Origin of the sequence: Enterobacter sp. E1 (genome assembly GCF_016809815.1) — a bacterium.
In the GTDB taxonomy this organism is placed as follows: Bacteria; Pseudomonadota; Gammaproteobacteria; order Enterobacterales; family Enterobacteriaceae; genus Enterobacter; species Enterobacter adelaidei.
Window position 1 is genome coordinate 1 of record NZ_JAFBJM010000013.1, and the last position, 104719, is coordinate 104719.

Annotated in this window: 90 protein-coding genes, 1 pseudogene and 1 riboswitch; of the genes and pseudogenes, 48 read left to right on the forward strand and 43 right to left on the reverse strand. The window is 52.9% G+C overall.

Going from position 1 to position 104719, the window contains the following annotated elements; all coding sequences use genetic code 11:
• Nucleotides 1-166 precede the first annotated feature (166 nt).
• Nucleotides 167-670 (reverse strand): molybdopterin-guanine dinucleotide biosynthesis protein MobB, encoded by a 504-nt coding sequence (gene mobB, locus JGF26_RS21030; RefSeq protein ID WP_049008116.1) that lies wholly within the window; start codon nt 668-670, stop codon nt 167-169.
• On the reverse strand, nt 670-1251 hold the full coding sequence (mobA, locus tag JGF26_RS21035; protein WP_108091223.1) for a molybdenum cofactor guanylyltransferase MobA: 582 nt from the start codon (nt 1249-1251) through the stop codon (nt 670-672). The genes mobB and mobA overlap by 1 nt, the downstream gene beginning before the upstream one ends.
• Before the next feature lie 68 nt (nt 1252-1319).
• Between mobA and JGF26_RS21040 the strand changes: the two genes are divergently transcribed.
• From JGF26_RS21040 to dsbA, 3 genes are all read left to right on the forward strand, one after another.
• The gene (locus tag JGF26_RS21040) at nt 1320-1589 is read left to right on the forward strand and encodes a YihD family protein (protein ID WP_003861904.1); all 270 of its coding nucleotides are present in this window, start codon (nt 1320-1322) and stop codon (nt 1587-1589) included.
• A 75-nt stretch (nt 1590-1664) separates the two neighbouring features.
• A complete protein-coding gene (locus JGF26_RS21045; RefSeq protein WP_028018159.1) occupies nt 1665-2651 on the forward strand; it encodes a serine/threonine protein kinase in 987 nt (328 codons plus the stop codon).
• Nucleotides 2652-2678: 27 nt separating this feature from the next.
• Entirely contained in the window at nt 2679-3302 is a 624-nt protein-coding gene (dsbA, locus tag JGF26_RS21050) for a thiol:disulfide interchange protein DsbA (RefSeq protein WP_028018158.1), read from the forward strand.
• 23 nt (nt 3303-3325) lie between these two features.
• Here dsbA and JGF26_RS21055 read toward each other — a convergent pair whose 3' ends face one another.
• Nucleotides 3326-4234: an acyltransferase gene (locus JGF26_RS21055; RefSeq protein WP_028018157.1), complete on the reverse strand. Its 909-nt coding sequence runs from the start codon at nt 4232-4234 to the stop codon at nt 3326-3328.
• 440 nt (nt 4235-4674) lie between these two features.
• On the opposite strand from JGF26_RS21055, the gene polA reads away from it, so the two are divergent.
• Nucleotides 4675-7467 carry a DNA polymerase I gene (gene polA / locus JGF26_RS21060; RefSeq protein ID WP_134708714.1) on the forward strand — a complete coding sequence of 931 codons (2793 nt, stop codon included), beginning with the start codon at nt 4675-4677 and terminating at the stop codon, nt 7465-7467.
• A 310-nt stretch (nt 7468-7777) separates the two neighbouring features.
• Here the strand turns inward: polA and yihA are convergent, their stop codons facing one another.
• Nucleotides 7778-8407 (reverse strand): ribosome biogenesis GTP-binding protein YihA/YsxC, encoded by a 630-nt coding sequence (yihA, locus tag JGF26_RS21065; RefSeq protein ID WP_049008123.1) that lies wholly within the window; start codon nt 8405-8407, stop codon nt 7778-7780.
• A 577-nt stretch (nt 8408-8984) separates the two neighbouring features.
• On the opposite strand from yihA, the gene yihI reads away from it, so the two are divergent.
• Together yihI and hemN are read left to right on the forward strand one after the other, a co-directional pair.
• Nucleotides 8985-9500 (forward strand): Der GTPase-activating protein YihI, encoded by a 516-nt coding sequence (yihI, locus tag JGF26_RS21070; RefSeq protein ID WP_134708712.1) that lies wholly within the window; start codon nt 8985-8987, stop codon nt 9498-9500.
• A gap of 188 nt (nt 9501-9688) precedes the next feature.
• Nucleotides 9689-11062: an oxygen-independent coproporphyrinogen III oxidase gene (gene hemN / locus JGF26_RS21075; protein WP_134708710.1), complete on the forward strand. Its 1374-nt coding sequence runs from the start codon at nt 9689-9691 to the stop codon at nt 11060-11062.
• Between the two features lie 73 nt (nt 11063-11135).
• Here the strand turns inward: hemN and JGF26_RS21080 are convergent, their stop codons facing one another.
• The 4 genes from JGF26_RS21080 to glnA all read right to left on the reverse strand — a co-directional run bounded on the left by JGF26_RS21080 (nt 11136) and on the right by glnA (nt 15409).
• The gene (locus JGF26_RS21080) at nt 11136-11246 is read right to left on the reverse strand and encodes a YshB family small membrane protein (RefSeq protein WP_049008129.1); all 111 of its coding nucleotides are present in this window, start codon (nt 11244-11246) and stop codon (nt 11136-11138) included.
• Between the two features lie 109 nt (nt 11247-11355).
• Nucleotides 11356-12768: a nitrogen regulation protein NR(I) gene (glnG, locus tag JGF26_RS21085; protein WP_134708708.1), complete on the reverse strand. Its 1413-nt coding sequence runs from the start codon at nt 12766-12768 to the stop codon at nt 11356-11358.
• 11 nt (nt 12769-12779) lie between these two features.
• On the reverse strand, nt 12780-13829 hold the full coding sequence (gene glnL / locus JGF26_RS21090; protein WP_028018152.1) for a nitrogen regulation protein NR(II): 1050 nt from the start codon (nt 13827-13829) through the stop codon (nt 12780-12782).
• A gap of 170 nt (nt 13830-13999) precedes the next feature.
• Nucleotides 14000-15409: a glutamate--ammonia ligase gene (gene glnA / locus JGF26_RS21095; RefSeq protein ID WP_008501856.1), complete on the reverse strand. Its 1410-nt coding sequence runs from the start codon at nt 15407-15409 to the stop codon at nt 14000-14002.
• A 378-nt stretch (nt 15410-15787) separates the two neighbouring features.
• Here glnA and typA point away from each other — a divergent pair, with 378 nt between their 5' ends.
• Complete coding sequence (gene typA / locus JGF26_RS21100; RefSeq protein ID WP_023331638.1) at nt 15788-17611, forward strand: ribosome-dependent GTPase TypA; 1824 nt, start codon at nt 15788-15790, stop codon at nt 17609-17611.
• Nucleotides 17612-17769: 158 nt separating this feature from the next.
• Here the strand turns inward: typA and JGF26_RS21105 are convergent, their stop codons facing one another.
• The 4 genes from JGF26_RS21105 to JGF26_RS21120 all read right to left on the reverse strand — a co-directional run bounded on the left by JGF26_RS21105 (nt 17770) and on the right by JGF26_RS21120 (nt 22287).
• Nucleotides 17770-19896, reverse strand: a complete 2127-nt coding sequence (locus JGF26_RS21105) for a peptidase domain-containing ABC transporter (protein WP_134708706.1) — start codon at nt 19894-19896, stop codon at nt 17770-17772.
• The gene (locus tag JGF26_RS21110; RefSeq protein WP_134708704.1) at nt 19880-21154 is read right to left on the reverse strand and encodes an HlyD family secretion protein; all 1275 of its coding nucleotides are present in this window, start codon (nt 21152-21154) and stop codon (nt 19880-19882) included. The genes JGF26_RS21105 and JGF26_RS21110 overlap by 17 nt, the downstream gene beginning before the upstream one ends.
• 69 nt (nt 21155-21223) lie before the next feature.
• Nucleotides 21224-21508 (reverse strand): hypothetical protein, encoded by a 285-nt coding sequence (locus JGF26_RS21115; protein ID WP_028018149.1) that lies wholly within the window; start codon nt 21506-21508, stop codon nt 21224-21226.
• A gap of 2 nt (nt 21509-21510) precedes the next feature.
• A complete protein-coding gene (locus JGF26_RS21120; protein ID WP_108091217.1) occupies nt 21511-22287 on the reverse strand; it encodes a hypothetical protein in 777 nt (258 codons plus the stop codon).
• A gap of 411 nt (nt 22288-22698) precedes the next feature.
• Between JGF26_RS21120 and yihX the strand changes: the two genes are divergently transcribed.
• Genes yihX through fabY form a run of 4 tightly spaced genes read left to right on the forward strand, consistent with a single transcriptional unit; the run spans nt 22699 to nt 25593 of the window.
• Nucleotides 22699-23298, forward strand: coding sequence for a glucose-1-phosphatase (gene yihX, locus JGF26_RS21125; protein WP_028018147.1), 600 nt, complete (start codon nt 22699-22701; stop codon nt 23296-23298).
• Complete coding sequence (locus JGF26_RS21130; protein ID WP_028018146.1) at nt 23292-24173, forward strand: virulence factor BrkB family protein; 882 nt, start codon at nt 23292-23294, stop codon at nt 24171-24173. The genes yihX and JGF26_RS21130 overlap by 7 nt, the downstream gene beginning before the upstream one ends.
• Complete coding sequence (gene dtd / locus JGF26_RS21135) at nt 24170-24607, forward strand: D-aminoacyl-tRNA deacylase (RefSeq protein WP_108091216.1); 438 nt, start codon at nt 24170-24172, stop codon at nt 24605-24607. Before JGF26_RS21130 ends, dtd begins: the two co-directional genes overlap by 4 nt.
• A 44-nt stretch (nt 24608-24651) precedes the next feature.
• Nucleotides 24652-25593 carry a fatty acid biosynthesis protein FabY gene (gene fabY, locus JGF26_RS21140; RefSeq protein WP_028018144.1) on the forward strand — a complete coding sequence of 314 codons (942 nt, stop codon included), beginning with the start codon at nt 24652-24654 and terminating at the stop codon, nt 25591-25593.
• Between the two features lie 11 nt (nt 25594-25604).
• On the opposite strand, the gene JGF26_RS21145 is transcribed toward fabY, so the two are convergent.
• Entirely contained in the window at nt 25605-26522 is a 918-nt protein-coding gene (locus JGF26_RS21145; protein ID WP_129324945.1) for an alpha/beta hydrolase, read from the reverse strand.
• A gap of 198 nt (nt 26523-26720) precedes the next feature.
• Between JGF26_RS21145 and JGF26_RS21150 the strand changes: the two genes are divergently transcribed.
• Together JGF26_RS21150 and JGF26_RS21155 are read left to right on the forward strand one after the other, a co-directional pair.
• Complete coding sequence (locus tag JGF26_RS21150) at nt 26721-26963, forward strand: ribbon-helix-helix protein, CopG family (protein WP_028018142.1); 243 nt, start codon at nt 26721-26723, stop codon at nt 26961-26963.
• 2 nt (nt 26964-26965) lie between these two features.
• A complete protein-coding gene (locus JGF26_RS21155; protein ID WP_028018141.1) occupies nt 26966-27337 on the forward strand; it encodes a type II toxin-antitoxin system VapC family toxin in 372 nt (123 codons plus the stop codon).
• 39 nt (nt 27338-27376) lie between these two features.
• Here the strand turns inward: JGF26_RS21155 and fdhE are convergent, their stop codons facing one another.
• Genes fdhE through fdnG form a run of 4 tightly spaced genes read right to left on the reverse strand, consistent with a single transcriptional unit; the run spans nt 27377 to nt 32900 of the window.
• A complete protein-coding gene (gene fdhE, locus JGF26_RS21160) occupies nt 27377-28306 on the reverse strand; it encodes a formate dehydrogenase accessory protein FdhE (protein ID WP_134708702.1) in 930 nt (309 codons plus the stop codon).
• The gene (gene fdoI / locus JGF26_RS21165) at nt 28303-28938 is read right to left on the reverse strand and encodes a formate dehydrogenase cytochrome b556 subunit (protein WP_008501832.1); all 636 of its coding nucleotides are present in this window, start codon (nt 28936-28938) and stop codon (nt 28303-28305) included. The genes fdhE and fdoI overlap by 4 nt, the downstream gene beginning before the upstream one ends.
• A complete protein-coding gene (fdxH, locus tag JGF26_RS21170) occupies nt 28935-29837 on the reverse strand; it encodes a formate dehydrogenase subunit beta (protein WP_028018139.1) in 903 nt (300 codons plus the stop codon). Before fdxH ends, fdoI begins: the two co-directional genes overlap by 4 nt.
• Nucleotides 29838-29849: 12 nt before the next feature.
• A complete protein-coding gene (gene fdnG, locus JGF26_RS21175; RefSeq protein ID WP_167587226.1) occupies nt 29850-32900 on the reverse strand; it encodes a formate dehydrogenase-N subunit alpha in 3051 nt (1016 codons plus the stop codon).
• A gap of 372 nt (nt 32901-33272) precedes the next feature.
• Between fdnG and fdhD the strand changes: the two genes are divergently transcribed.
• Together fdhD and JGF26_RS21185 are read left to right on the forward strand one after the other, a co-directional pair.
• Nucleotides 33273-34109 (forward strand): formate dehydrogenase accessory sulfurtransferase FdhD, encoded by an 837-nt coding sequence (gene fdhD / locus JGF26_RS21180; RefSeq protein WP_134708699.1) that lies wholly within the window; start codon nt 33273-33275, stop codon nt 34107-34109.
• Between the two features lie 114 nt (nt 34110-34223).
• A complete protein-coding gene (locus JGF26_RS21185; RefSeq protein WP_014072382.1) occupies nt 34224-34436 on the forward strand; it encodes a DUF1471 domain-containing protein in 213 nt (70 codons plus the stop codon).
• Nucleotides 34437-34477: 41 nt separating this feature from the next.
• Here the strand turns inward: JGF26_RS21185 and JGF26_RS21190 are convergent, their stop codons facing one another.
• Nucleotides 34478-34801, reverse strand: a complete 324-nt coding sequence (locus JGF26_RS21190; protein ID WP_028018135.1) for an AzlD domain-containing protein — start codon at nt 34799-34801, stop codon at nt 34478-34480.
• Nucleotides 34801-35460, reverse strand: coding sequence for an AzlC family ABC transporter permease (locus JGF26_RS21195; RefSeq protein WP_028018134.1), 660 nt, complete (start codon nt 35458-35460; stop codon nt 34801-34803). Before JGF26_RS21195 ends, JGF26_RS21190 begins: the two co-directional genes overlap by 1 nt.
• A 102-nt stretch (nt 35461-35562) precedes the next feature.
• Here JGF26_RS21195 and JGF26_RS21200 point away from each other — a divergent pair, with 102 nt between their 5' ends.
• The 7 genes and pseudogenes from JGF26_RS21200 (at nt 35563) to JGF26_RS21230 (ending at nt 46560) form a co-directional block, all read left to right on the forward strand.
• Nucleotides 35563-36111 carry an XRE family transcriptional regulator gene (locus JGF26_RS21200; RefSeq protein WP_028018133.1) on the forward strand — a complete coding sequence of 183 codons (549 nt, stop codon included), beginning with the start codon at nt 35563-35565 and terminating at the stop codon, nt 36109-36111.
• A 184-nt stretch (nt 36112-36295) separates the two neighbouring features.
• Nucleotides 36296-36916 carry a superoxide dismutase [Mn] gene (gene sodA / locus JGF26_RS21205; RefSeq protein WP_010436906.1) on the forward strand — a complete coding sequence of 207 codons (621 nt, stop codon included), beginning with the start codon at nt 36296-36298 and terminating at the stop codon, nt 36914-36916.
• A 224-nt stretch (nt 36917-37140) separates the two neighbouring features.
• Nucleotides 37141-42585: an Ig-like domain-containing protein gene (locus tag JGF26_RS21210; protein ID WP_167587224.1), complete on the forward strand. Its 5445-nt coding sequence runs from the start codon at nt 37141-37143 to the stop codon at nt 42583-42585.
• A gap of 23 nt (nt 42586-42608) precedes the next feature.
• Nucleotides 42609-43339: pseudogene (gene yiiM / locus JGF26_RS21215) on the forward strand (6-hydroxyaminopurine reductase).
• Nucleotides 43340-43523: 184 nt separating this feature from the next.
• On the forward strand, nt 43524-44228 hold the full coding sequence (locus JGF26_RS21220; protein ID WP_028018130.1) for a UTRA domain-containing protein: 705 nt from the start codon (nt 43524-43526) through the stop codon (nt 44226-44228).
• 8 nt (nt 44229-44236) lie between these two features.
• Nucleotides 44237-45202: a TIM barrel protein gene (locus JGF26_RS21225; protein WP_134708695.1), complete on the forward strand. Its 966-nt coding sequence runs from the start codon at nt 44237-44239 to the stop codon at nt 45200-45202.
• A gap of 107 nt (nt 45203-45309) precedes the next feature.
• On the forward strand, nt 45310-46560 hold the full coding sequence (locus JGF26_RS21230; RefSeq protein ID WP_028018128.1) for an MFS transporter: 1251 nt from the start codon (nt 45310-45312) through the stop codon (nt 46558-46560).
• Between the two features lie 44 nt (nt 46561-46604).
• On the opposite strand, the gene cpxA is transcribed toward JGF26_RS21230, so the two are convergent.
• A complete protein-coding gene (gene cpxA, locus JGF26_RS21235; RefSeq protein ID WP_028018127.1) occupies nt 46605-47978 on the reverse strand; it encodes an envelope stress sensor histidine kinase CpxA in 1374 nt (457 codons plus the stop codon).
• Nucleotides 47975-48673: an envelope stress response regulator transcription factor CpxR gene (cpxR, locus tag JGF26_RS21240; RefSeq protein WP_028018126.1), complete on the reverse strand. Its 699-nt coding sequence runs from the start codon at nt 48671-48673 to the stop codon at nt 47975-47977. The genes cpxA and cpxR overlap by 4 nt, the downstream gene beginning before the upstream one ends.
• 150 nt (nt 48674-48823) lie before the next feature.
• Here cpxR and cpxP point away from each other — a divergent pair, with 150 nt between their 5' ends.
• The 6 genes from cpxP (at nt 48824) to JGF26_RS21270 (ending at nt 54870) form a co-directional block, all read left to right on the forward strand.
• Nucleotides 48824-49330 carry a cell-envelope stress modulator CpxP gene (cpxP, locus tag JGF26_RS21245; RefSeq protein ID WP_108091208.1) on the forward strand — a complete coding sequence of 169 codons (507 nt, stop codon included), beginning with the start codon at nt 48824-48826 and terminating at the stop codon, nt 49328-49330.
• A gap of 152 nt (nt 49331-49482) precedes the next feature.
• Nucleotides 49483-50376, forward strand: a complete 894-nt coding sequence (fieF, locus tag JGF26_RS21250; RefSeq protein WP_028018124.1) for a CDF family cation-efflux transporter FieF — start codon at nt 49483-49485, stop codon at nt 50374-50376.
• A gap of 174 nt (nt 50377-50550) precedes the next feature.
• The gene (gene pfkA / locus JGF26_RS21255; protein WP_028018123.1) at nt 50551-51513 is read left to right on the forward strand and encodes a 6-phosphofructokinase; all 963 of its coding nucleotides are present in this window, start codon (nt 50551-50553) and stop codon (nt 51511-51513) included.
• 134 nt (nt 51514-51647) lie between these two features.
• Nucleotides 51648-52637, forward strand: coding sequence for a sulfate ABC transporter substrate-binding protein (locus JGF26_RS21260; RefSeq protein ID WP_134708693.1), 990 nt, complete (start codon nt 51648-51650; stop codon nt 52635-52637).
• Between the two features lie 111 nt (nt 52638-52748).
• Nucleotides 52749-53492: a CDP-diacylglycerol diphosphatase gene (locus JGF26_RS21265; RefSeq protein WP_028018121.1), complete on the forward strand. Its 744-nt coding sequence runs from the start codon at nt 52749-52751 to the stop codon at nt 53490-53492.
• A 73-nt stretch (nt 53493-53565) separates the two neighbouring features.
• Complete coding sequence (locus JGF26_RS21270; RefSeq protein WP_134708691.1) at nt 53566-54870, forward strand: SLC13 family permease; 1305 nt, start codon at nt 53566-53568, stop codon at nt 54868-54870.
• A gap of 44 nt (nt 54871-54914) precedes the next feature.
• Here JGF26_RS21270 and tpiA read toward each other — a convergent pair whose 3' ends face one another.
• Together tpiA and JGF26_RS21280 are read right to left on the reverse strand one after the other, a co-directional pair.
• Nucleotides 54915-55682, reverse strand: coding sequence for a triose-phosphate isomerase (gene tpiA, locus JGF26_RS21275; RefSeq protein ID WP_014172206.1), 768 nt, complete (start codon nt 55680-55682; stop codon nt 54915-54917).
• Between the two features lie 111 nt (nt 55683-55793).
• Nucleotides 55794-56390, reverse strand: a complete 597-nt coding sequence (locus tag JGF26_RS21280) for a DUF1454 family protein (protein ID WP_049004908.1) — start codon at nt 56388-56390, stop codon at nt 55794-55796.
• 112 nt (nt 56391-56502) lie between these two features.
• On the opposite strand from JGF26_RS21280, the gene JGF26_RS21285 reads away from it, so the two are divergent.
• Nucleotides 56503-56922, forward strand: coding sequence for a DUF805 domain-containing protein (locus tag JGF26_RS21285; protein WP_129324957.1), 420 nt, complete (start codon nt 56503-56505; stop codon nt 56920-56922).
• On the opposite strand, the gene fpr is transcribed toward JGF26_RS21285, so the two are convergent.
• The 4 genes from fpr to JGF26_RS21305 form a co-directional block, all read right to left on the reverse strand.
• Complete coding sequence (fpr, locus tag JGF26_RS21290; RefSeq protein ID WP_134708689.1) at nt 56923-57669, reverse strand: ferredoxin--NADP(+) reductase; 747 nt, start codon at nt 57667-57669, stop codon at nt 56923-56925.
• Between the two features lie 96 nt (nt 57670-57765).
• Nucleotides 57766-58776: a class II fructose-bisphosphatase gene (gene glpX, locus JGF26_RS21295; RefSeq protein WP_028018116.1), complete on the reverse strand. Its 1011-nt coding sequence runs from the start codon at nt 58774-58776 to the stop codon at nt 57766-57768.
• Nucleotides 58777-58875: 99 nt separating this feature from the next.
• Complete coding sequence (glpK, locus tag JGF26_RS21300; RefSeq protein WP_028018115.1) at nt 58876-60384, reverse strand: glycerol kinase GlpK; 1509 nt, start codon at nt 60382-60384, stop codon at nt 58876-58878.
• A gap of 21 nt (nt 60385-60405) precedes the next feature.
• On the reverse strand, nt 60406-61251 hold the full coding sequence (locus tag JGF26_RS21305; RefSeq protein WP_014885705.1) for an MIP/aquaporin family protein: 846 nt from the start codon (nt 61249-61251) through the stop codon (nt 60406-60408).
• 398 nt (nt 61252-61649) lie between these two features.
• On the opposite strand from JGF26_RS21305, the gene zapB reads away from it, so the two are divergent.
• The gene (zapB, locus tag JGF26_RS21310; RefSeq protein WP_010436935.1) at nt 61650-61889 is read left to right on the forward strand and encodes a septal ring assembly protein ZapB; all 240 of its coding nucleotides are present in this window, start codon (nt 61650-61652) and stop codon (nt 61887-61889) included.
• A 585-nt stretch (nt 61890-62474) separates the two neighbouring features.
• Here zapB and rraA read toward each other — a convergent pair.
• The 7 genes from rraA to priA form a co-directional block, all read right to left on the reverse strand.
• Nucleotides 62475-62960 (reverse strand): ribonuclease E activity regulator RraA, encoded by a 486-nt coding sequence (gene rraA / locus JGF26_RS21315; RefSeq protein ID WP_014172197.1) that lies wholly within the window; start codon nt 62958-62960, stop codon nt 62475-62477.
• Between the two features lie 92 nt (nt 62961-63052).
• Nucleotides 63053-63979 carry a 1,4-dihydroxy-2-naphthoate polyprenyltransferase gene (menA, locus tag JGF26_RS21320; RefSeq protein ID WP_164989120.1) on the reverse strand — a complete coding sequence of 309 codons (927 nt, stop codon included), beginning with the start codon at nt 63977-63979 and terminating at the stop codon, nt 63053-63055.
• Nucleotides 63980-64041: 62 nt separating this feature from the next.
• Entirely contained in the window at nt 64042-65376 is a 1335-nt protein-coding gene (gene hslU, locus JGF26_RS21325; RefSeq protein ID WP_049004905.1) for an HslU--HslV peptidase ATPase subunit, read from the reverse strand.
• Between the two features lie 9 nt (nt 65377-65385).
• A complete protein-coding gene (gene hslV / locus JGF26_RS21330; protein ID WP_014172194.1) occupies nt 65386-65916 on the reverse strand; it encodes an ATP-dependent protease subunit HslV in 531 nt (176 codons plus the stop codon).
• Between the two features lie 94 nt (nt 65917-66010).
• Nucleotides 66011-67012 carry a cell division protein FtsN gene (gene ftsN / locus JGF26_RS21335; protein WP_028018111.1) on the reverse strand — a complete coding sequence of 334 codons (1002 nt, stop codon included), beginning with the start codon at nt 67010-67012 and terminating at the stop codon, nt 66011-66013.
• Nucleotides 67013-67105: 93 nt separating this feature from the next.
• Nucleotides 67106-68131: a DNA-binding transcriptional regulator CytR gene (cytR, locus tag JGF26_RS21340; RefSeq protein WP_134708687.1), complete on the reverse strand. Its 1026-nt coding sequence runs from the start codon at nt 68129-68131 to the stop codon at nt 67106-67108.
• A 119-nt stretch (nt 68132-68250) separates the two neighbouring features.
• On the reverse strand, nt 68251-70446 hold the full coding sequence (gene priA, locus JGF26_RS21345; protein WP_134708685.1) for a primosomal protein N': 2196 nt from the start codon (nt 70444-70446) through the stop codon (nt 68251-68253).
• Between the two features lie 200 nt (nt 70447-70646).
• Here priA and rpmE point away from each other — a divergent pair, with 200 nt between their 5' ends.
• Nucleotides 70647-70859 carry a 50S ribosomal protein L31 gene (rpmE, locus tag JGF26_RS21350; RefSeq protein WP_003862040.1) on the forward strand — a complete coding sequence of 71 codons (213 nt, stop codon included), beginning with the start codon at nt 70647-70649 and terminating at the stop codon, nt 70857-70859.
• Nucleotides 70860-70907: 48 nt separating this feature from the next.
• Here rpmE and metJ read toward each other — a convergent pair whose 3' ends face one another.
• Nucleotides 70908-71225 (reverse strand): met regulon transcriptional regulator MetJ, encoded by a 318-nt coding sequence (gene metJ, locus JGF26_RS21355; RefSeq protein WP_003862042.1) that lies wholly within the window; start codon nt 71223-71225, stop codon nt 70908-70910.
• 276 nt (nt 71226-71501) lie between these two features.
• Between metJ and metB the strand changes: the two genes are divergently transcribed.
• The 4 genes from metB to katG all read left to right on the forward strand — a co-directional run bounded on the left by metB (nt 71502) and on the right by katG (nt 78570).
• Nucleotides 71502-72662 carry a cystathionine gamma-synthase gene (gene metB / locus JGF26_RS21360; protein ID WP_049004901.1) on the forward strand — a complete coding sequence of 387 codons (1161 nt, stop codon included), beginning with the start codon at nt 71502-71504 and terminating at the stop codon, nt 72660-72662.
• 2 nt (nt 72663-72664) lie between these two features.
• Nucleotides 72665-75097 (forward strand): bifunctional aspartate kinase/homoserine dehydrogenase II, encoded by a 2433-nt coding sequence (locus JGF26_RS21365; RefSeq protein WP_028018107.1) that lies wholly within the window; start codon nt 72665-72667, stop codon nt 75095-75097.
• A 203-nt stretch (nt 75098-75300) separates the two neighbouring features.
• Entirely contained in the window at nt 75301-76191 is an 891-nt protein-coding gene (metF, locus tag JGF26_RS21370) for a methylenetetrahydrofolate reductase (protein WP_028018106.1), read from the forward strand.
• Nucleotides 76192-76398: 207 nt separating this feature from the next.
• Entirely contained in the window at nt 76399-78570 is a 2172-nt protein-coding gene (gene katG / locus JGF26_RS21375) for a catalase/peroxidase HPI (RefSeq protein ID WP_028018105.1), read from the forward strand.
• Between the two features lie 52 nt (nt 78571-78622).
• Here katG and JGF26_RS21380 read toward each other — a convergent pair whose 3' ends face one another.
• From JGF26_RS21380 to ptsP, 3 genes are read right to left on the reverse strand one after another with little or no spacing between them, the layout of a single operon-like run.
• Nucleotides 78623-79726: a glycerol dehydrogenase gene (locus JGF26_RS21380; protein ID WP_028018104.1), complete on the reverse strand. Its 1104-nt coding sequence runs from the start codon at nt 79724-79726 to the stop codon at nt 78623-78625.
• A gap of 12 nt (nt 79727-79738) precedes the next feature.
• Complete coding sequence (fsa, locus tag JGF26_RS21385) at nt 79739-80401, reverse strand: fructose-6-phosphate aldolase (RefSeq protein ID WP_108091198.1); 663 nt, start codon at nt 80399-80401, stop codon at nt 79739-79741.
• Nucleotides 80402-80415: 14 nt separating this feature from the next.
• Nucleotides 80416-82917: a phosphoenolpyruvate--protein phosphotransferase gene (gene ptsP, locus JGF26_RS21390; protein WP_134708683.1), complete on the reverse strand. Its 2502-nt coding sequence runs from the start codon at nt 82915-82917 to the stop codon at nt 80416-80418.
• Nucleotides 82918-83223: 306 nt separating this feature from the next.
• On the opposite strand from ptsP, the gene JGF26_RS21395 reads away from it, so the two are divergent.
• The 5 genes from JGF26_RS21395 to JGF26_RS21415 are packed head-to-tail and all read left to right on the forward strand — an operon-like array spanning nt 83224 to nt 88185.
• Nucleotides 83224-84303 (forward strand): PTS fructose transporter subunit EIIC, encoded by a 1080-nt coding sequence (locus tag JGF26_RS21395; RefSeq protein WP_134708681.1) that lies wholly within the window; start codon nt 83224-83226, stop codon nt 84301-84303.
• Nucleotides 84304-84317: 14 nt separating this feature from the next.
• Nucleotides 84318-84638: a PTS fructose-like transporter subunit IIB gene (locus tag JGF26_RS21400; protein ID WP_028018100.1), complete on the forward strand. Its 321-nt coding sequence runs from the start codon at nt 84318-84320 to the stop codon at nt 84636-84638.
• Nucleotides 84639-84690: 52 nt separating this feature from the next.
• Entirely contained in the window at nt 84691-86985 is a 2295-nt protein-coding gene (locus tag JGF26_RS21405) for a formate C-acetyltransferase (protein WP_134708679.1), read from the forward strand.
• On the forward strand, nt 86951-87826 hold the full coding sequence (locus JGF26_RS21410; protein WP_134708677.1) for a [formate-C-acetyltransferase]-activating enzyme: 876 nt from the start codon (nt 86951-86953) through the stop codon (nt 87824-87826). The genes JGF26_RS21405 and JGF26_RS21410 overlap by 35 nt, the downstream gene beginning before the upstream one ends.
• Before the next feature lie 2 nt (nt 87827-87828).
• Entirely contained in the window at nt 87829-88185 is a 357-nt protein-coding gene (locus tag JGF26_RS21415; RefSeq protein WP_028018097.1) for a PTS fructose-like transporter subunit IIB, read from the forward strand.
• Here JGF26_RS21415 and JGF26_RS21420 read toward each other — a convergent pair.
• The 3 genes from JGF26_RS21420 to argE all read right to left on the reverse strand — a co-directional run bounded on the left by JGF26_RS21420 (nt 88172) and on the right by argE (nt 93124).
• On the reverse strand, nt 88172-89020 hold the full coding sequence (locus tag JGF26_RS21420; protein ID WP_028018096.1) for an AraC family transcriptional regulator: 849 nt from the start codon (nt 89018-89020) through the stop codon (nt 88172-88174). The two genes, JGF26_RS21415 and JGF26_RS21420, sit on opposite strands and share 14 nt — an antisense overlap.
• A 54-nt stretch (nt 89021-89074) precedes the next feature.
• The gene (gene ppc / locus JGF26_RS21425) at nt 89075-91726 is read right to left on the reverse strand and encodes a phosphoenolpyruvate carboxylase (RefSeq protein WP_028018095.1); all 2652 of its coding nucleotides are present in this window, start codon (nt 91724-91726) and stop codon (nt 89075-89077) included.
• Nucleotides 91727-91972: 246 nt separating this feature from the next.
• The gene (gene argE / locus JGF26_RS21430) at nt 91973-93124 is read right to left on the reverse strand and encodes an acetylornithine deacetylase (RefSeq protein ID WP_028018094.1); all 1152 of its coding nucleotides are present in this window, start codon (nt 93122-93124) and stop codon (nt 91973-91975) included.
• Nucleotides 93125-93212: 88 nt separating this feature from the next.
• Here argE and argC point away from each other — a divergent pair, with 88 nt between their 5' ends.
• The 4 genes from argC to oxyR all read left to right on the forward strand — a co-directional run bounded on the left by argC (nt 93213) and on the right by oxyR (nt 97679).
• Nucleotides 93213-94217: an N-acetyl-gamma-glutamyl-phosphate reductase gene (gene argC / locus JGF26_RS21435; RefSeq protein WP_134708675.1), complete on the forward strand. Its 1005-nt coding sequence runs from the start codon at nt 93213-93215 to the stop codon at nt 94215-94217.
• A gap of 6 nt (nt 94218-94223) precedes the next feature.
• A complete protein-coding gene (gene argB / locus JGF26_RS21440; protein WP_108091191.1) occupies nt 94224-95000 on the forward strand; it encodes an acetylglutamate kinase in 777 nt (258 codons plus the stop codon).
• 74 nt (nt 95001-95074) lie between these two features.
• Entirely contained in the window at nt 95075-96448 is a 1374-nt protein-coding gene (gene argH / locus JGF26_RS21445) for an argininosuccinate lyase (RefSeq protein ID WP_028018091.1), read from the forward strand.
• Between the two features lie 304 nt (nt 96449-96752).
• Nucleotides 96753-97679, forward strand: a complete 927-nt coding sequence (gene oxyR / locus JGF26_RS21450; RefSeq protein ID WP_028018090.1) for a DNA-binding transcriptional regulator OxyR — start codon at nt 96753-96755, stop codon at nt 97677-97679.
• On the opposite strand, the gene sthA is transcribed toward oxyR, so the two are convergent.
• The gene (gene sthA / locus JGF26_RS21455) at nt 97653-99053 is read right to left on the reverse strand and encodes a Si-specific NAD(P)(+) transhydrogenase (RefSeq protein ID WP_028018089.1); all 1401 of its coding nucleotides are present in this window, start codon (nt 99051-99053) and stop codon (nt 97653-97655) included. The two genes, oxyR and sthA, sit on opposite strands and share 27 nt — an antisense overlap.
• A 196-nt stretch (nt 99054-99249) precedes the next feature.
• On the opposite strand from sthA, the gene fabR reads away from it, so the two are divergent.
• Nucleotides 99250-99888 (forward strand): HTH-type transcriptional repressor FabR, encoded by a 639-nt coding sequence (gene fabR / locus JGF26_RS21460; RefSeq protein ID WP_028018088.1) that lies wholly within the window; start codon nt 99250-99252, stop codon nt 99886-99888.
• Between the two features lie 9 nt (nt 99889-99897).
• Nucleotides 99898-100257, forward strand: coding sequence for a YijD family membrane protein (locus tag JGF26_RS21465; RefSeq protein ID WP_008501783.1), 360 nt, complete (start codon nt 99898-99900; stop codon nt 100255-100257).
• A 55-nt stretch (nt 100258-100312) separates the two neighbouring features.
• Here JGF26_RS21465 and trmA read toward each other — a convergent pair whose 3' ends face one another.
• A complete protein-coding gene (gene trmA, locus JGF26_RS21470; RefSeq protein ID WP_134708673.1) occupies nt 100313-101413 on the reverse strand; it encodes a tRNA (uridine(54)-C5)-methyltransferase TrmA in 1101 nt (366 codons plus the stop codon).
• A 104-nt stretch (nt 101414-101517) separates the two neighbouring features.
• Nucleotides 101518-101694: riboswitch (cobalamin riboswitch) on the forward strand.
• Nucleotides 101695-101759: 65 nt separating this feature from the next.
• Between trmA and btuB the strand changes: the two genes are divergently transcribed.
• Nucleotides 101760-103613 carry a TonB-dependent vitamin B12 receptor BtuB gene (gene btuB / locus JGF26_RS21475; RefSeq protein ID WP_134708671.1) on the forward strand — a complete coding sequence of 618 codons (1854 nt, stop codon included), beginning with the start codon at nt 101760-101762 and terminating at the stop codon, nt 103611-103613.
• Nucleotides 103558-104409: a glutamate racemase gene (murI, locus tag JGF26_RS21480; protein WP_028018084.1), complete on the forward strand. Its 852-nt coding sequence runs from the start codon at nt 103558-103560 to the stop codon at nt 104407-104409. The genes btuB and murI overlap by 56 nt, the downstream gene beginning before the upstream one ends.
• Nucleotides 104410-104719 lie beyond the last annotated feature (310 nt).

Below are 104719 nucleotides of genomic sequence, written 5' to 3' on the forward strand. Positions count from 1 at the left end.
ATGCCGAACTCAGAAGTGAAACGCCGTAGCGCCGATGGTAGTGTGGGGTCTCCCCATGTGAGAGTAGGGAACTGCCAGGCATCAAACAAGTGAAGAGGCCATCCGGAAGGATGGCCTTTTTGCGTTTATATGCAAAAAAACAGGCGAAGTACCGCCCGGCAAGTCGTCAGATCGCACTCCACTCCACAATAAACTCCGCAATCCCATCCACGTCATTTAAATCGAGCACCGGAACCTCAAGCGGCAACACAATATCACTGGCTACGGCAATCACATGCTCATCAAGCGTTAACTCGCTGACATCATGCCCGGCATCGCTTCGGAACAGCAGGATCTTAGGCACGGCCTCATGCTTAAAACCCTCAACCAGCACCAGATCCAGCGTGGAATGATCCATTCGACTGACGAGGTAAGCGAGATCCAGCGGTGCCTCATCTGGTGTTTCTGTCATCAGCGCCCAGCGCTGACTACTTGCTACCATCGTTTGCGCTGCACCCGCTTTACGCAACTCATAGCTGTCTTTGCCTGGTTTATCGACATCCGTATTATGGTGGGTATGCTTGATCAATCCTGGGCGTATACCTCTGACACAAAGGGCAGGTATGAGTTTTTTCAACAGCGTGGTTTTCCCGGTCCCACTCCAGGCGGAAATGGCCAGAACAGGTATCATCATTTCTCCTGCATCATCTGCAAATCTTCAGTTGTATTCACGTTCACAAACGCAGACTTCATATCACTGAAATCAATGGAATGGCCGCCAGACTGACGCATAAAGACCATCACCCTACGCTCTCCCGCCATCAGGTACTCCTGAAGAGCAGGTACTAATGATCTGTGCATCAACGCGATAGCAGGATGATCACGCTCACCGTCATGTACCCAGACCACGGGGGCTGCACCACGAAGTCGCACCAGACGCTCGACAAGACAGGACGGAATCAACGGGGTATCGCAAGGACAGAAAATAAACCACTCTCCGGGCGACTGCTGCATAACCGAAAGCATACCAGCCAGCGGTCCTGGGTAATTTGCCTGGTTATCCTGATAAACGGCGTAGCCGCTGCGCTGGTATGTCTCAATATGCCTGTTAGCACTGATGACCATTGTCGTCACCTGGCCTTTAAGCGCATCAGCGACACATTGCCACAAGGGTTTACCGTTCAAAAGCTGAAGCCCCTTATCTTTTCCCCCCATTCGCGTCGCTCTGCCACCCGCCAGAACGACCCCAGTGATTTCCTGGTTAAGATTCACGAATATCGCCTCTTTTATTGTGGGATTGACCCTGCTAACGTGTCACTCTAAATGAAAGGAGCACCACCATGAAATGTAAACGTCTTAATGAAGTCATTGAACTCCTCCAGCCAGCCTGGCAAAAAGAGCCAGAGCTGAATCTGATGCAATTTTTACAGAAACTGGCGAAAGAGTCAGGTTTTGACGGCGAACTGGCAGACCTTTCTGATGATATCCTGATCTACCATCTTAAAATGCGTGACTCAGCTAAAGATGCTGTTATTCCTGGTATTCAGAAAGATTATGAGGAAGATTTTAAAACCGCATTACTGCGAGCCAGAGGCGTAATTAAAGAGTAAAAGCTTGTAAGCGGCGGCACCGAAATCGCCACAAAATGATATCCTGAATCATTCGTATAATTTCCGGATGATCGGATGAACGACCAGGCTTTTACTTTCCAGACATTACACCCGGATACCATTATGGATGCCCTGTTTGAACAGGGTATCCGGGTGGATTCCGGGCTAACGCCGTTAAATAGCTACGAAAACCGCGTCTATCAATTTCAGGATGAGGAGCGTCAGCGCTTCGTCGTGAAGTTCTATCGCCCTAAACGTTGGTCAGCAGAACAAATTCAGGAAGAGCATCAATTTGCTCATGATCTGCTGGATGACGATGTACCTGTTGCCGCCCCGCTAAAATTCAATAACCAAACGCTCCTTATGCACGAAGGGTTCTACTACGCTGTCTTCCCAAGCCTGGGGGGTCGCCAGTTTGAAGCGGATAATATTGATCAAATGGAGTGGGTGGCCCGCTATCTGGGACGTATACATCAGACGGGACGTAAAAAATCCTTTATTGCCCGTCCGATTATCGGCATTCAGGAATACCTTCTTGAACCTCGCGAAGTATTCGAAACCTCTGCGCTGATCCCCACAGCGTTAAAGGATAGTTTCCTCAGCGCCACCGATAAACTTATTGGGGCAGTTAAAGCCAGCTGGCGCGATGATATTTCCGTGCTGCGTCTGCATGGCGATTGTCACGCGGGAAATATTCTCTGGCGTGATGGCCCGCTGTTTGTCGATCTCGATGATGCGCGTATGGGACCAGCGGTTCAGGACTTGTGGATGCTGCTCAATGGCGACAAAGCCGAGCAACGCATGCAGCTTGAAACCATTATTGAAGCTTATGAAGAATTTAGCCCGTTTAATTCAGATGAAATTGTCTTGATTGAACCTTTACGCGCGATGCGTTTTGTTTATTATCTCGCATGGTTAATCAGGCGTTGGGATGATCCCGCGTTTCCTAGAAATTTCCCGTGGCTTACCGGAGAGGATTACTGGCGCAGCCAGATATCTACATTTACTGAGCAGGTTAAGGTTCTTCAGGAGCCCCCTCTGCAATTAACGCCGATGTATTAATTGGACACACCCAGGAGAGAGTTAATCATGAAAAAAATTTGGCTGGCGCTGGCAGGTATGATTCTGGCATTTAGCGCTTCTGCTGCGCAGTTTACCGACGGAAAACAGTACATCACGCTGGACAAGCCTGTTGCTGGCGAGCCACAGGTTCTGGAGTTCTTCTCGTTCTATTGCCCACACTGCTATCAGTTCGAGCAGGTCTTGCATGTTTCCGATAACGTGAAGAAAAAGCTGCCAGAAGGCACCAAAATGACTAAGTACCACGTTGAGTTCCTGGGTCCATTGGGTAAAGACCTGACTCAGGCGTGGGCAGTTGCTATCGCGCTGGGCGTGGAAGATAAGATCACTTCCCCAATGTTTGAAGGCGTACAGAAAACCCAGACCGTCCAGACCACTGCGGATATCCGTAAAGTATTCGTTGATGCGGGTGTGAAAGGTGAAGACTATGACGCGGCATGGAACAGCTTTGTCGTGAAATCTCTGGTGGCCCAGCAGGAAAAAGCTGCTGCCGACCTGCAGCTTCAGGGTGTTCCGGCGATGTTTGTTAATGGCAAGTATCAGCTGAACATGCAGGGCATGGACACCAGCAGCATGGATATCTTCGTACAGCAGTACGCAGATACTGTGAAATACCTGGTTGAGAAGAAGTAAGATTGTTGATGTAAAAACGCCGGTCACTGACCGGCGTTTTTGTATGAAGATTTAATGTTGTCTATCTGTTCGTCTTTCTCTTTCCAGAGAGTATTAAGCCATAACTGGAAACGACGTTTAAAATTCTTATCGTTAACGTAGTCACCGTGTAATTCGGCCTCGATCGGTACCAGATCAACACGCACAACAATGCGCGTCAGCTTGCCGCTGAGCATATCGAAGAACGGCGTTTTATCGTTTTCCGGGTAGCAGAGGGTGACGTTAAGTAATTTATCGAACTGAGCACCCAGCACGTTAAGCGCCATCGCAATACCTGCGGCTTTTGGCGGCAGCAGGTTCTGAAAAGGAGAACGTGTTTGTTGACGCTTCTCTTCAGTAAACCTGGAGCCTTCAACAAAGTTCACGATGGTTGTTGGGTGCGCGCGAAACTTTTCACAGGAACGGCGCGTGGTCTCCACGTCCTTACCGCGATGCTCCGGATGACGGATCAAATAGCTGCGCGAGTAGCGTTTCATAAACGGCATATCAAGCGCCCAGCAGGCCAGACCGATGAAAGGAACCCAGGCGAGCTGCTGTTTCAGGAAGTATTTGTTCATCGGGATGTGCTTACGGAAAAGCACACATAACACCACGATGTCAGCCCAACTGTGGTGATTGCAAATTAGCAGGTACCAGTTCTTTTTGTTGAGGCTCTCTAGCCCTTCAACATCCCACTTCAGTTGCGGATTCAGGTACAACAGGATCGCCAGCCCTTCACACCAGCAATACATCATGAAATTACAAAATGTGGACACGGCTCGCCACACCACAGGCACAGGCAGCAACAGTTTAATCATTCCTGCGACAATGATCGGCACAGAACAGGCGATAGTCACCAGAATCGTTAAAATAATGCTTAACAGTAATGTTATTGCAGCGAGCAATCTCGACATGGTTAGCTTTTTCAAATAGTTAGCTGTAATTGAGCGACCGGCTATTCGGCGCTGGGCGCTGATTTTACCAGAAAACAGATGAAGTAATGGCGCTTTCACACGGAGAGTTGGTGGCTTTTTCCCAACTGCAGAAGATTTCGCTACGCTTCTGCACGAATCAGGGCTTATATCCACATAGACTAAATTGTCATCAGTGGGTAATACAGATGAGATCTAACAAAATAACATTATGATAATTAAGATCTAAATTATATCTCGTATGTATTTTTTGCGTCTGTTATTCATATGAAGTGAAAATATACACAAACTTATCCACAGTTTGTTTTTTGCGAGAGATCTTCACGATCGTAAAATCTTTTCCTGTATCTGGCGCTAATAACTGATGTTTTCATCCTTCTGTGGCATCCTTTAGCCATAAATTGATTAAAGGCACGGACATTATGGTTCAGATCCCAGAAAACCCTCTTATTCTCGTCGACGGCTCTTCTTACCTGTATCGGGCGTATCATGCGTTTCCTCCTCTGACCAATAGCGCAGGGGAACCTACCGGCGCGATGTACGGCGTGCTTAACATGCTGCGTAGCCTGATACTCCAGTATCAGCCAACCCATGCGGCGGTGGTCTTTGATGCCAAAGGCAAAACTTTCCGCGACGAGTTGTTTGAGCATTACAAATCTCACCGTCCGCCAATGCCTGACGATCTGCGTGCGCAGATTGAGCCGCTGCACGCCATGGTGAAAGCGATGGGGCTGCCGCTGCTGGCGGTCTCTGGTGTTGAAGCCGATGACGTCATCGGCACGCTGGCGCGTGAAGCTGAAAAAATGGGCCGTCCGGTGCTGATCAGCACCGGTGATAAAGATATGGCGCAGCTGGTAACGCCAGGTATCACCCTGATTAACACCATGACCAACACCATTCTGGGGCCTGAAGAGGTTGTCACAAAATATGGCGTACCGCCTGAGCTGATTATCGACTTCCTCGCGTTGATGGGCGACTCGTCGGATAACATCCCAGGAGTCCCTGGTGTCGGTGAAAAAACGGCACAGGCGCTGCTTCAGGGGCTGGGCAGGCTGGATACGCTGTACGCGGAATCGGATAAAATCGCCGGGCTCTCCTTCCGTGGTGCAAAAACCATGGCCGGAAAACTTCAAGATAACAAAGAGGTGGCTTACCTCTCTTATAAGCTGGCAACGATTAAAACCGATGTCGAACTGGAACTGGGTTGTGAGCAACTGGAAGTGCAGCAGCCTTCTGCTGACGATCTGCTGAGCTTGTTTAAGCAATACGAATTCAAGCGCTGGATCACCGACGTCGAAAGCGGCAAGTGGTTACAGGCAAAAGGGGCTAAGCCAGCAGCAAAACCGAAAGAGACGATAGTGGTTGATGCTGAAGAACAAGCCGAAGAAGAAGCCGTAACCTTGTCCTTCGACAACTACGAAACCATTCTTGAAGAGTCGCAGCTGATCGCCTGGATTGAGAAACTGAAAAAAGCGCCGGTCTTTGCCTTTGACACGGAAACCGACAGCCTCGACAATATCTCTGCCAATATGGTGGGCCTGTCATTTGCCACTGAACCGGGGATGGCGGCTTATGTCCCTGTTGCACACGATTACCTGGATGCGCCGGCGCAGATCTCCCGGGAACGTGTGCTCGAGCTGCTGAAGCCGATTCTGGAAGACGACAAGACGCTCAAAGTCGGGCAAAACCTGAAGTACGATCGCGGTATTCTGCAAAACTACGATATTGAGCTGCGCGGTATTGCATTCGACACCATGCTGGAATCCTACATTCTGGACAGTGTTGCAGGTCGCCATGATATGGATTCCTTATCAGACCGTTGGCTGAAACATAAAACCATCACTTTCGAAGAGATTGCCGGTAAAGGGAAAAATCAACTTACCTTCAACCAGATTGCACTCGAAGAGGCGGGTCGCTATGCGGCGGAAGACGCGGATGTCACCCTGCAATTGCACCTGAAGATGTGGCCAAAACTTCAGAAAGAAGCAGGGCCGCTGAACGTATTCCAGCATATTGAGATGCCATTGGTGCCTGTGCTTTCACGTATTGAGCGCAATGGCGTTAAAATCGATCCAACCGTATTGCATAACCACTCCGGGGAGCTCGCGCAGCGTCTGACCGAGCTTGAGCAAAAAGCGCATGAGCTTGCTGGAGAACCGTTTAACCTCTCGTCGCCGAAACAGCTACAAACCATCCTGTTTGAAAAGCAGGGCATCAAGCCGCTGAAGAAAACGCCTGGTGGTGCACCGTCGACGTCTGAAGAGGTGCTTGAAGAGCTGGCACTGGATTACCCCCTGCCAAAAGTGATTCTGGAGTATCGGGGTCTCGCGAAGCTGAAGTCCACTTACACTGATAAGCTCCCGCTGATGATCAACCCGAAAACGGGCCGTGTGCATACGTCGTATCATCAGGCTGTGGCGGCGACGGGTCGACTCTCTTCAACCGATCCAAACCTGCAGAACATTCCGGTACGTAATGAAGAAGGCCGCCGAATCCGTCAGGCTTTTATTGCTCCAGATGACTACCTGATCGTCTCTGCAGACTACTCGCAAATTGAGCTGCGTATTATGGCGCATCTATCCCGCGACAAAGGCTTGCTGACCGCGTTTGCCGAAGGGAAGGATATCCACCGTGCAACCGCGGCGGAAGTCTTCGGTTTGCCGCTGGATAGCGTAACCAACGAACAGCGCCGCAGTGCCAAAGCGATCAACTTTGGTTTGATCTACGGTATGAGCGCATTTGGTCTGTCGCGCCAGCTCAACATTCCACGCAAAGAGTCGCAGAAGTATATGGATCTCTACTTCGAGCGTTATCCGGGCGTGCTGGAATATATGGAACGTACCCGCGCACAGGCGAAAGAGAAAGGTTACGTCGAAACACTGGATGGCCGCCGTCTCTACTTACCGGACATCAAATCCAGCAATGCCGCGCGCCGCGCGGGTGCAGAACGTGCGGCAATCAACGCCCCTATGCAAGGTACCGCGGCGGACATCATTAAGCGTGCGATGATCGCCGTTGATGCCTGGCTGGAAAAAGAGAAGCCCCGCGTGAAAATGATCATGCAGGTTCACGATGAACTGGTATTCGAAGTGCACAAAGACGACCTCGACGCTGTATCGAAGAAGATCCACGAACTGATGGAAAGCAGCATGACACTCGATGTGCCGTTGCTGGTGGAAGTCGGAAGTGGTGAAAACTGGGATCAGGCTCACTAAAGGCTCTGCGAATAACGCGCTTTTTATGTAAGTTAGCAACATAACAAAGTGCGTTTTGTGACGATCATTAGAATTCCCTATGTAAATAATGAAAAAAAACTACAAAAAGTGCTTTTTCTGCAGCACAAAAAGGGGTAGAGTTATCGGCGTAGGGTACAGAGGTAAGATGTTCTATCTTTCAGACCTTTTACTTCACGTAATCGGATTTGGCTGAATATTTTAGCCGCCCCAGTCAGTAATGACTGGGGCGTTTTTTATTGCGGCAAAGAAAAAATCAGGCAAAAAAACGCGGACATCGCCGCGCTCGGTATTACTCTTCTTCCGCTTCCGTCGCGGGTTCCAGCTCGCTAAACCAGGTGTCGAGCTTCTGACGCAGTTTGTCCACGCCCTGCTTTTTCAGCGAGGAGAACGGCTCCACCTGCACATCGCCGTTGAAAGCCAGCACCGCTTCGCGAACCAAATTCACCTGCGCTTTACGCGCGCCGCTTGCCAGCTTGTCGGCTTTCGTCAGCAGTACCAGTACGGCAATATCGCTTGCTACAGCCCAGTCGATCATCTGCTGATCCAGATCTTTCAGGGGGTGACGGATATCCATCAGCACCACCAGGCCTTTCAGGCACATGCGTTTTTCCAGGTATTCACCCAGCGCACGCTGCCACTTGATTTTCATCTCTTCGGGGACCTGAGCGTAACCGTAGCCCGGTAAGTCGACCAGGCGTTTGCCCTCTGCGACTTCAAACAGGTTAATCAACTGGGTACGGCCAGGTGTTTTTGAGGTACGCGCCAGGCTTTTCTGATTTGTCAGCGTGTTCAGGGCGCTGGATTTCCCCGCATTGGAGCGGCCAGCAAATGCCACTTCAATACCGGTATCAGAAGGAAGGTGGCGAATATCGGGCGCACTGGTGACAAAATGCGTCTGTTGGTAGTTCCAGGTAGTCACGTGGTCGTCTCCAAAATCGTAATCTGAAGGGGATTATACCCTAATGCAGGCAAAAGGCTTTTCTGATTGCATAGGTCTGTAGGTGAAAGCCCCGGCCGTTGTGAGAGATCGGCTAATCATGCTTTGGGATATTTCAGAGAAATCGCAGGCGTCAAAAAAGCCAAACTGTTTTAAATCATTAGCTTATTTCCAGGTAATTATCTGAAAATCCCTTTTTGTACCGTTTCGTTGCTTGTTAGTTTAACGGAACAAGGTAAAGTGTGCGTCAGGGCGAGGAAGCCAACAGGATATCGACTTAAGGATTAGGGTCAGGAGCGCCAGGAGGCGAAGACGCAGGATTGTCAGGATGACCAGCGCCTGGAGGCGTTTTAACAGGAAATGGAACCGTATCACGGACGGTATAAGCCAAGGGATAAACAGGGTTTGTTGTTGGCAAACATGGAATGTCTGACCCGCTAAGGGTTGTGAGTCAGGAAAAAAGGCGACAGATTGCTCTGTCGCCTTTTTTCTTTGCTTGCTTTCTGCTAGATTTCGCCGCAATTCTATACTGAAGAAAACGACTTAAAGATAAAACATCATGAAAAAACCAACCTCCGCTGCGGGTGCTAAACGCCCTGCAAAAGCACGCCGCAAAACGCGCGAAGAACTGAACCAGGAAGCGCGCGACCGTAAACGCGACAAAAAGCATCGCGGTCATGCTGCGGGTAGCCGTGCAAACGGTGGTGGTACTGCGGGCGATTCTGCAAAAGGTAAGCAGCAGAAAGATCCTCGTATCGGCAGTAAAACTCCCATTCCACTGGGCGTGACAGACACCCCGGTCACTAAGCAGCACAAACCAAAGAGCGAGAAACCTATGCTTTCACCGCAGGCTGAGCTGGATATGCTGGAGAACGATGAGCGCCTGGACGCGCTGCTGGAACGTCTTGAAGAGGGTGAAACCCTGACTGCTGAAGAGCAGTCATGGGTGGATGCCAAACTGGATCGCATTGATGAACTGATGCAGAAGCTGGGCCTGTCATACGACGATGACGAAGATGAAGAAGAAGACGAGAAACAGGAAGATATGATGCGTCTTCTGAAGGGCGGAAACTAACATTTGCACCCGGCAGGCACGATAGTCCTGCTTATAACCCTTCCGATTATATGTTATCTGGTGTGGTTATTCGTTAAACTACGGCGGTTGTCGCGGCGACAGAAGTGGCTGCGCACCCGAATGATGGCCCGCAACGGGGCCAGGTCGGGCCGCCGTGTACGAACGCGACACCAACGGAAGGAGTGAGCATGTCTGTACCAACTATCGACTGGGATTTGGCCCTAATCCAGAAATATAACTATTCCGGGCCGCGTTATACGTCATACCCCACCGCGCTGGAGTTCTCCGATGCCTTCGGAGAGCGTGATTTCCAGCAGGCTGTCGCGCGCTATCCTGAGCGTCCGCTGTCGCTCTACGTCCATATTCCGTTCTGCCACAAGCTTTGTTACTTCTGCGGCTGCAATAAAATTGTGACCCGCCAGCAGCATAAAGCTGATCAGTATCTTGACGCGCTCGAACAAGAAATTGTCCATCGCGCTCCGCTTTTTGCTGGCCGTCACGTTAGCCAGCTTCACTGGGGCGGCGGCACGCCAACCTATCTTAATAAAGCGCAAATTAGCCGCCTGATGAACCTGCTGCGCGGCAATTTCAGTTTTAACGCCGACGCTGAAATCTCGATCGAAGTCGATCCGCGTGAAATTGAGCTGGATGTACTGGATCACTTACGCGCTGAAGGTTTTAACCGCCTGAGTATGGGCGTGCAAGATTTCAATAAAGAAGTACAGCGTCTGGTGAACCGTGAGCAGGACGAAGAGTTTATCTTCGCCTTGCTCAATCACGCGCGTGAGATTGGTTTCACCTCGACCAACATTGACCTGATTTACGGCCTGCCAAAGCAGACGCCGGAAAGTTTTGCCTTCACGCTGAAACGTGTGGCCGAACTCAGCCCGGACCGTCTGAGCGTCTTTAACTATGCGCATCTGCCGACGCTGTTTGCTGCCCAGCGCAAAATTAAAGATGCCGATCTCCCTTCTGCCCAACAGAAGCTGGATATTTTACAGGAAACTATTACTTCGCTGACCGCAACCGGTTATCAGTTCATTGGCATGGATCACTTTGCCCGTCCGGACGACGAACTGGCGATTGCTCAGCGCGAAGGGGTCCTGCACCGCAATTTCCAGGGCTACACCACCCAGGGCGATACCGATTTGCTGGGGATGGGCGTCTCTGCCATTAGCATGATTGGCGACTGCTATGCACAAAACCAGAAAGAGCTGAAGTCGTACTACCAGCAGGTTGATGACACCGGCAACGCGCTGTGGCGCGGCATTGCGTTAACGCGCGACGACTGCATTCGCCGTGATGTCATTAAGGCGCTTATCTGCAACTTCCGTCTCGATTTCAGCGACGTGGAAGCGCAGTGGGAGCTGAACTTCAGCGATTATTTTGCGGAAGACCTGAAGCTGATTGCACCGCTGGCGAAAGATGGGCTGGTGGATGTATCGGAGAGTATGATTGAGGTCACGCCGAAAGGGCGTCTGTTGATCCGTAATATTTGCATGTGCTTTGACACGTATCTGCGTCAGAAAGCGCGTATGCAGCAGTTCTCGCGGGTGATTTAAGGCGCATAGCCAAAAGTACGAAACATAGGCCGGGTAAGGCGAAGCCGCCACCCGGCTTTTACGTTCAATCCCGCTAGCTAAACAGCCCAACCAGCGCCGCACACAACATAGCCGCAACGGCTGTTTGCGGTGTATGGCTTTCGGCTGCACCGCTAGAGAGCAAATTCACTAATGATTCCAGCATGATGGTTCCCCCAATTTCCGGGCACGATCATACAAAACTCATCGAAACAGTAAAGCGCAAAATAACGGCAATTTGCGCTCAATTAATAACCTTTACACAAGAGCGGATATTACTCCATTCCCAGCTCTTTCAGCTTGCGCGTCAGGGTATTACGTCCCCATCCTAACAGGCGAGCGGCTTCCTGCTTATGCCCTTGTGTATGGCGGAGCGCAGTGGTCAATAACGTACGTTCCATCTCTGGCTGAGCCTCTGAGAGTAAGTTTTGATGACCGGAACGCAGTGCGCGGTCGGCCCACTGCGCCAGCAGCGTCGCCCAGCTGTCCGGCAGCGCGTCCCCGGTACTGCTCTCTGGTGCGGTTGCTTCAAACAGCTCGGCCGGTAAATCCTGAATCAGGACTTCCTGTCCGGCGGCCATCACGGTCAGCCAGCGGCAGGTGTTTTCCAGCTGGCGCACGTTACCTGGCCACGCGAGACGCGTGAGGGCTGCGTCGGTTTCTGGATGAAGCTGCTTCGCCTCCACACCCAGTTCCCGGGCTGCCACCTGCAGGAAGTGACGTGCCAGGCGAGGAATATCTTCCCGGCGTTCACGCAGCGGTGGCAAATGGACGCGAATGACGTTCAGGCGATGGAATAAGTCCTCACGGAATTTTCCTTCCTGCACGCGTTGCTCCAGGTTCTGGTGAGTCGCGGCGATAATGCGCACGTCCACCTTCACCGGTGCATAGCCACCCACGCGATAAAACTGCCCGTCGGCCAGCACGCGCAGCAGGCGGGTCTGGACATCCAGCGGCATATCGCCGATCTCATCCAGGAACAGTGTTCCACCGTCAGCTTGTTCAAAGCGCCCCTGACGAATTGTGTTCGCGCCGGTAAATGCCCCTTTTTCGTGGCCGAACAGTTCGGATTCAATCAAATCCTTCGGGATTGCTGCCATATTCAGGGCGATAAACGGGGCTTTTGCCCGCGGGCTGTGGCGATGTAATGCATGCGCCACGAGCTCTTTACCGGTTCCCGATTCGCCGTTAATTAATACGCTGATGGACGAACGGGACAAACGGCCAATAATACGAAACACATCCTGCATCGCCGGCGCTTCGCCGATAATGTCAGTTGTTGGCCCAAAATCGGGTGTGTGGCGAGGCTGTTGCTGTTCCTGATAGTGGCTAATCGCACGCTCAACCAGCGCTACCGCTTCGTCGATATCAAACGGTTTTGGCAGGTAATCGAACGCCCCTTGCTGATAGGCGCTCACTGCGGCATCAAGATCGGAGTGCGCCGTCATTATGATGACCGGAAGCATAGGGTGGCGTTGTTTGATCTGTTTTAAAAGCGCCAGCCCGTCCATTCCCGGCATGCGAATATCTGAGAGCAGAACATCGGGCGTTTTGGTGGTGAGTGCGTCGAGCACTTCGCTGCCGCTCTCAAACGTCGTGCAGCTTAATCCTGCCCCTGTGAGCGCGCGTTCAAGCACCCAACGGATGGAGCTATCGTCATCGACTACCCAGACTATCCCTCGTTGCATAAACGTCACCTTTATTTTTTAATCGGCAGGAAAACCGAAAACTCGGTGTGTCCCGGCCAACTGTTAAATTCAATTTTTCCAGAGTGTTGATCGATCAAACTGCGTGCAATGGATAAGCCCAGGCCGGTTCCGCCTTCGCGACCACTTACCATCGGATAGAACAGGGTGTCCTGCAGATGCGATGGAATGCCGGGCCCGTTATCCTCGACGTCGATTCGTGCTGCCAGTCGATAGCGTACGCCGTGTAACGTGAGCTGGAAGGCGGTGCGGGTACGTAAAATAATCTCGCCCCCTTCAGGCCCCAGAGCCTGCAGGGCATTGCGTACGATATTCAACAGTACCTGCTCAATCTGATCCGGGTCATGTGCCAGTTCTGGCAGGCTTGGGTCGTAATCACGCACCAGCGTGACGTTTTCTGGTAATTCCATCGAAACCAGTTTCACCACCCGCTCAGCCACTTTATGAATACTTTCTGATACGTGCATACCCGGTTGCTGTGGCCCGAGAAGACGGTCAACCAGATTGCGCAGGCGGTCGGCCTGTTCGATGATGACGTTGGTGTACTCCGCCAGCGCGGGGTCGGGCAACGCCTTTGTCAGGAGTTGTGCTGCGCCGCGTAACCCACCCAGCGGGTTTTTGATTTCATGCGCCAGACCTCGCACCAGGTCGCGGGCGGCAATTTGCTGGGCATGCTGAAGCTGCTCCTGGCTCAGTCGGCGCTGATTATCCATTGGCGCCATTTCCAGCAGGATCAGTCCTTCAGGAAGGCGTTGGGCAGTCAGTGACAGAATATGCGAGCGCCCGTCGATAACCAGCGTGACTTCGTTATCCGTGAATCCTTGACCGGCCTGCAAACTTTCCTGCATCAGGCCAATATTCAGCGAAAAATAACTCAGTAATTCCGGAAGCGGGGTGCCAAACAGTTTACGTGCGCTTTGGGCGAGCAGCTGCTGTGCCGCCGGGTTGGCATAATGTACGGCCAGCTCGTCGTCGACCAGCAAGATACTGTTAATCAAAGAATTGAGGATCTGCCCAGCATCGGGCAGCGTGCCAGTTGCCATTCAGCAGTCTCCTGGAGTTGTTTGCACTAATTTAGTGCAGTATAGCTTTTTCGTCGTAAAAAGCGCGCGAGATCAGGTTGTTGGTGGAGAAAAAAGCCCATCCGGAGATGGGCTAAAAGTTTCCACGGCAACTACCCCCGGCGTTTGTGACGCCGGGTAAAACAACTTAATTAAACGCTGTAGTACAGCTCGAACTCTACCGGATGCGGAGTCATACGCACGCGGTCGTTCTCTTCAGTACGCAGGGCGATGTAAGCATCGATAGCGTCGTCAGTGAATACGCCACCTGCAGTCAGGAACTCGCGGTCTGCGTCCAGCGCCTGCAGGGCTTCTTCCAGAGAACCAGCAACCTGTGGGATCTCTTTCGCTTCTTCTGGCGGCAGGTCGTACAGGTTTTTGTCCATTGCTTCGCCTGGGTGGATCTTGTTCTTGATACCATCCAGACCAGCCATCAGCAGTGCTGCGAAGCACAGGTATGGGTTAGCCGCTGGGTCCGGGAAGCGCACTTCGATACGACGCGCTTTAGGAGAAGCAACAACCGGGATACGGATAGAAGCAGAACGGTTACGCGCAGAGTAGGCCAGCATTACTGGTGCTTCGTAGCCCGGGACCAGACGCTTGTAGGAGTTAGTGGTTGGGTTAGCCAGGGCGTTGATCGCTTTAGCGTGTTTGATTACGCCGCCGATGTAATACAGCGCCTGCTCAGACAGACCAGCATATTTGTCACCAGAGAACAGGTTGGTACCGTTCTTGGACAGAGACATGTGGCAGTGCATACCGGAACCGTTGTCGCCAAACATAGGTTTTGGCATGAAGGTAGCGGTTTTACCGAAACGGTGCGCAACGTTGTGCACAACGTATTTGTAGATCTGAATTTCGTCTGCTTTTTTGGTCATGGTGTTGAAGCGGGTAGCCACTTCGTTCTGACCAGCAGTCGCCACTTCGTGGTGGTGAGCTTCAACTACCAGGCCCATCTCTTCCATCACCAGACACATGGTGGAACGAATGTCCTGTGCTGAGTCGACCGGAGGAACCGGGAAGTAACCGCCTTTAACGCCTGGACGGTGACCTTTGTTACCACCTTCGTATTTGGTGGAAGAGTTCCATGCGCCTTCGATATCGTCGATAGCAACGTGGGAACCAGAAATAGACGCACCGAAACGGATGTCGTCGAACAGGAAGAATTCTGGCTCTGGCCCGAACAGAACGGTGTCTGCGATGCCGGTAGAACGCAGGTACTCTTCAGCGCGTTTTGCGATAGAACGTGGGTCGCGGTCGTAGCCCTGCAGCGTGCCTGGCTCGAGGATGTCGCAACGGATGATCAGGGTTGGTTCTTCGAAGAACGGATCAATGACCGCAGTGGTCGCATCTGGCATCAGAACCATGTCGGATTCGTTAATGCCTTTCCAGCCACCAATGGAGGAGCCGTCAAACATTTTGCCTTCTTCGAAGAATTCGGCGTTTACCTGATGAGCAGGAATTGTGACGTGCTGTTCTTTACCTTTGGTATCGGTGAAGCGCAGATCAACAAACTTCACTTCATGTTCGTTCAGCATCGTCAAAACGTGTTCAGCGGACATACTTAACTCTCCAGATTGGTCATTGTCGTCGTGGTAACGAGGTCTTCAATTTCTGTTTGTACTGGCTGGTGCCATGTATTTTTTATAAAGCGAAATCTGTGCCAACTTTTAAAACACCCCAAAAAGGCGTTATCATGCGCACCATAGTGCAAAAGGGCTGCACCACAATGGATTTGTTGCACCAGTATAGTGCTTCAATGTGAACATTGAGCACCATATTGGTGCAATTTACGTTAAAGTGCCCTTTTACCGCTCCGTGAAAGCGATCACAAAGCATCTCTGCAATACTTGTTTGCGGGGGATGTTTGTGATCCTGTTTTGTAGTGCGATTAATCCGTGTACAATAACGCGCTATTTCTAAATGCCTGAGGCAAAGTTGTGATCGAAAATTTGCGTAACATCGCCATCATCGCGCACGTTGACCATGGTAAAACTACCCTGGTTGACAAGCTGCTGCAGCAATCCGGTACGTTTGATGCGCGTGCCGAAACCCAAGAACGCGTGATGGACTCCAACGATTTGGAGAAAGAGCGTGGGATTACCATCCTCGCGAAAAACACCGCGATTAAATGGAATGACTACCGTATCAACATCGTTGATACCCCAGGGCACGCCGACTTCGGTGGTGAAGTTGAACGTGTAATGTCCATGGTAGACTCCGTTCTGCTGGTCGTTGACGCAATGGATGGCCCAATGCCACAGACGCGCTTCGTGACCAAAAAAGCATTTGCCCATGGTCTGAAGCCAATCGTTGTTATCAACAAAGTTGACCGTCCTGGCGCGCGTCCTGACTGGGTTGTTGACCAGGTATTCGACCTGTTCGTTAACCTCGACGCGACCGACGAGCAGCTGGACTTCCCTATCGTTTACGCTTCTGCGCTGAACGGTATTGCGGGTCTGGATCACGAAGACATGGCTGAAGACATGACCCCGCTGTACCAGGCGATTGTTGACCGTGTTCCTGCGCCAAACGTCGATCTCGACGGCACCCTGCAGATGCAGATCTCTCAGCTCGACTACAACAACTATGTTGGTGTAATCGGCATTGGTCGTATCAAGCGCGGTAAAGTGAAGCCTAACCAGCAGGTCACTATCATTGATAGCGAAGGCAAAACCCGTAACGGTAAAGTCGGTAAAGTACTGACTCACCTGGGCCTTGAGCGTATCGAGAGCGACATCGCGGAAGCGGGCGACATCATCGCCATCACCGGTCTGGGTGAACTGAACATCTCCGACACCATCTGCGACCCGCAGAACGTCGAAGCGCTGCCAGCCCTGTCCGTTGATGAACCAACCGTATCCATGTTCTTCAACGTCAACACCTCTCCGTTCTGTGGTAAAGAAGGTAAATTTGTTACCTCTCGTCAGATCCTTGACCGCCTGAACAAAGAGCTGGTGCACAACGTTGCGCTGCGCGTTGAAGAAACCGAAGACGCTGATGCATTCCGCGTTTCTGGTCGTGGTGAGCTGCACCTGTCTGTTCTGATCGAAAACATGCGTCGTGAAGGTTTCGAAATGGCGGTTTCCCGTCCGAAAGTTATCTTCCGCGAAATCGACGGCCGTAAACAAGAGCCGTTCGAAAACGTTACTCTGGACGTTGAAGAGCAGCACCAGGGTTCTGTGATGCAGGCTCTGGGTGAGCGTAAAGGCGACCTGAAAAACATGAATCCAGATGGCAAAGGCCGCGTACGTCTTGACTACGTGATCCCAAGCCGTGGTCTGATCGGCTTCCGTTCAGAATTCATGACCATGACTTCCGGTACTGGTCTGCTGTACTCCACCTTCAGCCACTACGACGATGTTCGTCCGGGCGAAGTTGGCCAGCGTAACAATGGCGTGCTGATCTCCAACGGTCAGGGTAAAGCGGTTGCGTTTGCGCTGTTCGGTCTGCAGGATCGCGGTAAGCTGTTCCTGGGTCACGGTGCTGAAGTTTATGAAGGCCAGATCATCGGTATTCACAGTCGTTCTAACGACCTGACTGTAAACTGCCTGACCGGTAAGAAACTGACCAACATGCGTGCGTCCGGTACTGACGAAGCAACGGTTCTGGTTCCACCGATCAAGATGACTCTGGAGCAAGCTCTGGAATTCATCGATGACGACGAACTGGTAGAAGTGACTCCACAGTCAATTCGTATCCGTAAACGTCACCTGACCGAGAACGATCGTAAACGTGCTATGCGCGGTGCGAAAGAAGACTAATACGGTTATGCCGTAGGCCGGGTAAGCGTTCTCATTACCCGGAACGTAAAAAGCCGCTGAGCGTTCAGCGGCTTTTTATTTGATAATGACCAGGACTTCCTTTATAACCCGGAATTGACATGTCCTGAGTCAATCTCTGTTCCGCGAAATTCAACAGATTAGGGTAGCTCTTCTCCATTTATCACGAACACCCGATCTGCCGATGAAATCGTGGTTTCGCGATGTGCGATAATGATCCTGGTAATATTCATCGCTTGTATAGACTGATTGACCTGGCTCTCACTGGTTTTATCCAGGTGGCTGGTCGCCTCGTCCATGAATAGAATACCCGGTTTGCGGTATAATGCCCTGGCAATATAAAGCCTCTGTTTTTGACCACCGGATAACCCTTCCCCGAGTTCACCAATCAGTGTCTCATAACCCATCGGTAGTTTTAAAATGTCATTATGAATATGGCTGGCGATGGTGCATTCCACCATCCATTGCTCGTCAATGTCAGGCCGGAAACCGGCGATGTTTTCTTTGATTGAGCCCGAAAACAGCTTATCTTCCTGCATAATACAGGCAATGCGTTCAGCATAATGCTCAAAACCAAGTTGCTTAATATCAATGCCATTAATTCGGACACAGCCGTTCGCGGGTTCGAATAATCCGCATAACACTTTCATTAGGGTGCTTTTACCGGCACCCGACACGCCCGTAATAGCAATACTCTCTCCGGCATGAATGGTCAGATTCAGTTTACTGAAGATGGGGTCTGCATGGTTATCATAACGGTAGGCCAGATCCTGGGTTTCAAGCGTTAAGGCTCCCTGTGGTAAACGCAGCGGGCTGGTGGCCGTTAAAGACGTTGCTTCCTGTAGCGCAATATCGGCAACGCGTTCATTATGTAAGTTGATGATGTTCAGCTGAATGATAAAGTTGATGAGGGTATTTATTCGATCATAGAACTGGCTCCTGAAGGTGTTAAACGCGATAAACATGCCGATGGTTAAATGACTATCAATCATCAGTCTGCCGCTTACCCACAGGATAACAATTTGGTCGCAGGCGGCGATAAAGGATACAACGCCACCAAAGAAAAGATCCATTCGCGTCAAACGAATACCAGTATTGACCCTATCTGAAAAAAGGTTAAACCAATTATTGATTCTCAGGTCAGTCATCCCCTGAATCTTAATCGTCGCAATACCGTACAGGGTTTCCATAAAATAAGAATTAAGACGTGCCTCCTTGATTAATTCTTCTTCGGATAACTGGCGGTAGTATCGATAGGTTGCAAACCGAATGAAGGTATATATTGCGGTAAAAGAGACCACGATCATGCTGAGTTGCAGGTTGTATAAAAACATCATTATCAGCAAACCCATGAGCATTAGCGTATCAATAATGCTACCAGTTAAACCGGTGGTAAATGTGGCGCGTATCACATCAAGTGAGTGGAAACGAGACTGAATATCCCCCAGTTTGCGCCTTTCAAAATAGGTTGTCGGTAGCTTAATAAGGTGCGAAAAGAGGCTAAAGCTCCACTGGACGTCGATGAGTGTTCCCAGTATCAGCGTGGTCCAGGAGCGTATGACACTGACCGCCAAACGCAACAGAATCAGAATGAACAGTCCAAGACAGATGAGATTGAGTAAACCGTAATCTCCGGATGCAATGACATTATCCGTGACTAATTGTGTACCCACTGGCAACAGCAGACTGATCAACTCAATCACCAGCGATAAGAAAAATATCTTTGTCAGTGATGCCGTCAGACCATTGATATTCTTTAATAACGTGGCGGTTTTTAACCTCTTTTGCTTCTTTTGACCTGAGAAGGCCGTTCCCGGCCATACCTCAAGCACGACACCGGTAAAATGCCTGGACAATTCGGGCATGCTAATTACCCGTCGTCCAAACGCAGGATCGTGGATCACCACGCTGTTCTTATCGACCTTAATCAGTACGACAAAATGGTTAAAATCCCAGTGCAAAATGCAGGGCTTACGCACATCACGTAATTCCTGAAGCTCCACGGACAATGCACGTGACGACATCTCCAGTTCACTGGCAATTGCTTTTATCGCATTGAGGTTGACCCCACGCGATGACAAATTGAATTGTTGCCGGAGTTGTAGAAGGTCAACCTGCTTGCCATAAAAACTGCATATCATTGAAAGACAGGCCAGGCCACATTCGGATGCTTCAGTTTGAAAGACAACCGGGATGCGTTTAAATAACCTCAAATCAAGTTTGCGCATCAGCGTCTCAGGGGTATAAAAATTATTCATTTCCCGCATCCGTTACGCTCATTTTCATTTCGTAAAATGGCGATAATAACCATTCGTAGATACGTCTCTTTTCAAGGAAAAGAGAAATCTGCGCTTTTGCTCCCTGGCTCAGTGAGAGTTGCTTTCCATGAACCTGCACAGACTGTAGGTCAGGTTTGATCATGATTTTGTACCAGGATTTTTTATCGTCATAGAATTCTTGTGCAATGGTCTGCTTTGACAGGAGTTCAGGTTTCGATGCCGGAACCCTGGATATTGCTGATATTGATGCCCTGAACTGACCAAATTTCTCATAAGGAAAGGCGTCGTAACTGACATTAACGCGCTGGCCAATCGCAAGATAGGGGAGAACTTCATCCGGAACCCAGGTTTCGATATAGCATGGCGAATGTATATTCTGCTGAACACGCGCGAGTACATCGCCGGAGCCGATCATCTTACCTTGCGTCGTATTGATGGAGTCGATTAAGCCATCGGCTGTCGCCTCGATGACATAATTTCCTTCTGCTTCTGTGTTTAACTTTTCTTTTTCCAGCTCATACTTTTGTTGCTCAAGCTGATAAATCTGGTGGTCATAATCAGCTCCCTGGGACTGGATCTGCTGATTGAGCATATCTACCTGAACCTGGTCCTGTGATTTTCTGGCGACCAGGTCAGAAACATTGCTCTGCTGTTGATAGAGTAGTCCGTTTTGGCTGCTCATCTGGTCTTTCGTGACCAGACCTTTTTCCTGATAACTGCGGTAATCGTTAACGTTTTTCTCAATCTGATGCAGTTCCCGCTCAGCCTGCACAAGCAATTCAGATGAGGTGTTAAAACTGGACTGATAATGTACTTTCTGAATTATCAGTGCGTTGAGCGTACGTTTTTTCGAAGAGATCAAATTTGCCATCATTACATTGATACTGTTTATCTGTAGCGTGATCTCCTTTTTTTTGTTCTCATCAACCAGACCTGATTGCGTCGATACACCTGAATGAATGAGGAAGAGTGCGTCACCTTTTTTTATACGATCGCCTTCGCTAACAAAACTCTTCACTACCGTACCCTGCATTGATGCAGAGATATTCACTGCACCGGGGAAAGTCGTTATCTCACCGTGAACAATGACGCGCCGGGTATAGGAACCTTTGGCAATAAAAATAGAAATAGAGGCAATAAAAAACAGGCTGAGCAATACGATAAAAGCAAAAGGGATCCCTGGGAGAAGTACGGCCTTTCCTTCCCATCGGGTACTCTTATATTCAATAGCTTCCTTGCGAAACATATCTGGCCTCTTACGGCTGTGGAAATAGCCGCTCAATATCAGCGGCTATGAGTGATAACGATTCAGGAATTAATGTCTGCCGTGATCATTACCCTGGCGGCCACCGCCATTTTTCGAACCTCCATTACCTTTTGACGAACCACCGCTTTTACCACCAACGTTAACTGAGCAACCGCCGCTAAAGGAGGTGCTTTCAGAGTGAGAACCATCCTTGTTGGTGGTACTGGTGTGGGAATAGCTGCCGTTGCAACCAGCACTACCACCACCGAACATCCCACCAATCGCACTACCGATAGAACCCCACATTCCTGCACCGCTTACATTGCTTAATTCATTTTCATTGAGTTCACGCATTATTAATTTTCCTTGCAATAGTGAGCAAAAGGTATACCCATAATATCCATAGACTTTTTCCATACCATTTCACCATCCGTGAATGAAATGTTTTTTACGCCAAAACGCGTAAAATCCTTTTCGCTGTACGTCGACAGACCTGTGTCTGGATCACCAATATTTTCTTTTTGCCCGCAAAGTGGCATCATCCATGACACATTTATATCTTTGTAAAATGCTTTATCCGTTTTTCTTATTTCTGAGAAAATGCGATCTGTTATCGTTGTGTCTGTATTGATTTCACCGTTAACCGTGGTCGTTAACTTACTGTCATCAGAATTAGGTGAGCCATGGAAACCAATAATGGAACCATAATTGATGATTTTGTTTTTTGCCGCAGGGAAAAGATAGTTAGCACAGGAAGAAAGACATAATCGCCTGACCTCAATGTTAATTTCTTTGTTATGAATAATGCGTGCTATTTTGATTGCAGCTTCGACATCACCGCCACCACTGTTTATCGATATTGTTCTTACAGGAATAAGGTTTTTTTTGATAATTGAAGAAATTATTTTGTCATCATCTTTTGATATATTTCCGTCAATATATAATGTATCAAAAACGAGGTGGGTTGAAAGTTTTGGTTCAAGCCCTTGCCTCACAATAAGTTGGCTAGAGAGTTGATATAAAATATCTCTGCTGGCTTTTTTATATCGGTAGGCGTTGTATGAGTAAATAGCGAAAGTGCAGAGTATCGCTATTAAAACGGCACAGAGGATGTATCCCTTTTTAATCTTCACGAAAAGTGCTGCTCCATGTGTAAAGTAATGTAAACCTACCATTATAAAAAAGAAGATAAATGCAGTATTTGTATCTAAATGTAAATTTGAGTAAAGTGAATTTGTATCAATCTCGAGCAAAGCCGCGTGAAATGGGATTCCCATGGAGTAAGTAGTGGTAATGTGGTGATGAAAAGAAACTGTACGGAAGCGTTTTTCTGTAGTGTTTTACAGATTGAATTGATACGAATACCTCTGCAAAAACGCACTTAAATAAAACTCGTCTCACTGACTATTGTCCCGAAACTCAATAGCATCTCCGAATGCTAAATTTTCGTTCTTTAGATCAATCCCCCTAAGCTGAATCTGGCGCATAGCCAAAGCTTATCTTTCCCGCTACAGTTACTTTTCCACGGCGAGCAGGAGATAAACATGCTTTATATCTTTGACTTAGGAAATGTAATCGTCGATATCGATTTTAATCGGGTGCTGGGCGCATGGAGCGATTTTAGCCGTGTCCCACTGGCGACATTGAAGCAGAGTTTCGTGATGAGCGAGACCTTCCATCAACACGAACGCGGCGAAATCAGCGATGAAGAGTTCGCCGAACGTTTCTGCCATGAACTGGATCTGCCGTTAAGCTACGAGCAGTTTTCTCACGGCTGGCAGGCGGTATTTGTGGCAATACGTCCGGAAGTTACGAACATCATGCACAAACTGCGAGAGCAGGGACATCGTGTGGTGGTGTTGTCAAATACCAACCGTCTGCACACCACATTCTGGCCTGAGGAGTACCCTGAAGTTAAGGCAGCGGCAGATAAGATTTATCTTTCGCAGGAAATGGGGATGCGTAAACCTGAGGCACGAATTTATCAGGCTGTTCTTCAGGCAGAAGGATTTACCGCGGCCGATGCGGTCTTTTTCGACGACAACGCCGATAATATAGAGGGAGCTAACCAGTTGGGTATTACGTCAATTCTGGTGACCGGAAAAGAGACGATACCAAACTACTTTGCGAAGCAGTTATGCTAAAAACCGTTCATCAAAAAGCCACCCATCATACTCGTCCGCTGAGAGCCTGGCTAAAACTGCTCTGGCATCGCATTGATGAGGACAACATGACCACGCTGGCGGGTAATCTCGCGTACGTGTCGTTGCTCTCATTAGTGCCGCTGGTGGCGGTTATCTTTGCGCTTTTTTCCGCTTTTCCAATGTTTGCAGACGTTAGTTTGCAGCTTCGCCATTTTGTCTTCGCAAATTTTATTCCTGCAACCGGGGATGTCATCCAGAACTACATTGAGCAGTTCGTTGCTAACTCCAACAAGATGACGGCAGTGGGGGCATGCGGTCTTATCGTCACTGCGCTGCTGTTGATGTACGCCATTGATAACGCGCTGAACACCATCTGGCGGAGTAAAAAGGCACGACCGAAGGTGTACTCCTTTGCCGTTTACTGGATGATCCTGACGCTGGGTCCGTTGCTGGCCGGGGCGAGTCTGGCAATCAGCTCGTATCTTCTTTCATTACGCTGGGCGAGTGATTTAAACGGCGTTATTGATAATGTGCTTCGCATCTTCCCGCTGATCCTGTCTTGGCTCTCATTCTGGCTGCTCTATAGCGTCGTGCCGACCACGCGCGTGCCTAACCGTGATGCGGTCGTGGGGGCGCTAGTGGCGGCGTTGCTCTTTGAGCTCGGGAAGAAAGGGTTTGCCCTCTACATCACCATGTTTCCGTCCTATCAGCTGATTTACGGCGTGCTGGCGGTGATCCCGATTTTGTTTGTCTGGGTCTACTGGACCTGGTGTATCGTCTTGCTTGGTGCCGAAATAACTGTCACTCTCGGTGTCTATCGCGAACTCAAAAAAGCAGCAGCAGCTGAAAAACAACAAGAAGCAGACCAACCATGATTGCATTGATACAGCGCGTAACCCGTGCCAGCGTCACCGTGGAGGGAGAGGTGACGGGTGAAATTGGCCCAGGACTTTTGGTGTTGTTAGGTGTCGAAAAGGATGATGACGAACAAAAAGCCAACCGCTTGTGTGAGCGTGTGTTGGGCTACCGTATTTTCAGCGATGCGGAAGGTAAGATGAACCTTAACGTTCAGCAGGCGGGCGGCAGCGTGCTGGTGGTTTCCCAGTTCACACTGGCGGCGGATACCGAGCGCGGAATGCGCCCGAGTTTTTCTAAAGGTGCCACACCTGATCGTGCTGAAGAACTTTATGAGTATTTTGTTGAGCGCTGTCGCCAGCAGGAAATGAATACGCAAACTGGACGATTCGCTGCGGATATGCAGGTTTCGCTGGTGAACGATGGCCCCGTCACATTCTGGCTCCAGGTATGAGCCAACTGGCGGCGTGGCCGCGGGTAACAAGAGAGAGTACAGCTATGTATCACCTTCGAGTACCGCAAACGGAAGAAGAGTTAGAAGCCTATTACCAGTTCCGCTGGGAAATGCTGCGCAAGCCATTACATCAGCCAAAAGGGTCTGAACGCGACGCCTGGGACGCGATGGCCCACCATCAGATGGTGATGGATGAAGAGGGCAACCTCGTCGCCGTTGGGCGTTTGTATATCAACGCCGATAACGAAGCGTCTATTCGCTTTATGGCGGTTCATCCCTCCGTGCAGGACAAAGGCCTGGGGACGCTGATGGCGATGACCCTGGAATCTGTCGCCCGTCAGGAAGGCGTTAAGCGCGTCACCTGTAGTGCCCGCGAAGATGCCGTGGAGTTCTTCGCGAAACTTGGTTTTGTTAATCAGGGGGAAATCACGACCCCGCAAACCACACCGATTCGTCACTTTTTGATGATTAAACCTATCGCCACGCTGGATGATATTTTGCATCGCGCCGACTGGTGCGGGCAGCTACAGCAAGCCTGGTATCAGCACATTCCGCTGAGTGAAAAAATGGGTGTCCGTATTCAGCAGTACACAGGACAAAAATTTATCACCACCATGCCGGAGATCGGCAATCAAAACCCACACCACACCCTGTTTGCCGGAAGTCTGTTCTCGCTGGCTACGCTGACCGGCTGGGGGCTTATCTGGCTGATGCTGCGTGAGCGCCATCTGGGGGGGACGATCATTCTGGCCGACGCCCATATCCGCTATAGCGCACCGATCAGCGGTAAACCGAGCGCCGTGGCCGATCTGGGTTCACTGGGGGGCGACCTCGATCGCCTGGCCCGAGGTCGCAAAGCCCGCGTACAAATGCAGGTTGAACTGTTTGGTGACAAAACATCTGGCGCGGTGTTTGAAGGCACCTATATTGTTCTTCCGGCGAAGCCATTCGGCGCGTATGAAGAGGGTGGGAACGAAGAGGAATAATCCCTTCGTTGTTATTGCCTGGCTGAGCTAATTCGCCAGGCGATGTCTCGCATAACGTCTCGAGCTGACTGACTAACACCGCCAAGCTGAAAGAAGCCATGGATAACGCCCAGCCAGCGCTGAGCAGTACACTTCACACCCTGCTCAGTCAGATGCTGGAACAGCATTTCTCCCTCATCACATAGCGGATCGTATTCAGCGGTAACAATGTGCACAGGCGGAAGGCCGTGAAAATCATCGCGCCACAGTGGGCTGGCTTCCGGATGCTGAAGGTCAGTCTCTGCGAGATACATTTCATACCCGCTGAGCAGGGTATCGCGAGTGATAATATAATCCGTGCCATTCAGGGCATAACTTTCAAAGCTGGCTGTGGCATCAAGCATGGGATAGATCAGGATGAGCTGTGCTGGATTCCACAGGCCTTTATCTTTGAGCCGCAGTGATGTCACCAGCGCAAGATGTCCACCTGCACTGTCGCCGCAAAGGGTGATTCGGTTTTTATCTACACCCAGTTTGTCTGCATTCTGCCAGACAAGCTCTGCAGCGTGTTCTGCGTCGTCATGTGCTGCGGGGAATTGATGCTCGGGTGCCAGTCTGTACTGAACCGCAATCACCCGGCAGTTACCGTAAAATGCCAGCTGGCGGAGCTGATTATCATGCGTATCAAACCCACCGCTGATAAAGCACCCGCCGTGGTAGTAGATGGCTGCCGGCAATAATTCAGACGCATTGAGAGGTGAAAACACCCGGATGGTAAGTCCATCAAGGACAAGCGTCTCCACCTGAACGCGCGTTTCTATCTTCCCGGCAAGCCCCGTGCTGGCAACATACCCTGCTCGTCGTACCTCAATGGTCTGTCGACGCGACGATGGCCGCCCTGCAGCGATAAATCCCTGAACCAGCTGCGCAATACCCTTTTCCAGTGCCATGAAAATGCCCTTTAACTGTATGGATATACAGCTTTATAGCCTGGTTTAATTCAAAAGAAAACAAGAATGTTGTTGAGGACAACAATCTGGAAAGCGCCTCGCAAATGGAAGGCAAACTATTGGCGGGGACTTTTACTCTACTGAGAGAAAGCGTATGTTGCCTTGAAAATAAACAATAATGATATACTGAGGTGATATATGAGTTTTCTCGTGGAGCTTAACATGGGCAGGATTCTGATCGATTTGTCGGATGACGTTATTCAACGTCTCGATAACCTCAAACAGCTGCGTAACCAACCTCGTGCCGAATTACTGCGTGAAGCAATTGAGCAGTTTCTCGATCAGCAAAGCTCATCCGTTATCCGTGATGCGCTTGGTCTGTGGGGGAACCAGCAAGAAGATGGATTAGAGTATGAACGCAAGCTGCGTGAGGAGTGGTAGCTATGGAACACATGGCGGTTTTTGATACCAATATCCTGATCGACCTTTTCAATAATCGCGTCGAGGCAGCAAATACAATCGAAAACACAGCATCGCACCGGTCAATCAGTCTAATTACATGGATGGAAGTCATGGTGGGGGCACGCAAACATGGCCACGAAGCGAAAACAGCGACAGTGTTGGGCGCATTTGAGATTATCGATGTAACCCGAGAGATTGCTGAAAGAAGCGTCGTGCTCCGTGAGAAACATGGCATGAAACTGCCGGATGCCATTATTTTAGCGACTGCCCAAAGCAGAAATAGCCCGTTAATAACCCGGAATACCAAAGACTTTCAGGGTATTCCAGGGGTTGTTTCACCGTACCAGCTGTAGGCCGGGCAAGCACGCGCCGCCCGGCACTGTCACAGGGAATTATTCCCCTTCACCCGGGAACAGGAACGGGTTGATCGAGCTGCGGGCAAAGCCCTCCTGCTCCATCTTTGCGTCCAGAATCAGCGAGGCGAGATCGTCGGCTACCGCTTCGACTTTTGGGTCTTTTTCCTGATACAGAATCTTGAGGTAAGTCCCGCAGTCGCCGCAGCTTTCGGCTTTTACCGCTGCTTCTTCGTTTTCCAGCGACCAGTAGTTGAGATCGCGAGTCTGTTCACAGTTGCTGCACTTCACGCGCACTACATGCCATTCGGTTTCACACAGGTTGCAGTGCAGGTAGCGCAGCCCCTGAGTGGTACCAATCTGCACCATACTGGATACCGGCATAGAGCCGCATACCGGGCAAAACTGGCGTGCTTCACCATATTCTGCACGGGCTTTACCGGGGATCAGGCTCGCCATTTGCGCCCAGTAGAGCGACAGCGCAGCCCAGATAAACGGGGCTTTATCACTGCTGACCAGCGTAAAATCGGAAGCAAACAGCGCGCTCGCCATCTCTTCCAGCTCCTGATCGGAGGCTTTTTCCAGATTTTCGATAACGGCCAGCGCGGTGCCGCTCATCTCTGGCTTCAGTTCGGCAATCAGCGAATGCAGCAGCTTGTGCCAGTGTTTATCGCGCGGCAGCACGTGAATATCCAGCGGTGGTTTGCCTTGCTCACTGGCTTCTTTAATGCGCGCAGTCAGGTCCATTTGCAGAGGGTGGTCGTACAGCACCACTTCCTGCGCGTGGGCAATCAGCGCGGCGAAGCGCAGAAAATCGCCCAGCGGGTTGTTCTCTGCCAGCTCGCGCAGACGCTCTGCGCGGCGGTTGTAGAGGTTCTTGAGCCTGGGGAATAACAACGGCGGAATATATTCCGCCGTGCGTTTCTCGCTCGACCCCAGCTCATGTTGCGGGATTATGCGAATACTCATTCAGATGACTTTTCCTGTTTCTGGCGGACTTCACGGTACCAGCGTGGGTGATGTTTCTTTGCCCACGTACTGGTTACCCATCCTTCCACCATCGCGGTAATGGTGCCTTTCACCCAAAGGGCGGCGTAGATATGCACCATGATAACCACAATTAACGCCACTGCGGCAAATGAATGCAGCATCAGCGCGAATCGGATCACCGGGATTGAGAAAGCAGGCGCAAAGTACGGACGCCAGATGATCACGCCGCTCACCAGCAACAGGACCAGGAAGATAATCGCCGCCCAGAATACGCATTTCTGACCGAAGTTATAACGCCCGGTATCACCTACTTCCTCGTTGACGACAATCTTACGAATATTCTTCGCCCAAAAGATATCATCCCGATTGATTAGGTTATGGTGCCAGTAGCGGAAAAACATGATGATGAACGACGCGAACATGATGACGCCAACAAACGGGTGCAGGATGCGCGCCAGCTGTGGTGTCCCCATGATCTGCATCAGCCAGTTGAAGGACGGGAAGAAGAACCCCAGCCCGCTTATCGCCGCCAGCATGAAGCAGAAGGCGGTGACCCAATGGTTGATACGTTCCGGCGCGGTATAGCGCACGATGGTGTCACGTTTTCTCATTTGCGCACCTCGTCTTTCTCTTCATGCAGGTTGTCATCTTCCTCTTCCGCGCGGTTCGGACCGACACCAACGTAGTGGAAAATGCTTGCTGCGAAGGTAGCAGCAAAGCCCACCGCGGCCAGCGGTTTCCAGATGCCTTTCCAGAACTTCACGGTGGCGCTGATTTCCGGGTTTTCCGGCAGGCCGTGATACAGATTCGGCTTGTCGGCGTGGTGCAGCACGTACATCACGTGCGTACCGCCAACCCCGGCCGGATCGTACAGGCCCGCATTGTCGTAACCACGGGTTTTCAGCTCGCCCACGCGCTCTGCCGCCAGCGTTTTCATATCCTCTTTCGAACCAAAGTGGATAGCACCGGTCGGGCAGGTCTTCACGCAAGCCGGCTCCTGGCCGACGTTTACACGGTCAACACACAGCGTACATTTGTAGACGCGGTTGTCTTCCGGGTTCAGGCGCGGCACGTTGAACGGACAGCCGGCAATGCAGTAGCCGCAGCCAATGCACTGCTCAGACTGGAAGTCGACGATACCGTTGGCATACTGAATGATAGCCCCTTCTGACGGGCACGCCTTCAGACAGCCCGGATCCGCGCAGTGCATACAGCCGTCTTTGCGGATAAGCCATTCCAGTTTGTCGTTCTGCTCCACTTCAGAGAAGCGCATCACCGTCCAGGACTTGGCGGTCAGGTCCGCCGGGTTGTCATAAACCCCGACGTTGTGACCCACTTCGTCACGGATGTCGTTCCACTCTGAACAGGCCACCTGACAGGCTTTACAGCCGATACAGGTGGTCACGTCGATAAGCTTCGCCACTTCCTGCTGGTGGTCCCGCGCCTGAGGCGCGGGCGTGAAACCGTTAGTCGCGGAACGACGGATAATGTCCTGAGATTGATAAGCCATAAGTCGTCTCCGTTACACCTTTTCCACGTTCACGAGGAAGGCCTTAAACTCCGGCGTCTGCGTGTTCGCATCGCCGACGAACGGCGTCAGGGTATTAGCAATAAACCCTTTCTTCGCCACGCCCTCATACCCCCAGTGAATAGGAATACCGATGGTATCCACCTGCTGACCGTGAACGTTCAGCGTGCGAATACGCTTGGTCACCACCGCCTTGGCTTTGATGTAGCCACGGTTAGAGGAGACTTTCACGGTATCGCCATGGGCAATGCCGAGCTTGTTCGCCAGCTTTTCACCGATCTCCACAAACTGTTCCGGCTGCGCGATGGCGTTAAGCAGCGCGTGCTTGGTCCAGTAGTGGAAGTGCTCGGTCAGACGGTAAGTGGTGCCCACGTACGGGAACTTGTCCTTTTTACCCAGCGCTTCGAAATCGCCCTTGAAGATACGGGCTGCCGGGTTAGAGACCACGTTCGGGTGCAGCGGGTTGGTGCCCAGCGGCGTCTCAAACGGCTCGTAGTGTTCCGGGAACGGCCCTTCCGCCATCTTATCAATAGCAAACAGACGTCCCATCCCTTCAGGCTGCATGATAAACGGCCCGACATCGCTGCCTGGTGCGGCAGTGCTGTAGTCCGGAATATCCACGCCGCCCCATTTCGCACCGTCCCACTTGAGAAGCTGACGCTTCGGATCCCACGGATTACCCTGCGGGTCAGCGGAGGCGCGGTTATAGAGGATGCGGCGGTTGAGCGGCCACGCCCACGCCCAGCCCAGCGTGTTGCCAAGACCTGACGGGTCGGCGTTGTCGCGGTTGGCCATCTGGTTGCCTTTCGGCGTCCAGCTACCGGCAAAGATCCAGCAGCCGCTTGAGGTGGTGCCGTCATCACGCAGATGCGCGAAGGTGCTCAGCTGCTCGCCTTTCTTCACCAGCACGGTCCCGGTGGCTGGATCGATAACATCCGCCAGCGCTTTGCCGTTGCTTTCCATGGCCACTTCTTCCGGCGCTGGGTTTTCCGGCGTCGAGTAGTTCCAGCTCATGTTCAGCACCGGTTCCGGGTTCGCGCCGCCTTCAGCCGCATACATCTTACGCAGGCGTAAGAAGATACCGGCCAGGATCTCGCCGTCGTTCATGGCGATGCCCGGGGCGTCCGCGCCTTTCCAGTGCCACTGTAGCCAGCGTCCGGAGTTGACGATAGAACCGTTCTCTTCCGCGAAGCAGGTCGATGGCAGACGGAACACTTCGGTTTGAATCTTCGATGGATCGACGTCGTTCGATTCACCGTGGTTCTGCCAGAAGGTCGAGGTCTCGGTATTGAGCGGGTCAATCGTCACCAGGAACTTCAGCTTCGACAGGGACTCAACAACCTTGTTCTTGTTCGGGAACGAGGCAACCGGGTTAAAGCCCTGGCACAGATAGCCGTTCACTTTGCCCTGGTGCATCATCTCGAAATACTGCAGAACGTCGTAGCCTTTGTCCCACTTCGGCAGCCAGTCAAAGCCCCAGCTGTTTTCCGCCGTCGCTTTGTCGCCGAAGAACGCTTTCATCATGGAGACGAAGAACTTCGGATAGTTGCCCCAGTAGTTCACCTGGCCTTCAAGCAGCGGTTTAGGCGTGCTGGCCGTCAGGTAGGTTTGCAGGTCCGGCTGTTTCTCGCTTGGCAGACTCATATAGCCTGGCAGGCTTTGAGACAGGAGACCGAGGTCGGTCAGGCCCTGAATGTTGGAGTGACCGCGCAGGGCGTTCACGCCGCCGCCTGCCATCCCCATGTTGCCGAGCAGGAGCTGAACCATCGCCATGGTACGGATGTTCTGCGCACCGATGGAGTGCTGCGTCCAGCCGAGTGCATACAGGAACGACGCGGTTTTGTCTTTCGCGCTGGTTTCGGCGATAAGCTCACAGACTTTCAGGAAGTCCGCTTTCGGCGTACCGCAGATGTTTTCGACAACGTCCGGTGTATAGCGGGAAACGTGCTCTTTCAGCAGGTTCCACACGCAGCGCGGATGTTGCAGGGTGGTATCGCGCTTCGCAAAGCCTTTCTCATCCAGCTCGTAGTTCCAGCTGGTTTTATCGTATTTGCGTTTTTCGGCGTCATAACCGCTGAACAGGCCATCTTCGAAGTGGTAATCCTCACGCACGATCAGGCTGGCGTTGGTATAGGCTTCGGTGTATTCGCGGTTATATTTTTCGTTGGTCATCAGGTACAGCAATACGCCTGACAGGAAAGTGATGTCAGTACCTGAACGAATAGGGGTGTAGAAATCCGCCACTGACGCAGTACGCGTAAAGCGGGGATCGATCACAATCAGTTTCGCACCGTTGTGGATTTTGGCTTCCATCGCCCAGCGGAACCCTACAGGGTGCGCTTCAGCGGCGTTACCGCCCATCACCACAATGAGGTTGGCGTTCTTGATGTCGACCCAGTGGTTGGTCATCGCACCGCGACCAAATGTTGGAGCAAGACTTGCTACCGTTGGTCCGTGTCAGACACGCGCCTGGTTGTCGACCGCGAGCATACCGAGTGCACGCGTAAATTTCTGGGTTAAATAACCGGTTTCGTTGCTGGAAGCAGAGGCACACAGCATCCCGGTGGAGAGCCAGCGGTTGACCGTGACGCCGTCGGCGTTTTTCTCAACAAAGTTGGCATCGCGATCTTCTTTAATATGTTTTGCGATGCGGTCAAACGCTTCTTCCCAGCTAATTTGCTGCCATTTGTCGGAGCCAGGCGCGCGATATTCAGGGAATTTGAGGCGGCTTTCGGAGTGGATAAAGTCCACCAGACCGGCCCCTTTCGGGCACAACGCGCCGCGGTTGACCGGATGATCCGGGTCGCCTTCGATATGGAAAATAGACGCTTTGGCGTTTTTAGCACCGTCGCCGAGGCTATACATTAACAGCCCGCAACCGACAGAGCAGTACGTACAGGTATTACGGGTTTCACGGGTGCGCAGCAGCTTATACTGCCGCGTTTCCGCCAGCGCTACGCCGGGCGCAAAGCCCAGTGCCGCTGCCGTGGTGCCTGCCATACCGCCAGCGCAGATCTTAAAGAACTGCCTTCTGCTGACCTGCATGGGTCACTCCTTGTTTCGACATTGCTTATATATGGTGTTTTGACTTCGCGGCTAAAGAATGACCGCAAAGGAGAAAAATTTGCGTTAATCCCTCAATTCCACGAGGGATATCATAAGAATACCACAATGTCGGTATGCCTGTTCTCATGGCGTTAAAACAAAGTGAACGTATTATCACCTTGCTGATTATAAAGTGTGATATTGATCACACTGGAAGCTCGACATGTTAAAGCCGTGTAGCGGGTGTCGGGTTGCACCCCTCCGAAATGAGTAGGAGAATGGTTGTTGAAAAGTTGATCCATACTATGCGTAAGACCTGCAGTTTATGTTGCAATAGCAGGCTCACCTTCGTGGTTGTTCAGGAATACCGCTGTGTCTAAACAAAACCGTGCTCCTCACTCGTCGTCATTGCCTGCGGGCATTGTGGAATTGTCGGTGCACAGGCCACCCCACATCACTCACGCCACGCCCGATTTTCTGGCCGAGGAAGTTCCCGTTGCCCTGGTTTACAACGGTATTTCGCATGTGGTGATGATGGCCTCTCCGAAAGATCTCGAGCTTTTTGCGATTGGTTTTTCTCTTTCGGAGGGCATCATTGAGCACCCGCAGGAGATCTACGGCATGGACGTGGTTCAGGCCTGCAACGGCCTGGAAGTGCAAATTGAACTCTCGAGCCGCCGTTTTATGGGGCTGAAAGAGCGTCGACGTGCGCTGGCAGGGCGCACCGGTTGCGGTGTCTGCGGCGTTGAGCAACTCAACGATATTGGTAAACCCGTTACGCCCCTGCCGTTTACTCAGACCTTTAATCTGGCGTATCTCGACCATGCGCTTGAACACCTCAACGACGTTCAGCCGATAGGTCAACTGAGCGGTTGTACACACGCCGCAGCCTGGGTGCTGCCATCAGGTGAAATTGCCGGTGGGCATGAGGATGTGGGTCGCCACGTGGCGCTGGATAAGCTGCTCGGTCGCCGTGCGCGTGAAAACGACATCTGGCAGCATGGTGCTGCGCTGGTGTCCAGTCGGGCCAGCTACGAGATGGTGCAGAAATCCGCGATGTGTGGCGTTGAAATTTTGTTTGCCGTGTCGGCGGCGACCACGCTGGCGGTGGAAGTGGCCGAGCGCTGTAACCTGACGCTGGTAGGGTTCTGCAAGCCGGGAAGGGCGACAATTTATACCCATCCTCAGCGCTTAATTGTTGATCAATAATTTTGAATGATATTAGCAAATCCTTCCGCTTTTAGTTGTTGGTGATGAGGTCTAGTATTTATCTCATCAAGGCACAACGCCTTATCTAAACAACTTAACGAAAGGGTTTAAATCATGAAAAGCATCAAAACTTTTGTCGCTGTAATCGCTCTGGCTACTTCTTTCGGTTCTTTCGCAGCACAGACTGTGACCGCAACAGCCTCTACCATTGACGGCGCAGAAGCGAAAATCGCTGCACAGGCTCAGGAAGCAGGCGCGTCATCTTACAAAATTACCCAGGCATTCTCCGGTAACCGTGTACACATGACGGCTGAACTGAACAAATAATCTCGCTTTACCGTCGAAAGAGCGCCCCCGGGGCGCTTTTTTTATTGTATCCCCGCCAGGCGCAGTAGCGCCGTTACCACCGCCGCCGCAACGATCACCACAATTAACGGCATCTTCCGCCAGGCCAGAAACACCGCAAACGCCACGCCCAGCACGCGCGCCATACCCGCAAAATGTTCCCCTTCATAAAAGGTTGTCGCCAGCGCCACGGAAAAGAGTAAAACCGTTGCCGCGTCAGAAAGCAGCGACTGTGAACGCTCCGACAGTGCCAGCCTGCTGCCGAGCTTTGCACCACCCAGACGCATCAGATACGTCCCTGCCGATAAGATGGCAATCCCCAGAATAAAGAATGTCATGTTTCCCATTATTTTTTCCTCGCCGCCAGGCCCAGTAAAGACAGCAGAACCGGCAAACCGACCGGAGCAAACGGTACGGCAGACAGTGACAACACTGCGCCGCTACAGGCACGGATCAGCGTGGTACGGTTTTTAAATGCGGGTACCACTAAGGCCAGTAATATGGCCGGGAACACCGCATCCAGCCCGATGGTTTCTGGATCTGGCAGAAGTTTACCGACCATGGCACCCAGCAGCGCTCCCAGCGGCCAGATAATCGCCACACCTAAACCACATAACCAGTAGGCAGCTTTACGCTGTTCGGGCGTTTTTTGCGACAGGCCAAACACCACGCTTTCATCGTTCATGATGTGACAGCCCAAAAAACTCAAACCACGTTTGCCGACCAGTTCACGCACCGTGACGCCAAACGGCACATGGCGGGCGTTCACCAGCAACCCGGCAGCCGCAGCCGCCAGAGGGTTACCCCCGCTAGCGACAATGCCGATAAACATAAATTCGGACGCGCCCGCGAGTACGGTAATGGAAAGCACAAACGGTACCCAAACAGGAAAACCGTAGGCTATCGCCAGCGAGCCGTATGACATCCCGACCACACCAACGGCGAGACAAACCAGGATGATTGCTTTTATCGTGTCGCCTTTCAGGCAAGAGAAATGATGCTTCATACAATTTTAGCCATATCGAACGTGTATCCATTATAATGAACGCAACAGAACAGTTTTTCAAGACGAACGATTCGTTCGATTTATAGAACAAGAGGCCGTTATATGACGCAGCCAATTAGCGTAATCGCCAAAAGTCTGGTGCGAGAACGCCAGCGAACCGGACTTTCACTGGCGGAAATTGCCCGCCGTGCCGGGATCGCTAAATCCACGTTGTCCCAGCTGGAGTCTGGCAATGGCAACCCTAGCCTGGAAACGCTGTGGTCGCTTTGCGTGGCGCTGGATATTCCTTTCGCCCGTTTACTGGAACCACAACAGCCGACCACGCAGGTGATTCGCCGCGGTGAAGGGACCAAAGTGGTCGCCGGGCAGGCTAACTATGAAGCCATTTTACTGGCGGCGTGTCCACCGGGCGCGCGTCGCGATGTTTACCTTCTGATGACCCAACCGGGTGCAGATCGACTCTCTCAGCCGCATTCGCCTGGCTCGGTAGAGCATATTATCGTGACGCAGGGGCGGGCACTGGTCGGCCTGATTGACGCGGCGGAAGAGCTGAATGCGGGGGATTACATCTGCTATCCCGCCGATCGTCCGCACATCTTTAAAGCTCTGGAGCCAGACACGTATGCGCTGCTGGTGGCGGAACAGAATTAAAGCGCTGGGCAATTTTGTGTTAACTCAATGATAGAAATAACAATTTCTCCATTTCCTAAAAGCAAATAACCTTATAAAAATTACGGCATTGATAATCATTTTCAATATCATTTAATTAACTATAATGAACCAACTGCTTACGCGGCATTAACAGCTGTGCCGCCCGACAATAATGGAGAGGATTATGAGTTATACACTGCCATCCCTGCCGTATGCCTACGACGCACTGGAACCGCATTTCGACAAGCAGACGATGGAAATCCATCATACTAAACACCACCAGACCTATGTGAACAACGCGAATGCGGCGCTGGAAAGCCTGCCAGAGTTCGCTAACCTGTCTGCTGAAGAGCTGATCACCAAACTGGATCAACTGCCAGCGGACAAGAAAACCGTACTGCGTAACAACGCAGGTGGTCATGCGAACCACAGCCTGTTCTGGAAAGGCCTGAAAACCGGTACCACCCTGCAGGGTGACCTGAAAGCGGCGATCGAGCGCGACTTCGGTTCAGTTGACAACTTCAAAGCGGAATTCGAAAAAGCGGCTGCAACGCGTTTTGGTTCTGGCTGGGCGTGGCTGGTACTGAAAGGTGACAAACTGGCGGTAGTTTCAACGGCTAACCAGGATTCCCCTCTGATGGGTGAAGCAATTTCTGGTGCATCCGGTTTCCCAATCGTGGGTCTGGACGTATGGGAACATGCTTACTACCTGAAATTCCAGAACCGTCGCCCGGACTACATCAAAGCATTCTGGGACGTTGTTAACTGGGACGAAGCCGCTGCACGTTTTGCTGCTAAAAAATAATCCCTGATATCGGCATCACCGGTTAATTCATAAATGAAGCCTGGTTAATTTCACCAGGCTTTTTTAATTGTTTCCTCTCAGCGTATCAGATTATTTTTACTTAAATTCTAATTAAGAAAATATCAGCACTCGAGGTTTATCTGTATGAATATAATTTGACCTGAAAAATATTCTGTCTGACAGTTGCTAACGCTTTTGTTCCCACCCTTTTCAGGTCAATGTCCATGCATGTTAATAAAAAGCTAACAATATGTTTGCAGGTGTTTTTTTACCTGCACTTCACGTTTTGTAATGCATTCTTGTTCTCGTTTCCCGCGCATGCTGAAACAAATCGGAACGTAGAAATCAATACAAAAAGTGGTGAAAATAATACTACAAAAGTAAAAGATACGCCATCAGATACCCGCGATAGTGATAAAGATATAGCCGGGGTGCTTTCTGGTGCTGGCTCATTATTAAGCCAGGATAATAAAAGTGACGCTATTATAAATTCCTTGATTAATAGCGGTTCAAGTAAAGCCACTAATGAAATTCAACAGTGGTTGCAGCAATTTGGCACGGCCAGAGTGAATATTGGTCTTGACCAGAATTTTTCGCTGGAGAGTGCGAATCTGGATCTGCTGCTCCCGCTGTATGATGATAAAGGCGCCAATTTATTATTCACGCAACTGGGTGGGCGACGCGAAGACGATCGTAACATCTTCAACGCCGGCCTTGGCTATCGCTACTTTGCTGATAGCTGGATGTGGGGGGTGAACGCCTTCTATGATCAGCAAGTATCCGGCAATACGCACCAGCGAATGGGTATCGGTGGCGAATTAGGTTGGGACTACTTGAAGCTCAGTGCCAACGGTTATAAACGCCTTTCCGGGTGGAAAACATCTTCAACACATCAGGATTACGAAGAGCGCGTCGCAGATGGCTATGATGTGCGTACAGAGGGGTATTTACCCGTTTATCCTCAGCTCGGCGCAAAACTGGTCTGGGAACAATATTATGGCGACGATGTTGCCTTGTTTGGTGACGACGATGATGACCGCCAAAAAAATCCTTATGCTGTTACTGCTGGAATTAACTTTACCCCATTCCCCCTTCTTTCATTTGGTCTTAACCAAAAAATGGGTAAGGGTGATCACAATGATACACAGGTTGAATTTAATGTTAACTGGATGCCGGGTGTACCCATTGCAACACAGCTAGACTCCGAAAAAGTCAAAGAGCGCCGCACATTACTTGGCAGTCGAATGGATCTGGTTAATCGTAACAATAACATTGTGCTGGAATACCGTAAGCAGGATCTTATTTCGCTCTCGCTTCCTGAGCGTATTGAAGGCGTTGAATCGAAAACAGTGCCTGTTACTGTGAACGTTAAGACAAAATACCCTGTCGATCATATTGTCTGGCAAGACGAAAATCTGGTTAAAAATGGCGGGAAAATTAGCGAGAAAAATGGCGCCTGGTTTGTTGTATTACCGCATTATGAGCAAAACGGTGCTGAGAAAAATATGTATGTGGTAGCCGCAACGGCTTATGACAATCGAGGAAATAAATCTGATACCGCGCATATGACCGTGGCGGTGAATGGATTTGACGTCACTCAGGTCACTTCTGATACCACTTCCGAAAATACGCATTTGCCAGCCGATGGCGTGAGTACCACACAAGTCATGGTGACGATAACATCCGGTGGCGGGCAGAAAATTACGGGGCTTGCCAGCCATCTGAGCAGCCAGTTGCTCCGCGTGTCCGCACGGAAAAAGACCGTGGGTACCGACCTGGTTAGCGAGAAAATGACGGCGTTTCGGGAACAGTCCGCAGGGGTGTATGTGAGTACATTCACCAGCGGAAGTGTGCCGGGGGATGTGACAATCCAGCCGTTGTACGATACGACGAAGCTGAATAAAACCGTGGTCACTCTTGATGCAACAGACGACTCTCAACACTTTGACCATCTGGAGGCGTCAAAAAATACGGCACTGGCGAACGGTCAGGATGCGATTATGCTGACGGCGCATGTGGTTAATGCGGCGAATGAACCGGTACAAGGTGCGAAGGTTAAATGGCAGGGGGATAACTCGCATGCCGTTTTCTCTGCTGTGCAAAGCACCAGCGATGCGCAAGGTAATGCGACGGTATCGGTCACCAGTCACGATGTACTCAGTCTGACGGTTAACGCGCAACTGGAAAATGGCGAATCGATTACAGGCCCTGAGCTGCAATTTACCGCTGATGCCGATTCCGCCGTCGTGACGCATCTTGAAGCGGATAAGACCGTCGCCAAAGCGGATAATCAGGATACGATCACGCTTACCGCGGTGGTGACTGATGACAGTCAGCATCCGCTGGTTAATCAGCCTGTGCAATGGGCGATAGACTCTGCAAATACGTCGGTACATCTCGCCGATAAACAGAGCAACACTAATGAACAAGGGGTGGCGACGATCTCGATCGCCTCGGCTAAAGCCGGGCAGGGAATTGTTTCCGCCACTGCCGGCAATAGCGAGAGCGTCACCTCTGACAAACTCACCTTTGTTGCCGATAGCGAAAGCGCAACCCTTGGAACTATCACGGCCAGTAAAACCAGTGCGCTGGCGAACGGGCAGGATACGATCTCACTTGAAGTTAAAGTGGAAGATGCCAACAAAAACCCGGTGAAGGGTGCAAAAGTCGATTGGTCTACGGGCAGCGCGACCGCCCACCTTTCCGGGACATCTACTGAAACTAACGCTCTCGGGATAGCGACCATTGAAGTCACTTCAGCAAGCATTGAAACGCTTGAAGTGACGGCGACGATGGGCGGACAAACGCAGACATCTCCTGCACTTAATTTTACCGTGGATAGCACAACGGCAGTGGTGAAAACGCTGAATGTCGATAAATCTCAGGCGACAGCGAATAACAATGATCGTATTACGCTGACGGCGGAAGTTGTCGATGCTAACGATCATCCGGTTCCTGCATCAACGTTGCAGTGGTCCATTGTTCAGGGGCAAGGCACATTGAGCGCATCACAGAATGCGACAAATGAGTCAGGTATGGGGTCAGTGACACTCACCGCCACGCAGCAGGGAACCGTTATCGTATCGGTGAATACTGCGACGGGAACTGCGGTGAATTCACCTGAATTGGTGTTTGTAGCCGATACGGCCACTGGCAAGGTTTCGCAGGTGACCACGGATAAAACACTCGCGATGGCCGATGGCAAAGACAAGGTGACTTATACCGCAACCGGGACGGATGCGAATGGCAATCCGCTTCAGGGAATGGATGTAAACTGGAGCGTCACACCTTCTTCCGCGAAACTGTCTTTAGCAACGTCACAGACAGGTGCAGACGGCACTGCGTCAGTAAGTGTGACGACGCTGAAAGCCGGGGACGTAAGCCTCACCGCGCAGGCTGGAACAGGATCCGCCTGGAATGCGCCGGTGGTGACTTTCACTGCTGATAGCACGACAGCGCAGATTGGCGATCTGTCGGTGAGCAAAGCGACTGCGATGGCTAACGGCGTGGACAGCATCACGTTCACTGGCGTGGTAACGGATAAAAACGGTAATCCAGTGAGTGGCGAGACGGCGGCCTGGTCTGTGGTGCCAGCGACAGGTGTGCTTTCCTCGACAACGAGTGAGTCTGATGCCCAGGGAAATGTCTCGGTTACCCTGAAATCAGACCAGGTCGCGGACTATCGTGTGAAAGCGGTTGTTAATGGGCATGAAGAAACATCTGACAGCGTGTCGTTTACGATCGATTCTTCTACGGCAGCGATCCGTTCACTGGTTGCAGATAAAACCAGCGATATCAGCGCGGGAAGCGAGCAGGTGACATTAACGGCAACGGTTATGGATGATTACAATCATCCTGTCGCAGATGCTCCGGTTGTATGGTCTGGTGATAACGCGAGTGGCATATTCAGTGAAACCAGCACAACGACAGATAGTGAGGGTAAAACGTCCGTTACCTACAGCAGCACGCTGGCAACATCGACCATAGTGATGGCTAAGAGCAGCAATAATAGCGAAAAAACAGTGCAACTCACTATTGTTCCCGATCTTCAGAGCGCAATACCCGTAACGGTTGTGGCAGATAAATCCAGCGCTGCAGCCAATGGCGAGGATCAAATCGCATTAACTGCAACAGTAAAAGATCGGTACGGTAACGCGGTCAGTCAGGCCAATGTGGGATGGCAGGTAACGCCTGCGGGGAATTATCAGTTATCCGCCGCGGAGCAGGTGACTGATGATGCTGGTAAGTCAAACGTTATGCTGTCGAGCTCGGATGTTGTCGCCTGCAAAGCGATTGCAACATTCAATGGTGTGAATAAACCCTCTGCGACATTGCGTTATGTTGCCGATGCTGCGACAGAGAAAGTGTCTCAGATTACCTCCAGCAAAACGGCGGATGTGGTGGCTGGCAAAGATGTCATTACGCTCCAGGCCACAGTGGTGGATGAGGGAAACCACCCGGTTAACAATGCCATCGTGCATTGGGGGTCGGATAACGATAGCGGTGAATTCCAGCCTGCCGATAGCAGTACGACGAATAGCGAAGGTATTGCCGAAATTACATTTACGGCTACAAAAGCGCAACCGACGGTCATTGGCGCGGGAATTAACCATACGCAGCAAACGTTGACGGTCAACTACATCGGTAACGCAGATACCGCGACGTTGTCTGCCATCAAAGCTGATAAGTCGAAAGCTGTGGCGGATAACGCAGAGCGCGTAACCTGGTCGGTGACGGTGAAGGATGCGAATGGCAACCTCTTGCCAGGGATAGTTGTGAACTGGCGTAGTGATGATGCCGCCATGACGTTATCCGGCGACAGTAGCGTGACGGATGCGAACGGTATTGCGACGATAAGTGGCACGACGACAAAAGCAGGTGATGCTGTGATGACGGCAACGCTGGCGGCAGGTGGTCAGTCGCTTACAGCGGCTAAGGTCAGTTTTATCGGCGATGTTAAAACCGCTGAGCTGGTGTCACTCAATGTGGATAAGTCGGTTGCACTCAGCAACGGTGTAGATTCTGCGAAATACACTGTTGAGGTAAAAGACGCTAACCAGAACCTTGTTCCGGACGCGTCGATAAACTGGCAAACCACGATGAACACTCTGTCGGCTGCCAGTACCAAAACGGATGCTTCGGGTATCGCCACTGTCACACTTTCAGGCCATGATATCGGGATGGCAACGGTGACGGCTTCCATTAATAACTCGACGTTGTCTAACGCTAACGTGAAGTTTATTAACACGATTGAAGATACCTGGGTTATTAACTCAGATTCATCAAATTATTCTTCAGCAAAGATCAGTGGGTTCCCGTCATTAGGTTTTGTTACGGTTGATCCAACAAATGGGCCGACTCAGTTGGAATGGGCGCCCAGCGGATATTCCGACGTTTCCACACCAGTTATGCTGACCGACGAAAGTGGGCAGCAGTATATGGTGAATTTGAAAGGGTACAGAGAGTCTGACTGTTCTCTGCGTCCGCTTAATGCAGCCGCGAGCTGCAGCACCAATGGTGGGATGCGTGCGAAATTTACCTACGCTCGCACGGATAATCCGGATTTACCAGCCGGACATTACACCGGGCTGGTTCACTTCCTGGGTAAAGACTGGCATACCAGCTATGCATTTGAGTACAAGTTAACGCTGGATCTTACCGTGAACTAACCGCTAAAAAACTTGCGAAAGGAATAAGGAAAAGCGAGTCTGATGACTCGCTTTTTTGTATCTGCAAAAAGGAGCAGCAATGCATTACCCGGTGAATGTATTTACAGGCAAGGTCAGGGAGTACGACGGCAGCCGCCCGAGCGCTATCGCCAAAGTGCAGGTCGACGGCGAGCTGACGTTAACCGAGCTTGGGCTTGCGGGCGACGAGCAGGCCGAGAAGAAAATCCACGGTGGGCCCGATCGGGCGCTGTGCCACTATCCGCGCGAGCACTATCAATACTGGATAGCCGAATTCCCCGAGCAGGCGGACCTCTTTGTCGCACCAGCCTTTGGCGAGAACCTCTCCACCGAAGGGCTGACGGAGAGGAATGTTTTCATCGGCGATATCTACCGCTGGGGCGACACCCTGATTCAGGTGACGCAGCCGCGCTCACCGTGCTTCAAACTTAACTACCATTTTGGCATCAGCGATATGTCTGCCCAACTGCAAACGGCAGGCAAAACCGGCTGGCTGTACCGCGTAGTGCTGGCAGGGCAAGTTTCTGCGGACGCGCCGCTGGAACTGGCATCACGCCTGAGCGATGTCTCAGTGTATGACGCCTGCGCGATAGCCTGGCATATGCCGTTTGATGACGACCAGTATCATCGCCTCCTGTCGGCGGCAGGGTTATCAACCAGCTGGACAAGAACGATGCAGAAGCGGCGTATTAGTGGGGAGATCGAGGATAATTCGCGGAGATTGTGGGGGAAATAGCGGTTTCTGCAAAAACAAGAGCCTCCGCCTGAATCAAGAGGACAGCACCTTTCTGGCGCTGCCCTCGCTAATCATGAACTTGATACCTGGCCCACAAAAATAGCGTCAGCTTGCCGAAAAAACTTGAGAATTTTCTCCGCTCAAATATTGTGTCTTCAAATTGGTTTAAACCAGATTGCGAGACATGAAAGAAAAAAACAATGTTGATCTCCTGAGAGACCGCTTCGAAAGTTGGCTAGCGGCTAATGATTTTCCGCCGGGCTCCAGACTTCCCTCCGAGCGCGAATTGTGCGAATTGCTTGATGCTAAACGCATGACCTTAAGGCAGGTTTTAATTGAGCTTGAGGTTGCGGCACGTATTTTCCGCAAGAACCGCAGCGGGTGGTTCATCTCTCCCCGGCGATTCATCTACAACCCAAAATCGCTCTCCAGTTTTAATGCGGAGGCGCGTGCGCAGGGGCGAAAACCTTCCTGGGGTTATTTGACCAAAGATGTTGTTGATACCGTACCTCGTCATATTGAGAAAGCTTTTTCGTCTTCCAGGGCTCCCTACCTGATTACCGGCTGGTGCGGACTGGACGATCATAAAGTTTTTTACCATGAGTCCTGGATTGATGCCGAAGCCGCCCCGGAGTTTATGGTGAAGCTGGAAAACCACGCTTTTTCTAAAGTCTGGGAAGAGCAGTTTGGGCTTGCCTTAACCATCAAAGAGATGATTTTCAAACCCGTCAATATGCCTGAGCTTGCCTGCAAAGAGCTGGGAGTAGCACCCAATACGTACGGTATTTTGGTAGAGAAGCATCGTGCCACCTCTGAAAAGAAAGTGGTTCAGGTTGATCTGGAGTACTGGAGACTTGAATCCGTCGAACTGGTTATTCGTGATGAGTGAGAAAAATTATGGAAAACGTTATCAGAGAAAAACTGGCTGAGCGTGCAAAAAATATTCGTCTTTATTTGCACGCCTATGCCTTTCATTTAAACATGCGCTATGAGAGAGTTCTTCCTGAAGATTTACTGGATATTGCATATCAGAATCATTTATCGGGTGTGAAAGTGCATGTTGAAGACGGTGAATCCTTTTCACTGAGAAATATGCGACCAGAGCAGTTGGGTTCTTTTAAAAAGAAAGCCGAGCAATACGGGCTGGATATTCATATTGAAACCAGCGCGTCAGATAAAAAGACACTGGATGAGGCTATTGCTATTGCGCAGGCAACAGGTGCTACCTCTGTCAGATTTTATCCACGTTATGAAGGGCGTTTAAATTCAGTACTGGAAAAAATCGCCCAGGATATTGCTTATCTGGCGCAGTTTGATAATAGCGGTATCCAGTTTACGATTGAACAGCATGAAGATCTCAAAGGACATGAGCTGGTTACACTGGTAAAAAACAGTGGTATGAAAAACCTCTCAATACTCTTTGATTTTGGCAATATGATCAATGCTAATGAAGAGCCAATGGCTGCGTTACGGACTATGTCGCCTTACATCACTCAGGTTCATATCAAGGATGCCAGAGTGATAAAAGAGGGTAAAGGATGGGCGCATGAAGCCTGCCGTACAGGGCTCGGCGATCTCCCTGTAGAGATGATGTTGCGTGAACTTTTACTGTTGGGTGACGACCAGGCCCAGGTCACTTCTTTTGGCCTTGAAGAAGAGGTTGATTATTACGCACCAGCATTTCGTTTCGATGATGAAGGAGATAACCCGTGGATACCGTGGCGTGACGCAAGTTTTACGCCACTTCCTGATAATGAACTGGTTGATGCTCGTCTGGCACAGGAAAAAGAGTATGCTATTTCTCAAATTGAATTTATTCGTAATTTGTGCGCTAAATTTATAAATATAAAACAACCTGCTTAATTAATTTAACAGTGTCTTACGGCTTCCTTTTTCAGGGATGGCCTGGATTTTTATATATTACAGAACGGTTTTCTCTCAAAATTGCAGTGAGGGTGTCGAATATGTTCATGAATAAATGGGCTCGTCTGTGCTTTTTGGTATTAGGTGGTGGGACGATATTTAAGCTTTCCAGCATGAAGGATGTCTTTTATGTCCCAATGCAAAGTGACTGGGGGCTGACAAATACACAAATAGGGCTCAGTTTTACGGTATATACGATTGTGCAAACCACGGGGCTTTTCCTCTCTTTATATATTGCCGACCGCTATTCTAAGAAGATCCTTCTGCCCTTCGGGTTAATTGGTGTGGGGCTGTGTGGTCTCTATTTATCCACTCTGCCGTCTTTCACTGGCTATCTCATTTGCTTTGCGGCGATGGCCTTCTTTGCTGATGTCGTTTACTGGCCGGTGTTATTAAAAGCTGTACGCCTGTTAGGGACACAAGAAGAACAGGGGCGGTTGTTCGGGCTTCTGGAGGCAGGGCGTGGTGTGGTGGACGTTATTGTGGCTTCTGGCGCGCTGTTCGTCTTTGTGCACTTTGGGGAAGGGAAAGCGGGGATGCAGGCTGGTTTGCTCTACTACACGTTCATCACCCTGATGGCCGGTGTTATCACCTACTTCATCGTTGATGATGACCATGTCAAAAACGCTAAAGGAAGCAGCGCAAACATTGAAACCCTGAAAGGTATTAAGCATGTTCTGACCTGCCCGAACGTCTGGTTAGCATCATTTGGTATCTTCTTTGTGTATGCGGCTTACTGCGGTTTAACCTATTTCATCCCGTTCCTGAAAGACATCTACATGCTTCCGGTTGCGCTGGTAGGGGCGTACGGGATCATTAACCAGTATGCCCTTAAAATGGTGGGTGGACCGGTGGGTGGTTTCCTGGCAGATAAAGTCGCTAAGTCCCCCACGGTCTACCTGAAGTGGACGTTCTTGATTTCTGCCGTTGCGATGATGTTGTTTATGCAACTCCCTCATCAGTCGATGAACGTTTACATCGGGATGGTTGCAACGTTAGGGTTTGGCGCCATCATCTTCTCGCAGCGTGCCATCTTCTTTGCCCCGATGGATGAAATTGGAACCCCACGGCAATATGCCGGTTCGGCAATGGCATTTGGTTGTATTATCGGCTATATGCCCGCGATGTTTGCGTACACACTCTACGGCTGGATTCTGGATAACTTTAAAGGGATCACCGGATACAACTATGTGTTCAGCGTGATGATTGCCTTTAGTCTTTCAGGATTTATTTGCTCGACATTGCTGGTGAAACGCATCAAAAAACAGAAAGTTATGTCAGTCAGTGAGGCAGCATAAGATCATGAACCACGACCCCCGATGCAACATCGGGGGTCGTGGGGTCAGGAACGTTTATACAGTGGCAGCCACAGCGTTAACCGTAATCCGCCCAGTGGGCTGTCGTCAGCTTTCACCCAACCGCGGTGCTGCTGCATGGCGGTTTCAACAATCGCCAGACCCAGCCCCGTGCCGCCAGATTCGCGGTCACGCGCCTCGTCGGTACGGTAGAACGGTCGGAAAATCTGCTCGCGGTCTTCCGGACTCACGCCAGGACCATCATCATCGACGATCACGGTGATCCCGTCTTTATCCACCGAGAAGGCGACCTCAATCTTCGTATGCGAGTAGCGCAGGGCGTTACGTACGATGTTCTCCAGCGCGCTTTCCAGCGTGTTAGGGTTACCGTACAGCGGCCATGGCCCCGGCGGGAAGTTGACGGTAAAGGATTTACCCATCTGTTCTGCTTCGAACGCCGCGTTGTCTAATACTTCATGCCACAGATGATTGGCTTTCACCGTCTCGCTGACCAGCGCGTTTTTCTGCTGATTGCGCGACATCACCAGCAGATCGTTGATCATGCTGTCCAGACGATGCGCTTCCGTTTCAATACGTTCCAGCTCTTTGCTCTCACCACTGCGACGACGGAGCAGGGCGGTACCAAGCTGTAGTCGTGTTAGCGGGGTACGCAGTTCGTGCGAGATATCCGAAAGCAGCCGTTGCTGCGCCGTCATCATACGCTCCAGCGCGCTCACCATCTGGTTGAAACTGGCACCTGCAGCAAGAAACTCTTGTGGCCCGGATTCTAGCTCAGGATGCTGTCTCAGGTTGCCCTGCGCCACTTCGTCGGCGGCATTTTTCAGCTTACGCGCCGGTTTTGCTAGGCTCCACGCCAGCCATAACAGCAGCGGCGAGCTAACCAACATGGTGACAATCAGCAGCAGGAGCGGACGGTCAAACAGCAGATTGATAAAATCAGACTGGGAACTGCTCGCCGGTCGAATCAGGTAGAGCTGATAATTATCCTCCCCGTCCCTGACAGAAAAAGGCCCCACCATCTCAACGCGGCCATATTTCTTCTTCTGGGGGTGATCGGCGTTATCTGCCTGACCGATAAAGTTACGGATAATCTGCATTTCATTGCGATCGGCACCAATGACTCGGCCTTCACTGGTGACCAGCAGCAGGCGTTGCCCGGGTGGTGCCCACTTGTCGATAGCGCGAAACAGCCTGCGCCACCACATCAAATCGTTTGGCGGGTCATTTGCCAGCTCGGCTTCGACGTGCTGCTCGATCATCACGCCCTGACGTTGCTCGCTGTCGAGAAGCTCCGTCATCTGGCGTGAGTCGAGTTTTGGCAACATCAGTACGAGCATTAAAACCAGTGCCAGCGTCAGCCAGAAAATGGCGAAGATGCGGGCGGTTAAGCTTCCTATCATGAAGCGGAGACCATCAGATAACCGCGACCACGCAGGGTTTTAAACCATGGGTGACCGTCTTTACGCTCCGGCAGCTTACGGCGCAGGTTAGAGATGTGCATGTCGATGGCGCGGTCAAACGGCGTGAGACGCTTGCCCAGCACTTCCTGGCTCAGATGTTCACGCGATACCACCTGGCCGAGATGTTGCGCCAGCAGATAAAGCAGGGTGAACTCCGTGCCGGTCAATTCCAGCGCCTGGCCGTCGAAGCTGGCTTCCTGGCGGCCCGGGTTCAGGCTCAGGGAGTCCACTTCCAGCGTCGGCGAACTGTTGTCGGTATTCTGCTGCTGCTCGCTCCAGTGCGAACGACGCAGGATAGCGCGAATACGGGCGACCAGTTCACGGTCGTTGAACGGTTTCGGTAAATAGTCATCCGCACCCAGCTCAAGGCCAAGTACGCGGTCAAGTTCGCTGCCGCGTGCGGTCAGCATAATTACGGGTGTCTGGTGTGTCTGGCGAAGCTCTTTCAGCGTATCAATACCGTTTTTCTTCGGCATCATGACGTCGAGCAAAAGTAAATCGATGCTGTCGTCAAGGAGACTCAGCGCCTGCTCGCCATCATGGGCAACCAGAACGTTGAAACCTTCCATGTCGAGCAACTCCTTTAAAAGGGATGTGAGCTCTCGGTCATCATCAACTAACAGGATTTTATTCATTGTTTAAATACCTCCGAGGCAGAAATTACGACATCAAGGCTGTCTAATCCATGACTTTACGTTGTTTTACACCCCCTGACGCATGTTTGCAGCCTGAATCGTAGACTGTCTCTCGTTGAATCGCGACACGAAAGATTTTGGGAGCAAGTGATGCGCAAAGTTACCGCTGCCGTCATGGCCTCAACGCTGGCGTTCAGTGCGTTTAGCCAGGCTGCTGTAGCTATCATCAGCGATAACGGTTCCTCACAAGAGGGCACAACGCAGCACAGTAGCCAAAGCCATATGTTTGACGGCATAAGTTTAACCGAACATCAGCGTCAACAGATGCGAGATCTGATGCAGAGGGCAAGACATGACCAGCCCCCTGTTAATGTTAGCGAAATGGAGACAATGCATCGCCTTGTCACCGCAGAAAATTTTGACGAAAGCGCTGTACGCGCTCAGGCAGAAAAAATGGCACAGGAACAAGTTGCCCGCCAGGTAGAGATGGCGAAGGTCCGCAACCAAATGTTCCACCTGCTAACGCCCGAGCAGCAAGCGGTTTTGAACACCAAACATCAGCAGCGTATGGACCAGCTGCGTGAGGTTGCACGGATGCAGCGAAACTCGGAAACGACGTTTTTCAGTAGCAATAGCAGTACCCGTAGTAACCAGTAAACCCTGTTTTCCTTGCCATAGACACCATCCCTGTCTTCCCCCACATGATGTGGGGGTTTTTTTTGCCTTCATTCTAATTTGTTAACCGTTTATTCATCCTTAGACTCCTCACGCTTCCGTTATACTAGCGGCATGACATGACAGGAGTGTTTATGAATCAATCCTATGGAAGGCTGGTAAGCCGGGCCGCCATTGCGGCAACCGTCATGGCCTCTAGCCTGCTACTGATCAAAATCTTTGCCTGGTGGTATACCGGCTCGGTCAGTATTCTGGCGGCGCTGGTAGACTCATTGATGGACATTGCAGCCTCACTGACCAACTTGCTGGTGGTGCGTTACTCGCTGCAACCGGCGGATGAAGAGCACACGTTCGGGCACGGCAAAGCGGAGTCACTGGCCGCGCTGGCGCAAAGCATGTTCATTTCCGGGTCTGCACTGTTCCTGTTTTTAACCGGCATTCAGCATCTCGTCTCGCCGACCCCGATGAACGATCCCGGCGTGGGCGTCGTTGTGACAGTCGTTGCACTTATATGCACACTTGTTCTGGTAACGTTCCAGCGCTGGGTCGTTCGCAAAACGCAAAGTCAGGCAGTACGGGCGGATATGCTTCATTATCAATCTGATGTTATGATGAATGGGGCTATTCTTATTGCGCTCGGTCTGGCCTGGTACGGCTGGCATCGGGCCGATGCGTTGTTCGCGTTAGGGATTGGTATCTATATTTTATATAGTGCCTTACGGATGGGGTATGAAGCGGTGCAATCGCTGCTCGATCGCGCTCTCCCGGACTCAGAACGTAATGAAATTTTTACTATTGTGACCTCCTGGCCTGGCGTCAGCGGTGCGCACGATCTTCGAACGCGGCAGTCAGGGCCGACCCGCTTTATTCAGATTCACATTGAAATGGAAGACAACCTGCCACTGGTTCAGGCTCACGTTATTGCTGAGCAGGTCGAGCAGGCGATTTTGCAGCGTTTTCCTGGTTCAGACGTCATCATTCACCAGGATCCCTGCTCGGTAGTACCTGGACATGTTGGGCTTTCGTAATTCGTTGTAAAAAAGTGAGCCAGGCCAGCATTTTGTGTATAAATTACCGCCATTTGGTCTGACCTGAATCAATTCAGCTGGAAGTGATTGATATACTATTTGCAGTATTCGTTGGTCGATAAGTTTCTTCCGGCAACAGATTTCAATTTTGCATTCCTAAGTTCAGAGGTAGTCATGATTAAGAAAATCGGTGTGTTGACAAGCGGCGGTGATGCGCCGGGCATGAACGCGGCAATTCGTGGGGTTGTCCGTGCAGCGCTGACGGAAGGTCTGGAAGTTTTTGGTATCTATGATGGTTACCTGGGTCTGTACGAAGACCGTATGGTTCAGCTCGACCGTTACAGCGTGTCTGACATGATCAACCGTGGCGGCACCTTCCTTGGGTCTGCACGCTTCCCGGAATTCCGTGATGAACACGTTCGTGAAGTGGCTATCGAGAACATGAAGAAACGTGGCCTGGACGCCCTGGTGGTTATCGGTGGTGACGGCTCTTACATGGGTGCAAAACGTCTGACTGAAATGGGCTTCCCGTGCATCGGTCTGCCAGGCACTATCGACAACGACATCAAAGGCACTGACTACACCATCGGTTACTTCACCGCGCTGGGTACCGTTGTGGAAGCGATTGACCGCCTGCGTGACACCTCTTCTTCTCACCAGCGTATCTCCATCGTTGAAGTGATGGGGCGTTACTGTGGTGACCTGACTCTGGCCGCCGCGATTGCGGGTGGTTGTGAGTTCGTGGTTGTGCCGGAAGTGGAATTCAGCCGTGAAGATCTGGTTGCTGAAATCAAAGCGGGCATCGCGAAAGGTAAAAAACACGCGATTGTTGCCATCACCGAGCACATCTGTGATGTTGACGAGCTGGCGAAGTACATCGAAACCGAAACCAAACGCGAAACCCGCGCGACCGTACTGGGTCACATCCAGCGTGGCGGTTCCCCTGGCCCGTACGACCGTATTCTGGCGTCCCGTATGGGGGCATACGCTATTGAACTGCTGCTGCAGGGTCACGGTGGCCGCTGCGTCGGTATTCAGAACGAGCAGTTGGTGCACCATGACATCATCGACGCCATTGAAAACATGAAACGTCCGTTCAAAGGTGACTGGCTGGACTGCGCGAAAAAACTGTACTGATCCCTCAAGCCCTCTCCGTTGCGGAGAGGGCTTTTATTCCTCTAAGTTATAGCCAATCTTTTTTTATTCTTTAATCCTCGATTCGCTTTCTGGCACGCTGCATTCATCAAAACACTACACAAGAGAGCTGGGCGATGAATAAATGGGGCGTGGGTTTAACATTATTGCTGGCATCGACCAGCGTTCTGGCTAAGGACATCCAGTTACTGAACGTGTCATACGACCCGACGCGTGAACTTTACGAGCAGTACAACAAAGCGTTTGCCGCACACTGGAAGCAGCAAACCGGCGATAACGTTGTGGTTCGCCAGTCTCACGGCGGTTCCGGCAAGCAGGCGACGTCTGTGATCAACGGTATTGAAGCCGATGTGGTCACTCTGGCACTGGCTTACGATGTCGACGCCATCGCCGAACGTGGGCGTATAGATAAAAACTGGATCAAACGCCTGCCGGACAACTCCGCGCCTTACACCTCGACCATTGTTTTCCTGGTGCGTAAAGGCAACCCAAAACAAATTCATGACTGGAATGACCTGATCAAACCGGGCGTGTCTGTGATTACTCCGAACCCGAAAAGCTCCGGCGGCGCTCGCTGGAACTACCTGGGGGCGTGGGGTTACGCGCTGCACCACAACAACGGTGACCAGGCTAAAGCTCAGGAATTTGTGAAAGCGCTGTATAAAAACGTTGAGGTGCTGGATTCCGGCGCGCGTGGCGCAACCAACACTTTTGTCGAGCGCGGTATTGGTGATGTGCTGATCGCATGGGAAAACGAAGCCCTGCTGGCCACCAACGAACTGGGTAAAGACAAATTCGAGATTGTGACCCCAAGCGAATCTATCCTCGCGGAACCAACCGTTTCTGTGGTCGACAAAGTGGTAGAGAAGAAAGAGACCAAAGCAGTGGCGGAAGCCTACCTGAAGTATCTCTACTCGCCAGAAGGCCAGGAAATTGCAGCGAAAAACTTCTATCGCCCACGTGACCCGGCGGTTGCGAAGAAATACGAAAACGTCTTCCCGAAACTGAAGCTCTTCACCATTGATGACGAGTTTGGTGGCTGGGCCAAAGCACAGAAAGAGCACTTTTCTAACGGCGGTACCTTCGACCAGATCAGCAAACGCTAAGTATTTCGCAAAGAACGACACGGTGACCCGGTGTGAGAAATCCACCGGGTTTTTTATTTGGTCATCATTTTGCGTTACTCTTTCACTTCAAATGGATACAGGGAACGCGCTGTGAAAAAAATTATCTTATTGATCCTGATTGTCATCGCTCTTGCCGCTGGCGGCGGGTACTGGATGAAAGCGGGTAATCCGGATGCGCTGCGACATATCGTTCTCGACCAGTGTGTGCCGAATCAAATCCAGAACCGTAACCCGGCGCCGTGTGCGCAGGTGAAAACAGATGCAGGTTATGTGGTGTTTAAAGACCGCAATGGACCGCTGCAGTATCTGCTGATGCCAACCTACCGTATCAACGGCACAGAAAGTCCGCTTTTGACCGAGCCTCATACGCCGAATTTTTTCTGGCTGGCGTGGCAGTCACGCAGTTTTATGACCCTGAAGCGGGGAACCGAGGTGCCTGACAGCGCCATTTCACTGACGATTAACTCCCCGACAGGCCGTACGCAGAACCATTTTCATATTCATATCTCCTGCCTGCGCCCGGATGTGCGCGAGAAGCTGAACGCGGCTCAGGGCGAAATTAGCACCCAGTGGCTGCCTCTTCCGGGTGGGCTGGAAGGGCATGAGTATCTTGCCCGTCGGGTAACGGAGAATGAGCTGGTGCAGCGCAGTCCGTTTATGATGTTGGCGGAAGAGCTGCCGGAAGCACGCGACCATATGGGACGCTTTGCGCTGGCGATGGCGCAGCAGTCAGATGGCTCTTTTGTTTTACTGGCAACGGAACGCAACCTGCTTACCCTTAATCGCGCATCGGCTGAGGAACTGCAGGATCATCAATGCACTATCCTGAATTGACCCCACTATAAATCGCGTTTACTCCGGCTGCCTGTCACCGTAGACTTGCTGAAAAAATCTACGGGAGACAGGTATGTCGCTCTGGTTAGCTCACCCTCTACTGCTGCCCTCACTGATCGTTGGCGTCACCATTGTGCTGTGGGCGACGTCGCTATTACCGGAATTTATCACCGCGCTGTTGTTCTTCACGGCCGCGATGACCGCCAGAATCGCCCCGCCGGAGGTGATCTTCGGTGGTTTTGCCTCGTCGGCGTTCTGGCTGGTGTTTAGCGGTTTTGTGCTCGGCGTGGCGATCCGTAAAACCGGCCTGGCGGACAGGGCTGCGCGTGCGCTGTCGGCAAAGCTCACCGACTCCTGGGTGTTGATGGTGGCGAGCGTGGTGCTGCTGAGCTATGCGCTGGCGTTTGTGATGCCGTCGAATATGGGACGTATTGCGCTCCTGATGCCTATCGTTGCTGCGATGGCGAAAAGGGCGAGTATCGCAGACGGTTCGCGGGCGTGGTTTGGCCTGGCGCTGGCTGTGGGGTTCGGTACTTTCCAGCTCTCGGCAACTATTTTGCCTGCAAACGTCCCTAACCTGGTGATGAGCGGTGCGGCGGAAGGTTCGTACGGCATCCACCTGAGTTACGTCCCGTATCTGCTGCTGCACACCCCCGTACTGGGCATTCTCAAAGGTCTGATTCTGATTGGCCTGGTCTGCTGGCTCTTTCCCGGTAATCCAAAACCACAGAAGGATCTGGCACCGTCTGAACCGATGGGGCGGGATGAAAAGCGTCTCGCCTGGCTGCTGGCGGTGGTGCTGGGGATGTGGGTGACGGAGAGCTGGCACGGTGTGGGGCCCGCGTGGACGGGGCTGGCGGCCTCGGTCATCGTCATGCTACCGCGCATCGGTTTTATCACCGGAGAAGAGTTTTCTGCGGGGGTGAATATGCGTACCTGTATTTATGTCGCGGGCATTCTTGGTCTGGCGATTGTGGTGACGCAGACCGGGATTGGTGCAGCCGTAGGTGAAGCATTGCTGCGGATAATGCCGCTGGACGCTGATAACCCCTTCACCAGTTTCCTGGCGCTGACCGGTATTACCACCGCGCTCAACTTCATTATGACCGCCAACGGTGTTCCTGCGCTGTATACCACGCTGGCACAGAGTTTTTCCGACGCGACGGGTTTCCCGCTGCTGTCGGTGATCATGATCCAGGTGTTGGGTTATTCCACACCGCTGCTGCCGTATCAGGCGTCGCCAATTGTGGTCGCAATAGGGCTCGGGAAGGTGCCTGCAAAGGCGGGGATGGTGCTCTGTCTGGCGCTGGCGATAGCGACCTATCTGGTGCTGTTGCCGCTGGATTACTTGTGGTTTAGCGTATTGGGTCGTTTGTAGCGGAGTAGGGCGGGTAAGCGCAAGCGCCACCCGCCACAACAGCATTACGCCTGTTTAGCCGCTTCTGCTGCTTTAACGATCACCGCGAAAGCGTCAGCCTTCAGGGATGCACCGCCAACCAGCGCGCCATCGATGTCTGGCTGGGTGAACAGCTCAGCAGCGTTGGATGCGTTTACGGAACCGCCGTACTGGATAATGACTTGTTCAGCCACTTTCGCGTCGGCTTTAGCAATGTGATCGCGGATGAACTTGTGAACTGCCTGAGCCTGCGCAGGGGTTGCTGATTTGCCGGTACCGATCGCCCAGACTGGCTCATAAGCAATGACCGCGCCTTCGAATGCTGCTGCACCCTGAGTTTTCAGCACTGCGTCGATCTGGCGAGCACACACTTCTTCCGTTTTGCCTGCTTCGTTTTCAGCTTCGGTTTCACCGATGCACAGAACTGGGATCAGACCTTGCTCTTTCAGCACAGCGAATTTCTTCGCGATGAACTCGTCGGATTCTTTGTGATAGGTACGACGCTCAGAGTGGCCGATGATGATGTATTTCGCGCCGATATCTTTCAGCATTTCAGCGGAGGTTTCACCGGTGAATGCGCCAGACAGGTTAACGTCAACGTTCTGTGCACCCAGAATGATGTGGCTGCCGTCAGCGGCGTGTTTAGCCAGATCCAGGTACATATCCGGCGGAGCGATAGCAACCGCACAGCCCGTCACGCCAGCCAGCTCTTTACGCAGGTTCGCAACCAGTTCGTTTACCATGTGGCGGCTGCCGTTCAGTTTCCAGTTACCCATCACTAAAGGATGTCGCATTTCAATTCTCCACGCTAAATAAGCGAATTAAGGAATATGGCCACCCTGTCGGGCAGCATGGTCTGTGAATCAGTATAGAGATTTTCCCTCGAAAGGCTTTGCTTTTTGTCATTAATTCGCCCCTCCGAGTGTGTCAGATAGTGCCAGCTTAATCGGTTCAACTGCGAAGGTCAGTCCTTTTTCGCCGTTGTCTGCGACAACATAGCGAATCGCACCTTCGGTATCGGCGTAGTAGCGCTTGTTTTTACCGGCGGCGAGGAGTTTTTGCAGCTTTTGCTGGCTTTGCTTTTTCGTCAGTGCCGGGGTAAAGGCCTGTAACACCGCGCTCATATACTCCAGCGCCTTCGCCTTCGCTGCTTTCTGCTCTGGCCCCTGAATTGGCAGCCAGGTGATTTGCATGCTTTTGATTTTTAGCGTGCCGCGCTCCAGCGCCGTTGAGGCATACAAGTTCTCGTTAATCTTGCTTGCCGCACGGGTCAGCGTAGGGGTATCGCGAGAACCATCAATGGCGCGAAATTCATCCAGTGGCAGCGTTGGGTTGGCCTGATTGAAGGCTTCACGAAACTGGCTGATGGACTGATCGAAAGACGGGGAGCCCGCAAGCAGATACGGCGCCGTTGTCGGGGCGGTGGTTTCGGCTGCATGCAGGGGAAAGCCCGCGCTAAGCAGCGTTAAACACAGGAAAAGAGAACGCGCCGAAATTTTCATCAACATTGCCCCTGGCCGTAAGTGCTCATGATTAAAACGATATCTGGTCGGCTTGTCAAAAGGTCACAACTCCAGGGTAAAATGCGCGCTATACGATAATAAGGAACCTTACATGACCATACAGCAGTGGCTGTTTTCATTCAAAGGGCGTATTGGACGCCGTGATTTCTGGATCTGGATGGTGACGTGGGTTGTCGCCATGCTGGTTCTGTTTTTTGTTGCTTACAACGCGTGGCTGAGTACGCAAACGGCGGCCTTTGCGCTGGTCTGTCTGCTATGGCCAACAGCGGCCGTGGTGGTAAAACGTCTGCACGATCGCGGCCGTTCCGGGGCGTGGGCATTTCTGATTATTCTGGCGTGGATGCTGGTGGCAGGGAACTGGGCGATGCTTCCGTCCATTCTTCCCTGGGTCGTCGGCAGGCTGCTACCGTCAGTTATCTTCGTGATGATGATTGTCGATCTGGGCGCGTTTATTGGCACCCAGAGCGAAAACAAATACGGTAAAGACACCCTTGAGGTGAAGTACCGCTGATTACCAGTAGTGTTCGGCGGTCATATGGCCCGGCCGGCGGCGAAGATGTTTCGTCATCTGCCGGGTATCTTTCAGAAGTTGTTGCGTGTCACGAACCATCTGCGGATTACCGCACAGCATGACGTGGCTGGTTTCCGCCGTCATCGGCAAACCCACTGCTTTTTCCAGGACTCCACTCTCAATTAATGCCGGCACACGACCCGTCAGCGCACCTTCTGCCGTTTCACGACTGACCACCGTTTGAATTTTGAGCTTACCGCCATACTTCTGTTCCAGATCGCGCATTTGCGGCAAATAGCTTAAGTCTGCAGCGTAGCGCGCGGCATGAACCAACACGATGTTTTTAAAGCGTTCAAGGTCTTTGCCATATTGCAAAATGGAGAGATACGGACCGATGGCCGTACCGGTTGCCAGCATCCATAGCGTGTCACAGTCAGGAATTTCGTCGAGCACAAAGAAGCCGGCAGCGTCACTCACCATTTGCACATCATCACCGGGCTTAAGAGCGGCGAGACGCGGGCTGAGTTTGCCGTCCGGAACGGTAACCAGATAGAACTCGAGATCCGGGTTATCTGGCGCGTTAACGTAAGAGTAAGCGCGCTGTACGCGTTCACCGTCGACATCCAGCCCCAGCTTCGCAAATTGCCCGGCCGTAAACGGGTGAACGGGAGCATGCAGGGTGAGACTAAATAGCGTATCGGTCCAGAACTGTATCTTTGTGACTTTACCTGTTACCCAGTCCGCCATGATCTTCTCCTGTGCTGTTTCTCTGTTCTATCTTCCTGTCTTGTCGTGAAGATTTCCAGCCCATTTGGGCCGGAAAGCTCTATCGATCAAACGGTTTTACAGAATGTGCGTCTGTACGTCCGGGTCTTTACGGTCGAGATAGTGGATAGACTGAATGCGACGAATGGTGCGTGATTTACCGCGGATCAGCAGCGTTTCAGTGGTTGCCATGTTGCCCTTACGGGTAATGCCGTCCAGCAGATCGCCTTTCGTGATGCCGGTCGCCGAGAAGATAACATTATCGCTGCGGGCCATTTCGTCCAGAGCGAGAACTTTATGAGCTTCGATGCCCATTGCTTCGCAGCGTGCCAGCTCCTCTTCGCCAATCCGACGGTTCTCTTCGCTGTCGCCTTTGACATCATGACGTGGCAGCAGGCGCGCCTGCATGTCGCCGTCCAGGGCGCGGATCACTGCTGCTGATACGACTCCTTCCGGCGCGCCACCGATGCCATAAAGCACATCGACTTCGCTGTCCGGCATACAGGTCAGAATCGAGGCCGCAACGTCACCATCCGGAATGGCAAACACGCGCACACCGAGTTTTTGCATCTGCGCAATCGTGGCATCGTGGCGCGGTTTCGCCAGAATGGTGACGGTCAGCTCGCTGAGCGGTTTACCCAATGCTTTGGCGATATTATGCAGGTTTTCTTCCAACGGCAGGCTGAGGTCGATTGCGCCTTTGGCACCCGGGCCGACAATCAGCTTTTCCATGTACATATCTGGCGCGTTGAGGAAGCAGCCTTTGTCGCCCACCGCCAGCACCGCCAGGGCATTGGCCTGACCCATTGCCGTCATGCGCGTGCCTTCGATCGGATCGACGGCGATATCTACCGCATCGCCTTTGCCGGTGCCGACTTTCTCACCAATGTAGAGCATTGGCGCTTCGTCGATCTCGCCTTCGCCGATCACGATGGTGCCGTCGATGTTGACCTGGTTAAGGACGATGCGCATGGCATGGACAGCCGCACCGTCTGCGGTATTTTTGTCGCCACGACCCAGCCATTTATAGCCTGCGAGGGCGGCCGCTTCGGTGACGCGGGAAAACTCGATAGCAAGTTCACGTTTCATGAGGTACTCGTGCAATCAAAAGGAATTGCACGAAGTTTATCACAGAGTGGGGAGACGAGTTCCCTCTCCCCTGTGGGGAGAGGGTTAGGGAGAGGGGAATTACTCTTCGTGATCTTCCCATGCCAGGGCGCGTTTCACCGCTTTTTTCCAGCCGCTGTAGCGGAAGTTACGTTCGGTGGTTTCAATACCTGGGCGGAATTCGCGTTCGATCACCGCTTTCTCCTGCAGCTCGTCCAGGTTCTGCCAGAAACCTACTGCCAGACCGGCGAGGTATGCTGCACCCAGCGCCGTGACTTCACGCACTTCAGGGCGTTCAACGCGGGTACCGAGAATGTCCGACTGGAACTGCATCAGGAAGTTGTTCGCGACCGCACCACCGTCCACGCGCAGGGCGTGCAGACGAATGCCGGAGTCAGCCTGCATCGCTTCCAGCACGTCGCGCGTCTGGTAGGCGATGGATTCCAGCGTGGCGCGGATAATGTGGTTAGAGTTCACACCACGCGTCAGACCGAAAATCGCGCCGCGTGCATACGGGTCCCAGTACGGTGCGCCCAGACCGGTGAATGCAGGCACCACGTACACGCCGTTGGTGTCTTTCACTTTGGTCGCGAAGTACTCGGAGTCGAACGCATCGCTGATCAGTTTCATCTCATCACGCAGCCACTGAATAGACGCACCCGCCATGAACACTGCACCTTCCAGCGCGTAGTTCACTTCGCCGCGTGGGCCGCAGGCAATGGTGGTCAGCAGGCCGTTTTCTGATTTCACCGCTTTCTCGCCGGTGTTCATCAGCATGAAGCAGCCAGTGCCATAGGTGTTCTTCGCCATCCCTTCCTTGACGCACAGCTGGCCGAACAGCGCCGCCTGCTGGTCACCCGCGATACCGGCGATAGGAATACGCGTACCGCCTTTACCGCCGATGTTGGTCTGGCCGTATACCTCAGAAGACTTGCGTACTTCAGGCAGCATCGCGCGTGGGATATCCAGCGCGTCCAGCATCTTGTCATCCCACTCCAGGGTGTTGATGTTGAACAACATGGTACGTGAGGCGTTGGTATAGTCGGTGACGTGGACACGTCCCTGGGTCATCTTCCAGATAAGCCAGGTATCGACGGTACCGAACAGCAGCTCGCCACGTTTTGCACGCTCGCGCGACCCTTCCACGTGGTCGAGGATCCACTTCACCTTGGTACCGGAGAAATACGGGTCAACAACCAGACCGGTGGCGCTGCGCACATACTCTTCCATGCCATCGCGCTTCAGCTGTTCGCAGATTTCTGATGTGCGGCGGCACTGCCAGACGATGGCGTTGTAAATAGGTTTACCAGTTTCGCGCTCCCAGACAATCGTCGTTTCACGCTGGTTAGTAATACCAATCGCGGCAATCTCGTCGGAACTGATATCGGCTTTCGCCAGTACTTCGACCAGCGTGGAGCTTTGTGATGCCCAGATCTCCATCGGGTCGTGCTCTACCCAGCCTGGACGAGGATAAATTTGCTCAAATTCGCGCTGTGACACGCTGACGATGTTCGCGTCATGATCCATTACGACAGCGCGGGAGCTGGTAGTGCCCTGGTCGAGCGCAACGATATATTTTTTTTCGGTCATGGTATGTGTCCCGTAGTCAGATTACAGCGAAGCTTTTTGTTGTGCGGTAGAAGTCGTTTCCTTCTCCTCTTCCACACAGGTGTCGCACGGTAAGTGGCGACCAATTAATTTGCGGTAGCTAAATGCACCCAGCGCAGCCCCGACAACCGGCGCAAACAGCGGAACCAGGAAGTAAGGAATGTCTTTGCCACCGGTGAAGGCGACGTCGCCCCAGCCTGCGATAAAGGCGAACGCTTTTGGTCCGATATCACGTGCCGGGTTCATCGCAAACCCAGTCAGCGGGCCCATTGATGCGCCAATCACCGCAATCAGCAGGCCAATCAGCAGGGGTGCCAGCGGGCCGCGCGGAATGCCGTTTCCGTCGTCAGTCAGCGCCAGGATAACGCCCATCAGGATAGCGGTAATCACCATTTCAACTGCGAACGCCTGCACAAAATTGATATGCGGGTTAGGGTAGGTTGAGAAGATGCCTGCCAGGTCCAGACTTTCGACACTGCCGCGCACCATATGATGCGTCTGTTCGAAGTCGATGAAAAGATTGTAATAAAGCCCGTAAACTAACGCCGCTGCGCAAAACGCGCCGGCAAACTGAGAAAGAATGAAAGGAACAACTTTGCGTCCGTCGAAGCACGCGAACAGCCACAGTGCGATAGTCACCGCCGGGTTAAGATGTGCACCAGAAACACCTGCAGTCAGGTAGATGGCCATCGCCACGCCCAGACCCCAGATAATACTGATTTCCCACTGACCAAAACTGGCACCCGCCACTTTCAGTGCAGCGACACAGCCCACTCCGAAGAATATCAACAACCCGGTACCAAGGAACTCGGCAATGCACTGGCCTTTTAAGGTTGATGTCTGACTCATAATCGGAATCCTGAAGAAATTGATGTTTATTGTTAGCATGGCCGCCCGTGACAGCCACGATGCCCTGTAGACATAGTGTTAATTTATCGTTAACGAGCAAAAACGAGAAATATCGAAATCAAAATGTGTGGTCTTCGTCATAAAATGATCGTTTTCGCGCCATAAAGCACATTTTTGCATCAGTGGCGGAATGTGAGCTGAATCATTTCATTAACGAATGAGTTAACAATTTAGGGTGATATGACGCGAACGCACCAGGACCAGACCTAAAAGTGTTGCAAACCGCGATCTGCGCGGTGTGTCGCTGGACACAGAGCGCCGTGCTCCATACAATCGACGGTATATGTCGTGCGCGTTTACGTTAAAGCGTCGCCTTGCAATTCAGGAGAGGTAGCATCATGTCTTTAGAAGTGTTTGAGAAACTGGAATCGAAAGTACAGCAGGCGATTGACACCATCACCCTGCTGCAGATGGAAATTGAAGAGCTGAAAGAGAAGAACAACAGCCTGGCGCAGGAAGTTCAGAACGCTCAGCACGGCCGCGAAGAACTGGAGCGCGAAAACAACCAGCTGCGCGAACAGCAGAACGGCTGGCAGGATCGCCTGCAGGCGCTGCTGGGACGTATGGAAGAAGTCTGATTCCCATTGGAATGAACTGAACAGGCCGGGTAAGGCGATGCCGCTACCCGGCTTTTTTATGGTTCTCGCTAACTGACATCCAACCATAAATAAGGCCGCCAGAGGCGGCCTTAACGCTACTTGTCCTGCACTGTCATAGCAAAAGCAACGAACACATTCGGTTCATCACTCTTTACAACGAGTACGCTGGCGACAATGAACGCGATACATAAATAGCGTTTCATTATGCGGTCCCTGCAGCTAACCGCTCCACCGTTCACCACCGGTGATAAGTCGGTGGACACAAGCTCTGTGTGGAGCCTGACTCACGGTTGTGGAAATACCTCTCCCGTGACCGGTGCCCATTTGCGAAATGGCGGAAAGGGACGGTGCATCATAATGAGCAACAGTAGCGTAGTTAAGGCCTTCAGAGGACATTAGGAATTTATAAAGGGTCGACGAGGGTTACCAGAGGGATGAACCAGGGTAAGATAAAAATCCTGGTTAAAGGTTGCAAGATAACCCAACGGACCGCGAATCCCGAGGGACAAAAAAACCGCCACATTGCTGTTGGCGGTTTTTTTATGGCCCACGCTTACGGTTTTATTACTCGATATCCAGCGGATCTTCGGAAAGGATTATGCCGGTGTTATCGGCGTACAGATGGTCACCGGAGAAGAAGGTCACGCCGCCGAAGTTAACGCGCACATCGCTTTCACCAATGCCTTCACCCGCTGCACCAACCGGAATGGCGGCAATGGCCTGAATACCAATATCCAGATCTTCAAGATCGTCCACCTGGCGCACGGAACCGTAAACCACAATCCCTTCCCACTCGTTTTGCACGGCAAGGCGAGCCAGCTCAGCATCAATAAGCGCGCGACGCACGGAACCCCCGCCGTCAACTAACAGAACGCGGCCACGGCCATTCTGTTCGAGCAGATCGTACAGCAACCCGTTGTCCTCGAAACATTTCACCGTGACGATTTGTCCGCCAAACGACGACCGCCCACCAAAGTTGGAGAACAGCGGTTCAACGACGTTGACATCTTCCTGGTAGATGTCACAAAGCTCGGAGGTATCGTATTTCATAGGTTTAACGCTCAGTTGCTGCGAATGTGTTCAGTATATCGTGCGAAATGCGTTGTTGGCAAAATCATCAATTGTTAATTGATATTTGTCAGCTAACGAAGTGTCTGGCTTAAGACAATCCCGATGACGAACAACAGGTTAGTCAGGAGTGCGCCTTTTACCGTGCGTTCCAGCATTGGTGGCATGGCTGCAGGGCTCAGTTCGCGCATGACAAATCGCGCCTGCTTAATCAGCAGGGGTGCGGCAAGTACAAACAGCCAGCCCCATACGCTGTGCAGCGAGATCAGGTTAAACAGTGCCAGGCAGACCAGCGCACCCATCAGCAGGCAGGCGTGGTAGCGGCGCGCGTTAACCGGACCCAGACGTACCGCCAGCGTGTTTTTGCCATTCTCACGATCGCTGTCGATATCGCGCAGGTTGTTGATATTGAGCACCGCCGTTGCCAGCAGTCCGCAGGCGGTTGCAGGCAGGAACAACGCAGGGATAAGGGTATGCGCCTGTAAGTACCAGCTTCCCATCACGCTCAACCAGCCGAAGAACACCAGCACGGAAATATCACCCAGACCAATATAACCATAAGGACGCGTGCCGACGGTGTAGGTGATGGCCGCGACAATGGCCAATAAACCTAACACCAGGAAGCCAATAAAATCGCTGGTGGTTTTAGACGCCACCGTCACCAGTGCCAGACCCGATAAACAAATCAGCACCACGGTGATAATCAATGCGCGTTTCATCTGCGCCTGAGTAATCACCCCTTTCTGCATCCCGCGCAGTGGCCCGATACGGTCAGGTTTATCGCTGCCTTTTACCGCGTCACCGTAATCGTTGGCGAGATTGGAGAGAATTTGCAGCAGGCCGGCGGTAATCAATGCCAGTGCCGCGACCAGCGGGTCAAAATAACCTTGCCACCAGGCAAGAGCCGTACCGACGACAATCGCAGCAAAGGCCAGAGGAAGTGTTTTAGGGCGCAGACTTTCGAGCCACGCCTGAGTACGGCTGATATCAGTCATAGTTATTTAGCCAATAAAAATGGGGGCTTTAGCCCCCATTAAACGTGATGAGAATCCAGTAACCGCGATTATAGGATAAAACGGCTCAGATCTTCATCTGCCACTAACGCATCCAGATGTTTACTCACATATTCTGCGTCAATGGTGATGGTTTGACCGTTAAGGTCGCTCGCATCATAAGAGATATCTTCTACCAGGCGTTCCAGCACGGTATGGAGACGACGCGCACCGATGTTCTCGGTGGTTTCGTTCACCTGCCATGCGGCCTGGGCGATACGTTTGATACCGTCCTGGGTGAACTCGAGGTTCACACCTTCGGTCGCCATCAGCGCTTTGTACTGTACGGTAGCAGAGGCATTTGGCTCGGTCAGGATACGTTCGAAATCTTCAGTGGTCAGCGCCTGCAGCTCAACGCGGATGGGCAGACGACCCTGCAGTTCCGGGATCAGGTCAGACGGGCTGGCAACCTGGAATGCACCGGAGGCGATAAACAGAATGTGGTCCGTTTTTACCATGCCGTGCTTAGTGGAAACGGTGCAGCCTTCAACCAGCGGCAGCAGGTCGCGCTGAACGCCTTCACGGGACACATCCGGGCCGGAGCTGTTGCCGCCACGTTTACAGATTTTATCGATTTCGTCGATAAACACGATACCGTGCTGCTCAACCGCTTCGATAGCATCCTGTTTCAGCTCTTCCGGGTTCACCAGTTTTGCCGCTTCTTCTTCGATAAGCAGCTTCATCGCGTCCTTGATTTTCAGCTTACGCGCTTTCTGCTTCTGGCCGCCCAGGTTCTGGAACATGGACTGCAGCTGGCTGGTCATCTCCTCCATACCTGGAGGTGCCATGATTTCCACGCCCATCGGTGCGGCCGCGAGATCGATCTCAATCTCTTTATCATCCAGCTGGCCTTCACGCAGTTTTTTGCGGAACGCCTGACGTGCGGCTGAAGGTTCAGACTGTTGTTCAGCCTGGCCCCAGTTGTTTTTTGCCGGTGGGATCAGCACGTCGAGAATGCGCTCTTCGGCCATCTCTTCCGCGCGGTAGCGGTTTTTCTCAATCGCCTGAACGCGCACCATTTTGATAGCAGAATCGGTCAGATCGCGGATGATAGAATCCACTTCTTTACCGACATAACCTACTTCGGTGAACTTGGTGGCTTCAACTTTGATGAACGGTGCGTTAGCCAGCTTCGCCAGACGACGGGCGATCTCGGTTTTACCGACGCCGGTTGGGCCGATCATCAGAATGTTTTTCGGCGTCACTTCATGGCGCAGCTCTTCGTCAAGCTGCATACGACGCCAGCGGTTACGCAGGGCGATCGCCACGGAGCGCTTGGCGTTATCCTGGCCGATAATATGTTTGTTCAGTTCGCTAACAATTTCGCGTGGGGTCATTTCAGACATGGGAGATCCTTACGCTTTAGACGGTAATTCTTCGATGGTGTGGTTGTGGTTGGTATAAATGCAGATATCACCTGCAATATCCAACGCCTTCACCGCGATATCTCGCGCGTTCATGTCGGTATTTTCCAACAGCGCGCGGGCTGCAGCCTGGGCATAAGGGCCGCCAGAGCCGATGGCAATCAGGTCGTTTTCCGGCTGAATGACGTCACCGTTACCGGTGATAATCAGCGACGCGGTTTCGTCGGCTACGGCCAGCAGCGCTTCGAGCTTGCGCAGCATGCGGTCGGTACGCCAGTCTTTCGCCAGCTCAACAGCGGCTTTCACCAGATGACCCTGGTGCATTTCCAGTTTGCGTTCAAAAAGTTCAAATAGCGTGAAGGCATCAGCGGTGCCGCCAGCAAAACCGGCGATCACTTTGTCATTATAGAGACGACGTACTTTCTTCACGTTGCCTTTCATGACGGTATTACCCAGCGTGGCCTGGCCATCACCGGCGATTACCACATGGCCGTTACGGCGTACACTTACTATTGTTGTCACGAGCAGACCCCCTGGTTACAGAATCGGGAAACAGAAGCCCTGAGCCTGTGCTCAGGGCTGAATAGAATGATAGATGGGGGGGAAATTGGGGGTTTCAACCCCCGGATGCGAGTCGAATACAGTTTGTGTGACCGGCGACTTTCAAACGTGAAATGGTGCCATCAGCATTTTCTTTGCCTTTCACTGGGCCAATCACCACGCGATTCCAGCCATTGTTGGTGGTAATACGTGAATCAAACCCTTCAAAGGCCAGCTGCGCGCGCACCGTTTCCGCCTGCTCTGCACCTTTAAACGAACCGCACTGAACCATCCAGCGGCGCTCATCTTTCTTCTCCGCTGTCTGCTTCGGTGCCTCGGTCTCTTTAGTGATCGGCGCGGCCTGCTGCGTTTTCGGCTGCTGAGCGGTGGTATGCGCTGGCGTCTGCAAGAGATCCTGATATGGCTGAGCCGTTTGCTTCTGCGGCTGAGTCTTCGGCTGTTGCTGAACCGGCTGGGACTGCACCGTACGCGTCTGCTGCTGGTAAGGCTGTTCCGTTACCCGCGGCTGTGCTTTCGGCTGCTGCACCGGCTGGGTTTGCGCCCACTGTTGTTGCTGCTGTTGCTGTTGCTGAATTTGCTGTTGCGCCTGACGTCGTTGTAACGTTTGCTGACGCTGTGCCGGAGTCTGTTCATTCCACGGGACTTCATTCAGCTGCGTGGGTTGCTGGCGCATATCAGCCTGCATTTGTGCCAACAACTGACGCTGTTCATCCGTCAGCTGATTCGCATTCTGCACTTCTCCACCTGCGGAAGGCTCGGTTGGCGCACGTACGCCAGGCTGACGGCTTTCCAGCTCTTTGATATAGCGCCAGCGTTCTTCAGGCTTCGGAGGAAGACCATTTCCGGCCACTTTACTGGCCTGAAGCGCCTCAGACTCTTCTTTTTTATGGTGCGTAATAAAGTACAGTCCACCAATAAAGGCGACGACTACAGCCGCAGCAATAGCGACCATTGCTGGCGAGACAGCAGGCAGGTTACTCTGCTTTTTCCTTGAGCTACTCTTTTTGCGTCGCGAAGGTGCCGGCTGGCCGCGACGTACATAATCTCGTTGTGCCACTATCGTTTCGCTGTATTTATTCGTTCGTCAGTCCGCCATGTTACTTAAGCGGCGGGGCTTTGACCAGATAAGGGTATCCGAAAGACGTTTACTTTAAGTCAATGCCTGGGTAGTGCCGCGAACAATCAGTTCGCAGTCCAGCAACCGCGAGCCGCTGCTAACTGTTTGACCGTGAAGCTGATCCAGCAGAAGAAGCATCGCTTCGCGGCCGATTTGATAGCGCGGCTGAGCGACCGTTGAGAGCGGTGGATCGCAAAATTCTGAAAGCGAAATATTATCGAATCCGATGATCGATAAATCTTTCGGTATGCGCAGGCCACGACGTTTGGCATACGACAATGCGCCCAGCGCCATTACATCGCTGTGACAGAATACGGCGGTGGGCGGCTCAGGCAGGTCCAGAAGTTTTTCCAGCGCCTGTCCACCCGCAGCGAAGGTGAAGTCACCACGAGCAATATAGTGCGGATCGACAGTGACGCCGGTACGGCGCAGCGCCTGAACGTAGCCCTGTAAGCGGTAGTGACACAGCGGCATCTCTTCCGGTCCGGCAATGCAGCCAATACGTTTATGCCCCAGTTCCTGGAGATAGTTGACGGCGTTGAATGCGGCGGTGAGGTTATCGATATGGACCGTCGGCAGCTCCAGCTCTGGCGCAAACTCGTTGGCCATGACCATCGGCGGTAAATTACGCTGCTCTTCAATGCTGGCATCAAACGGCAGGCGAGAGCCAAGCAGCAACATACCGTCGATCTGCTTGGTGATAATGAGGTCGATAAAGGTTTTTTCCTGCTGGTTCTGGTGCGCACAGTCGCCAATCAGTACCAGATAACCCTGTTCAGCCGCTGTCACTTCAATACCGCGGATAATCTCGCTGAAAAAGGGATCGCAGATGTCCGGCACAATCACCAGGATGGTGCGCGACTCATTGCGCTTGATGTTACGGCCCATCGCCTGTGGAAAATAGCCCACTTCCAGCGCAGCCTGCTCAACCCGGTTACGGGTCGCCTGGGAGACTTTATCCGGATTCATTAATGCGCGGGATACCGTTGCCGTAGAGACCTGTGCTTTCTGGGCAACGTCTTTCATGGTCGCCGGTGCAACCTCTTTGCTGGACTTCAACGTCTTCTCCTCGCCTGAACACCGAACTTCTGACATCACCATTTTTACAGATAGTTAATGGAATCGGTTACAGAATTTTCATAAAAAGTGTGAGGAACGTTAAATTTTTCGATCCGTCTTCAGCCTTCGATGGGATCGACGTCCAGTACCCACTTCACTTTTCGCGCTTCCGGAAGGGTGTTAATCAGTACCAGCGCGCCGCTGACGATATGCTGGAGACGAATTCTCGAAGGGTGCTGGAGCAAAATTTGCCAGCGAAAACGTCCGCCGCGCTTTGGTGCCAGTGCCGGAACCGGGCCCAAAATCCACAGTTGGTTATCCACCAGTGGACTGGCCTGCAGGAGGTTTCTCAGCTGCTGCAGGAAAAGTGGGGCCTGCTGGTTGTTATGATCTTCTGCACGAACGATCACGTGGCTGGTCCACGGCGGTAGCTGCAGGGTCTGGCGTTCTGCCAGCGCCTGTTCGGCAAAGGCGTCATAGCCTTTGTGTAGCAGGGTCTGGAGTAACGGGTGTTCTGGGTGGTGCGTTTGCAGAACCACTTCGCCCTGTTTGCCCGCGCGTCCGGCACGACCGGCGACCTGGGTATAAAGCTGGGCAAAACGTTCCGCGGAACGGAAGTCTGCTGAGAAGAGTGCGCCGTCGACATCCAGCAGGGCAACCAGCGTTACATCCGGGAAATGGTGTCCTTTCGCCAGCATCTGGGTACCAATCAAAATGCGTGCGCCGCCGCGATGCACTTCCGCCAGTTGCTGTTCCAGCGCACCTTTACGGCTGGTGGTGTCCCGGTCGATGCGGGACAGGGGGATGTCAGGGAAGAAGGGCGCAAGAGCCTGTTCCAGCTGTTCAGTCCCCAGACCCACCGGCACAATGTGCGTTGAACCACACGATGGACACTGGCGCGGAACAGGGCGCTGACTGTCGCAGTGGTGGCAGCGCAAATGACGCTGGGCCTGATGGAAGGTGTAGTAATGATCGCAGCGCGGGCACTCGGCAATCCAGCCGCAGTCGTGGCACAGCAGAGCTGGCGCAAATCCGCGCCGGTTGAGAAACAGAATGACCTGGTTCCCGGCCTGCAAATGCTGGCGCATCCGGGTGATAAGCGCGGGTGCTAATCCCGCCTGAACCTGCTGTCCTTTCAGATCCAGTATGTGCTGAATGGCCGGGCGCGCATTTCCCGCGCGACGCGTCAGGCGCAGCATATGGTATTTACGCTGACGCACGTTGTGCAGCGTTTCGAGCGCCGGCGTGGCGGAGCCGAGAATAATAGGGATTTGCTCGCTGTGCGCGCGATAGACCGCCAGATCGCGGGCATGGTAGCGCCAGCCTTCCTGCTGTTTATAGGAGCTGTCGTGCTCTTCGTCGATCACGATAACGCCAAGATTTTTAAACGGCGTAAACAGCGACGAGCGGGTGCCGATCACAATCGCCGCTTCACCGTTTTTTGCTTTCAGCCAGGCGTTGAGGCGCTCGCTGTCGTTCAGGCCGGAGTGCAGCACCTCAACCGGCGCGTTAAAGCGCTCGCGGAATCGGGCGATGGTTTGCGGCGTCAGGCCAATTTCCGGCACCATCACCAGCGCCTGTTTACCCTGTGCGAGCACGTTTTCCAGCACGCTCAGGTAGACTTCGGTCTTGCCGGAACCGGTAACTCCCGCCAGCAGCCAGGCAGAGAAATGATCGGAGGCGCTATGGATCGCGCCGACGGCGGTGGCCTGCTCGGTATTCAGACGCAGGCGATCACCTGAAACGGAGAAACTCTCTCGCCAGTCGTAAAGCGCAGGCGCTTCGCTGCCCAGTTCACTCAGCCCTTTCTTTCTCAGGGCCTGTAGCGCCGTTTCGCTGATCTCAAGTTCGTCGACCTGATGACGCCAGATTTTCCCCTGGCGCAGCGCCGCCAGCGCCTGCTGCTGTTTCTGCGAGCGTTTGAGGCTGTTGATGTCGACAGCCTGACCTTCTTCGGTGGCAAACCAGTACCACATCGGCGCATGGCTGGCGCTCTTACCCTGACGCAGCATAATGGGCAGGGCGTGGAACAGGACGTCGCCGATGGGATGGTGGTAGTAATCCGCCGCCCACAGCAGAAGTCGCCAGGTGCTGCTGGAGTAAACCGGCTCACTGTCCAGCACCTCAACAACCGATTTCAGTTCATTAAGCGGTAACTCGCTCTTATCGCTGACCGAAACCACAATCCCCACGCGCTGCTGCTTGCCAAAGGGCACGGTCACGCGACAGCCCGCTTTGGCGCTCATGCTGTCAGGCAGCAGATAGTCAAAGGTGCGGGAAAGCGGAACGGGCAGGGCAACGTGAGCGACGGGCATCTAATCTTCCTGACTTGAAAAGTGGCGCGTTAGTATACACATTAGTAAAAGCGGCGTGCGGATCAGTTTGCATACGTTGGTCAAATTCTGTATGATTCGCCGCCTTTGGTGTACTTTACGCCAAAGAACTTACAATCAACATCGCGTGGTGTCTGGCGTTAGGGCTGGAAGAGCGACGCGGCCTTAACTGAGGTTCTCCCATGAAAAAAGATATTCACCCGAAATACGAAATGATTACTGCAAACTGTTCTTGCGGTAACTCTATCCAGATCCGCTCTACCGTGGGTCACGATCTGAACCTGGACGTGTGCGGCAAATGCCACCCGTTCTACACTGGTAAGCAGCGTGATGTTGCAACCGGTGGCCGTGTTGACCGCTTCAACAAGCGTTTCAGCATCCCGGGCGCTAAATAAGTTTCCCGAAAAAAAGGCACCGCAAGGTGCCTTTTTTGTATCCGCTTTTCAGTATTCCCACGTCTCCGGGTCAATACCCAGTTCACGCATGATCACCTTCGCCTCTTCCGGGATTTCGTCGCTACGCTCTTTGCGCAGATCGTCATCGTTCGGCAACGGTTGACCGGTAAACGCATGCAGAAACGCTTCGCACAACAGTTCGCTGTTGGTTGCGTGGCGCAGGTTGTTCACCTGACGACGCGTACGTTCATCGGTGAGGATCTTCAACACCTTCAGAGGAATGGAAACCGTAATTTTCTTTACTTGCTCACTCTTCTTACCGTGCTCAGCGTATGGGCTGATATATTCGCCGCTCCATTCAGCCATGAGATACCTTTAATCCTCTCAGTCATTTATCTAAGGGTGCAAAACCTGTAACTCTGGGTTTTGAACCGTAATCTTGCCTAGTTTACCGTAGAGACGATACCGTGGCACGGATATTGCCGCTGCAGCGTGCACTAAAGCATATAATTTTAACGGCTATTTGCGCATTGCTCAATCTATACGCAAAGAAGTTTAGATGTCCAGATGTATTGACGTCCATACATTCAATGTTTACTCTGGTGCCTGACTTTTCACCTCATTCGCCAGGAAGCCTTCACCATGACGCGTAAACAGGCCACTATTGCAGTGCGTAGCGGATTAAATGATGACGAGCAGTACGGCTGCGTTGTCCCGCCGATTCATCTTTCCAGTACCTATAATTTCACCGGATTTAATGAACCCCGCGCGCATGATTACTCGCGTCGTGGCAACCCTACGCGTGATGTGACCCAGCGCGCGCTGGCTGAGCTGGAAGGTGGCGCAGGTGCAGTATTAACCAATACCGGTATGTCCGCCATTCACCTGGTGACAACGGTGTTCCTGAAACCGGGTGATCTGCTGGTTGCGCCGCACGACTGCTACGGCGGCAGCTATCGTCTGTTTGATAGTCTGGCAAAGCGCGGCTGTTATCGCGTGCTGTTTGTCGATCAAAACGACGAACAGGCGCTGAAACAGGCGCTGGCAGAGAAACCGAAGCTGGTACTGGTGGAAAGTCCAAGCAACCCATTGTTGCGCGTTGTCGACATTGCGAAAATTTGTCAGCTCGCAAGGGATGCGGGAGCGATAAGTGTAGTGGATAATACGTTCCTCAGTCCGGCCCTTCAGAACCCATTAGCATTGGGTGCTGATCTGGTATTGCATTCATGCACTAAATATCTGAACGGCCATTCTGACGTGGTCGCGGGTGTGGTGATTGCAAAAGATCCCGAGGTTGTCACGGAACTGGCATGGTGGGCCAATAACATTGGCGTCACCGCGGGTGCCTTCGACAGCTACTTGCTGTTACGTGGCATTCGTACGCTGTCGCCGCGCATGGAAGTGGCGCAGCGCAATGCTCAGGCGATTGTCGATTTCCTGAAAACGCAGCCGCTGGTGAAGAAGCTCTATCACCCGTCGCTGCCGGAAAACCAGGGGCACGAGATCGCCGCGCGCCAGCAGAAGGGATTTGGCGCGATGTTAAGTTTTGAACTGGACGGTGACGAGCAAACGCTGCGTCGCTTCCTGAGCGGGCTGTCATTGTTTACGCTGGCGGAATCCTTAGGTGGGGTTGAAAGCTTAATCTCCCACGCCGCGACCATGACGCACGCAGGTATGGCACCCGAAGCACGTGCCGCCGCCGGGATTTCCGAGACGCTGCTGCGAATCTCAACCGGTATTGAAGATTCTGAAGATTTAATTGCCGATCTGGAAAATGGCTTCCGGGTCGCAGCCAAGGGGTAATCATGAGTGTGATAGCGCAGGCAGGGGCGAAGGGTCGTCAGCTGCACAAGTTTGGTGGTAGTAGTCTTGCTGATGTGAAATGTTATCTGCGTGTCGCAGGGATCATGACAGAGTATTCGCAGCCGGGGGACATGATGGTTGTCTCTGCGGCGGGCAGCACCACCAACCAGTTGATTAGCTGGCTGAAATTGAGCCAGACCGATCGCCTTTCTGCGCATCAGGTGCAACAGTCCTTACGTCGTTATCAGAGCGAGCTGATTGCCGGCCTGCTGCCTGCAGACGTAGCGGACGGGTTGATCAGTGCCTTCACCCATGACCTTGAGCGTCTGGCTGCCCTGCTGGACAGCGGCATTACCGAAGCGGTGTATGCCGAAGTGGTCGGCCACGGGGAAGTGTGGTCTGCGCGTCTGATGGCTGCCGTATTGCAACATCTTGGTGTTGAAGCCGCCTGGCTCGACGCGCGCGATTTCCTGCGCGCTGAGCGTGCTGCACAGCCGCAGGTCGACGAAGGATTGTCTTACCCGTTACTGCAACAGCTGCTGGTGCAACATCCAGGTAAACGCATTGTCGTCACCGGCTTTATCAGCCGCAGCAACGCGGGCGAAACGGTGCTGCTGGGGCGTAACGGCTCCGACTACTCTGCAACGCAAATCGGTGCTCTGGCGGGCGTGTCCCGCGTCACCATCTGGAGTGATGTGGCTGGTGTTTACAGCGCCGACCCGCGCAAAGTGAAAGATGCCTGTTTACTGCCGCTGCTGCGTCTCGACGAAGCCAGCGAACTGGCACGTCTGGCGGCACCGGTACTGCACGCGCGCACGCTGCAGCCAGTCTCCGGCAGCGATATTGACCTGCAGCTACGCTGCAGTTACACCCCGGATCAGGGCTCCACGCGCATTGAGCGCGTGCTGGCTTCCGGTACCGGGGCGCGTATTGTTACCAGCCACGACGACATCTGTCTGATTGAGTTCCAGGTTCCGGCAGGACAGGATTTCAAACTGGCACATAAGGACATCGACCTGGTGTTAAAGCGTGCTCAGGTACGTCCGCTGGCCGTTGGCGTGCATAACGACCGCCAGCTGCTGCAGTTCTGCTATACCGCAGAAGTGGCGGACAGCGCGCTGAAAATTCTGGATGAAGCGGGCCTGCCGGGCGAGCTTCGCCTGCGTCAGGGGCTGGCGCTGGTGGCGATGGTGGGCGCGGGCGTCACCCGTAACCCGCTGCACTGCCACCGTTTCTGGCAGCAACTGAAGGGACAGCCGGTTGAGTTTACCTGGCAGTCCGAAGAGGGCATCAGCCTGGTCGCCGTGCTGCGTAAAGGGCCTACCGAGAGCCTGATTCAGGGTCTGCATACCTCTCTGTTCCGCGCGGAAAAACGCATTGGCCTGGTGCTGTTCGGTAAAGGCAACATCGGTTCCCGCTGGCTGGAGCTGTTTGCCCGCGAACAGGTCACTCTCTCTGCACGTACCGGGTTTGAATTTATTCTCGCTGGCGTGGTGGACAGCCGCCGCAGCCTGCTGAACTACGAAGGGCTGGACGCCAGCCGTGCGCTTGCCTTCTTTAATGATGAAGCCGTCGAGCAGGATGAAGAGTCGCTGTTCCTGTGGATGCGTGCGCACCCGTATGACGATCTGGTAGTGCTGGACGTCACCGCCAGCGAACAACTGGCCGATCAGTATCTTGATTTCGCCAGCCATGGGTTCCACGTCATTAGCGCCAATAAGCTGGCGGGGGCAAGCAGCACCGATAAATACCGTCAGATCCACGACGCGTTTGAAAAAACAGGTCGTCACTGGCTCTATAACGCCACCGTGGGCGCGGGCCTGCCGGTTAACCACACCGTGCGTGATCTGATTGAAAGCGGCGACAGTATTCTGGCGCTGAGCGGTATCTTCTCCGGCACGCTCTCCTGGTTGTTCCTGCAGTTTGACGGCACCGTACCGTTCACCGACCTGGTGGATCAGGCGTGGCAGCAGGGCTTAACCGAGCCCGATCCGCGCGTTGACCTCTCCGGTAAAGATGTAATGCGCAAGCTGGTGATCCTCGCGCGTGAAGCCGGTTACGACATCGAACCGGATTCCGTACGCGTCGAATCACTGGTGACTGCTGGCTGTGAAGAAGGTTCTATAGACCATTTCTTTGAAAATGGCGAAGAGCTTAACGAGCAGATGGTACAGCGTCTGGAAGCGGCGAACGAGATGGGGCTGGTACTGCGCTATGTGGCGCGTTTTGAGGCCAACGGAAAAGCGCGTGTGGGTGTTGAGGCGGTGCGTCCTGAACATCCGCTGGCAGCACTTTTGCCGTGCGATAACGTCTTCGCGATCGAAAGCCGCTGGTATCGTGATAACCCACTGGTGATCCGCGGTCCGGGGGCGGGGCGCGATGTGACCGCCGGCGCGATCCAGTCCGACATTAACCGCCTGGCTAAGTTACTGTAACGCCTGAATTTCCCTCTCTCTCCGGGAGAGGGAATTACCCTCATCATGAATTTTCCTCATATTCCCTGAGCAAACCTCACCGTTATTGTTGATTATTTCTGTTGACGTCCCCCCGCTTTTCCGTCATTTTTACATCTGGACGTCTAAACGTATAGAAGTTCACAAAACAACACACAACGACACGCGATTGATAGAGGTACGGTATGAGCTTTTTTCACGCCAACCAGCGGGAAGCCCTGAATCAGAGCCTGGCCGAAGTAAACGGCCAGATTAACGTCTCTTTTGAATTTTTCCCGCCGCGCACCAGTGAAATGGAGCAAACTCTGTGGAGCTCTATCGATCGCCTGAGCAGCCTGAAACCGAAGTTTGTCTCCGTAACCTACGGTGCAAACTCCGGCGAGCGTGACCGTACGCACAGCATCATTAAAGGCATTAAAGATCGCACCGGTCTGGAAGCGGCCCCGCACCTGACCTGTATTGACGCAACCCGTGATGAACTGCGTGCTATCGCCCAGGATTACTGGAACAACGGCATTCGTCATATTGTTGCCCTGCGCGGTGACCTGCCGCCGGGTAGCGGTAAGCCGGAAATGTATGCTGCCGACCTGGTCGCGCTGCTGAAAGACGTGGCCGACTTTGATATCTCCGTTGCCGCTTATCCTGAAGTTCACCCGGAAGCGAAAAGCGCCCAGGCCGATCTGCTTAACCTGAAGCGTAAAGTGGAAGCCGGTGCAAACCGCGCGATTACCCAGTTCTTCTTTGATGTGGAAAGCTACCTGCGCTTCCGTGACCGTTGTGTTTCCGCAGGCATCGACGTTGAAATCATCCCAGGTATTCTGCCGGTCTCTAACTTCAAACAGGCGAAGAAATTTGCTGACATGACGAATGTGCGCATTCCGCTTTGGATGTCTAAAATGTACGAAGGGCTGGACGATGACCCGGAAACACGCAAGCTGGTGGGCGCAAATATCGCGATGGACATGGTGAAGATTTTAAGTCGTGAAGGGGTGAAGGATTTCCACTTCTACACGCTGAACCGTGCGGAGATGAGTTACGCCATATGCCACACGCTCGGTGTTAGACCAGGCGTGTAACTAAAAAGCCCTCTTCGGAGGGTTTTTTGATTTATAAGGGTTTTATTTTCCTGTCATATCGGTAATTCTGCCAAAGACGTACAAAAGTCACAAATTTTCAAAGTGTAATTAAACGGAATTAACTATCGAATCTGTGGGTTATCCCAACTGTACCTTATCAATAAGGGCGTATATCGTAACGGTAACACTGTAAAAGGGAGCATAGCGATGAGCACGTCAGACGATACCAATAAAGTCGGCAAATGCCCGTTCCATCAGGGCGGTCACGATCAGAGCGCGGGGGCAGGTACCAGCAGCCGTGACTGGTGGCCAAAACAACTCCGTGTCGACCTTCTTAACCAACATTCCAACCGTTCGAACCCTCTGGGTGAAGACTTCGACTACCGCAAAGAATTCAGCAAACTTGATTACTCTGCGCTTAAAGGCGACCTCAAAGCACTTTTAACCGACTCTCAACCGTGGTGGCCAGCCGACTGGGGCAGCTATGCAGGTCTGTTTATTCGTATGGCCTGGCACGGTGCAGGCACCTATCGCTCCGTTGACGGGCGCGGTGGTGCAGGACGCGGTCAACAGCGCTTTGCGCCGCTGAACTCCTGGCCTGATAACGTCAGCCTGGATAAAGCACGCCGCCTGCTGTGGCCAATTAAGCAAAAATACGGGCAAAAAATCTCCTGGGCTGACCTGTTTATCCTCGCGGGTAACGTGGCGCTGGAAAACTCGGGCTTCCGCACCTTTGGTTTTGGTGCCGGGCGTGAAGACGTCTGGGAACCAGATATGGACGTTAACTGGGGCGATGAAACGACCTGGCTGAAGCACCGCGACCCGGAAGAGCTGGCGAAGCGTCCACTCGGCGCAACCGAAATGGGCCTGATTTACGTTAACCCGGAAGGGCCAAATGCCAGCGGCGAACCGCTGTCAGCGGCAGCAGCGATTCGCGCCACCTTTGGTAACATGGGTATGGATGACGAAGAGACCGTCGCGTTGATTGCGGGGGGGCATACTCTCGGTAAAACCCACGGCGCAGGAGAAGCGACCCATGTAGGTGCTGATCCGGAAGCCGCACCGATTGAGGCGCAGGGTCTTGGCTGGCATAGTACGCACGGCTCTGGCGTTGGCGAAGATGCTATCACCTCTGGTCTGGAAGTCATCTGGTCACAAACCCCGACCCAGTGGAGCAACTATTTCTTCGAGAACCTGTTCAAATATGAGTGGGTGCAGACACGTAGCCCGGCCGGTGCCATTCAGTTTGAAGCCGTAAATGCGCCGGACATTATGCCTGATCCGTTCGACCCGTCGAAAAAACGCAAACCAACCATGCTGGTCACCGACCTGACGCTGCGTTTTGACCCGGAATTCGAAAAAATTTCCCGTCGTTTCCTGAACGATCCGCAGGCTTTCAACGAAGCTTTCGCACGTGCATGGTTCAAACTGACCCACCGTGATATGGGGCCAAAAGCGCGGTACATTGGTCCGGAAGTGCCGAAAGAAGATCTGATTTGGCAGGATCCGCTGCCACAGGCGGTGTTCAACCCTTCGAAGGAAGATATTGAAAGTCTGAAAGCGGAAATTGCGGCATCGGGTCTCTCCGTAAGCGAGCTGGTTTCTGTTGCCTGGGCGTCTGCTTCAACCTTCCGCGGCGGCGATAAGCGCGGCGGAGCCAACGGCGCACGTTTGGCGCTGGCACCTCAGCGTGACTGGGATGTGAACGCCGCAGCGGTTCGTGCACTTCCTGCTCTGGAAGCTATTCAGCGCACCACTAACAAAGCTTCCCTGGCAGATATTATCGTGCTGGCGGGCGTAGTAGGCGTGGAGCAAGCCGCGAAAGCGGCAGGCGTATATGTCACTGTACCGTTCACACCAGGCCGTGTGGATGCACGTCAGGATCAGACGGATATCGAGATGTTTAACCTGCTCGAACCGATTGCCGATGGCTTCCGCAACTACCGTGCCCAGGTTAATGCCTCGACCACGGAATCACTCCTGATTGATAAGGCCCAACAGCTGACGCTGACCGCGCCTGAACTGACGGTGCTGGTGGGTGGCTTGCGTGCATTGGGTGCTAACTTCGATGGCAGCAAGAATGGCGTGTTCACCGACCGCGAGGGCGTGCTGAGTAATGACTTCTTCGTCAATCTGCTGGATATGAATACCCAGTGGAAAGCGACCGATGAGTCAAACGAACTGTTTGCCGGTAGCGACCGCGCCAGCGGTGAAGTGAAATATACCGCGACCCGTGCCGATCTGGTCTTCGGCTCTAATGCCGTCCTGCGCGCGCTGGCAGAAGTTTATGCCAGCAGCGATGCCAGCGAGAAGTTTGTCCGTGACTTCGTTGCAGCATGGGCGAAAGTGATGGATTTGGATCGTTTCGACCTGCAGTAAATAAAAAATCCCCGCTTCGGCGGGGATTTTTTTAACACCATGTGGGCTGCGACTATTCCCACTCCTGTAAGAACCGCTGTCCGTACTGATCGGCAACCAACAGTGCCGCGTAAACCTGGTCCGGCGACACGCCGCCCGGCATGTTATGAATGGTTTCGCCTTCCGCGCAGGAGGCTTCCGCAATCAGACGCATTTTAGCCGGGATATCCTCTTTGATGTTCAGCTGTGCCAGCGTGATGGGCAAACCAACGCTGTGACAAAGCGCCGCGACGGTCTCTATTTCTTCTACCGGGGCGTTTTCCAGTACCAGCTGCGTCAGCGTACCGAATGCGACTTTTTCACCATGATAGAAGTGATGTGCGTCCGGCACTGCCGTCATGCCGTTGTGAATGGCGTGTGCTGCAGCCAGCCCGCCGCTTTCAAAACCGACGCCGCTGAGATACGTATTGGCTTCAATGATGCGTTCCAGCGCCGGTGTTACGACGTGCTGTTCCGCCGCCAGCATCGCTTTTTCACCCTCTTCAATCAGCGTGTTGTAGCACAGCTCGGCGAGCGCTAACGCAGCCTGCGTACATTTGCCTCCTGCCATGGTGGTTGCGCCACTGCGGGAACAGGCTCGTGCTTCAAACCAGGTGGCCAGTGCATCGCCAATCCCCGCAGCCAGCAGACGCGGCGGTGCTCCTGCAACCACATTGGTGTCGACGATAACCATGTTCGGGTTGTGCGGTAGCATCAGGTAGCGATCGAACTCGCCGTTGTCGGTATAAATCACGGAAAGCGCGCTGCACGGTGCATCAGTGGAGGCGATAGTCGGGGCAATGGCGACCGGCACATCCATAAAGTGTGCCAGCGCTTTGGCGGTATCCAGCGTTTTACCGCCGCCGATACCCAGTACCGCCATGCAGTCGGCACTGTCTGCCAGTTTTTTTAGTCGATCGATTTCATTTTGCGAACATTCGCCGCCAAACGGTGCGATTTCAGCATGCAGTTCTGCGTTTTTAAAACTCTTGCGTAAAGTCTCTTCAGCAAAGCCCAGCACAAATTTATCGCCAACCACCAGCCAGCGCTGTGCAAGTGGCTTCAGATAGTCGCCGAGACGGGTTAGCACATTAGCGCCCTGGATGTATTTCCCCGGCGATTGAATGATACGGTCCATAACAGTTCTCCCTTAGAGGTTGAGGTTACCAAACGCGTTTTTCCAGTCTTGCTCGAACTTCTCTATGGCTGACTCTACCGCTGGGGTGCCGAGCATTTGTTGCGCTACATCTAAAGGAAGCGTGATTGCTTCGCATCCGGCAAGCAGGCAGTCCAGCGCCTGTCGTGGAGTTTTAAAGCTGGCGGCAAGTACCTTGCTCTCTGGCGCATGCATTTCAAGCAGGGATTGCAGTTCTTGCACCATGCGAATACCGTCACCGCCTTGAGCGTCGACGCGGTTCACATACGGGGCCACATACTTTGCTCCTGCCAGTGCGGCGAGTAACCCCTGGGCTGCGCTGTATACGGCGGTACCCAGCGTGGTAATGCCCTCTTTTTTCAGAGCCTGAATCGCGATAAGCCCCTGAGCCGTCACCGGAATTTTGACCACGATGTCCGGTATGACATTACTCAGGCGTTTAGCCTCCGCCACCATGCTCTCTGCATCGCGGCTCATGGTTTGGGCAAACAGCGTGCCGTCCGGCCCGATGGCCTTTTGCAGGCGCGGCAGCACGTCCCAGATGGATTCACGGCTGGCAGCGATAATGCTTGGGTTAGTGGTCACGCCCGCAATGGGAAAAATGCGTGCAAGGCGTTCGACTTCCGCCACGTTGGCGGTATCCAGATACAGTTCCATCACTCTTCCTCGTATTAAAGTTCTAATTCGTGTTGCAGCAGAGAAGCAATAGCCTCCCCGGAGCTGGCGTTCACCAGCGCGTTGCGGAAATCTTCATGCATGATGCGACGTGCCAGGCGTGAGAAAATTCGCATGTGCTGGTCGCCTGCGGCGTGTTTGTTCAGCGTCAGCATGATGATGAATTGCGCTTCCTCATCTCCCCACATGACGGGGGCTTTCAGGCGTGCAACGCTGATGGTGGATTGCTCAATGTGCTCCGATTTGCTGTGTGGGATGGCAAAACTAAAACCCAGCCCGGTAGAAAATACGGCTTCGCGCGCCCACAGATCGGCTTCCAGCTTGCGCGGATAGCGGCAACGCCCAGCGAGCAAAAGGTTATCGGTCATGCCTTTCATGACCTCTTCTTTGCTGTTCCAGTCGTTTTCCAGAGAAATGCAGCGTGGTGTCACCAGCGGTGTATCCTGCTGATTCATGCGGAACTGGGCGAGCAGGTGTTCCACTTCAAGCGAGGTGCGACACGCCATGGCCTGGTTCAACAACTGGCGGCAGGCGCGGCTATCAAGCTGTGCCAGGCGCGCTTTGGTCGCAGGGATAGCAGGCGACCCCATACTGAGTTCGTCCAGGCCCAAACCTACCAGCAATGGCAACACAGAACCTTTTGCACCCAGCTCACCGCACAGGCCAATCCATTTTCCCTGGCGATGGACGGCCTGTACCGCGTAATCCAGTGCGCGCAGGAAAGCCGGGTTCAGGCTGTTGTAATGGCGCGTGACTTTGGCGTTGTCACGGTCGACGGCCAGGAGATACTGCGTCAGGTCATTGCTGCCGATACTAAAGAAATCAATTTCTTCGCAGCATTGATCGATGATGAACATCACCGAGGGCACTTCCAGCATGATGCCGAGCGGGATTTTTTCATCAAATGGAATATGTTCAGTACGAAGCTGCTGCTTCGCTTCGGCAAGCTTCTCTTTAACCCACAGGATCTCTTCCATGGAGGAGATCATCGGGATCATGATCTTCAGGTTGCCGTGAGCAGAGGCGCGCAGGATCGCCCGAAGCTGGGTGGTGAAAAGCGTTGCATACTCTTCGTAGATACGTACTGCGCGGTAGCCGAGGAAGGGGTTGTTTTCTGCCGGTATGTTCAGGTACTCCACCGGTTTATCGCCTCCGATATCCATAGTACGCACGATAATGCTGCGCTCATTTGCACTTTCAAGGGCCTGGCAGAAAATGTTGTACAGCTCGTTTTCACCGGGGGCGCTGGTGCGATCCATATACAGCATTTCGGTGCGGAACAGGCCAACGCCTTCGGCACCGTTACCAAATGCCGCCACGGCTTCCACTGCATGAGCGATGTTCGCGGCAATCTCAATGCGCAGGTCATCTGATGTTCTGGCTTCCCGATCAAGCCAGATGCGTTGCTGCTCGCGGATCGCCTGTTGTACTCGTGCTTCCTGCTGATAGTAGCGCACCACCGCATCACTGGCATTGACCACAACCGCGCCCGCATTGCCATCTACGAAGACAGGCTGGTTGCGCCATTGAAGAAGACCTTCGCTATCGACGCCGACCAGCGTGGGAATATTGAAGGAGCGCGCAAGAATAACGGTGTGCGAAGTGGTTCCGCCGCTCTTTAACAGCAGCCCTTTGAGTAATGTTTTATCCAGTTCCAGGAACTGACCGGGAGTGAGGTCGTCTGCAAGGCAGACGGTCGGCTGCGTCAACTGGCCTGGCACCGGGAAGCGTTGTTCTCCATAAATGTGTTGTAAAAGTTGATAGCAGACATCGCGCACATCCAGTACCCGCTCCTGCAGGTAGCTGCTACTGGAACGAGAAAACGCATCGCAGAAATGGTTTGCAGTAGCGATTGTTGCTTGCGCGCAGCTCAGTCCCTGGCTCACGCCTGCAAGAAGATGCTGGCGCAGTGAGGTATCCGTCGCCAGCGATCGATGCGCATCGAGAATGGCGCTGGCGGTACTCTCGCTGTCCATCGCACGCAACTCAATGTTTTTCACCAGCAGGGTGAGACCGTTATTCAGCGCAGACTGCTCTTCTTCAACATTTTTCGCATCGGGTAAATCAGTCAGTGCATTGAGATCCAACGAGGTCAGTAAGGTCAGAATACCCTGGGCGCTACCGCTGCAAACAGGCATGGCGCGGAACAGCGTTGGGTTAAGGCGCGTGAGGGATTCTGGTAATGGATCAAGCTCGGTAGTGATGGTTTCTGCGAGTGGTGAATCACAGTGCGGGAACTCTTCCCGGATCCAGTGTTCCAGTTGTTGATGGGCGTTTTGCTCATCTTCCCCTTGAATCACCAGGCGACATGCATCACCTGCCAGCGTATCGGTACCAATAAGAGCCAGTGCGCTTCTGGCATCGGCCTTACGGCCAGTGCGCAGGTTGTGCCATTCGATTTGTGAGCTAAACGTATTGCACAGCGTTTCCACATGACTTGCCGGACGCGCGTGAACCCCGTTGGGTAATTCACAGGTAAATTCCACTACCAGAGCCATACACACACTCCTCAAACCAATCATCATTAATTGGGGAACAGCATACGAGTGCGGTGATGACGCGCGCCATGTGACAAATCTGCCAAAAACTGGACAAATGTAATATCACTCGAAAAGTGAGATTTGACTCACAGGTTGTGATGGTTTGTCTTACGCTTCCGTCTGTGCGAAATGTCGAGGCGGATCGCATTTTCATTTCAACATTACAAAAATCCAGTAAATGGCCTTTTTGTCTCCTGTCCGCCGACTTTCTGATTGCCTATTGTTTGCCACAACACCTTTAGGGCTTTAGGCCAGGAGCGACATATGAAAGAGTTGGTGCATATTCTCAAGAACACGCGGCAGCATCTGATGACAGGTGTGTCGCACATGATTCCGTTCGTGGTTGCAGGCGGAATTTTGCTGGCGGTTTCAGTCATGTTGTACGGCAAAGGCGCGGTACCGGATGCAGCAACCGATCCCAACCTGAAAAAACTGTTCGATATCGGCGTGGCCGGGTTAACGCTGATGGTCCCCTTCCTCGCCGCCTATATTGGCTATTCCATTGCCGAACGTGCCGCGCTTGCACCTTGCGCGATTGCGGCCTGGGTTGGTAACAGCTTCGGTGCGGGTTTCTTCGGCGCCATTATTGCCGGGATACTCGGTGGGATAGTTGTCTGGTATCTGAAGAAACTGCCGGTTCCGAAAGTGCTGCGCTCAGTCATGCCTATCTTCATCATCCCTATCATCGGCACTTTTCTTACCGCGGGCATCATGATGTGGGGCCTGGGTGAGCCTGTCGGGGCGTTGACCACGGGGTTAACTCAGTGGCTGCAAGGAATGCAGCAGGGCAGCATCGTTGTGCTGGCCGTCATCATGGGGCTGATGCTGGCCTTCGATATGGGGGGGCCAATTAACAAAGTGGCCTATGCCTTTATGTTGATTTGTGTTGCCCAGGGCGTCTACACCGTTGTGGCAATCGCAGCGGTGGGTATCTGTGTGCCTCCGCTGGGGTTAGGCCTGGCGACGCTCATTAATCGCAAGAATTTTACTGGTGAAGAGCGTGAAGCGGGTAAAGCGGCACTGGTGATGGGCTGCGTGGGGGTCACAGAAGGGGCGATTCCATTTGCTGCAGCCGATCCTCTGCGCGTGATCCCTTCCATCATGTTGGGCTCCGCGTGCGGTGCAGTGACGGCTGCCGTGATGGGCGCACAATGTTATGCCGGATGGGGCGGGCTTATCGTTCTCCCTGTGGTGGAGGGCAAAATGGGCTACATCGCGGCAGTAGCCGTGGGTGCGGTGGTTACCGCCATCAGCGTTAACGTGCTGAAAAGTATTGCCCGCAAGAATGCAAAACAGGTCGAAGAAAAAGAGGACGACCTGGATCTGGATTTCGAAATTAACTGAATGAGGAAGAGAACATGGCCCGAATTATCGCAGTAACGGCATGCCCGTCAGGTGTTGCGCATACCTATATGGCGGCCGAAGCACTGGAAAGTGCCGCTAAAGCCAAAGGCTGGGAAGTGAAAGTTGAAACGCAGGGGTCGATAGGTCTTGAGAACGAACTGACGGCTGAGGATATCGCCGCAGCGGATATGGTGATCCTGACTAAAGATATCGGCATTAAATTCGAAGAGCGTTTTAGCGGGAAAACCATCGTGCGCGTCAACATTAGCGACGCGGTAAAGCGTGCTGACGCCATCATGAACAAAATTGATGCCCACCTGACACAAACCGCCTGATGCTCTCCCGCCCTTCGGGGCGGGCTCGTTTTTCCGTTACAGGAGTTACCTCATGACGAATCGTACCCAGCGTCTGAAAGACGCACTCTTTGCTAACCCGCGCGAAATCTCACTTGAGCGTGCTTTGCTCTATACCGCCAGTTATCAGCAGACGGAAGGCGAGCCGGTTATGCTCAGGCGCGCGAAAGCCACGGCGTACATTCTCGACCATGTGAATATCGCGATTCGTGATGAGGAACTGATTGCCGGAAACCGCACCGTTAAACCGCGCGCAGGGATTATGTCCCCTGAGATGGACCCGTACTGGCTGCTTAAGGAGTTGGATCAGTTTGCCACACGACCCCAGGATCGCTTCGACATTAGCGACGAGGATAAGCGGATCTACCGTGAAGTGCTGTATCCCTGGTGGGAAAAACGGTCGATGAAAGATTTCATCAACAGCCAGATGACGGATGAAGTGAAAGCCGCCGTGGGGACACAGATTTTTAGCGTCAATCAGACGGATAAAGGGCAGGGGCATATCATCATTGATTACCCACGCCTGCTGAATAATGGTCTGGGTGCGCTGGTAGAGGAAATGCGTGAACACTGCACCCGCGATACGGAGAACACCTTCTATGCCGCGGCGCTGATTCTGCTTGAAGCCTCGCAGCGCCACATTCTGCGCTATGCAGTGCTGGCTGAAGACGTCGCTGCCATCAGCCATGGCTCTCGACGCGAGGAATTACTCAAGATTGCGGAAAACTCTCGTCATAACGTTCAGCATAAACCGCAAACGTTCTGGCAGGCGTGTCAGCTATTCTGGTACATGAACGTTATTTTACAGTACGAATCTAACGCCAGCTCGCTCTCCATCGGGCGCTTTGATCAGTATATGTTGCCGTTTTATCAGGCTTCGCTCTCGCAAGGTGACGATCCCGCGTTTCTGCAAGAACTTCTGGAATCACTGTGGGTGAAGTGCAATGACGTGGTGTTATTACGTTCGACCAGCAGCGCACGTTATTTTGCCGGATTTCCGACGGGATATACTGCACTGCTGGGCGGCCTGACGGAGAGTGGTCGCAGTGCGGTGAATGTGCTTTCCTTCCTGTGCCTGGATGCCTACCAGAGCGTTCAGCTTCCGCAGCCCAACCTTGGCGTGCGAGTGAACGAACTTATTGACCGACCTTTCCTGCTCAAAACTGCAGAGACGATCCGCCTGGGAACCGGTATTCCGCAGATATTTAACGATGAAGTGGTGGTGCCAGCTTTCCTGAATCGTGGTGTGTCACTTGAAGATGCGCGTGATTACGCCGTTGTCGGCTGCGTTGAACTGTCCATTCCGGGTAAAACCTACGGCCTTCACGATATCGCGATGTTTAACCTGCTGAAAGTCATGGAAATCGCGATGCAGGAGAACGAAGGTAATGCGGATCTCAGTTATGAAGAGTTGCTGAGGCATATTCGCGCCAAAATTAATCACTACATTGCGCTGATGGTCGAGGGGAGCAATATCTGCGATATCGGCCACCGCGACTGGGCGCCCGTGCCGCTTCTCTCTTCGTTTATCAGTGATTGCCTGGTTACGGGGAGAGATATTACCGACGGCGGTGCACGCTATAACTTCTCTGGCGTGCAGGGGATAGGGATAGCGAATTTGAGTGACTCATTGCATGCTCTGAAAGGGCTGGTTTTTGAACAGCAACGCTTAAGTTTTGATGAGCTATTAGCCGTGTTAAAAGCCAATTTTGCGACCCCTGAAGGCGAGAAAGTGCGTGCAAGGCTGATCAACCGCTTCGAAAAATACGGCAATGATATTGATGATGTCGACAATATCAGCGCTGAATTGCTGCGCCATTACTGTAAAGAGGTCGAAAAATACCGCAACCCGCGTGGTGGGCAATTTACCCCCGGTTCATATACCGTGTCGGCACACGTACCGCTGGGCGCAGTCGTGGGTGCCACACCGGATGGTCGCCTGGCAGGTGAGCAGCTGGCAGACGGTGGGCTCTCTCCTATGCTCGGGCAAGATATGCAGGGCCCGACGGCGGTACTGAAATCGGTGAGTAAGCTGGATAACTATTTATTATCTAACGGTACACTTCTGAACGTTAAATTCACGCCTGCGACGCTGGAAGGCGATGCCGGGCTGCAAAAGCTGGCGGATTTTCTGCGCGCGTTCACCCAGCTTAAACTGCAACATATCCAGTTCAACATCGTTAACGCGGACACGCTACGCGAAGCACAGCAGCGCCCACAGGATTTTGCTGGGTTGGTCGTCCGGGTTGCCGGATACAGCGCCTTCTTTGTTGAGTTATCGAAGGAGATCCAGGATGACATTATCCGTCGTACAGCACATCAGCTGTGACGAGGTTGAAACGCGCGCCGATGCGGCGCGTATTTTCAACATTCAGCGCTATTCGTTGAATGATGGGCGTGGCATTCGTACGGTAGTGTTTTTTAAAGGTTGTCCTCACCGCTGCCCCTGGTGTGCTAATCCTGAGTCGATCTCACCGAAAATCGAGACAGTGCGCCGCGTGAGCAAATGTTTGCACTGTAGCCCCTGTCTGCGGGATGCTAATGAGTGCCCTTCTGGCGCGTTCGAGCATATTGGAAGAGACGTTACGCTCGATGTGCTCGAACGTGAGGTAATGAAAGACGATGTGTTCTTCCGTTCTTCGGGTGGTGGCGTCACCCTCTCCGGAGGGGAAGTGTTGATGCAGGCACCTTTTGCGACACTGCTTTTGCAGAGGCTGCGTCGATATGGCGTGCATACAGCCATCGAAACGGCAGGAGATGCGCCTTTATCTCGCTTACTGCCACTGGCGCACCAGTGTGATGAAGTGCTGTTTGATTTGAAAATAATGGATACGGAGCTGGCGCGTTCAGTGGTAGCAATGAATCTGCCCAGAGTGCTCGATAATTTTATGCAACTGGTGGCAGACGGAGTAAATGTGATCCCTCGCGTGCCGCTTATTCCGGGTTTTACGCTCAATGAAACGAACATGGCTCGCGTGCTGGCGTTTCTGTTACCTTCTGGAATACGGCAACTGCATTTACTGCCGTTCCATCAGTACGGGGAACCAAAGTATCGTCTCCTTGGTCAGGAGTGGGGGATGCGGCAAGTGGTTCCGCCAACAGAAAGTGAGGTTGCGGCGATGCGTCAAATGGCTGAGCGCGAAGGTTTCCATGTCACCGTAGGAGGTTAAGTATGGCAGTGATAACGGAACGTCACCTGGTGGCGGTGACCGCTTGTGTCAGTGGCGTTGCACATACCTATATGGCAGCCGAAAGGCTTGAAAAACTCTGCCTGCATGAGAAGTGGAGCGTTCACATTGAGACGCAGGGAGCTCTGGGCGTTGAAAACGAGCTCACAGATGACGATATTCGTCGCGCCGATGTTGTTCTACTGATCGCGGATATCGAACTGGCTGGCAGTGAACGCTTCGAACATACCCGCTACGTGAAGTGCGGGATTAACGCCTTTTTACGTGACCCGCAAAGGGTGATGGGAGCGGTGCGTAAAATGTTTTCCGCACCGCAGCATACTCAGCTCATTCTGGACTAGCCACTTTCCCTGTTAGCTGGCTGTGATACTGGCGACGGTATTCTGACGGGGATCGCTCTGTGTTTTTACGGAACAACCGGCAGAAATAGTTACTGTCAACAAACCCGCAGGCATGTGCCACCTCTTTCACTTTTAAATCATACCCTTTCAGCAACTGACGCGCGTGTTCCAGCCGGGTATGCGTCAGGTATTCATTGAAACCCACTGCACCTGTTTTCTGGAAGAGATGCGACAGATAGTTGGGGGAGATGTAAAACGCCTGCGCCACGGATTCACGGGTTAGCGGCGCGGCGTAGTGCTCGTCAATATAGACCCGAATCGCTTCAAACAGAGCCTGACTACGCGAGGCGGTTTGGATCTGGCTGCCCAGCAGGTCGACGCAGTGGCTAAGCAGGCTGGCGATAATCAGCCGCGCGGTTTGCTGCTCATGCGGCTGCATCTGCATTTCATGGAGCGTTTGTAGCAGGAATGAGCCAATACGAGGACCTCTGCGGGCAACATGCCGTTTTGCCAGGTTACGGACTTCAACGCCATCCCAGTGCAGGAGGCTAAACCCAAGTTGTTGTTTGCCAAACAGAATGCTCAACGTCGTCGCGGGCTTTTGCCATTGCGGATCATTCCAGCCGCCAGCAGGAACGTATAAAACATCACCCTGCTGTAAAACGGAAGCAGCCAGGTCTTTCACCGAACCTTCGAGCACGATCTCCAGACGAGGAAAATCGACCTGCAAGGCAAGTGCGGGAACGGAGGATGTTGAGTTTGCAAAATGCACCTGACGTAGAGGCAACGTGCCGTTTATCAGGTCAGTCAGGATGTGGGTGATATCGTGGTGCATGATGTGAATACCGAGGTATTGCCCGGCAAGCGCAGCGCTGCCGGGCATAAAGCATTAGCCGGTGTTACGCATACCTGCCGCAACGCCTGCAATCGTCACCATCAGCGCCTGTTCAACGCGTGGATCCGGCTCTTTACCTTCTTCTTCCGCCAGACGCGAACGATGCAGCAGTTCTGCCTGCAGGACGTTCAACGGGTCGGTATAGATGTTACGTAGCTGAATAGACTCGGCAATCCACGGCAGGTCCGCCATCAGGTGTGAGTCGTTGGCGATATCCAGCACCACTTTGATGTCACCTTCCAGCAGTTCGCGCAGCTCTTTACCCAGTGCCCACAGCTCAGGTTTCACCAGGCGCTGATCGTAGTATTCCGCCAGCCACAGGTCAGCTTTCGAGAAGACCATCTCCAGCATCCCCAGACGGGTAGAGAAGAACGGCCAGTCGCGGCACATGGCTTCCAGCTCACTCTGTTTGCCATCTTCTACCACTTTCTGCAGCGCGGCACCGGCACCCAGCCAGGCTGGCAGCATCAAACGGTTCTGCGTCCAGGCGAAGATCCACGGGATAGCACGCAGGGATTCTACGCCACCGGTTGGGCGACGCTTCGCAGGACGTGAGCCCAGCGGCAGTTTACCCAGCTCCTGCTCAGGCGTCGCTGAACGGAAGTAAGGTACGAAGTCTTTGTTTTCACGCACGTAGCCGCGGTACAGATCGCAGGAGATATCTGACAGCTCGTCCATAATATGACACCAGGACGCTTTTGGCTCCGGCGGCGGTAGCAGGTTCGCTTCCAGAATAGCGCTGGTGTAAAGCGACAGGCTGCTGATGGTGACTTCTGGCAGACCGTACTTGAAGCGGATCATCTCGCCCTGCTCGGTCACGCGCAGGCCGCCTTTCAGACTTCCCGGCGGTTGTGACAGCAGTGCGGCATGAGCAGGTGCACCGCCACGGCCAATGGAACCGCCGCGTCCGTGGAACAGGGTCAGCTCAATACCGGCTTTCTCACAGGTTTTAATCAGTGCATCTTGCGCCTGGTACTGGGCCCAGGATGCTGCCATTACGCCCGCATCTTTTGCGGAGTCAGAATAGCCAATCATGACCATCTGTTTACCCTGAATAAAGCCACGATACCAGTCGATGTTCAGCAACTGGGTCATGACATCATTGGCATTGTTCAGGTCATCGAGGGTTTCAAACAGCGGCGCGACCGGCAGGGCGTAGTCGATACCCGCTTCTTTCAGCAGGAGATGAACAGCCAGCACGTCGGACGGCGTTTTCGCCATGGAGATCACATAGGCCGCCACCGATCCTTTCGGCGCATCAACGATCGCTTTACAGGTGTTGAGAACTTCGCGGGTGTCGTTGCTTGGTTCCCAGTTGCGAGGCAGCAAAGGACGTTTGGAGTTCAGTTCGCGGATCAGGAAGGCCTGCTTGTCGGCTTCGGACCAGCTTTCATAATCGCCGATGCCGAGATAGCGGGTCAGTTCGCCCAGGGCTTCGGTATGACGGGTGCTCTCCTGACGCACATCGATACGCACCAGCGGTACGCCAAAACACTTCACGCGGCGCAGGGTATCAAGCAACTCACCGTTCGCGATGATGCCCATCCCACAGGCCTGCAGAGATTTATAACAGGCGTACAGGGGCTCCCAGAGCTGTTCGTTCTGGCTCAGAAGACCTTCGGGTTTTGGCAGGCGCTGGCCTTTAAGTCGTGCTTCCAGCCAGGCCTGAGTAGCCATCAGTTGACTGCGCAGTTTTTTCATCAGGAAACGATACGGCTCGCTGGCACCTTCTTCACCAGCCAGCTCGCGCAGTTCCGGTGTTGCTTCAACCATCGACAGTTCGGAAATCAGTACCTGAATGTCTTTCAGGAACAGGTCGGTAGCCTTCCAGCGGCTCAGCAACAGGACATGACGGGTGATCTCTGCGGTAACGTTCGGGTTGCCGTCGCGGTCTCCGCCCATCCAGGAGGTGAAGCGCACTGGCACAAAATCCACCGGCAGGCGGTAGCCCAGGTTCTCTTCCAGCTGTTCGTTCAGTTCGCGCAGGTAGTTCGGAACCCCTTCCCACAGGCTGTTTTCTACCACCGCAAAGCCCCATTTGGCTTCATCAACCGGGCTTGGGCGATGCTTACGAATTTCATCGGTGTGCCAGGATTGGGCAATCAGCTGGCGCAGGCGGCGCATCAGCTGGTTGCGCTCGTAGTCAGCGATGTCTTTGTTATCCAACTGCTTCAGACAGTTGTTCACTTCCACCATTTTGTGGATCAGGGTACGACGGGTGATTTCGGTTGGGTGCGCGGTCAGTACCAGCTCCAGCGAAAGGGACTCCACCGCTTTTTTGATGGTGTCTTCATTGAGGCCTGGCTGATCTTTGAGTTTACGAAGCGTACGGGCAATGACTTCCGGGTTACTGGCAGCTTCACCATTTGGCGAAATGCTGTGGTATTGCTCAGCGGTGTTTGCCAGGTTAAGGAACTGGCTGAATGCGCGTGCAACGGGTAACAGCTCATCGTTAGAGAGGTTCTGCAACGTGGTTAGCAGCTCCTGACGATTGGCCTCATTACCTGCACGAGAAGATTTCGATAGCTTGCGGATGGTTTCAACACGGTCGAGGATGTTCTCCCCCAACGCATCTTTGATGGTATCTCCAAGCACTTTGCCGAGCATACTGACATTACTACGCAACGCGGAATATTGTTCGTTCATAAAAACCCAGTCACCCCATCATTTTTGTTTATGCCCAGTCGAAAATCTTCTGGACATTATTTTGTCATCTCCCTTTATAAAGCCACGTAAAACCCCCGTCGTCAATTGCTGCGAAAACGGTTCAGCAAACGAATAAATGTGGGTAATTTACGAAATTTAATTCGCTTCGCGTCAGATAAGTGATGCTTATGGGAATGTGACGGAGATCGCGATATTTTCCCCTCTCAGATGAGAGGGGAAAGGTCATTAATGCCAGCAGAAGTGATGCACAACCTGAGTAATCAGTTCGCGGGTTGGCTTGATAAAGCGAGTTTCCAGATATTCATCCGGCTGGTGGGCCTGGTTGATGGAGCCTGGACCAAGGACCAGCGTCGGGCAGAGCGTTTGAATAAACGGCGCTTCGGTGCAGTAGTTCACCACATCGGTTTTCTCGCCGAGCAGTTTTTCCACCACGTCGACCAACTGGTGATCCGGCGGGCACTCATAGCCCGGAATTGGCGGATGCAGATCGGAAACCGTCAGACGGCCTGGCCAGCGTTCACTCACCGGTGCAAGGGCTTCTGTCAGTAATCCGTTCAGATCGCTCAGCGTCATACCCGGCAGCGGGCGGATATCCATGTGCAGCTCGCAACAGGCGCAGATACGGTTGGAGGCATCGCCGCCGTGAAGGCTACCGAGGTTCAGCGTCGGATAAGGAACGGTGAACGAATCATGGTGATAGCGCTCTTTCAGGGAATCACGCAGCTGCATGATGTGGCCGATGGCATCGTGCATCAGCTCAATGGCATTCACGCCGCGCGCCGGGTCGCTGGAGTGGCCGGACTGGCCCAGCACGCGCACTGCCGTCGAGATATGGCCTTTGTGCGCGCGAATCGGTTGCAGAGACGTTGGCTCGCCGATGATCGCGCAATCCGGGCGAATCGACGTGTTTTCAGAAAAGTAGCGAGCGCCCGCCATGCTGGTTTCTTCATCGGCGGTCGCCAGAATGTAGAGCGGTTTCTTCAGTTTCGTCACGTCGACGTCACGCAGCGCGTCGAGGATAAAGGCGAAGAATCCTTTCATGTCGGCGGTGCCCAGACCGTAGAGCTTGTTGTCATGTTCGGTCAGGGTGAACGGATCGCGCGTCCAGCGGCCGTCGTCAAACGGTACGGTGTCAGTATGACCGGCCAGCAGCAGGCCGCCCGCACCGGTTCCGGTGCTGGCGAGCAGGTTAAATTTGTGGCGGGTTCCGGGGACGGGCTGAACCTCAACGTTAAACCCAAGATCGCTAAACCAACCCGCCAGCAGATTGATTAAAGACTCATTGCTCTGATCCAGCGCTTCTTCGGTTGCACTGATGGACGGTGTGGCAATCAGGGCGCGGTAGATCTCGATAAATGGCGGTAAGTTCATTTTCATTGTTGACACACCTTAGGTCGTGATAGTATCAATATTCATGCAATAAATGTGAATAAAAATACATTAACGTTGAGCATAAAGGAACCCGATGTTGAATACGCTGATTGTAGGCGCTAGCGGTTATGCGGGCGCAGAGCTTGTAAGCTACGTGAATCGCCATCCACATATGACCATAACCGCTTTGACCGTGTCAGCGCAAAGCAATGATGCAGGAAAGTTAATTTCTGATTTGCATCCGCAACTTAAGGGCATTGTTGATCTGCCGTTGCAGCCAATGTCTGACATCAGTGAGTTCACCGAAGGCGTCGACGTGGTGTTTTTGGCCACTGCGCACGAAGTCAGCCACGACCTGGCACCGCAATTTCTGGCGGCCGGTTGTGTGGTGTTCGACCTCTCTGGCGCGTTCCGTGTTAACGATGGCGCGTTCTATGAAAAATATTACGGTTTTACCCATCAGCACCCGGATCTGCTTGAAAAAGCGGTGTACGGCCTGGCGGAGTGGAGCGCAGACAAACTGAAAGAAGCGGATCTGATTGCTGTCCCGGGTTGCTACCCGACGGCGGCGCAGCTTTCTCTTAAGCCTTTGATCGACGCGGGCCTGCTGGATCTGAATCAGTGGCCGGTGATCAACGCCACCAGCGGCGTGAGCGGTGCAGGGCGCAAGGCCGCAATCTCCAACAGCTTCTGCGAAGTGAGCCTTCAGCCGTATGGCGTGTTTAATCACCGTCATCACCCTGAAATTACTACTCATCTTGGGGCGAACGTCATCTTTACCCCGCATCTGGGCAGCTTCCCGAGAGGGATCCTCGAAACCATTACCTGCCGCCTGAAACCGGGTGTGACCAAAGAACAGGTGGGCGAGGTCTTTACTCAGGCGTATGCAGATAAACCGCTGGTGCGTCTGTATGAAAAAGGTGTTCCGGCGCTGAAAAACGTAGTCGGCCTGCCGTTCTGCGATATCGGCTTTGCCGTACAGGACGAGCACCTGATTGTGGTCGCCGCAGAAGATAACTTACTCAAAGGCGCTGCCGCTCAGGCCATGCAGTGCGCAAATATTCGTTTCGGCTTCCCTGAAACGCAGGCTCTTATTTAAGGTGTGATGATGAACCCATTAATTATCAAACTCGGTGGTGTACTGCTGGACAGCGAAGAAGCGCTGGAGCGTCTTTTTACCGCGCTGGTTAACTATCGCGAATCGCACCAACGTCCGCTGGTGATTGTTCACGGTGGCGGCTGCGTGGTGGATGAGCTGATGAAAGGGCTCAACCTGCCGGTGAAAAAGAAAAATGGTCTGCGCGTTACACCTGCCGATCAGATTGACATCATCACCGGTGCGCTGGCGGGGACGGCGAACAAAACGCTACTGGCATGGGCGAAGAAACACCATATTGCTTCCGTTGGCCTCTACCTGGGCGATGGCGATAGCGTAAAAGTGACTCAGCTCGACGAAGAACTCGGTCATGTTGGACTGGCGCAGCCAGGTTCGCCTAAGCTGATTAACACGTTGCTGGACGGTGGTTTCCTGCCGGTGGTCAGTTCTATCGGTGTCACCGAAGAGGGTGAGCTGATGAACGTGAATGCGGACCAGGCGGCAACGGCACTGGCGGCAACGCTGGGCGCAGACCTGATCCTGCTTTCCGACGTGAGCGGTATTCTGGACGGCAAAGGTCAGCGCATTGCGGAAATGACGGCGGCGAAAGCCGAGCAGCTGATTGCGCAGGGCATTATTACCGACGGTATGATCGTCAAAGTGAACGCTGCACTGGATGCCGCGCGCACGCTCGGCCGCCCGGTAGATATCGCCTCCTGGCGTCACGCGGAGCAACTCCCGGCGCTGTTTAACGGCACGCCGATTGGCACGCGTATTTTAGCGTAAGTTTTTTTTGAATGACCGCAGGCCGGGCAAGCGTATCGCTACCCGGCGGAACTAACGAATAAAGGAACGATGTTATGGCACTTTGGGGTGGGCGTTTTACACAGGCAGCGGATCAGCGGTTCAAACAGTTCAACGACTCTTTGCGCTTCGACTACCGCCTGGCCGAACAGGATATTGTCGGCTCTGTGGCCTGGTCCAAAGCGCTGGTTACCGTGGGGGTACTGACCGCAGAGGAACAGCAGCAACTGGAAGAAGCGCTGAACAACCTGCTGGAAGAAGTGCGTCTGAACCCGGAGCAAATTCTCCAGAGTGATGCCGAAGACATTCACAGCTGGGTAGAAGGCAAACTGATCGATAAAGTCGGTCAGTTGGGTAAGAAGCTGCACACTGGCCGTAGCCGTAACGACCAGGTCGCAACCGATCTGAAGCTGTGGTGTAAAGATACCGTTGGCGAACTGCTGGCCGCTAACCGTCAACTGCAGAGTGCGCTGGTGGAAACCGCTCAGAATAACCAGGACGCGGTCATGCCGGGTTACACCCATCTGCAGCGTGCGCAGCCAGTGACGTTTGCGCACTGGTGCCTGGCCTATGTCGAGATGCTGGCGCGTGATGAAAGCCGTCTGCAGGATACTCTGAAACGTCTGGACGTGAGTCCGCTGGGTAGCGGCGCGCTGGCCGGTACGGCGTATGAAATTGACCGTGAACAGCTGGCAGGCTGGTTGGGCTTTGCCTCTGCCACCCGTAACAGCCTGGACAGCGTGTCTGACCGTGACCACGTGCTGGAACTGCTCTCAAATGCTTCTATCGGCATGGTTCACCTGTCGCGTTTCGCAGAAGACCTGATCTTCTTCAACTCCGGTGAGGCCGGGTTTGTCGAGTTGTCTGACCGTGTGACTTCAGGTTCTTCCCTGATGCCGCAGAAGAAAAACCCGGATGCGCTGGAGCTTATCCGCGGCAAGTGTGGCCGCGTCCAGGGCGCGCTGACCGGCATGATGATGACCCTGAAAGGGCTGCCGCTGGCGTATAACAAAGATATGCAGGAAGACAAAGAAGGGCTGTTCGACGCGCTCGACACCTGGCTGGACTGTCTGCATATGGGCGCACTGGTGCTGGATGGTATTCAGGTGAAACGCCCGCGTTGCCAGGAAGCGGCGCAGCAGGGGTATGCAAACTCCACTGAGCTGGCGGATTACCTCGTTGCGAAAGGCGTACCGTTCCGTGAAGCGCACCATATTGTGGGCGAAGCGGTAGTGGAAGCGATTCGCCAGGGTAAACCGCTGGAAGATCTGGCGCTTGCCGAGCTGCAGAAGTTCAGTGCGGTTATCGGGGATGATGTTTATCCGATTCTGGCATTACAGTCTTGCCTGGATAAGCGTGCGGCGAAAGGCGGCGTGTCACCTAAGCAGGTCGCGCAGGCGATTGCGGATGCGAAAAACCGCTTAGTTTAAACTGTGCGGGCGGGTGCCCTCACCCCGGCCCTCTCCCACGGGGAGTGGGAGAAAAACGGAGCCTGGCTTAACGCCAGGCTTTTTTACGCAAAAAAAAAGCGGACCACGGGGTCCGCAAAAGTTCACGTTGGCTTTAGTTGTTCGAGTTTTGAGAGAAACTCGCTGACGGAGCGGGGTCGTTTTGGGTCAAACACGTGCCGCCTCGTCTATGTGGTGTATTATTCAACAGAATGCTTGATAGGGATAATCGTTCGTTGCTATGCTATCTATCGCCATGAACTATCGTGGCGACGGAGGATGAATAATGAATATTCGTGATCTTGAATACCTGGTAGCGTTAGCCGAGCACCGTCATTTTCGCCGCGCGGCAGATTCCTGCCACGTCAGCCAGCCTACACTGAGCGGTCAGATCCGCAAGCTGGAGGATGAGCTGGGTGTGATGCTGCTGGAGCGCACCAGTCGTAAGGTACTGTTCACCCAGGCAGGTCTTTTGCTGGTTGATCAGGCGCGCACCGTGCTGCGCGAGGTCAAAGTGCTCAAGGAAATGGCAAGCCAGCAGGGGGAAACGATGTCAGGCCCACTGCATATTGGCCTGATCCCAACCGTTGGCCCGTACCTGTTACCGCACATCATTCCGATGCTGCACCAGACGTTCCCGAAACTTGAAATGTACCTGCATGAAGCGCAGACCCATCAGCTGCTGGCGCAGTTAGATAGCGGTAAGCTCGACTGTGCCATTCTGGCGCTGGTCAAAGAGAGCGAAGCCTTTATTGAGGTGCCGCTGTTTGATGAGCCGATGATGCTGGCGATCTATCAAGATCACCCGTGGGCGAACCGCGATCGCGTGCCGATGGCCGATCTGGCCGGCGAGAAGCTGCTGATGCTGGAAGATGGCCACTGCCTGCGCGATCAGGCGATGGGTTTTTGCTTTGAAGCGGGTGCTGATGAAGATACCCATTTCCGCGCAACCAGCCTGGAAACGCTGCGTAACATGGTGGCGGCGGGAAGTGGTATCACACTGCTGCCAGCGCTGGCCGTACCGCGAGAACGCACGCGAGATGGCGTGGTGTACCTGCCGTGCATTAAGCCAGAGCCGCGCCGAACGATTGGCCTGGTTTATCGCCCGGGTTCGCCGCTGCGCAGCCGCTATGAGCAGCTGGCAGAGGCCATCCGGAGTTCAATGGATGGCCACTTTGACAGCGCGTTAAAACAGGCGGTTCAGACCGTTTAGTGCCGCTACCCGATAGGCTTCTGCCATGGTCGGGTAGTTAAAGGTGGTGTTAACGAAGTACTCGATGGTGTTACCACCCCCTTTTTGCTCCATTATCGCCTGGCCGATATGAATGATTTCCGCCGCGCGTTCACCAAAGCAGTGAATACCGAGGATCTCTTTCGTCTCGCGATGGAACAAAATCTTCAGCGTTCCCACACTCATCCCCACGATTTGCGCGCGCGCCAGATGTTTAAACTGGGCACGACCTACCTCGTAAGGGACTTTCATGGCCGTCAGTTGCTGTTCGGTTTTCCCGACTGAGCTAATTTCCGGGATGGTGTAAATCCCTGTCGGAATATCTTCAATCAGATGCGCCGTTGCTTCGCCTTTCACCAGCGCCTGAGCCGCAATGCGTCCCTGGTCGTAGGCTGCTGACGCGAGACTTGGATAGCCAATAACATCCCCGACTGCATAAACGTGCGGCAGGGCGGTCTGGTACATACTGTTGACCTTCAACTGACCGCGACTGTCGGTTTCCAGACCAATGTTTTCCAGCGCCAGCGAATCGGTGTTACCGGTACGGCCGTTGGCATACAGCAGGCAGTCGGCTTTCAGCTTCTTGCCAGATTTCAGGTGCATGATCACACCGTCATCGCAGCCTTCGATTTTCTCGTACTCTTCGTTGTGGCGAATGACGACACCGCTGTTCCAGAAGTGATACGAGAGGGAATCCGACATCTCCTGGTCGAGGAAGGCCAGCAGGCGATCGCGGGTGTTGATCAGGTCAACTTTGACCTCCATGCCCCGGAAGATCGACGCATATTCGCAGCCAATCACCCCAGCGCCATAGATAATCACGTGGCGTGGTTCGTGGTGCAGGCTGAGGATGGAGTCACTGTCGTAGATGCGTGGGTGCGAGAAATCTACATCGGCCGGGTGGTACGGGCGTGAGCCGCAGGCAATAACGAATTTTTCAGCGGTGATGGTTTCAACCGAACCGTCGTGGCATTCGAGCGCCAGGGTGTGCTCATCAACAAAATGCGCGTTACCCTGCAAAATTTCACAGTGGTTACGCTCATAAAACCCCTGACGCATACGTGTCTGCTGGTTAATGACGGTATCCGCGTGATTCAGGATGTCGGCAAAGGATGAACGAAGAAGTCGGGAGTGGTCGCTGTAGAGAGGGTTCTGGTTAAATTCGATAATGCGGCTAACGGCGTGGCGGAGGGCTTTCGAAGGGATGGTGCCCCAGTGGGTGCAACCGCCGCCAACATTATGGTAGCGCTCAATGACCGCTACTCGGGCTCCCTGTTTCACCAGACCCATAGCAGCACCTTCGCCGCCGGGGCCGGAACCAATAACTATTGCGTCGTAATCGTAGGAATGTGGCATGGCAAGGCTTACCTGTTCTTATACATAAAAGCAACAGAATCATAACATCATTGCCAGAGTAACCCAATTATCGTTGTGCTTTTTTCGGGCAGTGAAGCACAAACCGCGCGTAAACAATCATTCACAAAGCCAGGCAAACAGATTAATTTTATTCTCTGGTATAGTGCCATCAGGCCTTTGGAAGGATTCAACTATCGTGATGGGCGTAAGAGCACAACAAAAAGAGAAAACCCGGCGTTCGCTGGTGGAAGCCGCATTCAGTCAACTGAGTGCCGAGCGTAGTTTTGCCAGTTTGAGCCTGCGTGAAGTTGCGCGCGAGGCCGGGATTGCGCCAACGTCCTTCTATCGTCACTTCCGTGATGTGGATGAACTGGGTCTGACCATGGTCGACGAAAGTGGTCTGATGCTGCGTCAGCTCATGCGCCAGGCGCGTCAGCGTATCGCAAAAGGCGGCAGCGTGATCCGCACCTCCGTGTCGACCTTTATGGAATTTATCGGCAATAACCCCAACGCGTTTCGTCTGCTTCTGCGCGAGCGTTCCGGAACCTCTGCGGCGTTTCGTGCTGCCGTCGCGCGTGAAATTCAGCATTTCATCGCGGAACTTGCCGACTATCTTGAACTCGAAAACCATATGCCGCGTGCGTTTACTGAAGCACAGGCTGAGGCGATGGTGACGATTGTTTTCAGCGCGGGTGCCGAAGCGCTGGATATCAGCATTGAACAACGCAAGCAGCTCGAAGAGCGACTGGTATTACAGCTTCGCATGATTTCTAAAGGTGCGTACTACTGGTATCGCCGTGAACAAGAGAAACTGGCACATCAAACCGAAGAGTGAAGGTGAGTAATGAAACAGTCAGGTCAGGATAAAGGGACGCTGTTGCTGGCATTGATCGCTGGCTTATCCATTAATGGTACGTTTGCCGCTATTTTTAGCTCAATCGTACCTTTTTCGATTTTCCCGCTAATTGCACTGGTGCTGACGGTTTACTGTCTGCATCAACGTTACCTGAACCGCACTATGCCGGTCGGGTTACCGGGGTTGGCTGCCGCCTGCTTTATTCTGGGTGTGTTGCTGTATAGCACTGTGGTGCGTGCCGAGTATCCGGATATCGGCTCTAACTTCTTCCCTGCGGTACTGTCTGTGGCGCTGGTGTTCTGGATTGGCTCGCGCATGCGTAGCCGTAAGAGCCAGTTACCAGAGTAATGAATTATTTGTAGGGCAGGTGAGCGAAGCGCCACCTGCCAAAAACGCCAGATAATTACTTCGCCGTGAGCAGTACACCACACTCCATATGGTGCGTATACGGGAACTGATCGAACAGCGCCAGACGTTCAACCTTGTGCGTCTGGCTTAATGTTTCGAGGTTCTTGCATAGCGTCTCCGGATTACAGGAGATGTACAAAATACGCGGGTACGCCTGCACCATTTTTTCGGTTTCGCTGTCCAGGCCACTGCGCGGCGGATCGACAAAAATCGTCTCACACTGGTAGCTCTTCAGATCAATGCCCTGGAGGCGGTTAAACTCGCGTACGCCGTTCATGGCCTGCGTGAACTCTTCTGCGGCCATACGAATGATCTGCACGTTGTCGATATGATTAGCGGCAATGTTGTACTGCGCTGCGACCACCGACGGCTTGGCGATTTCCGTTGCCAGGACGCGATCGAAGTTACGCGCCAGCGCCAGCGAGAAGTTGCCGTTACCGCAGTACAGCTCAAGCAGATCGCCCGTCGACCCTTCCGTCGCCTTCAGCGCCCACTCAAGCATCTGCACGTTCATCGCGGCGTTCGGCTGGGTGAAGCTGTTCTCTACCTGACGATACACCATCTCTTTACCCGCCACCGGCAGACGCTCGTCGATGTAATCCTGATCCAGCATGATTTTGGTTTTGGTAGCACGGCCAATCAGATGAACATTGATGTTCTGCGCGCGCAGCGCATCGCGCAGGGCTTCTGCCTGCTCGCGCCACTCGTCATTCAGCGCTTTGTGATACAGCAGAGAGACAATCGCCTGGTTACTTTGGGTAGTCAGGTAGTCAATCTGGAACAGCTTATTGCGCAGCACTGGGTTGGTGCGCACACCGTCCATAATGTGGGTCATGAGCTGGTTAATCAGCTCGCTTGCCGCCGGAAAACTGTCTACGCGGATACGGGATTTTGTCTGCTGATCAAAAATGATGTGGTACAGGTCGTCACCGTCGTGCCAGATGCGGAACTCGGCGCGCATGCGGTAGTGGCTGACAGGAGAGCGGAACACCTCGGGAACGGGCGCGTTGAAAGGCGTCATCATACTTTGCAGGCGGACAACTTTCTCTGCCAGCTGCGCGTCGTACTGTTCTGTCGGGAGGTGTTCTGGGGTCATGATGCGTCCTGAGTGATAAAGAATTACGCGGGGATTGTAGGCATTGTTCAGGGGATGTCCAGATTTAATGGCTAATAGCTATCTGGACATCTATACGTGTCTAATTGTAGCATTCTGTTTCCGGTCTCCTGAGAGTGAAAAGGGAATCCAGTGTAAATCTGGAGCTGACGCGCAGCGGTAAAGACTGGCGGGATGAGCGTTGTAGACACTGTGAAAATGGGAAGTCTTCATCCTTCTAAAGCCACCTAGCCCGAAGACCTGCCGGGATCACGTCGCATTTGGTTTCATCATCGCGTGCTATAGATGAATCCTGCGGCATCCTTCTTATATTGTGGATGCTTTAACAATGATTAAAAAAGTATCGCTGCTGACGGCGTTGTCCGTCACGGCATTTTCGGGCTGGGCGCAGGATAGCGCAGACTCGTTGGTGGTGACTGCAAACCGTTTTGAACAACCGGCAAAAACCGTTCTGGCTCCGACATCTGTTGTGACGCGTGAAGATATTGAACGCTGGCAGGCAAAGAGTGTGGTGGAAATCATGTCACGTCTGCCTGGCGTGGATATCGCGCAAAGCGGTGGAATGGGCTCGAACTCTTCGACATTTATTCGCGGAACTGAATCTCGCCATGTGCTGGTGCTGATTGACGGTATTCCTTTGAATAACGCCGGGATCAGCAACGTACCTGACCTGAGCCAGATCCCGACTTCCCTGATTCAGCGTATTGAATACATTCGTGGCCCACGTTCGGCCCTGTATGGTTCTGACGCGATTGGCGGTGTGATCAACATCATTACCGGACGCGATAAACCGGGCGCGGAAATTTCTGCAGGTGTGGGGTCTAAGGGTTACCAAACCTATGATGGCTCTTTCCAGCAGGTTCTTGATAAAACCAGGATCACGATGGCGGGTAACTATACCTATACCCGTGGTTTTGATATTGCAGCCCAGGACGCACCGCGTCAGCCTGACCGCGATGGCTTTATGAGTAAGTCACTGTACGGTTCTGTGGAACAGCAGATTACCGACAGCGTGAGCGGCTTCTTCCGTGGTTTTGGTTATGACAACCGCACGGCGTATGACGGTTACGATCACTATGACGCCAACTTTATGGTTGATGGGCGACCGGATACTCGCCAGCTCTACAGCCAGAACTGGGATACGGGACTACGTTACAACCAGGGGATTTTCCAGTCGCAACTGGTGGCGGGTTACGGTCGCAGTAAAGATCAGAACTATGACCCGAAGAAAGGGCGCTATGCTGATTCCGCAACGATGGATGATGTGAAGCAGTACACCACCCAGTGGCTCAATACTGTTGAAGTCGGTCACGGCAACATTGGTGCAGGACTGGACTGGCAAAAGCAGAAGACGCAGGCCGGAACGGGCTACCTGGATAAAGGTTACGAGCAGCGTAATACCGGCGTGTTCGTTTCAGCGATGCAGCAGTTCAACAGCGTGACGCTGGAAGCGGCGGCGCGTAATGACGACAACTCCAACTTTGGTAACCATGGAACATGGCAAACCAGCGCAGCGTGGGAGTTTGTGGATGGTTATCGCGTGATAGCCTCCTACGGTACCGCATTTAAAGCGCCTACGATGAGTCAGATCCACAGTGCGAACTATGGTAATCCGGACCTTAAACCGGAAGAGAGTAAGCAGTGGGAAGGAGGTTTTGAAGGCCTGACGGGACCGGTTAACTGGCGTATTACAGGTTATCGTAATGATATTGATAATCTGATCAGCAGCGATCCGCATACATACCGTTACTACAACGTTGATGAAGCGCGTATCAAAGGCGTGGAAACCACGGCGCAGTTTGACACTGGCCCGGTAGGCCATCAGATTTCTTACGATTATGTTGACCCACGTAATGCGAAAACCAACGAAGTCCTGGCACGCCGCTCTAAGCAGCAGGTTAAGTATCAGCTTGACTGGCAGGTCTGGGATCTCGACTGGAATCTGGCGTACCGTTATCTGGGAACTCGTTACGACGTTGCGATCGATCCGAATACCTATGCGTCAGAACGTGTGAAAATGGGTGGCGTAAGTTTGTGGGATATCGCAGTTTCATATCCTGTCACCTCTCACCTCACAGTTCGTGGTAAAATAGCCAATCTGTTCGATAAAGATTACGAGACAGTTTATGGCTATCAAACTGCAGGACGGGAATACACCTTGTCTGGCAGCTACACCTTCTGATCCGCGTCCCACTGTACTGGTGTTTGATTCCGGCGTTGGTGGGCTTTCGGTCTATGATGAGATTCGGCATCTCCTGCCGAATCTCCATTACATCTACGCTTTTGATAACGTCGCTTTTCCGTACGGGGAAAAAAGCGAAGAGTTTATTGTTGAGCGTGTGGTTGAAATTGTTACCGCGGTACAAAAGCGTTACCCCCTTGCGCTGGCGGTTATCGCCTGCAATACGGCGAGTACGGTTTCCCTTCCTGCCTTGCGTGAAAAATTCCAGTTCCCGGTTGTGGGCGTCGTTCCTGCAATAAAGCCAGCCGCGCGTCTGACGGCGAACGGTATCGTTGGTTTGCTGGCAACACGTGGCACCGTGAAGCGTCCTTATACGCGTGAACTGATCGACCGATTTGCTAATGAATGCCAGATAGCAATGCTCGGATCGGCGGAGCTTGTCGAAATGGCTGAAGCGAAGTTGCATGGACACGCTGTTTCGCTGGAAGAGCTGCGCCGCATTTTGCGCCCGTGGTTGCGGATGCCGGAGCCGCCAGACACCGTTGTTCTGGGATGTACCCATTTCCCTCTTTTACAGGAAGAGCTTCTGGCTGTTCTGCCAGAGGGGACTCGTCTGGTGGATTCCGGTGCGGCCATTGCGCGTCGTACTGCCTGGCTGTTGGAACATGAAGCGCCAGATGCAAAATCTACCGATGCAAATATCGCTTTTTGTATGGCGATCACAAAAGAAACTGAACAACTTTTGCCCGTTTTACATCGTTACGGCTTTGAAACGCTCGAAAAACTGGCGTTGTAGCACGGTTTTGAGCAAAAAAGAGGCGGTTGAAAGTTTTTTTCAAAAGAGGGGTTGTCAACGTCTGAGAACTCCCTATAATGCGCCTCCACTGACACGGAACAACGGCTTACAAGCCGCCGGGTTAGCGGGGTTCAGAGATGAACACCAACAGAGAAAAGTGAAAATAATCGCTTGACTCTGAATGAGGAAAGCGTAATATACGCCACCTCGCAACGGTGAGCTGAAAGCCGCGTTGCAACTGCTCTTTAACAATTTATCAGACAATCTGTGTGGGCACTCAAAGTGACATGGATTCTTAACGTCCTCGGAC

Excerpts from the sequence above, each read along its gene's own strand:
- mobB (WP_049008116.1), bottom strand. The coding sequence starts at position 670 with ATGATACCTGTTCTGGCCATTTCCGCCTGGAGTGGGACCGGGAAAACC.
- JGF26_RS21040 (WP_003861904.1), top strand. The coding sequence starts at position 1,320 with ATGAAATGTAAACGTCTTAATGAAGTCATTGAACTCCTCCAGCCAGCC.
- JGF26_RS21045 (WP_028018159.1), top strand. The coding sequence starts at position 1,665 with ATGAACGACCAGGCTTTTACTTTCCAGACATTACACCCGGATACCATT.
- dsbA (WP_028018158.1), top strand. The coding sequence starts at position 2,679 with ATGAAAAAAATTTGGCTGGCGCTGGCAGGTATGATTCTGGCATTTAGC.
- JGF26_RS21055 (WP_028018157.1), bottom strand. The coding sequence starts at position 4,234 with ATGTCGAGATTGCTCGCTGCAATAACATTACTGTTAAGCATTATTTTA.
- polA (WP_134708714.1), top strand. The coding sequence starts at position 4,675 with ATGGTTCAGATCCCAGAAAACCCTCTTATTCTCGTCGACGGCTCTTCT.
- yihI (WP_134708712.1), top strand. The coding sequence starts at position 8,985 with ATGAAAAAACCAACCTCCGCTGCGGGTGCTAAACGCCCTGCAAAAGCA.
- hemN (WP_134708710.1), top strand. The coding sequence starts at position 9,689 with ATGTCTGTACCAACTATCGACTGGGATTTGGCCCTAATCCAGAAATAT.
- JGF26_RS21080 (WP_049008129.1), bottom strand. The coding sequence starts at position 11,246 with ATGCTGGAATCATTAGTGAATTTGCTCTCTAGCGGTGCAGCCGAAAGC.
- glnG (WP_134708708.1), bottom strand. The coding sequence starts at position 12,768 with ATGCAACGAGGGATAGTCTGGGTAGTCGATGACGATAGCTCCATCCGT.
- glnL (WP_028018152.1), bottom strand. The coding sequence starts at position 13,829 with ATGGCAACTGGCACGCTGCCCGATGCTGGGCAGATCCTCAATTCTTTG.
- glnA (WP_008501856.1), bottom strand. The coding sequence starts at position 15,409 with ATGTCCGCTGAACACGTTTTGACGATGCTGAACGAACATGAAGTGAAG.
- JGF26_RS21105 (WP_134708706.1), bottom strand. The coding sequence starts at position 19,896 with ATGCGGGAAATGAATAATTTTTATACCCCTGAGACGCTGATGCGCAAA.
- JGF26_RS21110 (WP_134708704.1), bottom strand. The coding sequence starts at position 21,154 with ATGTTTCGCAAGGAAGCTATTGAATATAAGAGTACCCGATGGGAAGGA.
- JGF26_RS21115 (WP_028018149.1), bottom strand. The coding sequence starts at position 21,508 with ATGCGTGAACTCAATGAAAATGAATTAAGCAATGTAAGCGGTGCAGGA.
- yihX (WP_028018147.1), top strand. The coding sequence starts at position 22,699 with ATGCTTTATATCTTTGACTTAGGAAATGTAATCGTCGATATCGATTTT.
- JGF26_RS21130 (WP_028018146.1), top strand. The coding sequence starts at position 23,292 with ATGCTAAAAACCGTTCATCAAAAAGCCACCCATCATACTCGTCCGCTG.
- dtd (WP_108091216.1), top strand. The coding sequence starts at position 24,170 with ATGATTGCATTGATACAGCGCGTAACCCGTGCCAGCGTCACCGTGGAG.
- fabY (WP_028018144.1), top strand. The coding sequence starts at position 24,652 with ATGTATCACCTTCGAGTACCGCAAACGGAAGAAGAGTTAGAAGCCTAT.
- JGF26_RS21145 (WP_129324945.1), bottom strand. The coding sequence starts at position 26,522 with ATGGCACTGGAAAAGGGTATTGCGCAGCTGGTTCAGGGATTTATCGCT.
- JGF26_RS21150 (WP_028018142.1), top strand. The coding sequence starts at position 26,721 with ATGAGTTTTCTCGTGGAGCTTAACATGGGCAGGATTCTGATCGATTTG.
- JGF26_RS21155 (WP_028018141.1), top strand. The coding sequence starts at position 26,966 with ATGGAACACATGGCGGTTTTTGATACCAATATCCTGATCGACCTTTTC.
- fdhE (WP_134708702.1), bottom strand. The coding sequence starts at position 28,306 with ATGAGTATTCGCATAATCCCGCAACATGAGCTGGGGTCGAGCGAGAAA.
- fdoI (WP_008501832.1), bottom strand. The coding sequence starts at position 28,938 with ATGAGAAAACGTGACACCATCGTGCGCTATACCGCGCCGGAACGTATC.
- fdxH (WP_028018139.1), bottom strand. The coding sequence starts at position 29,837 with ATGGCTTATCAATCTCAGGACATTATCCGTCGTTCCGCGACTAACGGT.
- JGF26_RS21185 (WP_014072382.1), top strand. The coding sequence starts at position 34,224 with ATGAAAAGCATCAAAACTTTTGTCGCTGTAATCGCTCTGGCTACTTCT.
- JGF26_RS21190 (WP_028018135.1), bottom strand. The coding sequence starts at position 34,801 with ATGGGAAACATGACATTCTTTATTCTGGGGATTGCCATCTTATCGGCA.
- JGF26_RS21195 (WP_028018134.1), bottom strand. The coding sequence starts at position 35,460 with ATGAAGCATCATTTCTCTTGCCTGAAAGGCGACACGATAAAAGCAATC.
- JGF26_RS21200 (WP_028018133.1), top strand. The coding sequence starts at position 35,563 with ATGACGCAGCCAATTAGCGTAATCGCCAAAAGTCTGGTGCGAGAACGC.
- sodA (WP_010436906.1), top strand. The coding sequence starts at position 36,296 with ATGAGTTATACACTGCCATCCCTGCCGTATGCCTACGACGCACTGGAA.
- JGF26_RS21210 (WP_167587224.1), top strand. The coding sequence starts at position 37,141 with ATGCATGTTAATAAAAAGCTAACAATATGTTTGCAGGTGTTTTTTTAC.
- JGF26_RS21220 (WP_028018130.1), top strand. The coding sequence starts at position 43,524 with ATGAAAGAAAAAAACAATGTTGATCTCCTGAGAGACCGCTTCGAAAGT.
- JGF26_RS21225 (WP_134708695.1), top strand. The coding sequence starts at position 44,237 with ATGGAAAACGTTATCAGAGAAAAACTGGCTGAGCGTGCAAAAAATATT.
- JGF26_RS21230 (WP_028018128.1), top strand. The coding sequence starts at position 45,310 with ATGAATAAATGGGCTCGTCTGTGCTTTTTGGTATTAGGTGGTGGGACG.
- cpxA (WP_028018127.1), bottom strand. The coding sequence starts at position 47,978 with ATGATAGGAAGCTTAACCGCCCGCATCTTCGCCATTTTCTGGCTGACG.
- cpxR (WP_028018126.1), bottom strand. The coding sequence starts at position 48,673 with ATGAATAAAATCCTGTTAGTTGATGATGACCGAGAGCTCACATCCCTT.
- cpxP (WP_108091208.1), top strand. The coding sequence starts at position 48,824 with ATGCGCAAAGTTACCGCTGCCGTCATGGCCTCAACGCTGGCGTTCAGT.
- fieF (WP_028018124.1), top strand. The coding sequence starts at position 49,483 with ATGAATCAATCCTATGGAAGGCTGGTAAGCCGGGCCGCCATTGCGGCA.
- pfkA (WP_028018123.1), top strand. The coding sequence starts at position 50,551 with ATGATTAAGAAAATCGGTGTGTTGACAAGCGGCGGTGATGCGCCGGGC.
- JGF26_RS21260 (WP_134708693.1), top strand. The coding sequence starts at position 51,648 with ATGAATAAATGGGGCGTGGGTTTAACATTATTGCTGGCATCGACCAGC.
- JGF26_RS21270 (WP_134708691.1), top strand. The coding sequence starts at position 53,566 with ATGTCGCTCTGGTTAGCTCACCCTCTACTGCTGCCCTCACTGATCGTT.
- tpiA (WP_014172206.1), bottom strand. The coding sequence starts at position 55,682 with ATGCGACATCCTTTAGTGATGGGTAACTGGAAACTGAACGGCAGCCGC.
- JGF26_RS21280 (WP_049004908.1), bottom strand. The coding sequence starts at position 56,390 with ATGAAAATTTCGGCGCGTTCTCTTTTCCTGTGTTTAACGCTGCTTAGC.
- JGF26_RS21285 (WP_129324957.1), top strand. The coding sequence starts at position 56,503 with ATGACCATACAGCAGTGGCTGTTTTCATTCAAAGGGCGTATTGGACGC.
- fpr (WP_134708689.1), bottom strand. The coding sequence starts at position 57,669 with ATGGCGGACTGGGTAACAGGTAAAGTCACAAAGATACAGTTCTGGACC.
- glpX (WP_028018116.1), bottom strand. The coding sequence starts at position 58,776 with ATGAAACGTGAACTTGCTATCGAGTTTTCCCGCGTCACCGAAGCGGCC.
- glpK (WP_028018115.1), bottom strand. The coding sequence starts at position 60,384 with ATGACCGAAAAAAAATATATCGTTGCGCTCGACCAGGGCACTACCAGC.
- JGF26_RS21305 (WP_014885705.1), bottom strand. The coding sequence starts at position 61,251 with ATGAGTCAGACATCAACCTTAAAAGGCCAGTGCATTGCCGAGTTCCTT.
- zapB (WP_010436935.1), top strand. The coding sequence starts at position 61,650 with ATGTCTTTAGAAGTGTTTGAGAAACTGGAATCGAAAGTACAGCAGGCG.
- rraA (WP_014172197.1), bottom strand. The coding sequence starts at position 62,960 with ATGAAATACGATACCTCCGAGCTTTGTGACATCTACCAGGAAGATGTC.
- hslU (WP_049004905.1), bottom strand. The coding sequence starts at position 65,376 with ATGTCTGAAATGACCCCACGCGAAATTGTTAGCGAACTGAACAAACAT.
- priA (WP_134708685.1), bottom strand. The coding sequence starts at position 70,446 with ATGCCCGTCGCTCACGTTGCCCTGCCCGTTCCGCTTTCCCGCACCTTT.
- rpmE (WP_003862040.1), top strand. The coding sequence starts at position 70,647 with ATGAAAAAAGATATTCACCCGAAATACGAAATGATTACTGCAAACTGT.
- metJ (WP_003862042.1), bottom strand. The coding sequence starts at position 71,225 with ATGGCTGAATGGAGCGGCGAATATATCAGCCCATACGCTGAGCACGGT.
- metB (WP_049004901.1), top strand. The coding sequence starts at position 71,502 with ATGACGCGTAAACAGGCCACTATTGCAGTGCGTAGCGGATTAAATGAT.
- JGF26_RS21365 (WP_028018107.1), top strand. The coding sequence starts at position 72,665 with ATGAGTGTGATAGCGCAGGCAGGGGCGAAGGGTCGTCAGCTGCACAAG.
- metF (WP_028018106.1), top strand. The coding sequence starts at position 75,301 with ATGAGCTTTTTTCACGCCAACCAGCGGGAAGCCCTGAATCAGAGCCTG.
- katG (WP_028018105.1), top strand. The coding sequence starts at position 76,399 with ATGAGCACGTCAGACGATACCAATAAAGTCGGCAAATGCCCGTTCCAT.
- JGF26_RS21380 (WP_028018104.1), bottom strand. The coding sequence starts at position 79,726 with ATGGACCGTATCATTCAATCGCCGGGGAAATACATCCAGGGCGCTAAT.
- fsa (WP_108091198.1), bottom strand. The coding sequence starts at position 80,401 with ATGGAACTGTATCTGGATACCGCCAACGTGGCGGAAGTCGAACGCCTT.
- ptsP (WP_134708683.1), bottom strand. The coding sequence starts at position 82,917 with ATGGCTCTGGTAGTGGAATTTACCTGTGAATTACCCAACGGGGTTCAC.
- JGF26_RS21395 (WP_134708681.1), top strand. The coding sequence starts at position 83,224 with ATGAAAGAGTTGGTGCATATTCTCAAGAACACGCGGCAGCATCTGATG.
- JGF26_RS21400 (WP_028018100.1), top strand. The coding sequence starts at position 84,318 with ATGGCCCGAATTATCGCAGTAACGGCATGCCCGTCAGGTGTTGCGCAT.
- JGF26_RS21405 (WP_134708679.1), top strand. The coding sequence starts at position 84,691 with ATGACGAATCGTACCCAGCGTCTGAAAGACGCACTCTTTGCTAACCCG.
- JGF26_RS21410 (WP_134708677.1), top strand. The coding sequence starts at position 86,951 with ATGACATTATCCGTCGTACAGCACATCAGCTGTGACGAGGTTGAAACG.
- JGF26_RS21415 (WP_028018097.1), top strand. The coding sequence starts at position 87,829 with ATGGCAGTGATAACGGAACGTCACCTGGTGGCGGTGACCGCTTGTGTC.
- JGF26_RS21420 (WP_028018096.1), bottom strand. The coding sequence starts at position 89,020 with ATGCACCACGATATCACCCACATCCTGACTGACCTGATAAACGGCACG.
- ppc (WP_028018095.1), bottom strand. The coding sequence starts at position 91,726 with ATGAACGAACAATATTCCGCGTTGCGTAGTAATGTCAGTATGCTCGGC.
- argE (WP_028018094.1), bottom strand. The coding sequence starts at position 93,124 with ATGAAAATGAACTTACCGCCATTTATCGAGATCTACCGCGCCCTGATT.
- argC (WP_134708675.1), top strand. The coding sequence starts at position 93,213 with ATGTTGAATACGCTGATTGTAGGCGCTAGCGGTTATGCGGGCGCAGAG.
- argB (WP_108091191.1), top strand. The coding sequence starts at position 94,224 with ATGATGAACCCATTAATTATCAAACTCGGTGGTGTACTGCTGGACAGC.
- argH (WP_028018091.1), top strand. The coding sequence starts at position 95,075 with ATGGCACTTTGGGGTGGGCGTTTTACACAGGCAGCGGATCAGCGGTTC.
- oxyR (WP_028018090.1), top strand. The coding sequence starts at position 96,753 with ATGAATATTCGTGATCTTGAATACCTGGTAGCGTTAGCCGAGCACCGT.
- sthA (WP_028018089.1), bottom strand. The coding sequence starts at position 99,053 with ATGCCACATTCCTACGATTACGACGCAATAGTTATTGGTTCCGGCCCC.
- JGF26_RS21465 (WP_008501783.1), top strand. The coding sequence starts at position 99,898 with ATGAAACAGTCAGGTCAGGATAAAGGGACGCTGTTGCTGGCATTGATC.
- trmA (WP_134708673.1), bottom strand. The coding sequence starts at position 101,413 with ATGACCCCAGAACACCTCCCGACAGAACAGTACGACGCGCAGCTGGCA.
- btuB (WP_134708671.1), top strand. The coding sequence starts at position 101,760 with ATGATTAAAAAAGTATCGCTGCTGACGGCGTTGTCCGTCACGGCATTT.
- murI (WP_028018084.1), top strand. The coding sequence starts at position 103,558 with ATGGCTATCAAACTGCAGGACGGGAATACACCTTGTCTGGCAGCTACA.